At 40.2% G+C, this 115,343-nt stretch carries 95 protein-coding genes and 5 pseudogenes; 26 read left to right on the forward strand and 74 right to left on the reverse strand.

Translation table 11 applies throughout. From position 1 onward, the window contains the following. Positions 1-137: 137 nt before the first annotated feature. Positions 138-326, reverse strand: coding sequence for a hypothetical protein (locus AC59HZ_RS24830; protein WP_088087141.1), 189 nt, complete (start codon positions 324-326; stop codon positions 138-140). Between the two features lie 230 nt (positions 327-556). Between AC59HZ_RS24830 and AC59HZ_RS24835 the strand changes: the two genes are divergently transcribed. Next, positions 557-1,315: an IS110 family RNA-guided transposase gene (locus AC59HZ_RS24835; RefSeq protein ID WP_496548444.1), complete on the forward strand. Its 759-nt coding sequence runs from the start codon at positions 557-559 to the stop codon at positions 1,313-1,315. A gap of 6 nt (positions 1,316-1,321) precedes the next feature. Continuing rightward, entirely contained in the window at positions 1,322-1,684 is a 363-nt protein-coding gene (locus tag AC59HZ_RS24840; protein ID WP_496548445.1) for a transposase, read from the forward strand. A 308-nt stretch (positions 1,685-1,992) separates the two neighbouring features. Here AC59HZ_RS24840 and AC59HZ_RS24845 read toward each other — a convergent pair whose 3' ends face one another. Next, positions 1,993-2,922: a DUF1259 domain-containing protein gene (locus AC59HZ_RS24845; RefSeq protein ID WP_496548446.1), complete on the reverse strand. Its 930-nt coding sequence runs from the start codon at positions 2,920-2,922 to the stop codon at positions 1,993-1,995. Between the two features lie 416 nt (positions 2,923-3,338). On the opposite strand from AC59HZ_RS24845, the pseudogene AC59HZ_RS24850 reads away from it, so the two are divergent. After that, a pseudogene (locus tag AC59HZ_RS24850) lies at positions 3,339-3,539 on the forward strand (IS110 family transposase); the annotation flags it as partial. Here AC59HZ_RS24850 and AC59HZ_RS24855 read toward each other — a convergent pair. The 4 genes from AC59HZ_RS24855 to AC59HZ_RS24870 form a co-directional block, all read right to left on the reverse strand. Further along, the gene (locus AC59HZ_RS24855; RefSeq protein WP_496548447.1) at positions 3,484-4,002 is read right to left on the reverse strand and encodes an IS3 family transposase; all 519 of its coding nucleotides are present in this window, start codon (positions 4,000-4,002) and stop codon (positions 3,484-3,486) included. The pseudogene AC59HZ_RS24850 and the gene AC59HZ_RS24855 overlap by 56 nt on opposite strands. Next, on the reverse strand, positions 3,996-4,178 hold the full coding sequence (locus AC59HZ_RS24860) for a hypothetical protein (RefSeq protein WP_496548448.1): 183 nt from the start codon (positions 4,176-4,178) through the stop codon (positions 3,996-3,998). Before AC59HZ_RS24860 ends, AC59HZ_RS24855 begins: the two co-directional genes overlap by 7 nt. Before the next feature lie 20 nt (positions 4,179-4,198). Continuing rightward, positions 4,199-4,537 (reverse strand): transposase, encoded by a 339-nt coding sequence (locus AC59HZ_RS24865; protein WP_496548449.1) that lies wholly within the window; start codon positions 4,535-4,537, stop codon positions 4,199-4,201. A gap of 200 nt (positions 4,538-4,737) precedes the next feature. Then, the gene (locus AC59HZ_RS24870) at positions 4,738-5,217 is read right to left on the reverse strand and encodes a CBO0543 family protein (protein ID WP_496548450.1); all 480 of its coding nucleotides are present in this window, start codon (positions 5,215-5,217) and stop codon (positions 4,738-4,740) included. 583 nt (positions 5,218-5,800) lie between these two features. On the opposite strand from AC59HZ_RS24870, the gene AC59HZ_RS24875 reads away from it, so the two are divergent. Continuing rightward, the gene (locus AC59HZ_RS24875; protein ID WP_496548451.1) at positions 5,801-7,168 is read left to right on the forward strand and encodes an arsenic transporter; all 1,368 of its coding nucleotides are present in this window, start codon (positions 5,801-5,803) and stop codon (positions 7,166-7,168) included. A gap of 21 nt (positions 7,169-7,189) precedes the next feature. Further along, on the forward strand, positions 7,190-7,870 hold the full coding sequence (locus AC59HZ_RS24880; protein ID WP_496548598.1) for a YwrJ family protein: 681 nt from the start codon (positions 7,190-7,192) through the stop codon (positions 7,868-7,870). 558 nt (positions 7,871-8,428) lie between these two features. On the opposite strand, the gene AC59HZ_RS24885 is transcribed toward AC59HZ_RS24880, so the two are convergent. After that, on the reverse strand, positions 8,429-9,400 hold the full coding sequence (locus AC59HZ_RS24885; RefSeq protein WP_496548452.1) for an FTR1 family iron permease: 972 nt from the start codon (positions 9,398-9,400) through the stop codon (positions 8,429-8,431). Between the two features lie 399 nt (positions 9,401-9,799). Between AC59HZ_RS24885 and AC59HZ_RS24890 the strand changes: the two genes are divergently transcribed. The 5 genes from AC59HZ_RS24890 to AC59HZ_RS24910 all read left to right on the forward strand — a co-directional run bounded on the left by AC59HZ_RS24890 (position 9,800) and on the right by AC59HZ_RS24910 (position 15,264). Then, on the forward strand, positions 9,800-9,961 hold the full coding sequence (locus AC59HZ_RS24890) for a hypothetical protein (RefSeq protein WP_496548453.1): 162 nt from the start codon (positions 9,800-9,802) through the stop codon (positions 9,959-9,961). 16 nt (positions 9,962-9,977) lie between these two features. After that, positions 9,978-11,495: a COG4705 family protein gene (locus AC59HZ_RS24895; RefSeq protein ID WP_496548454.1), complete on the forward strand. Its 1,518-nt coding sequence runs from the start codon at positions 9,978-9,980 to the stop codon at positions 11,493-11,495. 1,020 nt (positions 11,496-12,515) lie between these two features. Next, positions 12,516-13,622, forward strand: a complete 1,107-nt coding sequence (locus AC59HZ_RS24900; RefSeq protein ID WP_496548455.1) for an AbrB family transcriptional regulator — start codon at positions 12,516-12,518, stop codon at positions 13,620-13,622. 403 nt (positions 13,623-14,025) lie between these two features. After that, positions 14,026-14,220, forward strand: coding sequence for a hypothetical protein (locus AC59HZ_RS24905; RefSeq protein ID WP_496548456.1), 195 nt, complete (start codon positions 14,026-14,028; stop codon positions 14,218-14,220). 177 nt (positions 14,221-14,397) lie between these two features. Further along, positions 14,398-15,264, forward strand: coding sequence for an EamA family transporter (locus tag AC59HZ_RS24910; protein ID WP_496548457.1), 867 nt, complete (start codon positions 14,398-14,400; stop codon positions 15,262-15,264). Positions 15,265-15,643: 379 nt separating this feature from the next. Here AC59HZ_RS24910 and AC59HZ_RS24915 read toward each other — a convergent pair whose 3' ends face one another. From AC59HZ_RS24915 to AC59HZ_RS24925, 3 genes are all read right to left on the reverse strand, one after another. Next, positions 15,644-15,835 (reverse strand): hypothetical protein, encoded by a 192-nt coding sequence (locus AC59HZ_RS24915; RefSeq protein ID WP_496548458.1) that lies wholly within the window; start codon positions 15,833-15,835, stop codon positions 15,644-15,646. A 294-nt stretch (positions 15,836-16,129) separates the two neighbouring features. Beyond that, positions 16,130-16,597: a hypothetical protein gene (locus AC59HZ_RS24920; RefSeq protein WP_496548459.1), complete on the reverse strand. Its 468-nt coding sequence runs from the start codon at positions 16,595-16,597 to the stop codon at positions 16,130-16,132. A 264-nt stretch (positions 16,598-16,861) separates the two neighbouring features. Continuing rightward, positions 16,862-17,044 carry a hypothetical protein gene (locus tag AC59HZ_RS24925; protein WP_496548460.1) on the reverse strand — a complete coding sequence of 61 codons (183 nt, stop codon included), beginning with the start codon at positions 17,042-17,044 and terminating at the stop codon, positions 16,862-16,864. A 264-nt stretch (positions 17,045-17,308) separates the two neighbouring features. On the opposite strand from AC59HZ_RS24925, the gene AC59HZ_RS24930 reads away from it, so the two are divergent. From AC59HZ_RS24930 to AC59HZ_RS24940, 3 genes and pseudogenes are all read left to right on the forward strand, one after another. Next, positions 17,309-17,953, forward strand: a complete 645-nt coding sequence (locus tag AC59HZ_RS24930; RefSeq protein WP_496548461.1) for a hydrolase — start codon at positions 17,309-17,311, stop codon at positions 17,951-17,953. Beyond that, positions 17,950-18,130: pseudogene (locus AC59HZ_RS24935) on the forward strand (antibiotic biosynthesis monooxygenase); the annotation flags it as partial. The gene AC59HZ_RS24930 and the pseudogene AC59HZ_RS24935, both read left to right, overlap by 4 nt. Before the next feature lie 348 nt (positions 18,131-18,478). After that, entirely contained in the window at positions 18,479-19,858 is a 1,380-nt protein-coding gene (locus AC59HZ_RS24940; RefSeq protein ID WP_496548462.1) for a catalase, read from the forward strand. Between the two features lie 261 nt (positions 19,859-20,119). On the opposite strand, the gene AC59HZ_RS24945 is transcribed toward AC59HZ_RS24940, so the two are convergent. Together AC59HZ_RS24945 and AC59HZ_RS24950 are read right to left on the reverse strand one after the other, a co-directional pair. Beyond that, positions 20,120-20,983 (reverse strand): alpha/beta fold hydrolase, encoded by an 864-nt coding sequence (locus AC59HZ_RS24945; RefSeq protein ID WP_496548463.1) that lies wholly within the window; start codon positions 20,981-20,983, stop codon positions 20,120-20,122. A gap of 683 nt (positions 20,984-21,666) precedes the next feature. After that, the gene (locus AC59HZ_RS24950) at positions 21,667-22,863 is read right to left on the reverse strand and encodes an FAD-dependent monooxygenase (protein WP_496548464.1); all 1,197 of its coding nucleotides are present in this window, start codon (positions 22,861-22,863) and stop codon (positions 21,667-21,669) included. Between the two features lie 725 nt (positions 22,864-23,588). Between AC59HZ_RS24950 and AC59HZ_RS24955 the strand changes: the two genes are divergently transcribed. Beyond that, on the forward strand, positions 23,589-25,055 hold the full coding sequence (locus tag AC59HZ_RS24955) for a DUF11 domain-containing protein (RefSeq protein ID WP_496548465.1): 1,467 nt from the start codon (positions 23,589-23,591) through the stop codon (positions 25,053-25,055). A 449-nt stretch (positions 25,056-25,504) separates the two neighbouring features. Here the strand turns inward: AC59HZ_RS24955 and AC59HZ_RS24960 are convergent, their stop codons facing one another. The 54 genes and pseudogenes from AC59HZ_RS24960 to pbp4b form a co-directional block, all read right to left on the reverse strand. After that, positions 25,505-25,678, reverse strand: coding sequence for a hypothetical protein (locus AC59HZ_RS24960; RefSeq protein ID WP_496548466.1), 174 nt, complete (start codon positions 25,676-25,678; stop codon positions 25,505-25,507). 529 nt (positions 25,679-26,207) lie between these two features. Then, a complete protein-coding gene (locus tag AC59HZ_RS24965; protein ID WP_496548467.1) occupies positions 26,208-27,755 on the reverse strand; it encodes an RNA-guided endonuclease InsQ/TnpB family protein in 1,548 nt (515 codons plus the stop codon). Positions 27,756-28,211: 456 nt separating this feature from the next. After that, positions 28,212-28,328, reverse strand: coding sequence for a hypothetical protein (locus AC59HZ_RS24970; RefSeq protein ID WP_496548599.1), 117 nt, complete (start codon positions 28,326-28,328; stop codon positions 28,212-28,214). Positions 28,329-28,369: 41 nt separating this feature from the next. Further along, complete coding sequence (locus tag AC59HZ_RS24975; protein WP_496548468.1) at positions 28,370-28,669, reverse strand: hypothetical protein; 300 nt, start codon at positions 28,667-28,669, stop codon at positions 28,370-28,372. Positions 28,670-28,810: 141 nt separating this feature from the next. After that, on the reverse strand, positions 28,811-29,227 hold the full coding sequence (locus tag AC59HZ_RS24980; RefSeq protein ID WP_496548469.1) for a Gmad2 immunoglobulin-like domain-containing protein: 417 nt from the start codon (positions 29,225-29,227) through the stop codon (positions 28,811-28,813). A 182-nt stretch (positions 29,228-29,409) separates the two neighbouring features. Continuing rightward, on the reverse strand, positions 29,410-29,592 hold the full coding sequence (locus AC59HZ_RS24985) for a hypothetical protein (RefSeq protein WP_496548470.1): 183 nt from the start codon (positions 29,590-29,592) through the stop codon (positions 29,410-29,412). 163 nt (positions 29,593-29,755) lie between these two features. Next, positions 29,756-29,950: a DUF2187 family protein gene (locus AC59HZ_RS24990; protein WP_430067234.1), complete on the reverse strand. Its 195-nt coding sequence runs from the start codon at positions 29,948-29,950 to the stop codon at positions 29,756-29,758. A 56-nt stretch (positions 29,951-30,006) separates the two neighbouring features. Beyond that, positions 30,007-30,432: a hypothetical protein gene (locus AC59HZ_RS24995; RefSeq protein ID WP_496548471.1), complete on the reverse strand. Its 426-nt coding sequence runs from the start codon at positions 30,430-30,432 to the stop codon at positions 30,007-30,009. A gap of 364 nt (positions 30,433-30,796) precedes the next feature. Continuing rightward, positions 30,797-31,324, reverse strand: coding sequence for a chromate transporter (locus AC59HZ_RS25000; RefSeq protein WP_496548472.1), 528 nt, complete (start codon positions 31,322-31,324; stop codon positions 30,797-30,799). After that, entirely contained in the window at positions 31,324-31,896 is a 573-nt protein-coding gene (locus AC59HZ_RS25005; RefSeq protein WP_496548473.1) for a chromate transporter, read from the reverse strand. Before AC59HZ_RS25005 ends, AC59HZ_RS25000 begins: the two co-directional genes overlap by 1 nt. Positions 31,897-31,918: 22 nt before the next feature. Then, positions 31,919-33,529 (reverse strand): gamma-glutamyltransferase, encoded by a 1,611-nt coding sequence (gene ggt / locus AC59HZ_RS25010; protein ID WP_496548474.1) that lies wholly within the window; start codon positions 33,527-33,529, stop codon positions 31,919-31,921. Positions 33,530-33,565: 36 nt separating this feature from the next. After that, complete coding sequence (locus AC59HZ_RS25015) at positions 33,566-34,582, reverse strand: ABC transporter ATP-binding protein (protein WP_496548600.1); 1,017 nt, start codon at positions 34,580-34,582, stop codon at positions 33,566-33,568. Beyond that, positions 34,579-35,553 (reverse strand): ABC transporter ATP-binding protein, encoded by a 975-nt coding sequence (locus tag AC59HZ_RS25020; RefSeq protein ID WP_430067245.1) that lies wholly within the window; start codon positions 35,551-35,553, stop codon positions 34,579-34,581. The genes AC59HZ_RS25015 and AC59HZ_RS25020 overlap by 4 nt, the downstream gene beginning before the upstream one ends. Positions 35,554-35,571: 18 nt before the next feature. Next, positions 35,572-36,402 carry an ABC transporter permease gene (locus AC59HZ_RS25025; RefSeq protein ID WP_335716378.1) on the reverse strand — a complete coding sequence of 277 codons (831 nt, stop codon included), beginning with the start codon at positions 36,400-36,402 and terminating at the stop codon, positions 35,572-35,574. After that, complete coding sequence (locus tag AC59HZ_RS25030) at positions 36,403-37,356, reverse strand: ABC transporter permease (protein ID WP_496548475.1); 954 nt, start codon at positions 37,354-37,356, stop codon at positions 36,403-36,405. Between the two features lie 35 nt (positions 37,357-37,391). After that, a complete protein-coding gene (locus tag AC59HZ_RS25035) occupies positions 37,392-38,954 on the reverse strand; it encodes an ABC transporter substrate-binding protein (RefSeq protein WP_496548476.1) in 1,563 nt (520 codons plus the stop codon). Positions 38,955-39,070: 116 nt separating this feature from the next. Next, positions 39,071-39,784 carry a FadR/GntR family transcriptional regulator gene (locus AC59HZ_RS25040; protein WP_496548477.1) on the reverse strand — a complete coding sequence of 238 codons (714 nt, stop codon included), beginning with the start codon at positions 39,782-39,784 and terminating at the stop codon, positions 39,071-39,073. 385 nt (positions 39,785-40,169) lie between these two features. Continuing rightward, on the reverse strand, positions 40,170-41,117 hold the full coding sequence (gene manA / locus AC59HZ_RS25045; protein WP_496548601.1) for a mannose-6-phosphate isomerase, class I: 948 nt from the start codon (positions 41,115-41,117) through the stop codon (positions 40,170-40,172). A gap of 101 nt (positions 41,118-41,218) precedes the next feature. Continuing rightward, on the reverse strand, positions 41,219-43,039 hold the full coding sequence (locus tag AC59HZ_RS25050; RefSeq protein ID WP_496548478.1) for an ABC transporter ATP-binding protein: 1,821 nt from the start codon (positions 43,037-43,039) through the stop codon (positions 41,219-41,221). Positions 43,040-43,046: 7 nt separating this feature from the next. Then, the gene (locus tag AC59HZ_RS25055; RefSeq protein ID WP_496548602.1) at positions 43,047-44,801 is read right to left on the reverse strand and encodes an ABC transporter ATP-binding protein; all 1,755 of its coding nucleotides are present in this window, start codon (positions 44,799-44,801) and stop codon (positions 43,047-43,049) included. A 267-nt stretch (positions 44,802-45,068) separates the two neighbouring features. Further along, a complete protein-coding gene (locus AC59HZ_RS25060; RefSeq protein WP_496548479.1) occupies positions 45,069-45,944 on the reverse strand; it encodes an ROK family protein in 876 nt (291 codons plus the stop codon). Between the two features lie 20 nt (positions 45,945-45,964). Continuing rightward, positions 45,965-46,873, reverse strand: a complete 909-nt coding sequence (locus AC59HZ_RS25065; RefSeq protein WP_496548480.1) for an ROK family protein — start codon at positions 46,871-46,873, stop codon at positions 45,965-45,967. 46 nt (positions 46,874-46,919) lie between these two features. Then, positions 46,920-48,335: a glycoside hydrolase family 1 protein gene (locus AC59HZ_RS25070; protein ID WP_496548481.1), complete on the reverse strand. Its 1,416-nt coding sequence runs from the start codon at positions 48,333-48,335 to the stop codon at positions 46,920-46,922. A 17-nt stretch (positions 48,336-48,352) separates the two neighbouring features. Further along, positions 48,353-49,861, reverse strand: coding sequence for a response regulator transcription factor (locus AC59HZ_RS25075; protein ID WP_496548482.1), 1,509 nt, complete (start codon positions 49,859-49,861; stop codon positions 48,353-48,355). After that, positions 49,854-51,602 (reverse strand): sensor histidine kinase, encoded by a 1,749-nt coding sequence (locus AC59HZ_RS25080; RefSeq protein ID WP_496548483.1) that lies wholly within the window; start codon positions 51,600-51,602, stop codon positions 49,854-49,856. The genes AC59HZ_RS25075 and AC59HZ_RS25080 overlap by 8 nt, the downstream gene beginning before the upstream one ends. Before the next feature lie 177 nt (positions 51,603-51,779). Continuing rightward, the gene (locus AC59HZ_RS25085) at positions 51,780-53,237 is read right to left on the reverse strand and encodes an ABC transporter substrate-binding protein (protein ID WP_496548484.1); all 1,458 of its coding nucleotides are present in this window, start codon (positions 53,235-53,237) and stop codon (positions 51,780-51,782) included. A 23-nt stretch (positions 53,238-53,260) separates the two neighbouring features. Beyond that, positions 53,261-54,139, reverse strand: coding sequence for a carbohydrate ABC transporter permease (locus AC59HZ_RS25090; RefSeq protein ID WP_496548603.1), 879 nt, complete (start codon positions 54,137-54,139; stop codon positions 53,261-53,263). A 159-nt stretch (positions 54,140-54,298) separates the two neighbouring features. Next, complete coding sequence (locus AC59HZ_RS25095) at positions 54,299-55,228, reverse strand: ABC transporter permease (RefSeq protein ID WP_496548485.1); 930 nt, start codon at positions 55,226-55,228, stop codon at positions 54,299-54,301. A gap of 208 nt (positions 55,229-55,436) precedes the next feature. Next, complete coding sequence (locus tag AC59HZ_RS25100) at positions 55,437-58,010, reverse strand: glycoside hydrolase family 84 protein (protein WP_496548486.1); 2,574 nt, start codon at positions 58,008-58,010, stop codon at positions 55,437-55,439. A 68-nt stretch (positions 58,011-58,078) separates the two neighbouring features. After that, positions 58,079-60,391, reverse strand: a complete 2,313-nt coding sequence (locus AC59HZ_RS25105) for a glycoside hydrolase family 84 protein (protein ID WP_496548487.1) — start codon at positions 60,389-60,391, stop codon at positions 58,079-58,081. Beyond that, positions 60,378-60,515, reverse strand: a complete 138-nt coding sequence (locus AC59HZ_RS25110; RefSeq protein ID WP_496548488.1) for a hypothetical protein — start codon at positions 60,513-60,515, stop codon at positions 60,378-60,380. Before AC59HZ_RS25110 ends, AC59HZ_RS25105 begins: the two co-directional genes overlap by 14 nt. A 173-nt stretch (positions 60,516-60,688) precedes the next feature. Further along, positions 60,689-61,186: a PRD domain-containing protein gene (locus AC59HZ_RS25115; protein ID WP_496548489.1), complete on the reverse strand. Its 498-nt coding sequence runs from the start codon at positions 61,184-61,186 to the stop codon at positions 60,689-60,691. Positions 61,187-61,272: 86 nt separating this feature from the next. Next, a complete protein-coding gene (locus AC59HZ_RS25120; RefSeq protein ID WP_496548490.1) occupies positions 61,273-64,383 on the reverse strand; it encodes an alpha-mannosidase in 3,111 nt (1,036 codons plus the stop codon). A 25-nt stretch (positions 64,384-64,408) separates the two neighbouring features. Next, on the reverse strand, positions 64,409-66,289 hold the full coding sequence (locus tag AC59HZ_RS25125) for a beta-N-acetylhexosaminidase (protein WP_496548491.1): 1,881 nt from the start codon (positions 66,287-66,289) through the stop codon (positions 64,409-64,411). A 245-nt stretch (positions 66,290-66,534) separates the two neighbouring features. After that, positions 66,535-67,146, reverse strand: coding sequence for a YesL family protein (locus tag AC59HZ_RS25130; RefSeq protein ID WP_496548492.1), 612 nt, complete (start codon positions 67,144-67,146; stop codon positions 66,535-66,537). Between the two features lie 28 nt (positions 67,147-67,174). Next, positions 67,175-68,494, reverse strand: coding sequence for a glycoside hydrolase family 125 protein (locus AC59HZ_RS25135; protein WP_496548493.1), 1,320 nt, complete (start codon positions 68,492-68,494; stop codon positions 67,175-67,177). An 11-nt stretch (positions 68,495-68,505) separates the two neighbouring features. Next, a complete protein-coding gene (locus AC59HZ_RS25140; protein WP_496548494.1) occupies positions 68,506-71,211 on the reverse strand; it encodes an alpha-mannosidase in 2,706 nt (901 codons plus the stop codon). A 200-nt stretch (positions 71,212-71,411) separates the two neighbouring features. Next, positions 71,412-74,417 (reverse strand): endo-beta-N-acetylglucosaminidase, encoded by a 3,006-nt coding sequence (locus AC59HZ_RS25145; protein ID WP_496548495.1) that lies wholly within the window; start codon positions 74,415-74,417, stop codon positions 71,412-71,414. 104 nt (positions 74,418-74,521) lie between these two features. Further along, positions 74,522-77,191, reverse strand: coding sequence for an endo-beta-N-acetylglucosaminidase (locus tag AC59HZ_RS25150; RefSeq protein ID WP_496548496.1), 2,670 nt, complete (start codon positions 77,189-77,191; stop codon positions 74,522-74,524). 932 nt (positions 77,192-78,123) lie between these two features. Next, a complete protein-coding gene (locus tag AC59HZ_RS25155; protein WP_496548497.1) occupies positions 78,124-79,308 on the reverse strand; it encodes a helix-turn-helix domain-containing protein in 1,185 nt (394 codons plus the stop codon). A 94-nt stretch (positions 79,309-79,402) separates the two neighbouring features. Beyond that, on the reverse strand, positions 79,403-80,959 hold the full coding sequence (gene hutH, locus AC59HZ_RS25160) for a histidine ammonia-lyase (protein WP_496548498.1): 1,557 nt from the start codon (positions 80,957-80,959) through the stop codon (positions 79,403-79,405). A 30-nt stretch (positions 80,960-80,989) separates the two neighbouring features. Beyond that, complete coding sequence (locus AC59HZ_RS25165; RefSeq protein WP_496548499.1) at positions 80,990-82,363, reverse strand: MFS transporter; 1,374 nt, start codon at positions 82,361-82,363, stop codon at positions 80,990-80,992. A gap of 251 nt (positions 82,364-82,614) precedes the next feature. Next, positions 82,615-83,775, reverse strand: a complete 1,161-nt coding sequence (gene solA, locus AC59HZ_RS25170) for an N-methyl-L-tryptophan oxidase (RefSeq protein ID WP_496548500.1) — start codon at positions 83,773-83,775, stop codon at positions 82,615-82,617. 233 nt (positions 83,776-84,008) lie between these two features. Next, positions 84,009-84,707: a sugar phosphate nucleotidyltransferase gene (locus AC59HZ_RS25175; RefSeq protein WP_496548501.1), complete on the reverse strand. Its 699-nt coding sequence runs from the start codon at positions 84,705-84,707 to the stop codon at positions 84,009-84,011. A 15-nt stretch (positions 84,708-84,722) separates the two neighbouring features. Beyond that, positions 84,723-85,712 carry a DMT family transporter gene (locus AC59HZ_RS25180; RefSeq protein ID WP_496548502.1) on the reverse strand — a complete coding sequence of 330 codons (990 nt, stop codon included), beginning with the start codon at positions 85,710-85,712 and terminating at the stop codon, positions 84,723-84,725. Beyond that, positions 85,702-87,597 (reverse strand): phosphotransferase, encoded by a 1,896-nt coding sequence (locus tag AC59HZ_RS25185; RefSeq protein ID WP_496548503.1) that lies wholly within the window; start codon positions 87,595-87,597, stop codon positions 85,702-85,704. The genes AC59HZ_RS25180 and AC59HZ_RS25185 overlap by 11 nt, the downstream gene beginning before the upstream one ends. A 403-nt stretch (positions 87,598-88,000) precedes the next feature. After that, entirely contained in the window at positions 88,001-88,753 is a 753-nt protein-coding gene (tatC, locus tag AC59HZ_RS25190) for a twin-arginine translocase subunit TatC (protein WP_496548504.1), read from the reverse strand. 150 nt (positions 88,754-88,903) lie between these two features. Further along, on the reverse strand, positions 88,904-89,110 hold the full coding sequence (locus AC59HZ_RS25195; protein ID WP_496548505.1) for a twin-arginine translocase TatA/TatE family subunit: 207 nt from the start codon (positions 89,108-89,110) through the stop codon (positions 88,904-88,906). Positions 89,111-89,126: 16 nt separating this feature from the next. Next, positions 89,127-90,839, reverse strand: a complete 1,713-nt coding sequence (locus AC59HZ_RS25200; protein WP_496548506.1) for a GMC family oxidoreductase — start codon at positions 90,837-90,839, stop codon at positions 89,127-89,129. Positions 90,840-90,856: 17 nt separating this feature from the next. Next, positions 90,857-91,612, reverse strand: a complete 756-nt coding sequence (locus AC59HZ_RS25205) for a gluconate 2-dehydrogenase subunit 3 family protein (protein WP_496548507.1) — start codon at positions 91,610-91,612, stop codon at positions 90,857-90,859. A 398-nt stretch (positions 91,613-92,010) separates the two neighbouring features. Continuing rightward, a pseudogene (locus tag AC59HZ_RS25210) lies at positions 92,011-92,127 on the reverse strand (pseudouridine-5'-phosphate glycosidase); the annotation flags it as partial. 529 nt (positions 92,128-92,656) lie between these two features. Beyond that, on the reverse strand, positions 92,657-93,541 hold the full coding sequence (locus tag AC59HZ_RS25215) for an N-acetylglucosamine kinase (RefSeq protein ID WP_496548508.1): 885 nt from the start codon (positions 93,539-93,541) through the stop codon (positions 92,657-92,659). Between the two features lie 20 nt (positions 93,542-93,561). Beyond that, positions 93,562-94,458, reverse strand: coding sequence for a MurR/RpiR family transcriptional regulator (locus tag AC59HZ_RS25220; RefSeq protein ID WP_496548509.1), 897 nt, complete (start codon positions 94,456-94,458; stop codon positions 93,562-93,564). Positions 94,459-94,595: 137 nt separating this feature from the next. Beyond that, positions 94,596-95,885: a penicillin binding protein PBP4B gene (pbp4b, locus tag AC59HZ_RS25225; RefSeq protein ID WP_496548510.1), complete on the reverse strand. Its 1,290-nt coding sequence runs from the start codon at positions 95,883-95,885 to the stop codon at positions 94,596-94,598. Between the two features lie 374 nt (positions 95,886-96,259). Between pbp4b and murQ the strand changes: the two genes are divergently transcribed. From murQ to AC59HZ_RS25250, 5 genes are all read left to right on the forward strand, one after another. Beyond that, complete coding sequence (murQ, locus tag AC59HZ_RS25230) at positions 96,260-97,153, forward strand: N-acetylmuramic acid 6-phosphate etherase (RefSeq protein ID WP_496548511.1); 894 nt, start codon at positions 96,260-96,262, stop codon at positions 97,151-97,153. Positions 97,154-97,246: 93 nt separating this feature from the next. Next, positions 97,247-98,530, forward strand: a complete 1,284-nt coding sequence (locus AC59HZ_RS25235; RefSeq protein WP_496548512.1) for an ABC transporter substrate-binding protein — start codon at positions 97,247-97,249, stop codon at positions 98,528-98,530. A gap of 9 nt (positions 98,531-98,539) precedes the next feature. Beyond that, entirely contained in the window at positions 98,540-99,505 is a 966-nt protein-coding gene (locus AC59HZ_RS25240) for a carbohydrate ABC transporter permease (protein WP_496548513.1), read from the forward strand. An 11-nt stretch (positions 99,506-99,516) separates the two neighbouring features. Next, positions 99,517-100,341 (forward strand): carbohydrate ABC transporter permease, encoded by an 825-nt coding sequence (locus AC59HZ_RS25245; protein WP_496548514.1) that lies wholly within the window; start codon positions 99,517-99,519, stop codon positions 100,339-100,341. A gap of 287 nt (positions 100,342-100,628) precedes the next feature. Continuing rightward, on the forward strand, positions 100,629-100,769 hold the full coding sequence (locus AC59HZ_RS25250; RefSeq protein WP_496548515.1) for a hypothetical protein: 141 nt from the start codon (positions 100,629-100,631) through the stop codon (positions 100,767-100,769). Positions 100,770-100,858: 89 nt separating this feature from the next. Here AC59HZ_RS25250 and AC59HZ_RS25255 read toward each other — a convergent pair whose 3' ends face one another. The 6 genes and pseudogenes from AC59HZ_RS25255 to AC59HZ_RS25280 all read right to left on the reverse strand — a co-directional run. Beyond that, positions 100,859-102,610 (reverse strand): acyl-CoA dehydrogenase family protein, encoded by a 1,752-nt coding sequence (locus tag AC59HZ_RS25255; RefSeq protein ID WP_496548516.1) that lies wholly within the window; start codon positions 102,608-102,610, stop codon positions 100,859-100,861. A 4-nt stretch (positions 102,611-102,614) separates the two neighbouring features. Continuing rightward, complete coding sequence (locus tag AC59HZ_RS25260; protein WP_496548517.1) at positions 102,615-104,102, reverse strand: class I adenylate-forming enzyme family protein; 1,488 nt, start codon at positions 104,100-104,102, stop codon at positions 102,615-102,617. An 11-nt stretch (positions 104,103-104,113) separates the two neighbouring features. After that, positions 104,114-104,497, reverse strand: a complete 384-nt coding sequence (locus AC59HZ_RS25265) for a MerR family transcriptional regulator (protein ID WP_496548518.1) — start codon at positions 104,495-104,497, stop codon at positions 104,114-104,116. Between the two features lie 475 nt (positions 104,498-104,972). Next, a complete protein-coding gene (locus AC59HZ_RS25270; protein ID WP_496548519.1) occupies positions 104,973-105,125 on the reverse strand; it encodes a hypothetical protein in 153 nt (50 codons plus the stop codon). A gap of 694 nt (positions 105,126-105,819) precedes the next feature. Further along, complete coding sequence (locus tag AC59HZ_RS25275; RefSeq protein ID WP_496548520.1) at positions 105,820-106,437, reverse strand: YARHG domain-containing protein; 618 nt, start codon at positions 106,435-106,437, stop codon at positions 105,820-105,822. A 212-nt stretch (positions 106,438-106,649) separates the two neighbouring features. Further along, a pseudogene (locus AC59HZ_RS25280) lies at positions 106,650-106,814 on the reverse strand (FAD-dependent oxidoreductase); the annotation flags it as partial. 530 nt (positions 106,815-107,344) lie between these two features. On the opposite strand from AC59HZ_RS25280, the gene AC59HZ_RS25285 reads away from it, so the two are divergent. From AC59HZ_RS25285 to AC59HZ_RS25305, 5 genes are all read left to right on the forward strand, one after another. Continuing rightward, positions 107,345-108,187: a hypothetical protein gene (locus AC59HZ_RS25285; protein WP_496548521.1), complete on the forward strand. Its 843-nt coding sequence runs from the start codon at positions 107,345-107,347 to the stop codon at positions 108,185-108,187. Positions 108,188-108,548: 361 nt separating this feature from the next. After that, positions 108,549-109,226 (forward strand): competence protein ComK, encoded by a 678-nt coding sequence (locus tag AC59HZ_RS25290; protein WP_496548522.1) that lies wholly within the window; start codon positions 108,549-108,551, stop codon positions 109,224-109,226. Further along, positions 109,204-109,452, forward strand: a complete 249-nt coding sequence (locus AC59HZ_RS25295; protein ID WP_496548523.1) for a helix-turn-helix domain-containing protein — start codon at positions 109,204-109,206, stop codon at positions 109,450-109,452. The genes AC59HZ_RS25290 and AC59HZ_RS25295 overlap by 23 nt, the downstream gene beginning before the upstream one ends. 53 nt (positions 109,453-109,505) lie before the next feature. Further along, positions 109,506-109,829, forward strand: a complete 324-nt coding sequence (locus tag AC59HZ_RS25300; RefSeq protein WP_496548524.1) for a hypothetical protein — start codon at positions 109,506-109,508, stop codon at positions 109,827-109,829. Between the two features lie 501 nt (positions 109,830-110,330). Beyond that, a complete protein-coding gene (locus AC59HZ_RS25305) occupies positions 110,331-110,594 on the forward strand; it encodes a helix-turn-helix domain-containing protein (protein ID WP_496548525.1) in 264 nt (87 codons plus the stop codon). A 533-nt stretch (positions 110,595-111,127) separates the two neighbouring features. Here the strand turns inward: AC59HZ_RS25305 and AC59HZ_RS25310 are convergent. Beyond that, positions 111,128-111,931 carry an excalibur calcium-binding domain-containing protein gene (locus tag AC59HZ_RS25310; protein ID WP_496548526.1) on the reverse strand — a complete coding sequence of 268 codons (804 nt, stop codon included), beginning with the start codon at positions 111,929-111,931 and terminating at the stop codon, positions 111,128-111,130. Between the two features lie 393 nt (positions 111,932-112,324). Between AC59HZ_RS25310 and AC59HZ_RS25315 the strand changes: the two genes are divergently transcribed. Both AC59HZ_RS25315 and AC59HZ_RS25320 read left to right on the forward strand, forming a co-directional pair. Continuing rightward, positions 112,325-113,677 carry a glycosyltransferase family 2 protein gene (locus AC59HZ_RS25315; RefSeq protein WP_496548527.1) on the forward strand — a complete coding sequence of 451 codons (1,353 nt, stop codon included), beginning with the start codon at positions 112,325-112,327 and terminating at the stop codon, positions 113,675-113,677. A gap of 77 nt (positions 113,678-113,754) precedes the next feature. Then, positions 113,755-113,877, forward strand: a pseudogene (locus AC59HZ_RS25320) (DUF4352 domain-containing protein); the annotation flags it as partial. A 198-nt stretch (positions 113,878-114,075) separates the two neighbouring features. Here the strand turns inward: AC59HZ_RS25320 and AC59HZ_RS25325 are convergent. Beyond that, positions 114,076-115,149 carry an endonuclease domain-containing protein gene (locus tag AC59HZ_RS25325; RefSeq protein WP_496548528.1) on the reverse strand — a complete coding sequence of 358 codons (1,074 nt, stop codon included), beginning with the start codon at positions 115,147-115,149 and terminating at the stop codon, positions 114,076-114,078. Positions 115,150-115,343 lie beyond the last annotated feature (194 nt).

The following is a 115,343-nucleotide window of genomic DNA, read 5'->3' on the forward strand; positions in this document are numbered from 1 at the left end:
TGGTCTCTATACTCGTATCTTACTGAGGGGCTCTATTTTTTTCAAACCTGATATTTAACGATCTACAGGAATGCTAACCTGCTTCGTTAGTTGAAGAAGAAAATAAAATCTTTATTTTATAAATAAAAAAGAGAGCCTTAGCTCTCCAACAATCGGTTAACTTTCTGAATCTCCCCTTCAAATAACCTCATGTCCAACTCGTAATCATCATGACCATCAAATGAATCCAACATATCTTTTTCTTGATGTAATGTTATCAAATACTGCTCCAATGAAAACCCACCACTTTGGATTGTATTTTCAAACACAACTTTAAATCTGCTCATTTATTTCACCTCGACAGATAGTATTTCCAATACAATAAATGAAATTCGTATTTTATTACCAAATATAAAAAGGACCATTTAGGTCCTTATGGCTTCTTCAACTAAAGCACCCGTTAGTCATAATGAACGAAACGGCTCCCATCGCTTAACGTAGGTTGCACTTGGTCATAATGTTACTAGCCTAAAATAAAACCAAGTGTAGGGCTACACACGAAAAGGAGCCGTATAATATGAAGGATGTACAAAAATTTGTTGGTTTAGACGTATCTAAAGATACAATTGCTGTTGCGATTGCTGATCCTGGTCGTGTTGAACCAAGATTTCATGGAACTATTCAAAATAAACCAGAAGACATTCGCAAACTAATGAAAAAATTAGGAGATCCTGAAAACCTATTAGTATGTTATGAAGCAGGTTCTAGTGGGTATGGAATTTACCGATTACTTCTTTCAATGGAAATTGAATGTTTGGTTGTGGCACCCTCCCTTATCCCAAAGCGATCTGGCGATCGTGTGAAAACAGATAAAAGAGATTCTATTAGATTAGCTCAGCTACTTCGTGCTGGAGAGCTTACTTCTGTATGGGTTCCAGACGAAAATCATGAAGCATTGAGAGACTTAATTCGAGCTCGTCATGATGCCCGTGAGGATTTACAAAGTTCTCGGCAGAGACTTATTCATTTCCTACTTCGTCATGAAATTCGTCCTCCGCAAGGAGTCCGAAATTGGTCTGTCAAACACCGCGAATGGTTAAAACAATTAACATTTGAAAGAGCTTCTCATCGTATTGTTTTTCAAGAATATCTCCATACAATCTATGAAGTGGAAGATCGTATGAAACGGATCGAAGCTCAGATCCATGAAGAAGCCATTCAAAGTGAACATGCTCCTGTCATTCAAGCACTTCAAACCTTAAGAGGAGTTGCTGAAGTAACTGCAGTTACATTAGTTGCGGAAATCGGAAGATTTTCTAGGTTTTCAAGTCCTTGACAATTAATGTCCTATGCCGGTCTTGTTCCGAAGGAATATTCAAGCGGGTCTAGTCGTTGGCAAGGTTCAATTACTAAAACCGGAAACTCTCAAATTCGTCGTTCCATAGTAGAAGTTTGTTGGTCTTATCGCCATCGACCATCTCTTAAAGGTGAATTGCTTAAACGTCAAGAAGGACAAGATCCAGAGGCAACACGTATTGCTTGGAAAGCTCAACACCGTCTTCATTTGAAATATCATCGCATCTCAGCTAAAGGAAAAGGTGGAAAAGTAGCCGTTGTTGCTGTCGCTAGAGAATTACTTGGCTTTATTTGGGCTATCGCATGTGCTATTGAGGATAAACAAATATGTGAATTGAAGGTTGCATAGGTAGTGTAAGTAAGACTATTTGATGGATTTTTTATCGAATAATATTTTGTTTTTGAAAATTGAAGATTTGGCTCGAAGGCAAACCCCCGGGAAGGAGAACCCTCATGTTCAACTATGCACTAGGTCTACAGACTGAACGTGCGCCGTTAGTCCGAGGCCGCTCCGTGACGGATGGAGTGAAATGTGGTAACCAACCCACGCATATCAGTTGAACAAGAACGGCTAATTAAAATATATCCTATTCGTAATATAAATAATTGGGGTTCGTTGTAAAATTCACTGTCTATACAATCTATTTTAATGAAAATCTACATACTATGAGTTTTGTCTAAGGCTTCACGCAAAGCATTTGCCAATTTGAAAGGATCGTCATTTGCCCAAAAATGCATAAAGAACAGACGTGGATTCTCTGTTAACATGTGATTATGTAAAGCAGTTACTTCGATCCCATGTTTACGTAATATTGTTGCAACTGGATTTACTTCTTCAGCAGTAAGCACAAAATCACCAGTTATGGCTGCTTTCCCATTTTCAGTAGGCTGCATATGTATTGCTGTTGCAACTCCCATAGCAGAAGGAATTTCTATTCCGTTATCCATTATTTTTTCTAACCGAGCAATACTTACATGATAAACACCATTCGAAACGGTACCTTTATGTTTAAAGATTTTATCTAATTTTTGATTATCAATTGGAAAGGAATAAGAGGCACCTTTTTGAACCAGATTTATTTTGGTTTGTTTCAAACCTAAACGAATCGCTTTCGCTAATTGAACTGCATTACTATGTCCCTCAATGTGCATATACATTATCCGAGGCGATTCATTTAATAAATGATTATGTATCGCAGTTATCATAATTCCTTGTTGAAGCAATTCAGTCATAACTGGTTCAATTTCTTTTTCCGTTAGAACCAAATCACCCATAACCATCGCTTGGTTTTCTACTTGTTTAAAAGCCACCCATCCCCCTAATGCTAATCCTGTGCGTATTGGCATACCCTTGACGCTTACTTTCACATCATTTCGTGGTAGGCTGATATAAAAAATCTCATCTTTCCTCAATTCACCTGTTTTTCCTATTTCTTTCTCTACAAGTTTCCATTGTGATGAAAGATCAGTCGTAGCTAAACGGTAGGGTGAAAAGTTCTTTGCATGGATTAAGGTACTCGCTGTAAAATTACCAATTAAAACAACAACTAATAAAGAGGTTATTATCATGTATTTTCGTATGTGCATGGTATAAGTCTCCTTGGGTGTATAATCGATTTTATCCTATTATAATTCCCATTTTTTGCTTTTATTGCACATTAAATTTTTAACAAAGATCTCCCATCACTTATTCTTACTTACATGGCATTCTATCACTATATTTATCCAATTCCTTGTTCAACTAACCTGCGTATTATGAGGTTAACCAGATATGAAAATATTTCTGGTTGACCTTATTTTATTTGGTCTTAATATTACAGTAGCCAGGGTAGAACGTAACTGCTCGTGGGGCATTGATCCCGTCAACTAAACCGTTCGCCCCCTACTTGTAGAAACATGTTTAGGCTGGTTGGGACATAGATCTCGTATAACAAGCGAAGCTGTGACACTGCATGGAGGAATTAGGGGTACTGGTAAATTACTAGCTTAGGAGGAGATTTAGTATGAATCCAGTCGTTGGTCTGGATGTGTCAAAAGGGGAAAGTCAGGTACAAGGGTTTTTGGATAAGGGCAAACCGTATCGTAAGAGCTTTAAAATAGCTCATACTATTGAGGGGCTAGGCTTACTTGAAGAGTTTTTAAATGAAATTAAGACTGAATCAGGAAAGAAACCACCAATAGTCTTAGAATCAACAGGGCATTATCCAGGCAGTTTCCTTTGCGAGAGTGGCTGCCCTTTATGCCATATTTGTTTAATCGTTTGTTGTATTTCTTAGACGTGTACTGGAATCCCTGATCCGAATGGAGGATGGTTCCGTGCACGTTTCTTTTTTTATTAAGGTCCTCCACTGTATCCAAAACCAATTTCATGTTATTTCTATCTGATAACTTCCACGAAACAATTTCGTTATTATAGAGATCCTGAATAACAGATAGGTAATAAAACCGATTTTGGAACGGTATGTAAGTGATATCAGTTACCAGGACTTCATTCTCTTTTCTCTCTTTGAATTCTCTGTTGACCAAGTTAGCGAACACTTTAGACCCTTTTTTGCCGAAGTATCTCCATTTCTTTCTAATCACCGACTGAATATCCATCAACTTCATTAATCGATAAACCTTCTTATGGTTTACTTCGACCCCCTCTTCCTTAAGGGCAATCACCATTCTAGGATAGCCAAATTCCTTATGTTTGAGGTGATGGAAAGCATCTGGTCCATTAAACCCTGATCCTGTTTCTTTTTCTTTTCACGGACTTCAATGGTTTTTACCCATTTGTAATAGCTGGATCGATGCACCTCCGCTATTTCGGTTAGCCAGATAATAGGGTACGACTCCTTCATCTCATGAATGATTTCAAATCTCAATGTTTTTTTGATTTCACCTCCCCGTGAAGATTTGGATACTGCTTTTTTAAGTAGTCAACCTGAGCCTTATAATAATCCCTTTCTTCTTCTACACTTTGAAACTTTATTTTTTGTCGCCCTTTAAAGGGATTATCTGATGTAAGGGTTCCTCTTTGGTCGGTAAGCTTCTTGCCATCCTCAAACTTCTTCACCCAATTCTTTAACTGGGTTGAACTACGAAGCCCCAAATCGGCAGATAGAGATTTGTAACTACCTTCACCATTAATATACATTTCAATTGCATTCAACTTAAATTCTTCTGTATAGTGTTGAAACGCCTGTCCCTTCACAGCCATAGAAAAATCCCCTCCAAGTAGTAGTGTATCACCCATGATAAAATCATGGGCTTTTTAACACTGTCTACCTAAAGGGGATAATATCAGAACAGCAGTCTTTTTCATTTGTTGTTTTACTTAACTATGAGGATACCCTTCTGTGACAAAAATAGCTGAATCGGAAAATGATGTCTTTAAAGTATCGCAGCGGCGATTACTTTTTAATTAGACTTACTAGCCTGTCTAGACTTTTCTCTTATCCAGTGAACGAATTTTAAATGCCAAAACATGAATCCATAAAGGAACGGGTAGGAAATAGTGGAGTACCACCAGTTCCAATGTGGATAATATAAATACCCCATCTTTACATATGTCCATTCATAGAAGCTGGAAAAGATTGACCATGCCAAAATATAGGTTAGCTTCTTTTTCCAACTGCCATTGAATGGATACCTGCTTATCATAATAACAGCAGCAGGAGCATAGATAAATAAAATCATAAAGGTTGTAGGTAGATCAATGTATTTCCTTACCCAGAATTCATATAAGCTATATCTATCTGTCCATCTGTCTGTTATTTCTGCGATTAATAGACATGTTGCAACCGTTGCATAATACTCCAACGGAGGAAGTGGTTTTGGAACCTTCCAAGCTATCCACATGAAAATTACGGCTGAGACAATTATGTACCAGTACCACATGGAAAAACACCTAATTTCTTATGTAAAGGTTACTTCCATAGGATTATCAGAAGTTTCTCTTTTTATTTGCGTAATAATAGATGAAATACTTCCGAATCCGAGGATGGTTCTGTGATGTTTTTTACATCCTTTTACTTGTCCCGTTAGAAAAAAAGAAAAGCTACCAAAATGGCAGCTAGCTCTTCAACTCTTGGACCCGTTACTTTCAGTACAATTCTTCACAATCTACTTGGTTAAACAACCTAGAAAAATTCCATGCTTCTTAAAAACACAAGCAGTAGGTTAAATATAAGAATAAATCGTATTGAGCGGAGCTGACTATGCTTCGCTTTTTATTTTTGCTACTTGATTCTGTCACGATACATGTAATTACAAGTAAAATTTTTTAGACTCTAGTTGATTTATTGAAAAACGGGTACAAACCCAAAGCCTGTCTTATATTGGATACATATAAATACAGTACAACAAAAAACACAGAGAGATAAATGGCAGGGAGGGACATTAGCGGAGTCAGCAAAACATGGAGGTAACGTCGTCTCAGGGAAACATCCTGAATCACTAGCTAGATGAAAGGAGTAAAAATATGGGTCATTTAACCGTTTGGATAACCATCATCACTTTTTTGGTTACCCTCGGATTTATTCTTTGGAGACCTAGAGGGATCAATGAAGCTATACCTGCTGCAATAGGTGCGGTAATTGTCGTACTAAGTGGAAGTGTTTCCTTAACAGACTTGGGTATAATTTCAAGCACCATAAGTGGTGCCGCCATTACGATTATGGCAACGATTGTCATGGCGATTGTTTTAGAAAGTTTTGGTTTCTTTAATTGGGTGGCAGAAAAACTGGCTGCCATGGCAAAGGGGTCAGGAATTCGTTTATTCTGGTACGTCAATCTGTTATGTTTTCTCATGACACTTTTCTTCAATAACGATGGAAGTATCTTAATCACTACTCCAATCCTAGTCATGTTATTAAACAACATGGGCTTAAAAAACCATCAAAAAATTCCGTATTTGCTGTCTGGAGCCTTAATTGCGACTGCTTCGAGTGCTCCAATTGGTGTAAGTAACATTGTAAATTTAATCGCTCTAAAAATCGTGCATATGAGTTTGTATTTGCATACGGCGATGATGTTTGTTCCAGCAACTCTTGGTTTACTTTTGCTTGTTGTTCTCCTGTTCCTACGATTTAGAAGAATCTTGCCGAAAACCGTTCCTTCTAATGTTTCAGGTCTGACAAGCTCTTCTTACCATCCACTTAAACCACGTATAGGAATTCAACATGCATCGGAAAAAGCTCGTTCAAGATTTATGCGAAACGTTCTACTATTCGTATTTGCTGTCCGTGTCAGCCTCTTCGTCGCTTCCTTTGTGAACATACCTGTTTCTCTGATGGCTGTCATTGGTTCTCTTATCCTTTTAGGTTGGAGATGGGCATATTTAAAAGTATCCCCTGCCGATATGCTGAAAAAAACGCCGTGGTATATTATCGTTTTCGCCTTTTGTATGTATACCATCATTTACGGTCTCAATAACATTGGTTTAACGGACTGGTTGATCAATTTCATGCAACCAATCGTTTCTGGAAGCCTGCTGCATGCAAGTGTCATGATGGGTGTACTTCTATCTGTTCTCTCCAATATTTTTAATAATCACCCAGCTCTCATGGTCGGAACACTCACGTTAACGCATATGAATCTAAGTTTACTCGAATTGAAAATTGCCTATTTAGCTAACGTAATTGGCAGCGACATGGGGTCGTTACTACTTCCAATGGGAACGCTTGCTACGCTGATGTGGATGCATATCGTAAGGAAAGGGAAAGTAATGATCAGTTGGTGGCAGTATATTAAAATCACATTGGTTGTTATCCCGCCAGCTACATTATTTACCTTAGTTATTCTATATTATTGGGTTTCTTGGCTTTTTGGTGGCGTTCTTCAACGATAAGACTATTTGAGAAAAAGGAGAATTAAAGTGCTTATAGATTTTGTTGATTTAATAGGAAAAAAAATTGAAGTTGAACTTTCAGGAGGAAATTTTCATAAGGGAATTCTGTTAGATAGTGGACTAGACATCATCGTCATGTACGATGGCAAAAACCATTCCTTCCTCTACATTCCATTTAATCATGTTCAAAGATTGAAAGAAACTAGTTTAGACGAAGAAGATTTCTCTTCTGACCCTCCTCCAGAAAAACCGATTGAAACGGATGTTATATCCTTTAGAAAAGCATTAACTGTTGCTAAAGGTTTGTTTGTCCAGGTTTATGTGACAGGAAATAAATCCATTCATGGCTATGTAACCAGCATTATGAACGACTATTTTGTTTTTCACTCCCCTATATACAAAACCATGTTTATTTCGATGAATCATGTAAAAATGTTAATTCCGTATCTCCCTAATACAACACCGTATTCTTTAGATCATCAGAAGTTTCAATTAAGTCCACCTCCCTCTTCACTAGCCAGATCTTTTGATGAACAGTTGAAAAGGTTGGAAAATCAACTAGTGATTATGGATGTCGGAAACAATCCTGAAAAAATCGGCTTACTCCAAAAGGTTCGAAATAACAAAGCGATTCTTTCTACAGCTGAAGGAGATACAGTATATCGGAATTTAGAGCACATAAAAACCATACAATTACCGTAACAAAACTATGTTAATGCTAAGCATATTAATACTCAGCTTGCTAATACTCAAATTTAACCCCAAAAATAAGGAGGTAGGTGAACTCACATGTTTTGTCAATACAAACAAAAAGAATAATCCACCAAGTTTGCCGACCAGGATGGATTACTCATTCACTTCTACAGTTGTTTTTTTGACCGTGTCTTTCGAGCCGCGGTCTTTTTTATGGTGTACCACCTAATGTTAAGATATGTTTTTGATTTATATTTTGTTCATGGTAAAAAAAATTTTGTCGTATTATCTTCACTAACATTAGTAAAATCAAGCTAAATTGGCACACCAAAAAAATTAACTTTCGAATATCACTCTTACTAACATATTTGTTCATTTGTTCTTCAACTGCTTCTTTAGTTTAAGTGGAAATCTTCACAATCTTTTCTATACCTAACAAAATCTAATCCCTTAAAGGTGTAAAAGCAATAAAAAGACGCCTTCTTATTAAAGAAATGCGCCCGATTGCGGAATATCACTTAAACAGCTAATTAGTTGTTTAAGTGAATCCTCAGCCACTTATCAAACTTAGATTGTTGGAATCACTTTTTGTTTAATTGCTTTTCTCTTTGTTAAATAACGTTGTAAAAAATAGGACCCTAATACATAAATCACAGCTAATGCTTGAAAAGATAAAGTCTCAACCGTTGGGAATATACAGAACCATACTTGAGCCCAATCTGGAATATAAAGATCTTTAATTGTTGTTGTACCAATCCATCCAGCTAATTGCATTTCTTGAACAGTTTCTCCAACCATTACAGCAAGAACCACTACTAAGAGAGCACCTGTAAATACCAGCATTTTTTTATGAGGTAATCGTCGTTGAGCAAGGAAAGTTAAAACACCTACAATCATAGTTAATGCCAAACCAATCAATGCTCCTTGCAAAATTATATCAGAGCCTACTTTTAATCTTAGATTCTGAAGAAAAAGAACTATTTCGAACCCTTCACGGTAAACTGATGTAAGACCTATAATGAATAACGACCAAAAAGTAGCGGTCTGGACATTTTCATCATTGTTTGAAGTAATTTGTTGTTTCTTTCTATTATGAAGACTTATCCAACCAGTCCAATAAATTTTATGAAAGAACCAATTCATGATAATAAGTAATACAAATACTGCTAAAATTCCTGTAAATGCTTGAATATTCAACTCTGAAGCGTTTACTGCTGCAATTATTGCAACCACAATAAACCATGTAGCAATCGTAGCTAAAAAGGATACTCCTGCTCCAATTGAGATGGGTTTCCATAGATTGTCCTGCTTTTTACGAACTAATCCTGAAATGATGGCGGATAAAACTAAAATAGCCTCAAGTCCTTCTCTAAATACTAGTATAGCAGTGTTTATAATAGCTGCCTCCGGTGATATGTTTTTCGCTGTTGGGTCTGGATTACCATGAAAATGGACACCTTGCCATATGATAACACCAATTACTACAAGTAGAGAAAATGTAATAAGTATAGTTTTTAAATTAAAGATTTTCCTGAACATTTTAATCTATACACTCCCTAAAACTGATAATGATAATCTTTTTCAATTAGAATAAATTGATTTTATCTAATACAAAAATATGAGTCAATGAAATACTCGAAATTTAATCTATTTTTAATTTTTTTACTAAAGCTAGTATTTATCAAAAATAAAAAATTACTTTCCAAAAAAAAGAGTGACATTTTCAGCCACTCAAAATTTAAAGAAGTATTCAACACTCCTGCACCGTATATTCAATAAGAAAATGCTGCTTATACTTAATATTCACTTAAGTTAATTTTAATTAGTTTTTAATACATAGCCCCCGCATTTCTAATATAGTAGAGACTAAACATCCTCTCAAATGATAATAAGAGATGGAAATTGCTTTGTAACAATGACTACTTTTTAGGTCGGTAAATGATAAGTAAAGAATCAGAAGTCACCATATTTTTTGGAATCGTCAAGATTATGGCAACCACTGTGGGAGAAACAGCGCAGATCTCCTTAATGCTAAACTTGGTTTTAGTTGGGTATCCTTATTTAAAGAGAGAAATTAAATTAAGTGGGAAACCACTTTAAAGAAAGGAAATTATATATGCAAGAAAACCAAAATAAAATGAAAATTTTACTTAACAAAGTGCCACAAGTGACAATTTTCTTTTGGATTATCAAAGTGTTGTGTACAACTGTTGGTGAAACATTTGCTGATTTCATCAATTTCAACATTGGACTTGGTTTAACTTTTACTACCATTATTATGGGAGTTGCGTTTTTTATTGCATTGTTTTTTCAATTTAAAGCAAACAAATATGTTCCAGTCATTTACTGGATAACGGTTGTTCTTATAAGCGTATTTGGAACATTGGTAACGGATAATTTGACAGATAATATGGGCGTACCACTTGAGGTTAGTACAGTTGTTTTCTCGGTGCTACTAGGACTGACTTTTCTATTTTGGTATCTTAGTGAAAAAACACTATCGATCCACTCGATTTTTACTAGAAAAAGAGAAGTTTTCTACTGGCTTACAATCCTTTTCACCTTTGCACTTGGAACAGCGGTAGGCGATTTATATTCAGAACAACTTGGTTTTGGTTATCTTAATACAGGAATAGGCGTTGTTATTATTATTGCTCTTGTGTTCTTAGCTTATAAATTTTTGAAACTTGACGGAGTATTGGCTTTCTGGATCGTGTATATTTTAACTCGTCCGCTTGGAGCGTCACTTGGAGATTACCTATCTCAACCAAAAGTAAATGGAGGATTAGGACTTGGGACAACCGTTACAAGTGTGATTTTTCTTATCGCAATTTTAGCGATCATCGTTTTCCTTGCCGTTTCCAAAATTGATACAAATGCTAAAATTGATATAGCGGAAACAAACCAAAGTATTGCAAATAAGAAAAATGTGCTAACACAAACGATTGTTGTACTCGTAATTTTCTTAGTTGTTGGTATAGGTGGGTACAACTGGCGTAGTAATTATATTGCATCCCAAGGTGCTGCAGGGCAAGCTACTTTAGCAGGTCAATTAAACGATTTTGTTAAAATTGAAAATGATATGCTAAACGCGATAAATAAAAACGACTTTGCATCAGCAAAAAACGGCGCTGATAAATTGGAACATCAGTGGGATACACAAGAACCTAAGCTTCGAAAAATTGATAGCACTACATGGACAAAAATTGATGGAACAATCGACTCTGTGCTAGCAGCTGTTCGTTCTTCAAAACCTGATGTTAATCAAAGCAAAACAGCACTTACTAATTCACTTAGTGTCTTAAAAGGGGCAAATAAATCAACATCAAAATCTGGTGCTTCACAAACTACATTATCTGGACAGTTAAACGATTTTGCAAAAATCGAAAATGATATACTAAACGCTGTAAACAAAAATGATTTTGCTTCAGCGAAAAAAGGGGCAGATGAATTAGAACATCAATGGGACACACAGGAACCTAAGCTTCGAAAAATAGATGGCACAACATGGACGAAAATTGATGGAACGATTGACGTTGTATTAGCAGCAGTTCGTTCATCAAACCCTGATGTCAGCCATTGCAAATCTGCACTTAACAATTCACTTAGTACCATAAACGCAGCAAATAAATAATAATCTTAGGAATCGCCAATCGCGGTTCCTTTTTAAATAGAACTCTTATTAAACTGCCCCCTTGCTGGTTGGATAAGTACCACTTCCATCAATATTAATATTCCTAATTTGGCGGGAGTCTGGTTCGGTATATTCCCTACCGTAGAGACAATATCTTTCCAAGTACTAGCAGTTATCTATGTATTGGGTTCTTATTTCGCTGCTCGTTATTTGACAATGAGAAAAGCAATGAAACAAAAAATGATTCCAAACAAGGTAAATCCTACTGTAAATAATCAGTGAAAAGAAAAGAGCAGTTCAAATGAACTGCTCTTTTTTGGGAGTTACACTGCAAATTGAAAATAACTGGATTGAATACTTGAGATGACTTAAACCAAACCAAATCCTACTTTTATGCTGACTCAATAAAACCGCAAGTGCTAAAGAAAATGAACATATTGTTACTTGGAATCGAAGAATTTGAAAAAAGTTACTCAAACAACAGTTATAAAGGTACCTAACGACTTAATTCTCATTTTGGTGGCTTTCAATGTTATGCCCGACAAATAAATACATAGGCAGGAGGAACATTCCAATGTACCTTTTTCACCTCAATATGAGTGAAGAAGGATTCGAAGAACTCTTTTTTAAATTGGCTATACTGGAAAGTAATGAACTCTCCTTTATTTTCCAATATATCCTTAGTTTTCATTAAAATATTTTTAGAAGCACTGATAGGTAAGCTCGTAAAAGGCAATCCTGAGACAATGTAATTCACCTTTGAAACTTGATATTCTTGGATATAGTAGGATTATGACCTTTCCAACAAAAATCTTAAATTGTGCAGAAATCAACTGACGTTTTGCGAATTTGTCCGCGGTTTCAGAACATTAGTATCCATTTTTGGAAAAATCGGACTGCAAAGAATTGAGGGAAACACCGCTAAAGGAGACAGGCTTTTTTTATTTTTTGATTAAGTCTATCGCTTTTTGGGCACATTATCTAATTGACGAATTCACTCAAAAAGGAAGTAGAAAATGGATGAGAAACACATATTACACCTTTCCCCAAAATACCCTTTATATTCTTTTTAGCATGATTGGCGGACTTATTCTTTCGATTTCAGGGATTCCGATTGCGTGGATGATGGGAAGCTTAATATTTGCTACACTTCTGTCCTCCTTACCTACTAAATGGATTCAAACTCAAATAAAGAAAAATGGCATCCACCCTTATTGGCGGCAAATTGGACAAGCAATATTAGGTATTGAGTTAGGACAAAGCTTTAACGTTTCCATTATGGATACCTTTGAAGCCTATTTTTTCATTATTATATTAATGGTGATTTCGTCCATTGCGGTTGCCTTTCTTTCGGGGATCTTATTATGGCGCTTTAGTAACATAAATATGATGACCAGCCTTTTTGGCACCACTCCTGGCGGTATCTCTGCGATGCCGACAATTGCAGAAGAGGTAGGCGCAAATGCATTTGTCGTAAGTATTATTCAAACACTGCGTATTTTACTGGTTGTCGGGGTTATCCCTTTTGTCGCTGGAACCCTTACAACTAGAACGGTAGCAATCGATTTAGAGGGCCATCAAGGATCCTTTTCCCTCCAGTCATTGTTTTTTACCGGAATTATCATGCTCGGGGCACTGGCTGGAGCGTATCTCAGCAAAATAATAAAGATGCCTGCCCCTTGGCTTGTGGGAAGTATGCTAGGCGCGGCAATTGTTCAATTGATATTCCCTGTCTTATTTAGACATGCCGGAGCAACTTTCTGGCCTCATGAACTGATAATCCTTGCTCAGGTTTTGATTGGAAGCAGTATTGGTTCACGGGTAAATAAGAATATGTTCAAAGGTTTAGGTAAAATCGTTATCGTAGGATTACTAAGCTCCATTTTTCTAGTGATCACCATGCTCCTATGCTCCTACCTAATCTCTATCACGACACGGATTCCACTAGTAACCTGTATTCTAGCCTTCGCTCCTGGAGGAGTGGCTGAGATGGCAACCGCAGCGCTTGCTCTTCGTGCGGATTCAACTTTTGTTGTAGCTGTTCAATCATTAAGGTTAATCACTATTCTACTCTTGTTACCTCCAATATTCCGGTTTTTAAATAACCGTGAACCGATTCAATTGTGAAAATAAGAAACTCACATGATTTATTGACTACTTACACCCCTAAATGAAAATATAATCAGGGGTTTTTCTTTTACCCTAATTTCCCTTTGTCGCGCTGGCCCTTTAATGGAATAATTTCTTTAACATTTAATTGTTCACTTTTGGATTAATTTCCCATAATAATCCCTCATTCTTTGAATCGTTTTCGTACCCCAAATTGTGCATCCGTAAAATAAACATATAAAATTCAGCTTTGGTAAGCCTTTTTTCAGCTTTTATTAAGCTTTCTTTAATAATTATATGAGACTATATATTGGAATTTTTAAAAAATTAAAAGGGGAATGAAAATTTAAATATCAAATGCAAAAAAATTGTAAACTCGTCCATTAACAAGATTCCTCAATTGACACTCCTATTTTGGATTATGAAGATCGCCGCAACAACGTTAGGAGAAACAGGTAGCGATTTGGTTACTGTTCCCGGAACAGATGATAATTATTTAATCCCATTTCTGTTTTTCATAGGTATTTTAGCTATCTTTTTAACCATTCAATTGTTTGTTAAGAAATATGTTCCTCCTGTTTATTGGACTGTTATATTATCAACACAATGCTTATAGAATGGTAACATTACTAGAAAATGGTTTAATGGAAATATTCGAAAATAAGGAAGCTTTTTAAAAAAATATGCAAATATGGTGCGAGTTAAATTATATAAAAATCTATAAAAATGATACTTTAATAGTGTAAGTAAGAATAAGGTTAAATAATAAACAAACAAATAAAAGAGTGATTAGATGAGTATTATATTAGCATTATTAGCTGCATTATTTGCATCCTTTACATCCATCCTAGCAAAGATTGGTATAGAAAATGTTAATTCGAATTTAGCCACTGCGGTTCGAACAGTTGTCGTTTTATTCATGGCATTTCTGATGGTTATTATTACTGGGCAAACCAGCAGTATTTTTACATTATCTTTGCATGCTTTACTCTTTCTTGTACTTTCAGGGTTGATGACTGGCTTATCTTGGTTATGCTATTTTAAAGCCATTCAAATTGGTGAAGTATCAAAAGTAGCTCCGATTGATAATTCCAGTATTGTGTTAACCCTCATATTTTCATTTCTTATTCTGGGTGAACCTTCACATATTTTAGTAGTTTCAGGGGGTACCATTGTAGCAATAGGTACTTTTGTATTAATCGGGAACAATAAAAAGGTTACACAGAAGAAAGTATCTGGAAGCCAATCTTATCTTTATCTTGCCGTCCTATCATCTATCTTTGCTGCTCTTACCAATATATTGGCGAAAATTGGGGTTGAAAACGTAGATTCAATTGTTGCTACATTTTTACGAACAGTTGTCATTATTATTTTTGCATGGGGAATCGTTTTCTTTCAAGGAACCTATAAAGAGCTAAGAGGGATTAGAAAAAAGTCCATTGCATTCCTGTTAATGTCAGGTTTAGCAACGGGTTTGTCTTGGTTATGTTACTTTGGAGCACTTGCACTTGGGAAAGTGAGTATAGTGTCTCCAATTGATAAATTTAGCGTGGTGCTGTCGATTATTCTAAGCTTTATTATTTTAAAAGAAAAACCAACGAAATACAAAATTGCAGGTGCAATTCTAATTGCAATTGGAACGGCGTTGCTGATTATCTAGATTATTCTTGTCTAGGATAACAGGTTCTATTTTTTCTTTTACGATTCTGCCAGTTACTCGAATAAGAAAAAAGCGTCTCCACTTATTGATACAGATAGGTAAGGGTTTGAAGCTATCGCACCCTTTCCCTGTTCACACCGTACGTTCGACTTTCACCGCATACGGCGTTCCAACAAATCCAATTCATTCAATTCTATGTCTTTGTTAAGTAAGTATTTTAGTTTTTATTTCAAATCAAATCGAATAATGTTTGCATAGTTTTCGGAGTCCATTGACTTTTTCCTTTTGCGTATTGTTTAGTTGTAAAACATCAAGCATAGATTTGATTTTGTTACATCTTTCAGATGTAAGAGCCTGTGAACAGCTTCATGCAACATTATCAAGTTTGAATATGTTTGCAATAGGCGTATTTTTCCAAATTAACAATTTTCTTCTCTAATAGAGTATCTTCTTCTGGAAGAGTGTTCAACTCAATCCCAACAAACATCATGTGGTCAAAATCATAAACCACATGATTGATACCTTTGTGGGAGAGTTTTTTGTTTTTTACCTCCTCCCATACTTGATTCATCAATTCAAACATCGTATCACTATAAGTTTTGTTTTGAACATGAAGTAGATTTAACTAGTAATATTCGGAACATTCACTATCACTTCCTACATTTTGATTAAAAAATTAATTTACTAATTATGTCCCCATAGCACAACAAATAATCAAATGTACTTTATATGAGTTTTTCTTATTTCACTAAACTGCTCCATTAGCACAATAAAAATAGCCGCCAAAAATGGCAGCTGAATCTTCAATTCTTGCATCCAGTTAGTTGAAGAAAAGTCCTTCTTTATAAAAGGAATCGAGTGAAATTTACTTAACTTTTTCCTTATCGTAGATATCTTCCTGCCATAACTGATAAAGATATAGAATGACGGCTAGTATTGTCATTGTCAAAAGGTTTTTGAGTGGAGTGAAACTACCAGATTCTCTTATCTCTAGCTTGTTTAACATTTTAGTAAGACCCATCCCGTAAAAGAGATCGATTATTAAATTAACAATAATATATATCCAAAATTTACGAAATGTAAAATAAAATATCCATATTGTACCGACCAAGAATATGCCATATACAGTAAATAATGGTGCTATTTTGTCCCAGCTAAAAAGAGTCTCTTTAAATTTCCACCAGTTATATGTCCAAGCCATTTGTGCCAATATTGTGTTGAGCACTGTGGCGAACAGAGCAACAGGCATATATCTTCGAATTGCTGAACGGTCTAAAAAGACCAAAGAAATCCAAGGAATAATAAATATAGACCAAATAACCACCTTAACCATATTATAAGTCCTCTCAGTATTAACTATATACATATAACTTGTCCTGTATTGCTAAATAAAATGTATCTTCTTCTTTAACTATCCTGCTTCGTTAGCTGAATAAGAAAAAGCCACCAAAACTGGCAGCCGGATCTTCAACTCTTGCACCAGTTAGTGTAAGTATAATGTTTCACAAGTTCCCTTCATGCACTACTATCCTGTCTAAAATCACTTTTTAAAATTATCGTAACCTTGTAAATCTGGCATGCTCTTCTTTTACTAAACTTATGAATTTCTCCTTCTCACATCCATACTTGTAATCATTTTTACATTTTTTTCACTGCTTAAGAACCGCTTCACCCTGCTGTTATTGTAGATTATATATTCGTATCTATAATCCTTCTCCAATAAGGAAAACCAATCTTCTTCCCTTAATCTGCATGTTCGAAGGGTAATGGTTGTTGACATAAAGTACTCTCCGCATCCATCGCCTTCGCATTTATAAAAAGGTTGTAGATTTGGATAATATCCCCTTAGACTACAAACCCAATTTTCCAACAAAGTACAACATTTTATTTCCACTTGCCGAAATATCTCTGAATTCATTTATGTTTTTAAACCAATGTTCTTCAAATTTATTCCAATGTAATAAAAAATTGCAACTTAGAATATAGTAATTTTGTTCTAAAAATTATTTTGTTTGAAACAAAATTAAAAAAGGGGTGTTTTATTATGACTAATTTAGAATTGTTAACACCAGAGAATAGTGCAGTAATTTTGATCGATTTTCAGCCTCAAATGACTTTTGGAGTTGCAAGCATTGACAGACAAACTTTGTTTAATAACGTTATATTGCTTGCTAAATCAGCAAAAGTTTTTAACGTACCTACTATTCTAACTACAGTTGAAACACGCAGCTTTTCTGGTTATTTTTGGCCACAAATTCTTGACATATTCCCAGAACATAACCTTATAGAACGTAGTTCAATGAACTCTTGGGAAGATTCAAAATTTGTTGAGGCAGTTAAAGCAACAGGTAGAAAGAAATTGATATTTGCAGCACTTTGGACTGAAGTTTGCCTTGCATTCCCTGTGCTTGAAGCAATTAAAGCTGGCTATGAAGTTTATGCAGTTGAAGATGCTTCAGGTGGTACTAGTTTGACAGCACATAACGCTGCTATGCGTCGTGTAGAACAAGCTGGAGCAATTCCAGTGTCAGCAATTCAAGTTTTACTTGAATACCAACGTGACTGGGCACGCAAAGACACTTATGATGCTGTTTTGGAAATTGTAAAAGAACACACTGGCGCTTATGGTCAAGGCGTGGAATACGCATATACTATGGTACATGGCGCGCCTGCAAGCAGAAAAATATGAAACAAGAAGGAGTAACTGACGGAGTAACTCATACAGGGAACACGATAGATGCTGGCGGTCCAGTAACCAACGATTGTTACATGGGAAATTCAAGAAGGTAGAGAAAAACAGTTTGAAGCGTGGAGACATGAAATCGAAACTGCCGCTACTAAATTTCCCGGACATTTGGGCGTAAATTCTAATAGTTAACCTCTTACGTTTATTTGAAAGGCTTAAAAAAGTTATGTTCCTTTTATCTCACAAAAATAAGCTTCTATTTAAAGAAGCTTCTCCTTCTTCATATTCATCTTTTCATAATTCTACCTGTTCAAAAAGGTCCACTGCATAGGAGTTTTCTTTAACTAGCGGTCTTTTCACACATCGATTCAAATTCACTTTATATTGCAATTCCCTGAAAAATGCTATTAACTTTCAAAAACTATATTTCTAATGAATATTGAAAATAAAAGAAGAAGATACATACTCGAGCCTTAAAAATCATATTTAGTAACGATTGATGAAAATTGAATTTTGGGGGCTTACATTATGAATGAAAAACATCATAAACAGTGGCAAACTTTATTAGAGGAAAGCCATTATGAGAATCGAGATCTCTCCAATAAGCCAGAAAAACTTTATTCCCAGACGATCGGACCTAGGGGACCAATACTTAAACAAGATGGTGTACTACACGAAACCTTACAAGAATTTATTCATGAAAAGATTTTAGAAAGACCTGTTCATGTAAAAGGATTTGGTGCATTTGGTTATTTTCAAACGATATATTCGATGTCCGAACATACAAAACTGAGTTTTTTACAAAATTCTAATCAGAAAGTTCCTGTTATGGTTCGCTTTTCGTTGGCTGTCGGTACGAAAGGAACACCTGATACATCTAGAAATGTAAGTGGTTTTGCTACAAAATTTTATACAGAAGAAGGCGTTTTTGACCTTTTATGTAATCACATTCCTGTCTTTTCTATTCGTGATGCGATACGATTTCCGGAATTTATTAAAGCAGTCTTACCTTCACCAAAAAATAATTTAATTGATCCTGATAGGTTTTGGGGCTTTGTAGCAAGAGCGCCTGAATCGATTCATTTTGTTGTACGTTTTTACTCTGATGCTGGTACGGTAAAAAGTCTTCGCCACATTCCAGGACATAGTGTAAATACATATGTTTGGAGAAATGCTCAAGGTATTAGAAAGTACGTTAAATACCATTGGTACCCATTTGAAGGTGTACAATACATTGGACGCGAAGAAGCAAATAGACTAGCCGCTGGAAATCCTGATTACGCTGGTAAAGATTTATACGATGCGATTGCGGGTGGTAAACCGGTGGAATATGGCTTATATGTCCAGCTCATGGACCCAAAAGATGAAGCAAATCTTTCTTATGATCCTTTAGACGATACAAAAGTATGGGATGAAAAAGAGTATCCCCTAATACCAGTAGGCAAAATGGTATTAAATAGAAATCCTGATAATTATATGGAACAAGTAGAAAAAGTCGCCTTCTCCCCTTCTAATTTACTAGACGGCGCAGAATTATCTGATGATAAAATACTGCAAGGCCGTGCCACTATTTATAGTGATTCTCAAAGAAGAAGAATTGGAGCTGAATTTCGTAAATTACCGGTTAACCAACAGCAAAATTGGACACCAGCTAATCAAATTACAAGTGGTGATGGAAGATATGTTGAAGGCAAACTAGAAAGAACTTCTATAACAAAGCGAGACGATTTTGGGCAGGCTGGTGAATTCTATTCGAGGTTAACTCAAATAGAAAAAGAACATCTTGTCGAAAATTTAGCTAGTGATATGAAAATCATATCTGACGATATTAGAAAGAAAGTTATGGAGTATTTCAATAAAGTATCATCTGACTTAGCAAAGAGAATTGAGATTGAAATGAAAAAGTGATAAGAAGATTAAAAAACGTCATTATTACGATTAAAATGACGTTTTTCTGTATAAAATTTATTAATTTCCACCATGTTCTTAATAACCGTATACTTTCACAAATACTACAATTGTTGAATTGAATTTTCCCCTCAACTTTCAGGTTTTTCAGGAAAAATAATGGTTAATATATCACTGCAAAAACCCAAATCCAAAGAAATTCTATTTCGGAAAAATTGCTTCTAGTATTGAACATAATAAAAAAAAAGAATAGCGTTTATATTATTGAACAAATAGCCTTGAATAAAAGAAACTTTTAATTATCTGTGATACCTGCCAAGCCTGCTCCTCAAGAAGGAAGTGCCCACCGCAAAGAAGATGGGTATCCACATTGTACAGTTCTTCGCTAAAGGCAACAGCGCCATTCAAAGTGAAAATAAAATCATTTTTCCCCCAGATAACTGTCGCTGGAGGCTGATTCGTGCGCAGATACTGCTGCCAAACGGGGTATTGTTCTACATTTTTTCGATAATCGTAGGCAAGTTCCAATTGAATTTGAGCATTTCCCAGTCGGTCCAAGAAGAGTTGATCCATCAAATAGCTGTCCGGGCTGATCAGATTTGGGGAGCAAGCACCGGTAAGATACTGCTTCTTTGTGAAGTCAAAGGTGAGCAAGGCTCCCAATGCTGCTTCAGTGTTTGGGTTTCTGTCTTTCCACAAAGCTTTAAATAGATCGAACGGCTTGCCAAGTCCCACTTCATGAGCAACGGAATTTTGAATAACAAATCCAAGCACCCTTGACGGCTGGCGAACAGCAATTCGGAAGCCAATTGGACCCCCATAATCCTGAACGTAGAAAACTGACTGCCTGATGCCAAGAAGATCCAGCAGCTTTTCCATTACAAGCGAAATGTTATGGAACGTGTATGTAAATTTATCGGGAGCAGGCATGCTGCTGTTTCCAAAGCCGGGATAATCGGGTGCAATGACATAAAACTGGTCGGACAAAAATGGAATTAGATTTCGGAACATATGGGAAGAACTCGGAAAACCATGGAGCAGCACAATCGCTGGATTTCTGCGGCTTCCTGCTTCCCGGTAAAAAATACGCAGGCTGTCTATTGTTGCAATGTTGTAGTTTACCATCTATCCATCCCCTCTCAGCTTTTAGTAATCTTCTATCTTTTTATATGCAGATAGGGAGGTGCTTAGCATTTTTTTCGGTTATTTACGTTTTGAGTTCCTCTAGCAACTTTTGAATTTTGCCACTGGGGAATTTGAATCAACTTTAGAAAAATTCACATGATTGTTTAAATTTCCTTACGAGTCGATATGCTACTGTCGCACAAGAAGAAAGCCGCCAAAAATGGCAGCTTGATCAAACAGGACATCACTTATGATTATCGGAAATTCCGAGTAACTTGGTGTTTTCCTGTTTTTTATTCAGTAACCTTTACTACAAAACTAATGAAATCGCTTTAAAGCCCAAATTCCCCTTCGCTGATGAGATATTGTCAGTGAGATCCTTAATGTCACAGTCATAGATATGATTGTATCCCTGTTCAATATTCGTGTTTTTGTTTTGAACATGAAGTTTGGAAAAACCGAAAAGGGTAAAAGTTTTTGTTTCATTTAAAATAACAGCTTCCAGAATTAACACATCCTAACTAGTAGATTTAACTAGTAATATTCGGAACATTCAATATATTTCCTTACATTTTTATTAAAAAATTTATTTACTAACAGCCTTTTGTTCGTGTCACTTGTTGATAGTAACACTCCAACCAATAAATTAATGCTAGGCTAAAACTCCTTTATAACTATCCAAATCAATAATTTTTCAGCTCTATCCCGTTAGCAGCTTTCGCTATCATTTTCGAAATCATCTTAAATTGTACGCCCATAATGGTGGGTATGCGAATCATTACATTGCGAAGAAAGATTTTGAAGTTTGATTTTTCAATCATACTCCCGGCAGCTATTAGTCCTATTTTTTGATTTTTCTCAACAAACTTTCTCATTTTTTGTTCGTAAGCAACAAATGCACGGGTGAAATCGCCATTTGCAGCTTTAAGTTCACCAGCTAATACGAAAGCCCCCACAAGCGCCAGGCTAGATCCTTGACCCGATAGAGGTGACGGGCCATACGCCGCATCGCCTATCAATGTAATCCGCCCCTTTGACCATGTCGGCATGTGAATCTGGCAAATCTCATCAAAATAAAAGTCTGTCGCATCTTTCATGGTTTTGAGTAGATACGAGGTTTCCCAACCTATATGGCCTAAGAAGGCATTTTCTACAAGTTTTTTTTGAGATTCTGTATCATAGCGGTCGTACTTCAATGCCTCTGATTGGAACAAGAACATACCCCTTGCTTCGGTATTGTCACGAGCGCTATACATACCTACAGTTTTGCCTGGTATCGTATATAACAGTTGGCGGTGGTCAAGGTGGAGGTAATTCTCGAGGGCAAAAATCGAGATATAACAGCCAAGCGTACGTTTAAACTGTGCTTCATCGCCAAAAGTTAAAGTGCGCACATTTGAATGGAGACCATCCGCACCGATGACCAGGTCAAATGTCTGTGGCTTGGCATGAATAAATTGAACTTCTGCACCAGCTTCAGTCTCATGTATAGCAGTAATCGAATCTCCCCAAATGTATTCAACCGTATCCTTGGTTAAATCGTGCAAAATGTTACTAAGATCGTCACGCATGATTTCGATGTCCAGACCCTGCTGGTTCCCCATACTTGCTTCGCTTATTTGACCTTCGATCTTGCCTTTGCTGTTCACGAAGTAAACACCAGTCATGTTCGTGTCAGCTGCACGAACTTGATCGAGTATACCCATCCCCTTAAGCACAGTAATAGCTGCACCACGGATATCAACCCCGTAACCACCCGTGCGCAATGCTGGAGCACGTTCTATTACAGTCACGTCGAATCCGTGGCGGTGAAGCCAGTAAGCGAGTGCCGGACCAGCAATGCTCGCACCAGAAATAAGGACGCGCATCGTTTGTTTCATAATTGCTTATTCACTCCTATCCTATTTAAAGTCTTAACATCCACAGTATATTCACGGCCAATTTTACTTATTTACAAAAATAAAAGAATAGGAATATAATAATTCAACAAAATGGACCGAATGTTGAATAAGAGCTAATGACGATTGTTCAACTAAACTACCACTAATAAAAAAGTTCCAACCAGTTTTATTTCTCATTTGGCATGTTCCAATACAGTTTTTAGTATGAATGGTTTTAATAAGTATAATATTTTACACATTTTCGTACCGTATATTTTCCTAAAAGGGAGTGAACCTCATGAAAGGTTGGCTGTCTGTTATTGGAGTGGAATTAATCGGAATTATTGTTAATGTAATATTGGGAATCTCTAATTCTTATTGTAGTAACCTCCACTTTACTTGAATAAGGAAAAAAAGCGTTCCTCTTATTTCAGAAACGCATCCGATACTTTAAGAGAATTCTTCACAATCCCAAAGTCTTTAAAATACTCCTTTTTAGTATATTAGGGGGTTTTTCCATGGTAACCCTCTAATAAAGGCTTGATCATCGCTACCAAGGTCAACAGCAAAATTACTATAATAAGGAATATTTCAAAAAAAAAAAAATGAATCTACTAATACCATAGGGATAAAATCTAGTCATTTCATCGCTCTTGGAATATCCTATATAGAATAAAAAGATATGTTTTATTCATTGACACAAAACTTGAAAAGGAGAATGTATTTTGTCTTTTCCAAACACTCCACAAGAAGGTATAAATCCTATCGAGGGTTTAGACTCGGAACAGGTGGCACTTTTACTTCTTGTGAGTATTGCGTTTGAAGAACTTGGACTAGCCCATATCATTAATGCTGAAGCAGAAAAGCTTCAAGGAGCTATTGGTACACTTGTAGATGAAAATGGTGTAGTAGTAAATCCACTCATTAAAGCTGGAAGTTTAGCTGAATTATTACAAGTTAACCGAGCAGTAAACAAAATGTTACGTACAGTTGTCAAGAAGGAAATGTTACTCCAGTTCAAATTTGAAAATATACTGGATTTTATCGCCACTCTTCCTCCAGCTGTGGCAGCGGACCTATCGGTGATGAAAACCGATTCACCGGATCCAGTAACGGTGGGACAGGACTTAACCTATACGCTAACGGTCGCCAATAATGGACCTGACACAGCAACGGGCATACTTTTGACCGACACACTACCTGGTTCTGTGAACTTCGTTTCTTCCAATCCCTCCCAGGGAACGTGCACGATTTCTGCAGACACAGTCACCTGCAACCTCGGCACCTTAGCGAGCGGAGGTACGGCCACCGTTAATATCGTTGTCACCCCTACCGCAGATTCAATCCCATCCATCTCCAACACGGCCGTGGTTACCGGAGATCAGTTCGATCCTAATCCAGCCAACAATTCGGACTCGGAAACCACCATGGTTAATCCTGCAACAGCAGACCTATCCGTGATGAAAACCGATTCACCGGATCCAGTAACGGTGGGACAGGACTTAACCTATACGCTAACGGTCGCCAATAGTGGACCTGACACGGCAACGGGTATACTATTGACCGACACACTGCCTGGTTCTGTGAACTTCGTTTCTTCCAATCCCTCCCAGGGAACGTGTATGTTTGCTGCAGGCACTGTCACCTGCAACCTCGGCACCTTAGCAAGCGGAGGGACGGCCACCGTTAATATCGTTGTCACTCCCACAGCAACTTCAGTCCCAACCATCACTAACGCGGCCGTGGTTACCGGCGATCAGTTCGATCCTAATCCAGCCAACAATTCGGACTCGGAAACCACCATGGTTAATCCTGCAACAGCGGACCTATCCGTGATGAAAACCGATTCACCGGATCCAGTAACGGTGGGACAGAACTTAACCTATACGCTAACGGTCGCCAATGGTGGACCTGACACGGCAACGGGCATACTATTGACCGACACACTGCCTGGTTCTGTGAACTTCGTTTCTTCCAATCCCTCCCAGGGAACGTGCATGTTTGCTGCGGGCACTGTCACCTGCAGCCTCGGCACCTTAGCGAGCGGAGGTACGGCGACCGTTAATATCGTTGTCACCCCTACCGCCGCTTCAGTCCCAACCATCAACAATGCGGCCGTGGTAACCGGCGATCAGTTCGATCCTAATCCAGCCAACAATTCGGACTCGGAAACCACCACGGTTAATAACTGAAATATATTTTAAGAAAGAAAAAGCAATTGTGCATGAGAACGGATTTCGGTATTGGTCGACGTATTAATTACTAAGACCGCATCATCTTAAGCATTTAAATCGTATGCAAAAAGAGGGTTCTTTAGGAGAACCCTCTTTTAATTGATTACAGAAACTAGCATAAAAGAGAAAGTCTTTCTCCAATTCTTACTACTATAGAGTAGAAGGGGGAGGACAAGTTTAAGGAGTTGCAAGGGTATATCACATTTAATTCGGAAAAAAGCTCTAGAAACAAAATCGTACTTTTCACCTTTCGATGTTATTAAAACACCCAAACCATCCGACAACTTTCCCAGCTTTGAAAAATAACAAGTACTGGAATAAAGCAAGACAAAAAGGCTTCGAGGGAATCGAAACCTTTTTGTTAGCAGAGTTCATTTTCATGATTGTTTTGATGGAAATTTAATTTTCTAACCTACTTGACTTTCATCTACGGCATGTTGCCAACTTGGGTAGTAATACAAAGCACTCCGCATTAAATCAGGATAAAGTTGTTTTACCTCTTTTTTACGTAGAGAATCACCTTGCTTCTGTAACTTCTGGATCTGAGTAATGACTTCCTTTGATGTTAATGGAACATCCATATTTCATTCCTCCCTTTCCAAGTTATCCTTACTATCTTTCCCTTTGGCTAACAATATAAACCCTAAAAACATAGTTGCCTATTCATCGCGCCTATGTTTTATCAAAGTCTAGCATATTGGTTTGGGAGTGTGAAGAAATCTGCTCCATTATCAAAAAAATAGGCTAAATGCCACAGGGGCGGTTCTCATGGTTCAAAAAAACCGTGAGTACAGTCCCCTTGGTCCCTTTTCATTTTTTTATTTTTTAAAGGACATTTCAACATTATTAATCATTTAGAACTTGGAATGTTGCTTATTACCATAATTTATGGAATATCAGCATTGATTTCAGATAGGAACAGTAACTAGACAAGATGAGATTTAAAGAGGTTATCAATTTCTAACGTGATTTGAAAGATTTCTATCCACTAATTATTAAAAAAAGAAGAAGGGACAGGCTCGGGAATTTATCCCATCTTTATGGGGAAATTATTAATCTAGTCAATGAGTATCCCCTTAACTAAAGTTAGGGGTTTCGAAAGAATAGGCTTTACAGCCGCATTGTCTTTTCGTGGGCTACCACTGGTCCCGCTAATACATCAGGCAGAGCCTTCAGCTTTGCTTTTTTCTTTGATTTTGTGATGATGATTTTCCTTGGGGATTGGAGGAATTGTTTTCTCTTCAGTCCTTCAAAAGCATTCTTTACATGTTTCCGTACAATATTAAAAGCACCATTAACATCCGCATGTATTAAAACCTTTGAACCTTTTATTTTATAAAAAGCTCTACTACACCGATATCCACTAAAAATCATTGTATGTTCTTCTCCGTAAATTGGAATCGGGTCATGATGTAAAAAACTAGACTTGGATGTATAGCTTTCTTCTCGAACAATGACTTGAATTCCTTTTCGTTCGGCTTTGTAGCGTATCATTTCAATGAAGGTTGTATACGGGATTTGGATGAAGGTTTGCTTAGTTGGTTTCTTCATTTCGATATCTGTCTTCCAACCGACATTTCGGCCAATAATGATGGTATCAAGAGTTCTTTCTAGAGCTATTTCTACCACTTTTGCGCTTGCCTTATGTAAAAAATCCGTGACCCGATCGTTCCTTTTTCGATTTAACGAAATCAAGCGTTTGGTGGTAAAGATCCCTTCTTTTGGTCCTTTTCCATTTCGAATGATACACATGTAATGGGCTCTTAATTTATTGTAATATTGATTGATTGATTTTAACCATGTGCCCTTGATAAGCAGAGGCTTCTGCCCCGTGTTATCGGCGATAGTTGCCAGGTTATCGATCCCCAAATCAATACCCATGACGCGTTTCGGTTCAAAAACCATTTCATTCTTTTGTTTTTCGGTTCTTTGGATTTCGTTTTCTCGAATTTCTTTGAATACGACTTCCACAACATAACTCCCATAGGAAGGTACAATTCGGACTTGTTGCAGTTTCCCTTCTGAATTCGCTATCTTTCCTAATTTTAATAGTAGAGGAGTTCCGGGTAACTTAAGCATATTTCCATCTTTTATCGTTGTAATTTGATTGGTTAGGCAGCACGTGGTACGTCCATTTTTTGGTTTATATTTTGGAATTTTGGGTTTACCGGAAAAGCTAGCAGGGTTGATTTTATATTTCTTAAAGGCTTGGAAGAAACTTTTCCAATCATCATACACTTTTTTCATGGTTTGTTGATTGGACTGAGAGGGCATAGAAGTATAATCTACTTGTTTCATCACTTTAAATAAGGCTTCGACAAAGTTGTATCCGATAAATGATTTCTCATATGTGGGCATCTCAAATAGTGTTAACTTTGGTTTGACTACATTGTCTTTCTCGTCCACATTCTTGGGTTTCATTATAGCCTTTTCAAAACTTTTCAGACGAATTTCATTCATTTGAGGTAAATACGTTTCGATATCCATTAACACTTGAAGTTGATTTTCATTTCTTGTCTCTTTTTGTAGGGCAGTGTATACCTGTCGAATATAGTAGTTGGTGATGTTGTAGAGGTTTTTTGCTCTAAAACATAGCGAATCAAAGTAATCAAACAATTCGTGATTTGGATGAATTTGTATTTTATAGGAGCTATACATTACATTCACCTCCTCTCAGAAAGAACAAATGTTCTATTCTTATTTTTATTATACCATGGAGTTTCATAGAATATATAGTGAAAGAACTTTCATTATCCTAGAAATAAAAAAAATACAGCTTATATCCCCATATCTAAAGCTAGGGGTTTTACGCTGCATTTTGATAAAATTTTTGTAGACAAAACGATACGGATCTATCAGATAAATCGACAATATTCCCCAGGGAATGATTAGATTCGTTCCAACCTACTTGATTCTACTATTTATCTTCTTTTCCTACACTACACAAACGTTTGATTAAAGAATACTTAAAGCATATCTCCTATGGGCTTCTTCCAAGTAATACGGTGAAAAGGTTGTCGATTTCTCTATTAAAAAGAAGCCCTTTTCCTACTATCACATTTCTTTGCTGAGGGTGTATCGCTGCCCGATATACGTTCCCTTCATTGTTCTACCCTATTCTTTATAGTTTGCATAATCCAAAATTCCATCTGCTACATTCGTAAGTAATTTCGTTAAGTAGACGGTGTCTGATAGATTTTTATCTTCAGTTGGGTTGGTCATAAAGCCCATTTCCAAAAGAGTACATGGAACCTTAGACCAGTTAAAGCCCGTCATATCTCCCCTATAAGAAATCCAGCAGCGGCTGTTCCCGTGGGGGGAGACACCACTTTAGATTTCTCGAGTTCTACCTCATCACTTTTTGGGGAAGGATTCTTTTCTTTATCCATTGATACAGCAGAAACTTTCTTTTCCTCCCCTTTTTGGCCTGTTTTTGTACCTTCCTTTTGCTGCCCTACTATTTCCTTTTTTCCATTTTCCTTAGCTCCAGCATGATAAAAATATAGGTATAAAGGGATTAGAGCAAACAGAATAAGTACTGCGACTCCAATTTTAGCTGTTTTAGATTTCACTTAATGTACCTCTCTTGACCATCAGTCATAAATAAACTCTTTGCCAAACAATTGACAAAGAGCCTTTCATGCAATCCAACAAATTTAATTATAAACCCATTCCCACAATAAATCCTATTATACTCCCCAATAAAAGACCTTCTATTTTGGAATGGGAATTTCTAACGTATCCACCTTTGAACCATCTTTCGCCGAAAATACATATAATTCCAATTTGATGTCATTCGTTGTTACTAACTTTTTTGCAAAGGTGATTTCAAATTCTCCCCAAGCAGGTGCACCATCTGTTTGGTATTTATTTTCGAGCAGCATTTTTCCTCCATCATAAAGAGCATAATGAAACACGCCTTCAAATACTTGAGCCTTCCCTGTTACAATGATTTTATCTCCTGATTCAGCTACGACCACATCTTTAAACGCTTTGTTTGCATAAACCTTATTCTCTGGTGCATGTGATGTCGGGTCATTTTGATTTGTTTTTTCATCCTGATGTTGATTACACGCTGCTAACCCAAATATGGCTATTAATATAGCAAACAGATACGCGATTTTTTTCACTATTTGCCCCCCTTTTATTAAATTTTATTCACTGTATCATGGGTGTATAATAATGTATCCCCATTTTACTCGCCACAAAAAAACACACGCTATTTTCCTATTTGAAATGCCGTGTGTTTCACAGTGTGATATTAATGATTACACCTCTTCAATAAACCCGTCAGTGAATACCAAGCTTCTTGTTATTTTTCCTCCATATCCAAGTGCAGATTACTATAATAGATAAATAATTCTTTCAAGATAAATTCAGCGGAATATCGTTTTGGATCTTGTAAGTGTAAATCAAATAGTTTCTTGGTAACGGTTCCTAATGATAATCGTTTCAATTCCTTTTCGCTCAGTGGATAGGATTGATCATTTGTCATTGGTCGTTTCCCCCTAATTATTAAATTCCCCCCCATGGCCCAAAAGTCATTAGTATTTTTTATTTGTTCATCTCACAAAGGAAAACGCTTACATATATAAATTTGAATAGAGTGGAGTAAAGAAAGTTTCATATTAATTGAGGATACGTGATTTCCTTTCGCTTCATGCAAAATCAATAACCTTATAATTTTTATGCGATATAACTGTTCTATTGCCTCCAAACTCCAATTCCGTCTTATTTTCGGTTATATTTACAATGACTGAATTTTCATGGACCTTCTCAACGACCCCTTGGATTCCATTCTTAAAAAGGATATGATCCCCTATTTCTGCGATTTTCTTTGCCTTGAATTTCATTTTTTTCCCTCCAATCTAAAAATTACATAAAGCCTTTTACTTTATCATTCATAAATTCAAAGCCTGTTGTTGGGTGATTTTTTTATGACCTTCGTAATGGAGAATCCCTTCAAATATTTGTAGATGAACCTAATCACCTCATGATATGTAATCGTCTTGACTACCTTTAAGAAATAGCTACTTTTTATCATTCGTAATGGCTTAATGAGAGCTTTATAGAAAAATACCACTAAATCCTTTTTGAGGTCCCTGCTTAAACCTTTTAGAATCCCTTGTGAACTTTTTTCTTTATTTGATTCATGTATATTTGTTTGTAGTTTTTTCATAAAAGAAGGGGAAATGTCCTTCATTCTTTTCTTCATTTTCAGTTGCTTCCCATTGTTCAATCCGTTTAAATATTGATTCAAAATATAAGGGCCTGCCTCCTCCATTACGATCAATAGGATGAAAGCAAGAGAAATAACAATTATCCAAATCGACATTTAAACACCTCCTTTTATGGATACTGAAAGCAATGTGAATGAAGTCAAAATCAAAAAACATAAATAAATATTTTAATTGCTCCCATTAAACTAGGTTCTATAATTATAGTAAGAAAATTACAATATTAGAATATGTAAAATGTAGTGTTTATTATGAAAAATGAAAAATTTAAGGAGAAAATACCTAGAAATGCCATAGGGACGGTTCTCATGGTTTTGGATGGGAAAGCCAATTTGTCAAACAACGGACAAAAACCAGAGGAACCGTCCCCCTGGTCTCGGAAAGTCAATTCTTCCACCAACGAATAAAAAAACCATTACCTTTTTGCAGTAAAAGGTGATTCGATGACTGAAAGGAAAATTTCTATAAAATGAAGGCACCGTATAAGAGTGAAGCAAATACGACTAATCCGGGGTGTACCTTCACTTTTTCCATTAATAAATAACTGCCTATTCCTAAAAGTAGAATGTGTCCGATCCCTATTTGAAAGTAAGAATCATAGAATGATTCAAATGCCATCACTCCAAGAAGTACTGCAATGGTCGGTTTGACGTAAAGCGTCATGCGTTTGACTTGTGGAGACTTTCTAAACTTATAGAGAAGCCCCATTAGCGTAAGCATCAGAATAAGAGATGGAGCGACTGTTGCCAAGACTGCCAGCACCGAACCAATGTAGCCTCCTACATGATATCCGATATAGCCCCCCATCTTGGTGGCAATCGGACCTGGCAGGGCATTTCCCATTGCTAATGCTTCATTAAATTCTTGCGTAGTAATCCAATGATAGTGGTCTACTACTTCTTTTTGAATAAGAGGGATGGTGGCTGGCCCTCCGCCATACCCTAAAATATTCGTAAGGAAAAAGGCCCAAAAAATATGCAAATAAATCATTATATGGACAATCCCTTCTGCTTGGCCCTTTTCTCAGATGTTTTGGCAGGTTTTACGACAGCAATGACTAAAAGAGCTATTATTACAATGCCGGGATGAATGCCGAAGAATTCGATCAGGACTAAGGCGACAAGGATGTGCAAGGTGGTAAAAAACCACTTGAGCCCTTTAACCGAACTCTGGACGAATTCCCACGTTAAGACTGTAAGCATCACTGCTACTACCGGTACAACTGCCTTTGTCATGCCTTGAACCCATTTCAAATCTTTGAACTGGATTAATGTATTAAGCAATACAACCATTAAAATGATCGTAGGCAGGATGGTGGCAAAAATGGCGTTGAGCATTCCTGGTACACCGCCAATGCGAAATCCGATATAGCCTGCCATCTTGGTGGCAATGGGACCCGGCAATGTATTGGCTATGGCTAACACATCTCCAAATTCCTCATTGTTCATCCACTTAAACCGTTCCACTACCTCTTTTTGAACGAGAGGAATCGTGGTAGGTCCCCCGCCATATCCAAGCATACTGCTGCGAAAAAATGCGATAAAAATATCTCGTTGTTTCATAGAATCAATCCTTTACCGTGAATTACCAACTGGCAATGGTCCCATCTGTCCTTGATTCCGTGCCGCCCATCAGTACGCCTGTTTCAGGATTTCGCCAAATAATTTGGCCGCGGCCAAACGCCCCTGAGTCAACCGCCATTTCAACGTCATGTCCTTTTCGTACTAATTCTTCTGCAATATGGGATGGGAAGGATTTTTCTACTTCTACAGTTTTTTGATTCTTCCATTGCCATCTTGGGGCATCTAAAGCTGCTTGCGGATTTAAGTGAAAATCGATCGTATTCATAATGACTTGAACATGACCTTGCGGCTGCATATATCCTCCCATTACACCGAATGGTCCAACAGGCTGGTCATCCTTCGTTAAAAATCCTGGAATAATCGTATGGTACGTTTTCTTGCCACCCTTAAGGCAGTTGTAATGAGTCGGGTCAAGGCTGAAATCATGTCCCCGGTTTTGTAAGGCAATTCCTGTTCCTGGGACGACAATACCCGAACCAAAGCCCATGTAATTACTCTGGATGAACGATACCATGTTGCCTTCGCCGTCTGCTGTGGCAAGGTACACCGTTCCTCCCCGCGGCGGCACACCTGGAGCCGGCGTACACGCTTCACTTCCGATCAGTGCTTTACGCTGCTGGCCATACGAAGGACTTAATAGCTCTTCTGTCGTTACCCCCATATGCTTAGGATCGGTAATGTAATTCTTGCCGCAAGTAAAAGCAAGCTTCATAGCTTCGATTTGTTTGTGGTAAGTGTCTGTTTCTTCTTTTACTGTGAAATCAAAGCCTTTTAGGATGTTCAGCGCCATTAGAGCAACAATCCCTTGCCCGTTTGGCGGGATTTCCCATACATCATAGCCGCGATAGTTTACCTTAATAGGATCAACCCACTCCGGTTTAAAGGCTGCTAAGTCAGCTTTTGTTAAATAGCCTCCATGTTCTTTAGAAGCTGCGGCGATTTTTTCTGCAATCGCCCCTTGGTAAAAGCTTTCTCCGCCTGTTCTTGCAATTTCCTCCAGTGTGTCGGCATGGTCAAGAGACGACCATATTTCTCCGATTTCTGGTGCTCTTCCCTTTGGTGCAAAGGTCTCAAACCAAGCTTCGAACTCTGCCCCTGCACATTCTTGCTTGTATTTTTCAAATGCCTTTTTCCAAAAGCGGCCAAGTGTAGGTGAAACAGGAAAGCCGTTTGCTGCATATTCAATCGCCGGCTTCATCACTTCTAATAGCGGCAGACGGCCAAAACGTTTTGATAATTCTGCCCAAGCACCCGGAGCACCCGGAACCGTTACAGGCACCCAGCCGTACTTTGGCATCCTTTCATGTCCGTCTTCCTTTAACTTCTCAATCGAGATATTCATTGGTGCTGGACCGCTTGAATTGAGACCGTGTAATTGTCCTTTTGTCCAAACAAGCGCAAAAGCGTCCCCCCCAATTCCGTTCGAGGTAGGCTCAACTACTGTCAAACAAGCAGCAGTGGCAATGGCTGCATCAATGGCATTTCCGCCTTTTTTCAATATATCTAACCCTGCTTGTGCTGCCAAAGGCTGAGACGTAGCCACCATGCCATTCTTGGCATATGCGACATTTCGCTGTGATGTATATGGATAATGCAATGCATCAAAATTCATGTTTTGTTCCTCTCCATTCTCTAGCGTTTGAATGATTTATCCGATCATTTCTTCTTTGGTTTCTTTTAACTTCCCCTCCGTTAAGAGATGGCAGGAAACCTGGTGTCCGCTATCAATGTTTTGGAGAATGGGAATTTTCGTTTTGCAGCTTTCATTTGCGACCGGACAGCGAGGATGGAAGGTACATCCAGACGGCGGGTTAGCCGGACTAGGCAAATCACCCTTAAGAACGACCCGCTCCCGCTTGGCTTTCGGATTAGCAATAGGAACAGCCGATAATAAAGCTCTCGTATATGGATGGCTTGGGTTGTTGAAGAGCTGCTTTTTATCGGCAATCTCCACCACGCGCCCCAGATACATCACGGCAATACGATCACATAAGTGCCGGACCACGGATAAATCATGAGAAATGAAGATGAGCGTAAGATTAAACTCCTTCTTCAAATCCTTTAATAGATTCAAGACCTGTGATTGGATGGAAACATCCAGTGCAGAAACCGGCTCATCGGCAATAATCACCTTCGGCTTAAGAATGAGGGCTCGAGCGATTCCAATCCGCTGGCGCTGGCCACCCGAAAAGTCATGCGGATGACGATCTAAATGCTCTTTCCGAAGCCCTACCACTTCAATAATTTCTTCCACTCTTTTCATCCGTTCCTCACGGGATGATCCAATCCCATGCACTTTCAGCGGCTCAAGCAGTATCTGCCTAATCGTTTTGCGCGGATTGAGAGAAGCATAGGGATCCTGAAAGACCATTTGAATATCCTTGCGCATCTGGCGCATTTCTTCCTTGGACAGTTTCGCCAGATCCTTGCCATTGAACAGCACTTCTCCGGCAGAAGGATCCATTAAACGCAGAATCGTACGTCCGGTTGTTGATTTTCCACAGCCTGATTCCCCCACAATTCCCAAGGTCTCACCAGGCATTACTTTAAAATCTACCCCATCGACAGCACGTACATGACCCGTTACTTTATTGAAAAAACCCGTTTTGATCGGAAAGTGTTTTTTTAACCCTTTGATTTCTAAAATTGGCATCTTTTCGTTCATGATGCATCCTCCTCCGTAACGAGCCAACAGCGGCATTTATGCTGGCTTTCGATTTCCACCAGCTGTGGCGCCTGTTGATGACAAATCTCCTTCGCCCAGCTGCAACGGGGAGCAAATCGGCATCCTTGCGGCATTTCATAGGGAAGCGGAACCGATCCCGGAATGGTATTCAGATATTCCTTTTCATCCTCAAAGGATGGAATAGAATCCATCAGCCCCATCGTATAGGGATGCTTTGGATTTTCAAACAAAGTGTCTACATCTGTCTCCTCAACGACTTGACCGGCGTACATGACGATTACGCGGTCGCACATTTCAGCAACAACCCCTAAATCATGGGTAATGAGCAGGATGGAGGTTCCAGTTTTTTCTTTTAAATCTCTCATTAAGTCTAAAATTTGCGCCTGAATGGTTACATCAAGGGCCGTGGTCGGTTCATCAGCAATAATCAATTTGGGATCACACGCCATCGCCATGGCGATCATCACCCGCTGGCGCATTCCACCTGACAGCTGATGGGGATGTTCTCCATAAATCTCTTCCGCTCTTGGCATCCCGACTGCCTTTAGCATCTGAATGGCTCGGACTTTGGCTTCTTGCTTGGAAATCTTCATATGGAGAATAATGGCTTCTTCAATCTGCTTCCCTACCGTGTGTAAGGGATTGAGAGAAGTCATCGGTTCCTGGAAGATCATTGCGATATCATTTCCCCGAACGTGCTGCATCTGCTTCTCCGGAAGGGATATCAGCTCACGCCCTTGGAAGGTTATGCTTCCTTCATTGCTGGCATTGGAAGGCAATAGCCGCATAACGGAAAGGCTGGTTACACTTTTACCGCATCCGGATTCCCCCACGACGCCCAGCGTTTCACCCGGCTTAATGGAGAAATCTACACCATCGACAACCGCGACGGTACCCTTGTCTGTTTTAAATTTTGTTTTTAGATTCTTAACCTCCAAGATGGCACTCATGTTCACCTCTCCTTTCCATTATTTACGAATTCTTGGGTCCAAGGTTTGCTGTAATCCATCACCTAGCAGATTAAACCCGAGAACAACCAAAAAGATGGCCATACCAGGGAAAATAGTAGCATAAGGAGACTCGGTCATGATTGTCTGGGCCTGGTTCAGCATACTTCCCCATGATGGAGTCGGAGGCTGCACTCCTAACCCTAAATAAGATAAGGAGGCTTCCGCTAGAATTCCTGATGCCATAGCCAGAGTGGATTGAATGATAATCGGATTAAGGGCATTAGGCAGAATATGACTGAAAATAATGCGAAGATCTTTGACACCCGTTGCTTTAGCTGCATGAATATATTCCATATTGCGAAGCTGCAGCACCTGTCCTCGTGTTATCCGGATAAAAGCCGGGGCAAAACCAATCCCAATGGCGATCATCGCATTTCCGAATCCATTTCCCAGCACGGCGGCAATTGCGAGTGCCAAGATAAGGAAAGGGAAAGCCTGCATCGCATCAACGGAACGCATGACCACCCATTCATCCCAAAATCCGCCAAAGTATCCGGCAAGAAGTCCAATCGGAACACCAATGAGGATAGCAATTCCTACAGATAATAACGCTGCTTTAATCGAAATTTGTGCTCCATAAACGACCCGTGAGAAGATATCCCTTCCTAAATCATCCGTTCCAAAGAGATGCTCCCCGCCTGGCGGCAACAGAATAGCATTATAGTCTTGGGCGTTCGGATCAAAAGGGGCCAATTGATGGGCAAAAATAGCCATTAGAATCAAACATAGAATAATAACTCCACCGAAAACCCCTAATCCTGTCCGCAAAAACTTTTTGAATGTCTTCATTTAGGAAGCCCCCTTGCCCGCTTTGATTCGAGGATCGATCACGGCATAAAGCAGATCAACAATTAGATTTACACCAACAACCAATACGGCAGATACTAAGATAGCTCCCTGCACGGTTACATAATCACGTTTAAAAACGGATTCTACGATGAGTCGGCCAAAGCCTGGAATGGAGAAAATCGATTCGGTAATCACCAATCCGCCAAGAAGTCCGGCAACCATCAAACCGGAAGTAGTTACAACCGGGATCATGGCATTACGGAGCACATGTCCTAAAATGGTCTTCACTTCATTTAGCCCTTTGGCTTTCGCTGTGCGGACAAAATCCATATTGACTACTTCGAGCAAGGAAGAGCGGAGCATTCTCATCAGAACCGCCGATTCTCGAAGACCTGTGGCCAAACATGGCAAGATCATCGCCAGTAAATTCTGTCCTGGATTATCGGTAAAAGGAACAAACCCAGAGGCCGGAAGCCAGCCTAACTTAACGGAAAAATAAATAATAGACATCATCGCCAGCCAAAAGCTTGGGATACTCATCCCGCCCAAGGCAACAAAAGTACTGGTATAGTCGAGTACCGTTCCTCTTCTAACAGCGGCAAGGATACCGGCAGGAAAAGCAATCAGTAAGGCGACCACAAAGGTGCCAATCGTTAATTCAACAGTAGCAGGTAATCGTTGGGAAATCAGTTCGGTAACGGGAACTCTGTCCGTGATCGATATTCCCAGATTTCCTGTCATAACATGCCCAAGCCAGGTAAAGTACTGAACAATTATAGGTTTATCCAATCCTAATTGTGCCCGAAGCGCTTGATAGGCTTCTGGTGTCGCCTCTTGACCAAGAATGACCCGGGCTGGGTCGCCCGGGATCATATGGATAAGAGAAAAGGTCAGAACCGACACTAGGAAGAGAATCGGAATGGTTAACAGCAAACGTCTTACGAGAAATTTCATGTCCTTCTCCCCCTCAATGTGATTTCAAAATGCTCTTATTTCTTGTCTAATTTTTGTGTATGGATGATGCCATCTGGAATATATTCAAAGCCAGTAATTTTCTTAGATACACCGAAACGGTTGAAATCATGGTAAATATACACGTAGTCGGCTTCATCATGAACAATGTCCATCGCTTGGTCATAGATTGCCTTCCGCTTATTCGAATCCAATTCGATTCGGGCTTGCTTAGCCAGCTTGTCCAATTCTGGGTTTGATACAGCCGCATAGTTGTTTGGCTGACCGGTTACGACGAAATCGAAGAAGCTTTGGTCTGGGTCGGGACGTCCTGACCATCCGAGTTGAAGGGCTTGGAACTTATGATTAGCCCCATTTTCCAACATCGTACCAAACTCGACCTTCTCTAGTTCTACATTGATTCCATAAGGTTTTAACATGTTCTGAATAACAGCCCCGAACTGCTCATTGACAGGAGATGTGCCAATTTGAAATTTAAAGCTGAATCCATTTGGCTTTCCGCCTTTGGCTAACAAGTCCTTAACCTCTTGTTTATCCGGCTTGCCAACTTTATCCGAATCTCCATATGCAAGGTTGCCTGGTGAGAACGGAGAGTTTGCAGGTGCCCCGTAACCGTCTAATACGACTTTGATGAAAGCTTCGCGGTCAACGGCCGCATTTACAGCTTGGCGAAGGTACTTATTGTTGAATGGCTCTTGTTGTGTGTTCAGATAGAACCCTTGGTAGGCCATACCGGATTCAGCAATTACTTTTGCAGTAGGATTATTGTCCAACCCTTTGATTTCCTTAGTCGGAACGTCATCTAAGATATCAAGTTGGCCGGATTTTAAGTTTTGAACCGCTGCTGTACCGTTCGTAAACACTTTGTAATTTAATTCATCCACTTTGACTTTACCATTCCAATAGTTCTCATTCTTTTTCAAGGTAACATGGTCGCCATTCACATGCTCCACGAAAACATAGGCACCAGTTCCAACAGGATGGTTCAAGAAATCATCGCCATATTTCTTCACCGCTTCAGGAGATACCATCATTCCTGATCGGTCGGTAAGGATCGAAATAAAAGGAGAGAATGGTTCAGACAGTTCAATCTTCACCGTTTGCGGATCTACTACATCTACTTTTTGCACAAAGCTTAGTTCATTCTTTCGACGGGAATTGTCTGCTTTATCACGCTCGATGTTGAATTTTACAACATCCGCATTAAAATCAGTTCCGTCGTGAAACTTAATCCCTTGCTTTAATTTAAAGGTATACACCTTTCCATCTGAAGAAACATCATAGGAATCAACTAAAACAGGTACAATTTTTCCATCCTTGTCTAGGTCAAAGAGTTTATCATAGATGCTGTTTTGAACTTGGCGATCTACTAGAGCATTGGATTGGCTGGGATCTAAGCTTGGCGGATCCGCTTTAAGACTGATGTTAATCACTTTTTTGCCAGCAGGTTTGGAAGCCGCAGGCTTTTGAGCAGATTTTTCAGTGGATGCAGATTGATTACCGCCACTGCATCCAGTTATAGCGATCATTGATCCGATAATTGCAGTTGCAAATGTAAAGCGTGCCTTTCTACTAAACATACTTTTTACCCCCATTTATGATTAATATTAATTATTAAAAGATTAGCAGAATCTGAAAAATATTTATTTTCTGAAAATTTATTCTAAAAAAATAATCGCCATTATATTTCTTTTTATTATTCCGTTTTCTCTGGCTTCTGTTCTTCATTCTCCCATTTTTCATAAAGCCTTTCATGACGAATGGCTACGTCATACAAATGTTCCCTCATCATTTGTCTCGCCAGTTCGACATTATGATCCTTGATCGCCTGATAAATTTTCTCGTGGAATTGGATCGTCGTTAGTTTATCCGAAATCAAAAGCATTTCTCTTTTGGCTGTGGTAAGAAATTCAGTAATAGATTCATAGACTTTCATCAACACCTGATTTCTTGTTGCCTTGACAATGGCCTGGTGAAATTTTTGATCCGCTTCCAGAATAGGTAAATTCATTTGGATCGCGCTCTTCATCATTTCCAGGGATTGCTCCATTTGAACAAAGTCCTCTTCTTTTGCCACTTCCGCTGCTTTCCCGCAAATTTCCACTTCAAGCATCAAACGAAACTCCATGAGTTCTCGGGAACTTTTCGGATCGAGCAGAGCGGACACAACATGCTTGTGAACCATGTCGCTAAAATCCGTTTTTTTGACAAATACACCAATTCCCATACGCTTCTGTAAAACCTGCATATCCACTAGACTATTTAGGGCTTCTCTTACGGATGATCTGCCAACCTTTAAGGTTTCCATCAGCTCCCGCTCCGAATGCAGTTTATCACCTACTTTAAATGTACCTTTCTTAATTTCTTCCAAAATATATTCAGTTACAATACTACTGACTTTTTTAGACATGCTCAGCACCCCATTCGTTTTACTTATCTCATCGTACCTGTCTCATGCGTCTTACATGTCTCACCTGTCTGATAGGTTGATTTTATATTAATTAATATTTCTATTGTTGTCAATATTAAAATAACACTAAACTTTCAGAATATTTTTCTTTACGATGATAGGACGCATATTATTAACCTACTAAAACATAATAGGTCTTTTATCCTTAGAACACAACTATTGCCCGCTTTTTTAGACGATAAAGGTATTATTTAAATCTGTTGCCCTCACACCCAAAAAGCCTAACTCTTTTTAAAGATTAGGCTTTTTGAGTTAATTGGTCATCGATCTCTTCCAACAATATTCTACAAAAACTTGTTTTCTAGTTTTTGCATTCAATTAAAAATTAAGTATGCGAAACAATAATCTCGCATTCTCCATCCAACTCAAACTCACCGAACCCAACAGGAATAATAAAATGGGTTCCCTTCCCTAATTCATATTTTTCACCATTATGGATGAGGGAACCCCGGCCCTTAATGACACTAAAAAGCAAGTATTGCTCATCGAATGAAAAGGAAACTTTCCCGTGGATATCCCATTTATAAACAGAGAAAAACTCCGATTCCACAAAAGTCGTAACCTTGGCATTTTCGACTTCCTCCACTCGGGGCGAGCTCATTGCATCTTGATGAGGTACAGTTGTCACCTCAATCGCCTTTTCCAAATGCAAATCGCGCAGGTTCCCTTCCGCATCCTTACGATCAAAATCATAAACCCGATAGGTTGTGTCAGAGCTCTGCTGCGTTTCCAATACGAGCGTTCCTTCACACAAAGCATGGATTGTACCACTTGGGACATAAAAAAAGTCACCCGGCTTGATTTTAACACGGCGCAGCAGGTCGTTCCATTTCCCCTCATTAATCTGCTGGATTAGTTCTTCCTTTGAATGAGCATTATGTCCAAAGATCATATCTGCATCTTCTTTGCATTCGATAATATACCAACATTCTGTCTTTCCAAGCTCACCGTTTTCATTAACCTTTGCATAGGCATCATCGGGATGAACCTGTACGGATAAATCCATATTGGCATCCAAGATCTTGGTAAGAAGCGGAAATACCTCTTCCTTTGGACTTCCAAATAACTCAGGATGCTCACTCCATAGATTTTCCAAGGACATGCCGGCATATGGACCGTTTTCGATGACCGAAGGGCCGTTTGGATGAGCGGAAATAGCCCAGCATTCTCCTGTTATTTCTGATGAAATTTCATATCCAAATTCCTTTTGTAACGCCGTTCCGCCCCAAATTCTTTCTTTAAAAACAGGTTTTAATAATAATGGCTGCAAAATAGACTCCTCCTAATGATGTAGATTAGATACCTTACAAGACACCAGAGGGGCGGTTCTCCCGGCTCCGAAAAAGCCACAAGAACCGCCCCCATGGCCCATGGTCACCCATGGTCAAGCATTTTGTATTGGGCTTTCACTAATTCAAAATAGACTCCTTGTTTAGCCATGAGAGTTTCATGGTTTCCCTGCTCCAGGATATTTCCGTGATCAAGCACAAAGATGTTGTCGGCTTCCCGGATTGTCGATAACCTGTGGGCAATCATAATTGCTGTTCTTCCTTTTAATAGCGTTCTTAATGCCTTTTGAATCTTGACCTCTGATTCCGTGTCAATACTTGCGGTGGCTTCATCCAAAATGAGAATTTTCGGCTCAGCGAGAAGGGCCCTCGCGAAGGAAAGGAGCTGGCGCTCACCCACCGACAAGATATTGCCCCGCTCTTCCACCTCCGTTTGATAGCCATTCGCAAGCTGGTCAATAAACGAATCGGCTCCTACTACCTTCGCGGCAGCCATCACTTCCTCGTCACTGGCTTCCGGATTTCCAAAACGAATATTTTCCATAATCGTTCCTGAAAAGATAAACGTGTCCTGCAGGACCACACCAATTTGCGAACGGAGGCCCGCAATCGACAATTCGTGAATAGGATGGCCATCGATTTTGACAACACCTGAGGTAGCATCATAGAAGCGGCTGACCAAGTTGGCAATGGTCGTCTTCCCGGACCCTGTATGGCCGACAAGCGCAACCGTCTCCCCCGCTTTTATCGAAAAGGAAATACCATTTAACGCCTTCCTTGATGCATCATAGGAAAATTCCACTTCCTCAAAATCAATCTGCCCTTTAATAGAAGAGAGAATCATAGGTTTGGAAGCCTCGGCCACAATCGGCCTTTCATCTAAAAACTCAAAAATCCGTTCCGAGGAAGCCATCCCAATCAGCAGCTGATTATACAGCTGGCCAAGACGTGAAATCGGCTCCCAGAACATCCCTAAATAAAAGGCAAAGGAGACAAATTCCCCGATTGTACTTTCACCACCCGAAACAAGAAAAGCCCCGTACCAGATGAGAATGGCCGTCCCCAAAGCATTGGTGATCTCGACAAACGGTCCAAACATGGCATTTTTATGAACAGCTTGTTTCCAAGTTTCAAAGTTTTCCTGGTTAACTCCCTTAAAAAATTGAATGTTTTCTTTTTCTTGAGTAAAGGCCTGCGTGACGCGGATGCCTTGAATGCTTTCATTTAAATGGGAATTGAGCTTCGACTGGACGAGCCGAACCGATTGCCACTGCAGCCGGATTTTTTTTCGCAGGCTGGTGGAGATAAAAAACATGATCGGCAAAATCACCATAATCGCAATCGTTAATTTTGCATTCAAAGAAAATAAGATAATAATGACCGACAGCAATAGGAGAAAATCGGTTAATAGATTAATAACACCACTTGTAAACAACTCCTGCAGGGAATTAATATCATTCATAATCCGCACAAGAATCGATCCGCCCGAACGCTGGTCGAAGAACCTGTGTGATAAGGACTGTACATGTGTAAATAAGTGCTGCCGCAGATCATAAATGACATTTTGCCCAAGCTTATTCATCCAGCGGATTCTTAGCAAATTGACAAAATAGGATAAAACATACAACCCTGAAATGATGAAAATCAGCTGAAGCAATAAGGTTGTATCCTTTTCAACAATCGCCTTGTCAAGGGTATAGACGCCAATTAAAATCGGAATGATTAAACGGATGGCTGTTGAAATGATCACAGTCAAAAACGAAAGGGGCAGTAAATTTTTTGTATAGGGCTTTAAGTATTTCAGCAAGCGCCACATCTGTTGCCAGTTAAACGATTTATCCATCACTTCATCCTGGGAGTAATGAAACCGCTCGAGGATGAGTTGTTTCTTTCGTTTTTCCTCCATATTTCACTTATCCTCCTGCCTTTTGCATAATCGCTGCCTGATCCTGATATTGAATGTTGTAGATACGCCGGTACGCTCCATCATGGGCGAGCAGCTGTTCATGTGTACCACGTTCGATGATTCTTCCCTGATCCAGCACCAAAATCTCATCGGCATGCTTAAGCGATGAAATACGATGGGCAATAATAAACGTCGTTCTTCCCTTCATGACTTCTCGGAGGGCCTTTTGAATATGAAATTCAGTTTCCATATCGACCGCACTTGTGGAATCATCTAAAATGAGAATCGCCGGATTCATGCAGATGGCGCGTGCAATCGCAATCCGTTGTTTTTGTCCCCCGGAGAGCCCCATCCCCCGTTCTCCTAGCTTCGTCTCATATCCATCAGGCAGCTCCATAATAAAATCATGGGCCTGTGCCCGTTTGGCCGCATCGATAATTTCCTCCATCGCCGCATCCGGCCTTCCATAAGCGATATTTGCCTTGATGGTGGATGAAAACAGAAAGGTCTCCTGTAAGACAACGCCAATTTGCGAACGCAGCATTTTCAGCCCATATTCCTGAATAGGACGATCATCAATCACAATCTTTCCTGCCGTCGGTTCATAAAAACGGGACAGAAGCTGAATCATGCTGGTTTTTCCAGAACCTGTTGCACCAATAAGCCCGATGGTTGTTCCTGGAGGCGCGGAAAAAGTAATCTCCTTTAGTGCGGCCGCCTCTTCCGATTGATAGTGGAATGTGACCTGATCGAAGTTCACCTTGCCTGCCATTCTGCCGGTATTCCTGATGTCATCGCCATCCATAATCGTTTCATCTGCTTCCAATACTTCAAGAAGCCTCTCGCCGGAAGCTTTTGCCTGGGAGAACATATTGATGGTGAATCCCAGGTTCATAATCGGCCAAATAATATACCAAACAAGACTGTAGAAGGCGACAAGCTCCCCGGGCTTTAAGGCTCCACTGATCACTTGGAATCCGCCATAAGCCAGCAAGGCGACAACAGAAATATTGCCGATCAGCTCCATCAGCGGAAAATATTTCGACCAAACCCCCGCCGTAGTCAGCTGTCTGGTCCTGTACTCCTGATTGGAGGAGTTAAAGCGCTTCGTTTCCTGCTTTTCTTTTGACAGGGCTTTAACCGTATGGATCCCGTTAATATTTTCCTGCACCATGGTATTTAAGCGCCCAAACGATTCGCGAATCCCGCGGAACGCCGGATGGACGGCTCTGTCGAACTTATAAACCACCACACTTAAAAAAGGCAGTGACATCATCGTGACCAGAGTCAGGGAAACGGAATAATAGAACATCACACAAAGACTGGTGCCCACGACAATGACAAAACGAAGGACCTCGCTAAAGCCGAAGGATACAAAAAAACGGAAACCTTCCACATCCGCGGTCAAACGGGACATTAGATCCCCTGTCTTTGCGTTATCGTAATAACTGAACGATAGCCGCTGCAGCTTTTCGTATAGGGCATTTCGGAGCAAATACACGGAATTAATGCCGAACATATCTGCCAAATAATGTTGGATGAAAGTAGAGAAGGCTTTTACTCCCATAATCGCGATAAATCCCAAGGCAATCCACGGCACCCAGTCATATTTGCGCCCAAGCACGACATCATCAATGGTCACCTGCAAAATGACCGGATAGATGACGGTAATCGCTGCAACAATCAGCATAAAGAGCAGCGACCAGATAAAATCCTTTTTAAAAGGAAGATAAAACGACTTTAACTTTTTAAAAACGAACATTTTTTCCTCCTTATGCAACCTATAAATTTACATACCTTACATTTATATAGATTTAAGTTAGAAATATTTCGAAAATCGTTAAATTAGGTTGTCTAATTTTTCGATAAGCTCCACCTCCTTTAGTACCATCCATGTAAGCCTTTCCACACCATTCTAGCAGTACGGTCCTTTCCGTCCTATTGGCAAAAACATAGATTCATTGGTTAAATTAAAGTCTTCTGCCCACAAAAAAAACGTACCACCCTTCCGAGTGGCACGTTTCTTCTATTAATGTCGTTTATGGCTTTCAGTCAATGCCTGATGGGCAAGCAAAAGCGCCCCTGTAATCCCGGCATCATTGCCTAAACCAGGGCTTACAATATATTCTGACGGCTCCGGCAGGGAAACATACTCACGCAGAGACTCCTTCAAATGCTGAAAGATAGAAGGGAATATCTGTTTCTGGTTCATCACGCCGCCGCCCAGGATAATCTTTTTCGGCGAAAGAATCAACATATATTGCATCAGGGCCTGGGCGATATAGTAGCCTTCTAATTCCCATACTTCATTTCTGTCGACTAACTCAATGCCCTTTTGTCCCCAGCGCTCTTCAATGGCCGGGCCGGCCGCCAATCCTTCCAGACAATCACCGTGGTACGGGCACCGCCCCTTATAGGGATCCTCCGGATGACGCCTAACCAAAATATGCCCCATTTCCGGATGAGAATGCCCTTCAAGCATCTGCCCCTGAACGAGTGCTCCTGCGCCAATTCCTGTTCCAACCGTTATATACAAGCAGCTATCCAGTCCTTTAGCTGCACCAAAAGTCGCCTCGCCTAACGCGGCGGCATTCACATCCGTATTAAATCCGATGGGAACCCCAAATTCATCCTCAAACCCCTGCACAAACGGATAATCCTTCCATCCTGGTTTTGGGGTAGACGTGATGTGCCCGTATGTCGGACTTTCCCGGATAACATCAATCGGACCAAACGACCCAATTCCAATCGCTTCGATCGGGTATTTTTTAAAAAATTCAATGACCTTCGGAATCGTTTCATCCGGGGTAGTTGTAGGGATTTGAATTCGGTCAACAATCGTTCCCTTTTCGTCTCCAACGGCACAAACAAATTTTGTCCCGCCAGCTTCAATTCCACCAAGCATTCGCAGCTCCTCCTAATCTATTATTCATTAAACCGGCCTGCGCCCTTCAGGAAATGAAACAATGCCCCGATTAGGTTTGCATCATTATCAAATTGACAGGCTTGCACTTCTATTTGTAACGTTGAAATGTCGTCCCTTAACCTCTTCAATTCACGATTGATCCCGTCAATCACTTCCTGCCGCTTGCTAATTCCGCCGCCAATGAGGATTTTTTGCGGGTCCAAGGCATATTTTAAATTATAAATTCCGATGGCGAGCCGTTTATAAAATTCTGCAATACTCTCTTTGGCAATCGTGTCACCTTCATCCGCCATACGAAATACTTCTTCACCGTTCAACGTTCCTTTTGCCAGTGACTTTCTCCTGGCAACCTCCTCCACTAAAGCATGGGTCGAAGCAGTCTTACTCCAGGTTTGATCAAGCGGATTTTTAGACTGTGCTCCCATAATCATGTAACCGAACTCCCCGCCGTGAAGCGTAGCCCCGCGTAAGATCGATTGGTTCATAACGATACTGCCGCCAATTCCGGTACCTATGACAATACAAATATAGTATTCCGTTCCTTTAGCTGCACCTAACCATCCTTCCGCCAAAGCGGCGCAATTGGCATCATTTTCGATCGAAACGACAAGACCCGTTCGTTCCTTTATAAGGTCAGTCATATAAACTCCATGTATATACGGAATCGCACTTGCACCGCCAATAAACCCCGTATTAACATCTACAGCACCGGGTGAACTTAAAGCAATGCCTTGCAGTTCAAATGAATTCGAATATTCTTTTGTAACTTGGCTAAGTTTCTGCAAGAAACTTTCTAATCCATCAAAAGGAGTTGGAAACTTCCCACTTTCTAATTTCTTTCCTTCTTGATCCATAACAGCATATTTTATGTAGGTGCCGCCAATATCGAATACCATGTACGCTTTCATCCGACTCACCCTTATTAATCATTTTCTTCCTCTGCCCATTTCATGGTTAAAACCCATTGTTTTCGGACAACTGTTTATACCATTTCCCTGATTTTTTAACCGTTCGTGTTAACTGGTTCTTTAAATTTACTTCCACTAATCCATATCTGTTCTTATAAGCGTTCGTCCATGACCAGTTATCCATGAAGGTCCATAGGTGATATCCCAAGCAATTCGCTCCCTCTTCAAGGGCTTTATGCACCCATTTCAAGTGTTCCTGGATAAATTCAATCCGATAATCATCCTCAATAAACCCTTCTGCATGACGGAACTTTTCTTCCCCTTCAACACCCATTCCATTTTCCGAAATAAAGAATGGCAGATTACTATAGTTGTCACGGAGGTCAATCATAATATCATAGATAACCTCCTCGCAGATTTCCCAGCCTCGGTGCGGATTGATTTTCCGTCCTGGCATGATATACGGATCAAAGAGATGTTCCGGCATAAACGGAGCATTCTCCGGCTCAGGCTGCTCTTTCGCTTTAACACGGCGCGGCTGGTAGTAATTCACGCCTAAAAGATCAATCGTATTGTTTTTGATCACTTCTAAATCACCGGCCTCCACAGGTGGAAGCAGGTCACTCTCTTTTAAAATATCAACCAAGCCACGAGGATATTCGCCTTTTGTGACCGGATCAAGGAAGCTGCGGTTAAAGAATAAATCAGCAATATGGGCAGCCTTTACATCTTCGGCATCCTGACTCCGTGGATAAGATGGGGTGAGATTCAGGATAATGCCAATTTTCCCGTCAATCTTTAATTTTTTAAAAGCTTCCACTGCCTTCGCATGGGCCACAATAGTATGGTGGGCAACCGTTGCACCCCGCTTGAAATCTGTCACATTAGGATAATGCCAATTATATAAATACCCGGCCTCAACCGGGACGATCGGTTCGTTAAAGGTAAACCAATATTTTACACGTCCGCCGAATAAGCGAAAGCAGGTCTCCGCATAATTCACATAGGCATCGATGACTTCCCGGTTTTCCCAGCCGCCTTTTTCCTGCATGCACATCGGCATATCAAAATGGTATAAATTCATAAATGGTTCGATGTCATGAGCAATCAATTCATCGATGACCTGGTTGTAAAAGGCAACGGCCTTCTCATTTACTTTACCGGTTCCATCCGGAATCAAACGTGACCATTGAATCGAGGTCCGAAAGGAGTTATGGCCCGTTTCTTTCATCAGCTGGATATCTTCTTTAAACCGATGATAGAAATCCGATGTGTGTTCCGGGCCAACCCCATTATGAAAACAAGCAGGCTCCGTGCTGTACCAATAATCCCAGATACTTTGCTTTCTTCCGTCCATCAGCGCTGCGCCTTCCGTTTGCGGGCCTGATGCGGCACTTCCCCACCAAAAGTTTTTTGGGAAACGATAGGTAAGGTTATGTTCATGCAAACTACTAATATCCATTGTTCATCTCCATCTTTTTATTTAATTTTTCTCCATTCACTTGGTGTGGTTCCCACACTTTTTTTGAACTGTTTATAGAAATAAGCCGTATCCGAATACCCGACCTTTTTGCCAATTTCACCTGCACGGTAATGGGTGGTTTTGAGGAGTTCCTTTGCCTTTTCCAATCGGTATCGGTTTAGGTATTCTGAAAAAACCGCCCCTACTTCTTTTTGAAATAATTGTCCCAAATAGATGGCATTTACATGAAACTGCTGGCCTAATGTCTTTAACGAAATCCCATCATCATAGTGGGCATGGATATAATCAAGGACATTTTGGACAATCGGACTGCGATTATTGGCTTGTTTGTGGATCGAAAAAATTAATTCCTGGCAATATTCCTTCAAAATGACTTTCATCTCGTCAATATCAGAGCTATACGCTATTCTTTCGATTGCAGCTGTATGATAGGAGAGATCGTTCGGCTGCAACGAATAATGGATATAAGAAAGTAAATCAAAGATATATTTTCTGGCAGCTGGCGGGGAGATAAAGCTGGAATTCCTGGTGAGATCCTGAAAAAAGGAATCAATCCGTTGTAAAACCTCTCCCTCCACTTTCAATAGCTGCTTGACAATCGTTTCTTTAAATTCTTGCTGTTTTTTTAATTCTTCATGCTTATCAATCGTCAAAGGTTCGGAAAGAAGAACATTTGGGCATGAATATAGCTGCAATAAGCTATACTCCCTTGCCCTCATATAACTTTCTTCTAATTCGGCTATTGTTTTTACCGGTTTTCCCATCGCTAAATAGAATAATCCGGCTCCGCTTTTTTCATCTTTTAGCTGCTCTACCAGGCCTTGGTTATCTCGATACAATTCCTCTTCCTGTTCGCCCCCTAAAATAATGACCAGGTCTTGATTTGGACTAAATAAACAGACGGCAGCAAAATGTTCCTCAATAAAGCTTCTGATTTCCTTTAAACTCTCAACCCTGTAATAGTTTTCAAAGCTTAAAATAGAAACAGCATAATACGGCTGAGCAAACTGGATATCGTATAATGACAATCTTTCCAGACAGTCGTTCTTCTCAATCTCGCCATTTAAAAACCGCCATAAGGTATTATCCAATAGGGTTGACGGTTCCTGTGCCTGATTGCCTCCCGACACTGCATTCATTTTCCGGCCTACATTTTGAATGGTCGTTAATAGCTCGTCCTCATCCACTGGTTTGACTAGATAGTTTTCGATCCCTAATAACAGACCTTGCTTAATGTACTCGAATTCTTGGTAACCAGTTAAAATAATACATTTCAACTTCGGCTGGATTTTTTTCGCTTCCTCAATTAAATCTAAACCGGACATTTCTCCCATTAATATATCTGTAACAAGGAGGTCGACTGGATGTTCTTTAAGATAAGCAAGAGCCTCTTCCCCGCTCTCGGCACGCGACACAATTTCAAACCCATAGTCCTCCCAATCCAGGAGGGCTTGAAGGCCTATCGTAATTAACGGCTCGTCATCGACAAGAAGCACCTTATACATGGCTGTTCCCTCTTACTGGAATAGAAAGGGTAACAATTGTTCCTTTATCTTTGATACTTTTCACAGAAATGCCGAATGTGTCTCCATATTTCAGTTTTAAACGTTGATGGATATTTCTTAATCCAATTGAATCCATTTCATCTCCCTCTTCACAATTAAGATGCTGGACAATCATCGCAAGATCCTCCTCCGTTATCCCCTTACCATTATCCTCCACAGTGATTTCCAACGTTTCCCCAAGCTGAGTGGCACGAATGTGTAACTCATTGTCAGAACGGTCCTTTCTAAAACCATGAACAAAATAATTTTCAATGATCGGCTGCAAAATGAGCTTTTGCAAAGGGGTTTGCTCCACGTCACTAGGAATATGAATATCAACCTGTAGTTTGTTTGGGAATTTAAATTGCATTAATTTTAAATACTGATTTACATATTCAATTTCTGTATATAAAGGCACCGTGTCTTTTGACTCTAACGAGTAACGGAATAGCTTTGATAAATGGAAAATCATTTTACTAGAAGTTTTTGAACCCTCTACGACAGCTACCATCCGTATTGCCTCTAACGTATTAAATAAAAAATGAGGATCGATTTGAGCCTGAAGCGCTTTCAATTCCGCTTCCTGCTGCTTTAAATTTAACAGGTAAAATTGTTCAATATAATTATTCAATTCATCTAACATCGAATTGATATTGACAGCAATCCTTGATAATTCATCTTCATGTTTGGATTCTGGTATCCTGGCATCCAGATTTCCATTCTCAACCTGCCGAATAATCGAAACAATTTTATTAATACGCCTTGAATAATTTCGAGTAAAGGAATAGGAAATTAAAATGGAAATAATGATGAAGAATATAATAACTCCCCACATGGTTCCCCTGACAATCGTTAGCTTTTGCCACCCTCTATCGGGAATAACACTGACATACGTATAATCCCCCTGGTTCGCAATGGTACTAATATAAAAATGGTCTTTCTGCCACTTTATTTTTTTCTCATTTGTTTCAGGCTCTATCTGTTTGATCATATCTAAGGGAACATCACCCTTATTTACGGAATAGATGATTTTGCCCTCAGCATCCTTTATAAAAAAGGAAGAAGGTACTCCATCGCGCTTTTTGACCATTTTGTCTAGACGATTAGTAGAGTAAAAAATGGTAATCTCACCTATTTTTTTCAAGGTCACTGGATTGTTTACGACAATCTTTTTGGTAAAGGTATCTGTTAGTTGCCTGACTCTTGGAATACCATCCCCGCCAAACCTAGGAATCCCTTCTGAAAGAAGGGGGCTGGCTACATCCATGGAATGACCGATGATGCTTTTATTCCATCGTAAATTTTGATAAATGAGCAGGTATTCTACAGAAGGGGTTTCCAACGAACGTAAACTAATCGCATTAATATCGCTATCCTGACCGAAATAGGCATTGAAATACGTATCAATATTATTCGGTACAAATGATTTGCCCTCCGAAAATTTATCGAGACGGTATTCCAAATATTTCGCATACCCGTTTTGAAGGGCAAAGGAAATATCGTCAATGACATCCCCTTTAACATAAAAATCCCTTTTGGATCGATTAATATCTGCATCTTTAGCGGAAAAATAATCCTCCACTCGTTCCATCGTTCTTGTATTGACGTTCACTTCTTTTTGAATAATAACTTCGGAGTAATAGTTCGTAATCGTAACGATTAAAACAATGATGGTTAAAATAATAGTGATAGATGATGCCAAGAATAGTTTATTAAATATTTTTTGAGTAAAACGTCCTTTTCTTCTTAATCCCATTTTGATGTCCTCAAACTATACTTATTGTTTTTTCTAGTCTACCACTGGATACGAATCCGCAACACCCTGCATGGTTTAAATAAAATCAAGCTGAGATTTTCCACCCAGCTTGACTTTTTGTTATTATTTTTGCTTGCTCTTCCATTCGTCAAATTGCTTCTGAATTTCTTTTAAGACTTTGTCAATTCCAGCTTCTTTTAACTTCTTATTATATTTTGGCAAGTACTCTTCAGGGTCAACAGAACCTGTTGCCAATGCCGGATAGAATTCTTTTGAAATATTCGTAATCGCTGCAAGCTCAGATCTTACTGAGTCGCTGTTAAAATGGAAACCAAGGGTTGGGGCTGTTTTGGCCGATTTGTTAAACTCTTCAAATTTATCCCATTTATCTTTAGGATCATTTTCATACAAATCCAAAACAAAGAAATTTCCAAGTGAATAAGATGGAACATTATAACGATCGATACGTGCTGGAAGGTCTTTAATCGTTCCATCGTCATTTTTTTCGTAATGAACGCCTTCGATACCTTTGTCAACAAGGTTACGGAGGTATGGGTCAGTGTTAAGCAGTGTCAGGAATTCCATTGCTTTCTCAGGATTCTTGGAAGTGGCTGAGATGGCCTGAATGGAACCGGATACAGAATCATTAATGGTAATCGGATCTTCAGCCGGAACGGAAACAACATCATACTTAGCCGCGCGAGACCATAATAAATCAGCATATGGCTGAGAATCACCCATGCGGACAAACCAATTTTCTACATCCATTGGCCAGCTGTCTTTACTTGTCGCTGCATCTTCTTTAAGAAATCCAGCCTTATAAAATTTATGCATAGTTTTATAGGTTTTCATCGTTAAATCAGATTCAAATTGATTAATCACATGGTCTCTATCGCCTTCCATAGCAAAGGCAAATGGCATTTCATTATTAAAGATATAATCGTATGGCAGATAGGCCTTGAATGTAGCCATTGGAGTGACACCAGGTTCATTCTCTTTAATCGTTTTTAGCATCGGCTCAAGGTCTTCCAAGGTTTTTACTTTTGAAAGATCAAAGTGGTATTTGTCTACAAGGCGTTTATTAAAGGTATAAACCGATTGTCTTGCTGCCTCTTTATTAGTCGGAACACCATAAATTTTTCCATTAACCTTAATTCCTTCTAAAAGAGCCGGATTAAGTTTCTCTTTAAGCTCTTTGCCTTCTTTTCCTAACATACCGTCAATGTCCTTAAATGCACCTTTTTGGGCATTTTGAACGTAAGACGTACCATTCGTAAAGATGATATCAAAGGGTTCCCCTGAATTGATCATCACCTGTGATTTTTGATCCCAATCACCCCAGTCAATTTGGGTCATTTTTACTGTGGCATTGATTTTTTTCTTTGTGTACTTGTTGACTTCTGCAAAGACTTTTTCAGTATCTTTTTGCGGAGTTCCAATGGTGTACCATTTAATTTCATAAGGCTGGCCATTTTTACCGTCTTTTGCGGATGTGGAACTGTCTTTGCTGGTGCAGGCAGATAGCAGGGTACCCGCTGCCAGAACGGATGCGAGAATAATGCCTAACTTCTTTTTCTTCATTCCTCTTCTCCTCTTTCTATTGATTATTCTTTAACGCCGCCAATCGTCAGTCCGCTAATAAAGTACTTTTGGAAAAACGGATAGGAGACTGCAATTGGCAAGGTGGCGATTACAACCATGGCCATTTTGGCCGATTCTTGCGGGATGGTATCAAATAAACTTGTCTGCATCATGGCGACATCCATATTTTTTCTCATAAATTCAAGATTTGCCTCTATTTTCATGAGTAAAGCTTGAAGCGGCACCAGATTAGGGTTATCAATATAAAGCAAGGCTGTAAACCAGTCATTCCAATAACCCAGTGTACTAAACAAAGCGATTGTGGCAATTCCCGGTAAGGAAAGCGGGAAGATGATTTGGAAGAAGATTCTCCATTCGCTTGCCCCATCGATTCTAGCCGATTCCAAAATCGATTCAGAAACAGACTTTAGGAAAAAGGTTCTCATGATGATAATGTAAAAAGCATTCATCGCAAGGGGCAGGATCAGTGCCCAAACGGAATTTTTCAAATGCAGGAACTGGGTGACAACGATGTAAGTCGGCACCAGTCCGCCGCTGAAAAGCATCGTAAAGAATGCCAAGAATGTGAAAAATTTTCGATACTTAAATTGCGGTCTTGAAATCGCGTAGGCATAAAAGGTAATCATGAACACACTAATCATGGTACCGATAATCGTAATAAAAATCGTGACACCATAGGAGCGGAAAAAGGAATCCTTCATACCCCAGAGATAATGATAAGCATCCAAGCTCCATTCCTTCGGGATTAATTGAAAACCGTTCCTGACGATACTTTCCTCACTTGTAAACGAAATGATTATGACATAGATAAACGGAAAAATACACGTAAATGCGAGAATCCCAAGCAGCACACTAATAATGGCATTGGCAGCCGGATGCATATGTTGAGGGTCCCGGTACTTCTTCCTGGTGATCTTAACCTTCCCCTCTTTTATTTCTTCTACTGGTTTTTGAATAAGAAGCGTTGATTGGGTTTGTTCTAATTTTGGCATATCATTAGCCGCCGGGCGACTTTTCCTCCTTTCGTCAAGAAATGGACCTTAAAACAAGGCACTTTCCTCATCCACTTTGCGGACAATGTAGTTGGTAATGATAACGAGGGTAAATCCAACAGCTGACTGATAAAGACCTGCTGCCGTACTCATGCCGATATCCCCCAGATTCATAAGACCACGGTAGACGAATGTGTCAATTACATTTGTGACTCCATATAGAGCTCCCGAATCTCTTGGCACTTGATAAAACAATCCGAAATCCGAGTTGAATATCCGGCCAATATTCATGATGGTCAGGATAATCATTAATGGCTTAAGCATTGGCAGGGTAACATGTTTAATCTGCTTCCATTTTGAGGCGCCATCAATCATCGCTGCCTCATAATACGTCCGGTCAATTCCGACGATGGAGGCTAAGTAAACGATACTGCCGTAACCAACGCCTTTCCACATGCTCATGAATACGAGAATAAATGGCCAATATTTCGATTCGCTATACCACGAAATAGGGTCGATATGGAACCAGCCAAGAATATGATTTAACAAACCGTGTTCCGTACTTAAGAAAGTGAAGACAAAGTAACTGCCGATAACCCATGAAATAAAATGCGGGAACAAGATAGAAGTTTGGTAAACCTTAGATAGCCTCTTATTGATTAACTCACTGAGCAAGACGGCTGTTGCAACCGCCGTTACCAGCCCTAATACGATAAAGACAAGATTGTAGAGGATGGTATTTCTGGTAATGATCCATGCATCATTTGTACTGAATAAATATTTGAAGTTGTCAAAGCCAACCCATTCACTATTCATGACGCTGGCAAAAAATCCATCGGGATCAATTCGGAACTTTTTAAAGGCCAATACCTGTCCAAACATCGGCAAATACGAAAATAGAAGCAGCCAAATTGTTCCTGGTAACACCATAAACAGCCAAACTCGATTTTTATAGAGATCGCTTAATATCCTTTTCATATTTCTCCTCCCCCCCCGAATGTTATGTAAGCACTTCCATACCTTTATTTTAAAGGGAAAAGCGAGCTAATTATAGTTGACTAATTTGGGATTAAGTGCAAAAATCTTAGAATCTTACAACCTATTAGGCGAAAAAAGTCAACAAAAGAGAATAACCGACTGGAGTGGCCCAGTCGGTTCAGTTTTGTCCTATAAAACTCGAAAAGTCTTAGTTTGTCTTTTCTGGGGATATAACCAAAACGACACCGTTTTCGATTTGAATGGATGTTCCGATCGTGGTATTGTCTCGCAGCCAGTCATTTGCGTGAATGCTTAGGACATATCCGTTTTTCGGAATGGCAGAATTATTCCCACCTCTTTTAACCACTTTCCCATCTTCTACAGTGATTTCATATCCCCATTGGTTTGTTCGGGTCGTCTCTCCATAGACAGGCGTATACTGAATCAGCTGGCCAGCTCCACGGGATTTATTTACCCCATCTAACATTCGATAATCGACCACGTCAAGGTCTCTCCACATGCTATCGATTAAGAACGGCTTAATAACCTCTCTTCCAATTTCTTGCGGTTGTTGATACGCCTGCATCATTAAGGTTTTTAAGGTAACTTTATACGAATTAGCTTCATCGGCCTGTCCGTTTTTGTCAGCCATTAAATAGTGAACAGCAACTTCCCCAGCTTCACCATAGACGGTAAGATTCTGGAGGTAAGGATCAATGGCAGTTAAAAAGGCTTCATTATCAATGGCTTTTCGAATAGTTTCTGGAATTTGCTGCAGCTCTTTAAATTCAGTAATTAACTGCTCGGCTTCTTGGCTGCCACCCTCGCCATCATACGCTTTCCAGAACTGATCAATGACCGGCTGCAGCGTAAGTTCTAATGGCGGTACCACTAAGGCACTTTTAACTAAGAATGGTTTGATGACACCTTGCCCCACCTTTTGAGGGATCTGCTCGGATTGATTGAACAAGGTAATCAGCTGTTCCCTATAGGCAGCAGCCTGGTCGGTCTGGCCATTTTTCTCTGCCATCACATATTGAACAGCCGTTTCTCCCGCCTTGCCATAGATAGTTAATTTTTCCAAATAAGGCTCAATTTCCTGAAGGAACTTTTTATTGTCCATTTCCTGCTGAAGTTTAGCCGGAGCCTGTTGTAACTTTTTAAATTCAGCAATTAATTGGTCTGCTGCCTGATTAGCATCCCCTGCCGCATACGCCTTCCAGAACGCATCGATCAATGGCTTTAAGGTAAGGGACTCTGTCGTATTAATCGGTGAAGAATACATATTTTCCCCGACGGTTTTTAACGTTTCTGCAGCTTCTCCACCAAAGGATTGAATACTGCGCTTCCATGAATCGATTGGGTCATAGGCCGCCGGGTTCCATGTATAATCCGCAATCGTGTACAAAGGTATTTTGGAAGCTTCGGCTTCGTTCATTGGATTTGCCGTTAACCCGGCAACTCCATGCTTGGATAAATCAGCATCGCGTCCTACTATGGGACCGAGGAACAAGCTATTCCGGTCATAGTCGTTTACTGGGTAATTGTCCCATAATAACATTTCGTGTTTAAATACTCCGTGAACCTCATCCGCTTCTTTGGCAGCGACCTGCTCTGACACAACCTTTTGACCTGTCCACATAACAACCGTATCCTTGTCGAGTAGTTCAGCAAATCGTTCACGGTAAGGAGATGGCCCGTTTCCGGAATAATCCGTTGGAACGGTAATCAACCGCTCGGCCCCCTCATGGGTATGGATAAATTCTTCTGTAAAACGGTTTAACAGATAAGCATGTGCAGCCGCAACCGGATTCGCATCTCCTGCAAATTTTTCCCGATCTTCCTGGCAGTTTAAGTTCAAAGCTATATCATCTAGGAAAATCGCATAGGAGCGGACACCCAAGTCCCACATCGTTTCCATCTTCTTTTTTAACAATGCGAAATCTTGATCACCAGAATAGCAGATGGATTGACCAGGAGACAGTGAGAAGGTGAATTTCACATGATTCTCTTTGGCCTTATCAATAAGCTCGGTAATTTCCGCTAATTCTGCCTCCGGGTAGGGATCACGCCAGTTCTCGCGATGATAAGGATCATCTTTCGGAGCGTAAATATACGTATTCAGTTTATTTTCTCCGTAAAATTCCAGCTGGGAGATTCTGTCCTCATGAGTCCATGGCGGGCCATAGAACCCTTCGATCGAGCCACGAATCGGCATTTCCGGCCAGTCATGAATTTCTGCCTCGGGAATCCAATCTCTTCCTTCCTTCTTTTGAATCAAGTGTTTGAAAGTTTTGGCTGCATAATACGTTCCCGCCTTGTCCTTCCCGGCAAGAACAATCTGTTTCTTTCCTTTTTGCTGGGATACCAGTACATATCCCTCATCCTTTAATGATTCAGGTCCTTCCACTTCCATTTGATCCAAGACAGCGGCTGAATCCTTATTTTCTGAAGGCCCGCCAATCCAGATGGTAACAGGGGTTGTCACTTTCTCCCCGGCATGAATACGGACAATCTGTTTTACGTCTGCAACTTCCAATGCTTCCACAACTTCGTTGATGGCCTGTTCATCCGTTTTCTTATCTACCACAATTCCGACATTTGGTGTCAGCGGAAACCCTTTATCCGCTAATTTTAGCTCCTGCGGTGTTGGATTCAGGGCAAGGGCTCCTCTGCTTGCCGCCGATGCCTGTCCGGTTCCATATTGAAGCGGCGGCAAAGTACACAGCCCGAGCGTAACACAGGCCGCTAACACCTGTTTTCCATGTTTGAAAAAAGACATTCTGTTTATCCTCCTCAAATCGCTTCCAGCAAGGACGGTTCTTGAACCGTCCCCTACGTTGCCATATCTTAGTTTTGTGATGCATAGACACTGAATTCGTACAGAGAGTAGCCCCAGCCACCTGAACGTTTGATGCCCTGCATTTTAACGTATCGAGCTTCGACGGAAGGGAACTGAATTTCATCGGTTCCTCCGTTGCTGTTTAACTCTGTGTAAACATCTGTCCACTGACTTCCGTCCTTTGACACTTGGATTTTATATTGTTTTCCATAGGCAGCTTCCCAGTTTAATTTCACTTTATCAATGGAATAAACTTGTCCGAGATCGACGCTGAGCCATTGATTATCAGTGTACAAGGATGCCCATCTAGTATTGTTGTTCCCGTCTACGGCAAGGTCTGGCGTCAGCCAACTGACCTCACTTGAAGAAGCGTCAGCTTTTTTCCCTTCCGCTATATTTTTCCCGTTAAGTGCCCGCTCTAGGAAGGTCGGAACCACACCGATACTCAGCTTCTGCGGGATTTCATTTATCGATGTCATCGATTGCTGAAGCACCAAGCGATTTGCAGCAGCCTTAGCCGTATCCCCACTCTGCTCTGCCAGCACCATGTTAACAGCCGCCTCACCAGCTTGTCCGTATAGCGCCAGCTTATTTAAATACCCGGCGACCTCCTTCAAGAAGTTCGGATTATCCACCTGCTCCCGCAGCTGCCTAGCAGCCTGCTCCAACTTGCCAAATTCCTGTACCAAGGCTTTGCCAGCCACGGAAACTGCCTGACTGTCCTTTGCTTCCTCTGCCAGCCAAAATTGCTCGATTAGCGGCTTTACTCTTTCCGAAACCGGCTCCCGGTTGTTATTGAGACTCGTAGCATACGAGGCTTCCACAAAGAGTTTTAGAGGTTCATAGGCTGCTCCGGCAAATTCCTTCAGACTTCGCTTCAGCGAATCATTCGGGTCATAGGCTTCAGGGTTCCACGTATAATCGGCAACGGTAAACAGTGGAATTTTTGAAGCTTCTGCCTCATTCATTGGATTAGCCGTTAAGCCAACCACACCATGTTCAGGCGTTAAATTCGAATCCCGTCCGGTCAGCGGCGCCAGGAACAAGCGATTTCGATCAAAGTCATTCACCGGGTAGTTATCCCAAATCAATAAATCGTGTTTAAATATGCCATGAATTTTATCGGCATCCTGTGACGTAATCGTAGGAGCAACGACACCAATTCCTGTCCATTGAACAATAATATCAGACTGAACCAGGTCAGCAAAACGTTCACGGTAAGGAGTGGTTCCCGCCTGATAATAGTCTGTCGGCACCGTGATTAAGCGCTCCGCACCGTTGTGTTTTTTAATAAATTCTTCGTTAAATCGATTTAATAGATACGCCTGTGCCGCTGCCGGCGGGTTCGGATCTCCGCCAAACATCGCCCTGTCTTCAGGGGAATGGAGGCTCGGGTCAATATCATCAAGGTATAAGGCAAACGATCTCACGCCGATATCCCACATGGCTTGGGCCTTTTGGATCAATGCCTTCAGGTCCGAATCACTGGAATAGGTGATTGTATTCCCCGGCGAAATTGCGAATGTAAAGGTGACATGGTTTTCTTGTGCGGTCCGTACAAGTTCGGCAAGCTCCGCTATCTTATCCGCAGGATACGGCTCTTTCCATTTTTCCCGGTGGTAAGGGTCATCCTTCGGAGCATAAATATAGCTGTTCATCTTATGCTCACCGTAAAATGCGATCTGACGCAAGCGATCCTCGTGTGACCATGGCGCACCATAAAAGCCTTCAATTGAGCCCCTGATCGGCATCGTAGGCCAGTCCTTAATTTCCACCTCAGGAATCCAATCAGTTCCTTTCCGTTCGACCATGATTTGTTCGAAGGTTTGGGTCCCGTAATACGTCCCTGCGTCATCATGTCCGGAAATAACGATATGCTTTTTATCCTTTGTGCCCTGCTTGGTGGCGACAATATACCCCTCCTTTTTTGTCATTTCCAAATCCGAGAGGCCAGTGTGCTGCTGAATGGTTTTCAGCTCGTCCGGGTCGGAGAATTCCCCTAGCCAAATGATGACGGGTGCCTGGAGCTTAGGGGTCTTGATATCACTCTCCAGAATGGTGGTAACACCTGCCTCCTTTAGGGCTTGCTTCAATTCAGCAATCGCCGCAGGATCGGTTCCTTTTTCAGTAACCAATCCTACTTTTGGATTCAGTGGGAAACCTTTGTCTGTTTGTTCTAACGATTTCGGTATGGGGGATACAGTCATTTCGTAGGTTTCACTTGCCTTTGCTTTCCCTGCTGCTGGAATATTCAGCGGAACCAATAACCCTGATACCAAACAGGCTGAAACAACCGCCTTGAATGCTTTACTTTTTGCCACCTTTGCCACCTCTTCTTCTATCATTTTGAATTCTTAGGGACGAATCTCGTATTTCAAGATGTTCCGGTTTATTAGTAACCGCTTCCATCGCTTCGACAAAAAAAAGCAGGACAACACCAAGCAAGGAGGAAGTCCTCCTTACAAAGCGTCGCCCTGCCTGATCGTGTCAGTAACATGCGAAATCGTTATTAGCCCTATATGGGGCATTATAGACAATAGTGTATAAGGTTCATAGGGTCAAAAATCCTATTTTTCAAAAATAAGGAAATATATATAAATTATTGAGTGGAATGAATATTACTCGTCTTCTTGAAGTCTCATTGTATGGATATGGAGAGCTATATAAGCGGCTTCATCAACGGTCACTTCAATATTACACTTTTCCTTAATTCGGTTTATTGCCCAAAGACCAATTTCATATTCTTTGCAATATAAGATTTTTATTTCATTTAATAATTCGTTTTTTAAATGAATGCCTTGCTTTATGCGATCGATTGTATATGACACATGATCAGTTAAGGAGATATGAATGTGCTCACTCAGTTTGGTGCCAAGGTATTGTTCTGCATAGGAGATAATCTCTTCTGAAATAATAAAGTGTTCTTCTGGAATACGACTCAAGAGTTGTTGCAGCTTTTCATTTTCCTTCAATACAAACAGCTTTTCAACCTTCTGAAAATGAATCAGATCATTTTTCTTCTTTCCATACGAAATTCCAGCCCCAAACGCGACCTTCTCTCCATCGCAATCGGTTACTAATACAGCATTATTATTCAGAATTTTCTTTAACCTCATAAGACACCTCCTTAAACAGTCATTGACAATTAGAGCCCGTTACATAGAAGAAACCGTTATAACATCCTGCTCTCGGATTTCCAAACCTATAAAACTCGAAAAGTCTTAATCTCATACGGTTTGATTTCAACCTCAATCGGCGATGCAGATTCAACTCCGATAGGTTCTTCCATTAAATTCGTCTCCACCCATGAGGTGATGCCTTTTAGAACATCGAGAGAAACCTTGCCCCTGCGTCCTTCATATTCATGAAGGCGGATAATGATCCCATTGCCATCATAAGCTGGTTTAATGGAATCAATCCAAACATGATCCGAATCCATTTCGAGGAAAGACTCTTCCTTTGCCCATTTCCCTTCGAAAGCCACAACAGGATCGTTCAAATCCCACGCTGTCTCTACCGTCTTCGCTTTGCGCCATTCCCCGATATGCGGGTAAAGCGAATAAACGAACGAATGGGTTCCTTGATCTGCTTGTGGATCAGGATGAATCGCTGATTTTAATAAGGTGATCCGCATGATATTTTCTTTAATGTCGTAGCCATATTTGGAATCGTTCAGTAAGCTTACCCCATAGTCCGGCTCTGACAGATCGGCCCACTGATGGCCGACTGTTTCAAATTTGGCCATATCCCAGCTTGTATTCCAATGAGTCGGGCGCTTCACATTTCCATATTGAATATCATACGTGGCCTCAGTGGTGCGGATATCCACTGGGAAAGCGGCCTTCAGCAGTTTTCTCTTTTCATGCCAGTCTACCGTTGTTTCAAAATCAATGCGGCGGTCATTTTGATAAAAAACAATCCGCTGGGAGATTTCAGAATGGTGATACGTCCACTTGGCAAGAATCGTAAACGTCAATTCTCCATTTTCCACGACTTCAAATCTGACTAAATCACGGATTTCTTCCATTTTTTCTTGATAAAAGAGATCGATATCCCAAGCATCATGGGCAAGCGGCTTATCTTCGAAAATTTGCAGGATATTCCCCTTTTGATTCCCCGCGAGAACCTCTCGTCCTGCTTCCTTATCAAAGAGGGACGTCATTTGGCCAAATTCATTCCATTCAACAAGGTAATACGGCGTTTCCAGTTTCCGGTCCTGATAGCTGAAATTCGCTTTCGTTTCCCGAACGGCTGCCGCCGGCTCAAAATATAACGTCTTGGCCCCAAAGGATGGAAGGTTGTCGACCTCAATCAGCCAGCCGTTATCCCGTTTTTGATGGGGTAAGATTTCTCCCTTGCTGTTTTTCCAAACACCTCCGGCAAAATCGGCAAATTGCTGGACCGCCACATTTTTCTTACCTTGGTGGTGGGTCGCATGAAAGAGTACGACAGAGCGGTCATCCTGTTCGACTCCGTGTTCAATGATGCGGGATTCCACGTTTCGGACTAGCTCGTGCGCTTCCTTGTATTCTTCTTTGGCATCCTCATACACTTCATGGATGGAGGAACCAGGAATAATATCATGGAATTGGTTGCGCAAAATAATTTTCCAGCCATTTTTCAGCTCGTCATCTCCCATCCATTGGCCGTTTTCAGAAAGCCATGAAGTGAGGAATTCAGCCCGCCGGTATAGCAGCTCCAATTTTCGATTCATCTGCTTCATAAACGCCTGGCTTGTATAGGTGCCCCGGTGGTACTCGAGGTAAAGCTCGCCATCCCATTTATGAATATAGCCATCCGATCCGGAAACATTTTCGTGAAGCTTGTTAAAAAATTCCCCGGCTGTCGACGTTTTTACCTTCGGCATCCCTGGCAGCGCATCAAATCTGCGGCGCATTTCAAGCATATGCCGATTGACACCGCCGCCGCCATCACCATATCCATAGGAAAGAAGCAAATCTTTCGATAACTCCTTATCACGGTAGCCCTTCCAAGCGCCATTCACCGTTTTCGCGGTAATATAGCCATTATACGTATAGAACCAAGAGTCCGGAGAATTCCATGGCTCCGGCGTCGTAATAAAATGCGTTAAAATCTCGGAACCATCGATACCTTTCCAGTAAAAGGTATCATGCGGCATCCGGTTATACTGATTCCAGCTGATTTTGGTCGTCATCATTGTTTTGATGCCCGATTTTGTTAAGATCTGCGGCAGCGCCCAGCTGTAGCCGAACACATCCGGAAGCCATAGGTACTCGCAATCGACGCCAAACTCTTCTTTAAAAAAGTTCTTCCCGTGCAGGATTTGGCGGACAAGCGATTCGCCGCTCGGAATATTGCAGTCCGACTCAAGCCACATCGCTCCGCCAGCTTCCCATTTGCCTTCTGCCACTCTTTCCTTAATTTGAGCGTAAATCTCAGGATAATCCGTTTTGATATAGTCATAGAGCTGAGGCTGTGTTTGCAAGAATAAATATTCAGGGAATTGCTTCATTAAATGCAAGACCGTTGAAAAAGAACGAGCAGACTTCTCCCGTGTATTTTTTAACCGCCAAAGCCAAGCCACATCAATATGGGTATGGCCGACAGTGTGAATGGTGATGTCTGATGTTTTGGTGAAGGACTGAATCGCCTCTGTAAGGCTTTCCTCCACCGCATAACAGGACTGATAAAATTCCGGGCTGCCTGGCTCGGTCCAATTAATCAAATGAAGGGCATCCGAAATCAACTTTTTCAAAATGGTATAGGCAGAGTCCGACTCACTTGTTTCTTTTATCACTTCATAAGCAGCTAATAGGGTGTAATATAGATTATCTACCCGGCGATCCAGCCAGCCGATCGCGGCCATTTCCAGTTTAAATTCATTTTCTATCGGAACTCCTCCACCCTCAAGTCCTGACCAGAGCCTGAAATCCAAGCGCATCGGCCCCTTGGCCGTTTGGTCATCGAAGAGTACTTCCTCATGGTTGGAATCGACACCCTGATAGGGTCTGCCATTGACATACAGCAGGGACTCAAAGCCTGAATTATTGCCCCCGCCCGTTTTTCCGAACGAGAATAGACCGACAATTGGCTGATCGGCATTCGGTAAATGAGTATCGATCTCGGCATGAAGCCAAATATAGCGATCGCGGCCTTTCCAGTAGTCGCCGATTTTCATCACCTTTTGTTCATCATACGCAGCCGGTGGATAGGCACCAATCGCACCATCATCCTCCTGGGCGAAAAATTGCTGAATTCCCTTAAGGTCCCGGTACCGGTAACCCTCTAATTCCCTGATACGTTCTTCAAATTTTCTTTCCGTTAAGAACATGTTTTCACCTCATTATGACTAGTTTTTACAATGAAAAGTTGCCTGCCGTGACGATCCGATGATAGACATTACCGCCAATCAGCCCCTCCACGATTTCCCATGGCCCATCATGGCGCAACCGCTTTTCTTCCAATTCCTCCATCCGAGGAATCCTTCCCTCGAGCCACTCCTGAATCCGGTATTTGACGGAATCAATCCGGGTAATGACGCCGCCATAACGAATATCGACCACTTCCCAGCCAAATGGTTTGTACGCTGCAAACCAGACGTCTCGGTGCTTTTGCCTTAAAAGATCCACATTCACTTGGATTCGATCCAAAATCATAAGAATAGATTTCATTTGTTCATGATCGTTGTTCTGATACGCCGCTAGAATCTTGATGCCAATTTCCGCTTTATCAGCCAGCACCCTCGCCAGCTGTTCATATAAATCAAACAAGGCTTCCCATGCTGGATTCTCCTGTTTGGCTTTTTCAAATACGGGCACTAGCTGCTGATAATGCTCCCCTAAAGAAAGGCCGCGGACATTCTCATCATATAAGCCTATTAAACTATCTTGGTAAAGCAGCACTTTCGATGTCATCGAGGTATTCATGTTATCTTCCATGACACCCGGTGTTTCATCCAATAATTTCAGATTCATAAAATCGGCAAAATGCCCATCACCGCAAAATTCAAAACGCTCGGCCACCTTTTCAATGGACACTTCCTTCTGGTAAGTGTGCTCGGCAAATAATTGCATGATCGGGTAAGCAGTCGCAAACGGCGTTTCTGCTCCGTTATCCCCCCACAATGTTACAAAAATTTCGCCGATTCCTTCCTGTTTACAGGCAGCCAGTGCCGCTTCTGTTGTTGCAATCGCCTTGCCATAATTCGGCGCAAGTCCATTCCATGTCCAAGCCCCGCCGGCAAAAATCGGCGTGGATCCGAGCAGCTTATGGTTTTGGAAATCTCGTTCATACACTTCTTGTTCTTTCCGGTAATAGTTCCAATAAACAAGCTCGACATCCGGAATCCCTTCAAGAATATCCTCACGGATGCTGCCGTTTTCATCCTTATAAGGGCTGTTTTCGGCAAACAGCGGGAAGTACATATCACTCCAAATCATCGGTTTAAGCCCCAGCTTATCGGTAATGGAGACCACCTTTTGGAGATGCCGGTTCATGAGATCAATATGGTTCTCATAGCCATGCTTCTCCAAATATTTTCCTAGACCAAGCTGGAACGTCTCGTCCATGCCGATATGAATCCGTTTGGTCCGAAATGGCTCAGAGGCCGCTTTTAGACAGCTCTCTAAAAACTCATATGTTTGTGGCTCATCCACAAGCAAGATATCATCTGTGTCTTTGAATCCTGCGGCATAATTCCATTTCAGGGCTTCCCGCAAGTGGCCCAGGGTTTGTATGCAAGGGATCATTTCAATCCCGAGCTTTTCGGCATATTCATCACATGTTTTGAGTTCCTCAAATGTATATCTTCCGCGCATATATCCAAAGTAAGGATATTCCTTTACCTCGTACGTATCCTCCGTATAAAGCATCAGGGTGTCTAGTCCCATAACGGCCATGTGCTGCAGAAGCTTCTCTACGTCCGCAACGGTGGGAACCGCATTTCGTGATGCATCCAGCATCACACCACTCATGATAAACTGTGGATTCTCGGTTATATCGAATTCGCTGTTTTTTTGAAAGTTCTCCAGCCACAATCCAATCGCCCGGAAAAAATGAACCGGCTTTTGGAAGGAAATTTCTCCCTGGCCGTTTTTATTCACTGCCCTTAACGGCCCTTGATGGTATTTCACTTGAATTGGATATCCATCAGTAGAAAGTTGAACATTTAACCGTTTTGATACAAGCTCGAGACCATCTGCGACAGCAGATGTATCCCCCTTTAAGTACAGTTCCACTTGTATTCCCCCTGTTTTTCTTCGAAATTCCAATCTGGTTCATATTTTTTGTTAACTTGGTGGCTTTTACATACAAAATCGCGAAATAAAATTGTATTTTTACACCAGAAAAACTAGTTTGATAGATTTATCAGCGGATTTTCACCTTTTATCAGCGAATTTTTGATTTTATCAGCGAATCCGGAGCATTTATCAGCGAATTTCACAATTTTATCAGCGAATCGGAAATAGCTACAATTTTACCTCTAACAGAGCCTTTCTAAACGAGCAAATCTATTGAGACAAACCTTCATCATCCAATAAGCAGGAGCAACCGCAGAAATAAACGGGATGAGACCGGGAACCTGATTGATCAGGTAGCCAATTACAAAAAATCCGGCACCAATCCAGATGGTGGAAGGCAGCCCCGTTAAGGTGATGAGAAAGGACTGTTTAATATATTCCTTACTGGAAAGCTCATAATGGACATAGACGGCAAAGAAATGGCCGACAGCCAATAATAGGATGATCACCAGAATATAAAGGATAATCGAAAGAAAGCTGGCAAAAACCCCTGACATAAAGCTTTCTGTAATCCTGATATCGATAAAAAGAAAAAGGCCGATGCTGTAAAACACAAGGCCTATTCCATTGCTTCTCTTCCATTCTTTGAAATACACTTGCTTAAACGTCTTCCAAACAGGCACATCGGTATCTTTTCTCAGCCATTTACGGACGATTGTAAACAGGGCAACCGTTGCCGGGAAAAAGCCAAATACCCCGAGTCCCAAGGCGGTAAAGGCAATCCAGCATAAATTTGCGGAGATTGCCCTCCATATCCATTCACAAACAACAATCATCCATGAACCATTTTTCATACGGCACCACCCTTTCCAATGAACTAAACTAGTTATTTTTCATCAAATGATGATAAAGCGGACTTCCTTTGACGGCTTTACCGGTTAAACTTAGCACGAATTCACTGAACATCGTGTTGGCCCACGCGAACCAGTCTCTAGTAAATTCCTCCGGACAGTCGGCGTTAAAGCCTTCGTGCATAAAATCCGTACCGCCATCGGTGTTTTTAAAATAAGCCAAAATTTGCTGTTTTTCTCCTTCACTAACCGCAGTCATCCCCTGGATGGCAAGAGCAATATGCCAAATATAGTGGTCCGGTGTATGCGGGCTGCCGATGCCATTGGCATATTTACCCTCGTAATAATAGGGATTATCCCTGCTCAAAAGGAAATTTCGTGTATTGAGATACGTCGCATCATCAAATGGCTGGTACCCTAAATACGGGGCTGCAAGCAAACTTGGAACATTGGCGTCATCCATTAGATTTACACGGCCTTCCCCATCGGTTTCATAGACATACATATCACCGTAAATCGGGTGGTCCAATTTCGCATATTGTTCAATCCCCTGCCTGATTTCCTCACGAAGCTTTAAGCACTCTTCTTTTAAGGAAGAATCCTTTAACACATCATCACACATTTCAGCCGCATACCCTAACACGACAACGGCAAACATATTCGCCGGAACAAGGTATCCGTAAGTGCAGGCATCATCACTTGGGCGAAAGGCACTCCAGGTCATTCCGGTCGGAATCACACGCCCTCCTTTTCCTTCGCGGATCAATGTATCGGACTGGCGCACATCGGCCCGTTCAAAGCGGTAAGGAGACTTGCTTTCATGATCCTGCTCCGTTCTCCAAACATGAATGATCGTCTCCAGCACTTCTTGGAGCGTTTCTTTTATATAAGCTGTACGACCAGTTGACTTCCAAAACAGATAAGCAAGCTGGATCGGATAGCATAACGAGTCAATTTCGTATTTCCGTTCCCAAATATGGGGGGTCATGTCGGTAAGATCGGCCTGATGGCCCCTGCCATTCTCCGTTTCATTAAACGCATTGGCATAAGGGTCTTGCAGGATAAAGGCGAATTGCTGGCGAATCACTCCTTCGAGTAATTCGGCCAGCTCTTCATCCTCCTCTGCAGCCAGCAAATAGGGGCGCACTTGTGCCGCTGAGTCTCTTAACCACATCGCCGGAATGTCGCCGGTTACAACAAATGTTTTTCCGTCTTCCAGCTTTTTCAGTGTCGTTGTATACGTATTAACAAAGCATTGCTCGAACATATGGTGTAATTTTTCGTCCCCAGGAAAGCTTTCCTTCACATGTTGGATCAATTTTTGCATCGATTCTGGAATTACTGCTGTCATCTTTCCCTCTCCTATCGCTTATTTTGAAAACCTAGTGTGATAATTTCATAGCCAGCGACTTCATACTGATCGCTAGAATCATTGGTTTGTTCTTCAAGTATCGTACTCTTGTAAGATGTAATATCCGGCTGGGCGGGGATGGCTGCCGTAAGACTTTTACTAGTTGGCGCCGGATTGAACCAGCGAATCATCACGTCATCACATTCTTCCGCCACTTTCATCGATGACCACGCAAGGCCCTCGGACTCCCAGTTCACCAACTGATGGTCAGCTGGCAATGTCCCTTCATGGGCACTTGTCTGAATAACCTGAAGGGGAACTTTATATTGATAAGCCTCCACAAATGCTTTTGACGCAATCACATCTTTTTCATGCATGAGCACTTGCCACTCGGCTGTTTGAATCCCGATGCACTGGGCCTCCGGTGTCGGGAAGTAGCCCCAGTCGCCAAGTTCGGCAACCGAACGAAGTACGGTGAGGGCAATCGTTCCATCCGCTGGCAGGATTTCATATTCCTGAAGACCGTCCGTGGCCACGGTTAAGCCCATCTCGTCACCCTTAATGCTGGCGAAGCGCTGCTGATGATGACAGAAGCTTGGATTTTCCCATTCCTTTTCCGGTGTATTCGGGCGTGTCACAATCTCAAAAATACTGTCTGCCTGGTGTGTTTCCGTCTGCAATCCTGTTTGGAAAAGGACACGAAGGCGGTGGTCTGTTGCTTGATTGTCAATGGTCAGCTTGAAAGCCGGACCCTTCATTCCTTTTTCGAGAGTCGCAACCGTGCGCAGCGTGATGGTCGTCGTTTCGTCCGATCTGCCTGCTTCCCTTTCCTTATGCCAAATCAAGCGGTTCCTTTCGATAGCCAATCGGTCGTCTGCTGAAACCGGAATGGTTAAGGTATGCGTAAATTCAAGCTCGGTTCGAAGCGGTGATTTTTCAATGAAACGGAATACGGCCGGCACATCCTTTGTCGTAATCGGCTCCTGTCCTTTTGCTTCCTTGAACATATATTCATTCCCGACATCCCCCGTGTCCTCGTAAATGCCGAGGCGATGGAAGGTCTTGCCGGTTGCTTTATTCGTTAAATCATAGGTGCCATCCTCATGAAACAGAAGGTGAACATATTCATTTTCCATCTCCATGCCGCCATCCGCCGCTTGTTCTGGACGCTGCCCGTCCGGCTGTTCCTGCGGAATAAGATAGAAGGTCTTGTAGCCGAATGCAGGGATAGTTTCTGCAAAGAAGGAAAGCTTAGCCCGCTTAGCAAAAAACGGCTGGCGGAATTTGTCATCCGGTAAATCATAGCCAAACTCAACCACCGGGCTTTCGAGGTGACATTCAATGGTATGGCCGGCTTGATCGACCAGCCTGTAGGCCGGCAGATCTTTATCCTGTAAATATATTGGAATTTCTTCAAAATGCATTTGGGAAAAATACACCTTTTCCAGATCGACTGTTTTCGTGACGACTTCGTCTTTGTTCCACCCCGTTGTATTCATGACAACAAGAGGAATTCCGCCCTCCGGTGCACCCAATGTATTAATTTTACCGGCAAGCTCCGATGCCTGCTCCGATACAAACACCTCTCCCATTTGCGAAACCGTTTCAAAGCGAGTCACCATTTCGCGGTGCACCTCATCCACGCTGCAGCCGCAAATGCTGTCATGCGGGTGATTTTTCATCAATGACTTCCACATAAAGCGGAGATATTCCCTCGGGTAAGCCCCGCCTGCTAAAAAGGCCATGCTCGCGAGCGGCTCGGCGATTTTTTCCAAAAGGGTTTGACAGTGGTTGTTCCATTGCTTCAAATAAATCCGGCTGGATGCGGTATTAACAAGCGTCGACCAGCCATCGGTCCGTTGATTGCGCAATTCGCCTTCAATGACCTGGAGCTTCTCAGGAAGTGCTTCTTTTAACGCCTCTGTATATTCATCAAAACTGGAATGCTTAAAGGTGTAATCAGGATACAAACTAGCTGCCGTTTCAATCGCCTGCGGAATCGTTTTTTGCAGCGGCTGGTGGTCACATCCATTCATAAACAATAACTGATTGGTGGACGCGTACTTTTCGGCATCGCGGAGCTTTACATCCCAGAATTTCTTCGCTTCCGCTTCGTCCACTGGGATTTCATTTCCGTTCGAGTACCAATTGGCAAAAAGAATGCCCAATACATTCGAACCGTCCGGTGATTTCCAGATCATCTCGGAATAAGGAGATTCATAATCAGGAGAATCTGAAACCGTGTTATTAAAGCCGGTCGGTTTGACACCTCTTCCGAAGGCCGCCGTATCAATCCCCGCTTGCTTTAAAAGCTGGGGCGCCTGCCCATAAATGCCGAAAGTGTCAGGAAAGTAGCCAATTTTTGATACATGCCCATAGGCTTTGGCATCATGTAAACCGATTTGCAGGTTCCGAACATTGGCTTCAGAGCTTGTTAAAAAAGCATCCTGGAGCACATACCACGGTCCGATATGCAGCTTTTTCTCATCGATTAATTGTTTGACAATCTCCCGGTTTTCCGGATGAACGGCAAAATAATCCTCCAAAAGAACGGTCTGGCCATCGAGATGGAACGCTTGAAAGGCATTTCCTTCTTTTTTGAACTGGTCGATCAAATCATTCATCAGCTTTATAAAATAGTAACGGTGCTGTTCAAAAGGCAAGTACCATTCCCTGTCCCAGTGGGAATGGGAGATAATATGTGCAGTTTTTTTCATTGAATTTTACCCGCTTTCCTTTATTTCAGTTTTACGAAAACGCTATCATTTTCTTTGATTTCATTTTAACAAGCCAGGATTTTCGAGCAATAGATTGCTAGTAAGTCCTATGGATTTTACAGTGTATCTAAAAATAGTTCATGAAAAATGGGGGCAGACCTTATTGCTTTCCTGCAATGTGGTCTGCCCCCTTTTCTTATTTAATTTCCATTATTAAAATCCTTTTTTAATTCCTCCATCCGATCCATTAATTGAACTAGACGGTCATAGTTTGTAACCTGGCTTCTTAAGGTTGGTTGAAGCTTGTTGTAGGCCACTTTGCAGTCGTTGACACGATGCTTATCAGATAACGTCAATTGATCCACATCAGGAAGTGCATGGATTTGACGAATGACTTCCGTTACCTTTTCATTCAAGTAAGCGGTACTATATCTTAGGCTTTCTCTTTCATCCTCCTGCTGGACGGAATAATAGATTCTTCCGGCCTCAGAACCGAAATCCAGCTGTTCAAAGGCAATCGTTCCATCTTGGTCAGCCTTCTTTTCTGCCAGAATATCCTTCGCATCTAAGGATTTATATAATCGAACCGTTTGACCTTTTTTCACTCTTTCAATCGTTACCTTATCTTCAGCTCCTGCGTTGTTTTCCGCCTTTACAAAATGCATCATCACATTTTCTGTTCTTGGCAAGGCAGCACTTTCAAACATCTGCCAATCATAAATACGGATCGCACCCCAAGGGGAAGTACCGCTATTATAAATCTGCAGTTTGAATTCCCTTGCCGTAACAGGCTGATCTAACACCACATCTGTCACAGCTTTCGTATTATTGGTGATCCGTTTGGCGCTGACCCATTGGCCGTTTTGATTTTTATAAAGCAGCTCAAAATCCACGGTGTTCATGTTATTGGCTTCCCCGCCAAATTCTGCATGCTCCACACGCCAGCGGCGGATGGTTTTCTCCTCACCGATATCAATCGTCATATAACCGGTTTTCATATTGGTTGCGCACCACTTACTATTTGCGAGAGATGTTCCGTCCAGTGCTTTAGAAGCTGGTTCTGCCGCATTTTCCGCGGAGACAGAGGTTACCTTGGCCTTTAACGCCACATTCGGCGAAGTAGGGTTTTTCTCGATCTCTGTTGCATCCGTCCCCATGCTCCAATCAAAAGAAATGGTGGCGGCTTGACCGCGTACATAATCCTGATTGACCGGCACCACTTTCAGTTTCGTGATGTTATCGGCCGAAGCATTTTCAATCGTTCTCGTAATATTTGGTGTATAGAAATAGTTATTCGGTGTAACGCCCAATAGTGTGTCCACACCATCAGCATTCTCCTGATAAACCTCATAATGCAAGACATTCTTCTGCTCGGACCAGCTTAGGCGGGCTTCCGCCTCAAAGGCTGTTTTTGGCATATTTTCCATAATTTTCACATCAGCAGGTTTCGTAAGCATGGCTGCTGCGGCATCATAGACGGACAGCTCACCTAAATGAATCGAGTAGTTTTCCATTTTTTCAGCGTTGTTGACTTTCAAACTTAGCGCATAGGCTGTTTTCCCGGCATCCTTTCCAAGGTCGACAACTGCTGTCTGCCAGCCATCACCCGACTTAGGCAGCGGATAATATTTCATGTTGCTTTGTGCATAGTCTTCACTATAGGCCACACCCAATGACATATCCGCCCCCGATTGGTTTTGATAAACAACACGGACCTTGGTTGTGTCCGTAATCGGAAGTTTGGAGCTGTACAGCATCGTGTCATTGACAGAGCCCGCTTCGAGCGCACCGCTGAATTTCAGCGAATTGCCTCCGTTATAGGCTTTATCAAAATCATAGGAAACCTTGATTTTGCTGCCTTCACCTCGGATCCACCAGCGCCAGGTCGGCATGATATCTTGGATGGAACGGTTATTCCACTCAAGGCCGCTGGCAGTTTTTCCGTTCACAAAGTATTGTTTTCCATGGCCGCTGTTAAAGTTTGTTGTAAAAGGCTTCGACTGAATAACAGATGCATCCGTGACAAAACGCGCCATCCCTTTCCAAGCAGCCGAATCATTGGCAAGGGTAGGATCGCCCTGCGGTCCTGTCCATAAATTCTTTTCCTTTTCATGGAAGTCAGCTGGGTCAGCCGCTAATCCCATTGTCGAGTTTGGAGCATAAAGAGCAATCGACACCTTTGGCTGTTTCTTTTCATCCAGCAGTGCATCGGTATTAATTTTGGTATTATAGGAATTCTGTTGAATTTCAAAACCGGCATAGGCATCAAAAGGGCTGCGGTTATGGCCTTTCATCGTCTCTACGGTCGTGTTAATCTTACTGGTTGTCCAGTTATAGTTTAAGAAGAACTCATCCACGGCATATTTCCCATCTTCTGCCGGTTTCACATACATGTCATTTTTGCTGTTGATGGAATCCTGATAGTTGATGGCTCCCGTATTGTCCTGGGCGTCATACCAACTGACATTCAGGTTGGAATTTCGTTTAATATAGCGCATCATTTCATTCATGCGTTCGGCTGTTGCCTTGCTGACACCAGACGTTTCCTGATTGAAAAAATAGCCGTCAAAGCCAAAGTATTTCGCTACCTCCATCATCTTGTCGGCGACTGGGAAACTTCCATCCTGTTTCTGTTGTGTGAACTTTTCGATTTCTTTGACTCCCTCAGCTGAGCTGCCCCATGGGAAACCAAGCGTGGCATAAACAGGCACCCCATTCCGGTGGGCGGCATCGACGATATCCGGTGTAGGAATGGCAAAAATCCCTTCATTGGTTCCTGACCAGTAAATATAGGAATCTAGTAATTGCCAGTTATCAAAAGCGTATACATTAAAATCATTGCTTCCGACAGAGCTAGCCTCATCATGATTCCAGTTCGTAATCGCAGCAGAGGTGATGCCAGCCTTAGGATTGGCCAGCGGATTCACCTGGGAACCTTTAAAGCGATTTTTGTTTAACGGAATGCTGGCACGGTTTATTTCAGCATCCGGGTCGTTTTCAGGCGACCAGTTCAGAAGTGTTTCAACCCTGAAGGCCGGTGCCAGCGGCTTTAGACTGAGCCTGTCCGCATAATTCTCATTGACGATGTCCGTCCCGTCCCCATTAACGGCGGCTTTTGCCCCGGGGACACCCAGTGAACCGAGTAACATGAAAGCCGCCGATACAGATAAAATGCGGCCGAACAACTTGCTTCTATTTCTCCTCATCTCGCTCCTCCTCTTAGTTAAGCCACTGGGACGGTTCTCATAGCTTTCGCCAATGTACACCGGAAAAAGCCAGCGGAACCGTCCTCATGGCCACATGGTCATGGTTATGGATTCAGAAATCCATGGACTTCAAATTCAAATATCCTCGCAGCCGTATCGCCGCCTTGGGTTGGTTTGTCAATCCACAAACGGACATAGCGCGCATTTGTTAACGCAATGCTGTGTTCTGAAACCGCCGCTGTATTATCGGTCACCTTAACAATTTCTGTCCAATTTACTCCATCCTTGCTTACTTCAATCCTAAATGCCTGGGTGTTAAAGGCTTGCGGTTCCCCGCCCGCTTGTGCATGGCGAATGACAAACTTGGAAAGGGCAAACTGGTCGCCTAGATCCACCTGCAGCCAATGAGGAGCATTCCCCAATGCACACCATTTACTGTTTACTTTGCCGTCGAACGCATACTTCGCTGCTTCAGACGGAGCACATTGTCCGCTGGCGATCGCGGTCTTATTTAATGCCACATTTTTAATGTCCTTAGCTGCTTCAGAAATGGTAATCATCGCTTCTCTTTTCAGGACACTTTCACCCTCGCTGTTTTTCGCAATCAGTGTAACCGAGTAGACGCCTTCTTTTTCATAGGTGACGACCGGATTTTCCTCATTACTCACTGCTGGAGTTCCACCTTCAAAATGCCATTCCACTTCTTCTGTTACTTCTGATGAACGATTAAGAAAATGAATTTCCTGCCCCGGAGCCGCTACCGTTTGATCGGCACCGAAATCGGCTTCCGGCTTTGGATATGGCGGCCAATCGAACGTAACCGCTGTTGGCTCGCTTCGTTTAAATTCTTTGTTCACCGCAACAATTTCCAACGTAGTGCTGCTTTCTTTGCCGCTTCTCTTCAGATTGGATAGGTAATACACCTTATTAGGAGTAGCACCAACAAACTCTTTTTCATTGTTCGGCAGCTTGCGGTAAATTTCATAGTGGCTCACATCGGAATCAGACGGCTCCCATGCAAGCGCAACGTCCGCATAGATTCCTTTATTAAACTCAATTTTATTTACCTTTCCATCTTTCGGAGCATGGAGGGAATTGTGTTTTTCCTGTTTGTTATAAACCTTGATTTCTCCGATATTGGTCGTAAAATCTTTCACTTCCTGGTCACTTTCAACCAAAAGTGATATGGCTGCGATGTTTTTACCGCTGTATTTTTTTAGTTTAATTGTATCGGTCGTCCACGGTTGATCGGTTAGTTTTTTTACATCAAAAAACACAAATTGGTCGGGTTTATCAGTAAAGCTGACTCCCAGTTTCATGTTTGGCTTTTTCAAATCTGTTTTGTATGTTAGCGAGATTTCCGTATCCTTTTGGATCGGCAGATTGGTTTTATAAAGCTTGATATGTGTTGGATTGTCAGCCTCAATTGTTCCTGATAGCTTTAACGAGCTGCCGCCGTAATAGGCCGTATCCCAATCGAAATCAACGTCAACAGTCTGCCCGCCCTCTTTCAGCCAGCGCCAGGTCGGGAGAATATCCTGAAGACTGCGGTTATTCCAGGACTGATTGCTTACCGTCTTTCCATCTGTAGCGAAAAACTTGCCGCTTCCTGTATTAAAGTGCGTCACAAAAGGAAGCTCCTCGATCGCGGTTTTATCCGTAAAATAATGGGCCATCCCTTTCCATGCCCCGTTATTGCTGGTTGCTGCAGGGTTTTTGGACTTTCCAACCCAGAATTCATTTTCCTTCTGATAAAACTCCTCCATCGTGCTAGCCGTTTTAAAGGCCCAATCCGGACGATAAATGCCTAAAGAAGTTAATGGTGCTTTACCCTCAGGGAAGATCCCCTCCCAAGGAACGTTGGTGCTTGTCCCATTTGCTTCCACATCAATCCCCGTAAACAAATCATACGGGCTTCTGCCAATTTCCTTAGCTTTATTAACAGAAGATTGCTGGTTGCTCCACCAGAAGTTTAAAAACATACTGTCAGAAACACGTGTCTGGCCGTCCTGCAGGAAGCTGCTGTTTTGATTGGTCAACGCATTTTGCCAGCTAACCCTCCCGTCCTTTGTCATCGAATCGTACCACATGATATGCATGCCTTCACTCTTATGCTGCTGAAGATAGACAAGGAAATCCTTCATTTTTTGAGCTGTCTTGGCATCTCCGCCTTCGGTTTCCTGGTTAATAAACCAGCCGTCAAATCCGTAATAGCGTGCCGCTTCAAGCAGCTTGTCCGCCGCAGGGAAGGAGCCGTCCTCACGTTGGGTCAGCATTTGGTTCAGCCACGCAACCTTTCCGCCATAGACGGTCGGTGGAAAGAAAACGTTTCCTAAAATCGGTACGCCATTTTTATGGGCAGCGTCAATGACGTCCGCACTTGGCGGCACGATAATCCCTTCACCCGAAGAACCTGCCCAATACACCATAATGTCGACGTATTGCCAATAACTGAAGGTATTCGCCAAAAATTCCTTCCCGCCTTGGGAAGGTACACCACTCGTTGTGGGGTTGAGTGCAGACAAAGCTACTACCTTTGCATCTGATTGGGCATGGTCATTAACTTTGTATAACACGTCCCGTTTGCCCAATGGAATTTGGCTGCGGTTAAACACAGCATCCGGATCGTTCTCTGGCGTCCAATTCAATAATTGCTCGGGATACCAATAAGATGATTCTGGCTGTTTGGCATAGCTTGTGTTGGGTGATAACCCCACAATAAAGATGCCCAAAAAGAAAACCAGCCACAAATAGCCCTTTTTCACGTTTTTCACTGTTTCTCCTCGCCCTCTATCTATTTTTTATATTGAAGCTTAAGTAAGCATGCTTCCCTTTTCCCTGAATGGGACTATAGAATGATAGCGCTGCCAAAATTACCTTCGATGATGTTTTTCCGTCAGTCATTCCCATTTGACTCATTTTTTCCCATCTTATTCTGAGCAGATTGCTCCGTCAACGAATGCACAAAATGTGATTTAGTTTTTCCATCATCTCTAAGGTTTTTCCAGTCTACGGGGACGGTTCTTCTGGCTTTTCTTTAAGGGGACAATCGGAAGTTTTGCGCGTGAAAAGGCCCGACTAGCTGATAGGAGCTAATCGGGCCTAAGTTCATGGGGAAGGTTCTCATGGTTTCTGATTGGGTTAGTTAATACCAGAAAAGCCGTCCCCTTGGTCCAATATTCTACAAAATCACCTTCAAACAAAATTAATTAATCGTTCGATTAATTATGCCCAAAAGCCTTCTGTTAAAAGGTTTTTCTTGAAAAGAGCATGAATTTTTTGTCAGTTAATTAATCGTTTGATTAGTTAGAGGCATAACCTTGATCTAACAACATTTTTATCTTTTTTCTATAAGAAAATTGACGAATAATCGCTACCGAGATGCTCCTTTTTCAATCCATCAACTCAACATACTACAAAACTTACAAATCTCAACAAAATCCACCAATATTAAAACCAATCAATCGTTTGATTAAAAGTGTACTAAAACCTAACAAATAGGGATTTTTTTGATATAGGGGCAAATTTTTTGTCATTTAATCAAACGATTATTTAAAAATGGCTTCAGCACGCTCTACTCGTGGGCTTCCCTTCTCATGATGCAATAAAAAATGTCGAAAACTATGAAGCCATAGGGACAGTTCTCATGGTTTCTAATGAGGTTAGTTAAAACCAGAAGAACCCTCCCCATGGGCCTGGTCTCCATTCAATTTCGTGCTAATCGATAATCGGTAGGGCTGAACAGCATGTACTTTTTGAACATACGGCTGAAATAATTGGCATCATGGAATCCTGTTCTGGCAGCGATCTCGCTGATGGGTAAATCCGTCATTTCTAAATACGACAAAGACTTGTCAATTCTCAAGCGATTCAAATAGTCAATCAAACTTAACCCTACTTCCTTTTTAAACAAATGACTAAAATGATACCGACTTAAGCAGCAATACTGTGCTATCTCATTCAGAGTCATATTCCTCTGATGGTTTTCTTTAATATAATCTATCGCTTGTTGAATTAAAGGAGTTACTTCCATTTGATTCGTGTTCAAGGATTGCTCTGTAAGCCAAACCGCATATTCACAAACCTGGTTAACAAATTTATCGTAACGAATGATATGATACAGGTTTTGAATAAAATTTGTATTGTTTGTAAGGATGGTTGTGGCATTGGCGCCTGATTCCATCACCCTTTTGGACATTAATAAAACAATGGACACTACTTCTGTTTTGAAAATATCCTCATTAAAATGACAAGCCTCCGCTATTTTTTCCATGAGGTGTTTCAAACAATTAATGCTCCCCTCTACATCCCCAATTTTAACAAGGGCCAGCAGCTCTGCCTTTTCTTCACTAAACGGATTGATGAATGACGCCTCTTGATTCCGTTCCATTTCGCAATGAAAGATTAATTGATTTCCTTGAAAAAAACGCCCCGACATGGATTTCCTTGCTTCAATAAAAGATTGGTAAAGGAGGTATGGATTTTCATAATATTTTCCAATTCCGATTGATACAGAAAAGTCACTTGAATAAATAGAAAGCTGAATTTCCTTTGCCATTTGAAGCATTTTTCTATTAAATTCATCTTCTGAGTCCTTTTCATCCAACTCCAAAAGTAGGGCAAGAACCCCTTCCTCAATCCAATTCCAGAGAAATGGAATACGGACTGTCTCTTCAATTTTTCCCACTAGCTGTTGCCCAATCTTTTTTCTCCACTCTAAAGAATTCCTGCTTGCTATATCGGGATAACGATCGATTGAAATAATCATCACTAAATGGGGTTGGATAAATATCCCGAACCTTTGTTGTACCTCTTCAAATGTCCCTTCATGAACAAGCGTTCCTGAAAGCAGAAGATGTGAAAAAGCAGCGCTGTTTGAATCTTGCTTCATTTTCATTCCCCCTCGTTCATACTATCCCCTAATTGAAAGAAAAAGAAGCCGCTTCTCTCTCTAAAGATAAAGCGGCTTCCTCCTTAAATGTTTACTATTCTATTTCTCCAATTAACTCTTCGACTAGTATAACGATTTCTCCTTCTTGGATGTGTTGGAAAATGTTTTCAATATCAGGATGGAAAAATCTGTCCTCTTGTACAGTAGGTACTTTCTCACGAATAAACTCATGGACCTTCCCTGTTACGGGTGATGGATTCAATGATTCATAGAAGTCTAACGCCTGCGTACCTAGCATCAATTCAATCGCTAAAATATATTGAAGTTTCTTAGAAATTTGATAGGCTTTCTTAGCAGCAAAATAAGCAAAACTCACCACATCCTCTTGATTCGCAGAAGTGGTGACATTATCAATGGTAGCTGGATGAGAAAGAACCCTGATTTCATTTAATAAACCGGCAGCTGTATATTGGGGAATCATATATCCATTATTTAAACCAGGATTGACCACTAAGAAGTTTGGCAATTCACTCACATGATAATTCACCAATCGGTCAATCCGGCGTTCCACCATCTTGGCTAAGTTCGCCATTGCGATACACATGGCATCTGCATCCATTCCTACATAGGAACTGTCAAAGTTACCTCCACTGAGTGCGATTCCATCATCACCTTCAGGCCAGATGATGGGATTATCACCAACGGACTGCATTTCATTCATCAGGTTTTCCAATGCATTTTTCAATACCTTCTTTACGGCACCATGGACCTGCGGAATACAGCGCAGACTTAGCGCATCCTGCAGCCGATAATCTTTGTACTGTTCGGCAATTTGACTTCCATGAAGAATTCTGACTAAATTCCGGGCTGTTTTACTTTGTTCCTCGTGTTTTTTTACGGAATGTAGACGAGGATCAAAAGCTTTAATGGTTCCTTTTAACGATTCGAACGACATGGCTCCCGAAATATCAGCCGTTTTGACAGCTTGAATCGCATTATATAAGGCGAGCGCGGCAAACGCTGTAACGGAAGTAGTACCGTTTAGAAGAGCCAGTCCTTCTTTACAACCTAAAGTAACTGGCTTTAATCCAGCCTTCTCTAAAGCCTCGCAACCTGAAAGGAGTTCGCCCTTATACCAGGCTCTACCTTCACCCATTAAAACTAAAGCAATGTGTGCTTCAGGAGAAAGATAGGCCACTGAACCATCACCGGGTACAACCGGCAAAATATCATGATTCAATAATCCGGCCATAAGCTCTAAAACTTCTAAACTGACTCCCGAAAATCCATGCCCTAAATGGTTTAGAATCGTGAACTGAATCGCTCTAACCACTTCTTTTTCCAGTGGCTCCCCTACTGAAACAGCATGGGATCGAACAATATTCCGTTGGAGGATTTCTGCATCGTCCTTCGAAATCACTTTTGTGACATTACTGCCAAATCCAGTTGTCACTCCATATATCGCGCGTTCTTCCTGTAAAAACTTTTCGATTAACCCGCGTGATGCTTTGACCCTGCTGCGGTACGCAGCTGTAAAGGAAACTTTTGCGGAATACCTTGCAACAGCGACCACCTCTTCAATCGAAAGCCCATGATCTCCAAGAATAACTTCTTTTATATCTCTTGAGTGTAAGGATTCATTCTTTGTCATCTAACACACCTCTTTATCTAAAAATAAAGCTTATGATAAATTTCTTTTTCCTGAAAGCGAAGAATCGATGGTTGTCCCCGTTTCAAGTTCTGGCTTATTGACACCGCTCATCGAAGAATACTTTGTTTCTGGAGCCCATGCGATCGAGACAATTGTTCCAATCAATAGAACCACACTCATCGCGATCATCGATGGGCCCATTCCCCATGAACTAACGCTAACGGGCAGCAGAAACGTTCCAATGGCAGAACCAATTCGGCTGACAGCAGTGGTGACACCTACACCTGATCCGCGAACTTCTGTTGGGAAAAGTTCGGCAGGATAAATTAACGTTAGATTGGAAGCGGCAGACATCACAAATGTGAAGGTTGCAAAAATAATGATCGCAATTGTATGTGAATCCTTAGGCAATACACTTAAAAGAAATAAAGAGACGGTAAGAATGATAAACGTATAAATGGTGAAACCTCTGCGCGAAAATTTTTCTGTACACCAAACCCCAACGATGGCTCCAGCTAAAAGGAAAAGGTTAAGCTGCATATCAACACTGAAGGTCTCTTCAAATCCCATTTTACTTAAGATTGTAGGAAGAAAGGTATAAATCGCGAAATATGGAACAACCTGACATACATAAAATAATGATCCAAATGTTGTACGTTTCCAAAGCTGTTTACTGAAAAGGTCGACCATACGGAAGGCCTTTTCAGAATGAGACTTAATTGTTTCATCCATTATGGCATTTGGTCCAATATATTTTCTTACAATGGCACGGGCCTCTTCCACACGCCCCATTTTAATTAACCAAAGCGGCGATTCTGGAGTACCGATACGTAATATTAATAAAATAAAAGCTGGAATAGCAGCACTCATCAGCATCCATCGCCAAGCTTCCGGACCTGCTTTTTGTAAATAAAAACCGACAATATTCGAAACAACATAACCCACTGTCCAAAGGACATTTAAAGAAGAAAGCAATAATCCTCGATACTTTCTAGGGGCAAACTCAGCGAGTAAAGTCGATCCAACCGCGTAGTCTCCTCCTAAGGCAATCCCGATCAATAAGCGTAAAATGAACAGCGTCCATGGATCATTTACAAAGAACTGTAAAGCAGAGGCAATCCCGATAACCAAAAAATTAGCTAAGTAGATTTTCTGTCTGCCAATCCGGTCGGATAACCCTCCCAGTAACAGGCTCCCGAAAAAGAGGCCAATTAAAGCGGAGCTTCCGATTAATCCTTCCCATATGGCGCCTAGTTTCATTTGTGGCCCTATTAAGGAAAGCGCCATTCCAATAATCCCTAAAGCATAACCATCCGAGAAATTGGAACCGAACGTAAGGGCGGTAATCCGAAGATGGAATTTATTAAGCGGGGCATCATCGATGTAATATTTTTGATTGCTCATAAAAGGCTCCTTTTCTGTATATATTTGATTTTTCAGATTTATTACAATAAAAAAATAACTCCCTTTCATTATTCATGTATGCGTTTTCACTTTAGCTTACTAAATTATAATATGTTAAAAGAAAGAATGCTCTAGAGGATAATTCGATTTATTAGCACAATATTGCTATATTAATGTGATGATCAGCCAAACAAAAAAAGAGGGAGACCACGTAGGTTTTCCCTCTTTTTCAGCTGCCCATTCATATTAATCTATTTATTTTTACATTTATTTGAAAAACGATGAAGTGAAAACATGGAAATATCATAGGATGTTTTACCTTCCTTAATGAGATCACAAATAATTTTTCCTATGACACTTGCAAATTTAAAGCCATGTCCGGAAAAACCAGCCGCTATCATGACATTTGAAAATGCCGGGTGCCGGTCAATAATAAAATGCTCATCAGGAGTAAGCGTATAAAGACATGTTTTGCCTTTAATCAAGCGCCCATTGGCTCTTGGCAGGTACTTTTGAATAAAATTCCGGGCCTCATGCTCATCTGATGAAGCCGAACCATATTCCCGGTTGAAACAATCCGGGTCTACCCTTTCACCACCATCATGTCTTCCAATCTTTACCCCGCTTCCATTTATACTTGGAAACCCATAATAATGTTCATTTCCTATATCAATAGAGAAAGCCGGAAAACCTTTGGAATCATAAAGATACTCATCACATTCAAACCATGAGACTGTCTTACGTGTCGGCTGAAGAGGAAGGTCTACTCCTGTTCCCTCCAGGATTTTCCCTGTCCAGGCTCCTGAACAGACAACCACATACTCAGCCGTATATTGTTCATTTTCTGTATGTACAATGGCACCTTCAGCAAACTTTTCTATTTTCTCCACCTTTGTATAAGGTATTATGGTCATCCCATTCGCTAAACCTAACCTGCGATAAGCACGAATACATTCTTCACTATATAGGACTCCAGAGTTCATTTCTAGACAGCCAACGAATCCTGGTGGTAAAGTGATGCCTGACCAACGGCCATTGATTTCTTCACTTGATAGGATTTCAAGTGGTAAAGAAAATTCCTTGGCACTTTTGATGACTTCTTCGATAAATGAGGAACCCTCTTCACCTACACATAACACTCCCGTACGAGAGAACAATTTCATTCCTGATTCTTGTTCCAATTCACTCCATAATTCCTGAGCTCCGAGTGCAAGAGGAACATAATTCCTTCCTTCTCCATAGGCATGACGAATAATTCTAGTATCCCCATGATGGCTGCCTAAGCTATGAGGGGGATCATACGAATCTAGTAATAATGTTCTTTTCCCAAGCTTTGATAAGTAATACCCTGCAGCCATGCCCATTGACCCGGCGCCAACAATGACAACATCATAGTGATCCTTCAATTTCATACACATCCTTCCAAATATGAAATTATAATATCAGAAATTTCTTTCTAGTTGGCGATTTTTTCATTCACAACAAAAAAAGTGTCCAGTTACTTAAAACTGGACACCTACTAGATATTATTTTACAACAGTTAAAGTGCTGAACTTCCTAGAATAGAATATCACCCAAGAGGACCTAATTTCTATTTGCTCAATGATCTCCACTTGCATTTATTATTTATAAATCAGTTTCTTTTTTACAAAAGAACTAACTTTTGTTTTATAAAATGGTTAACTTTTTCATAATCCTCAACCGAATCAATCTCAAACCAATCCTCTGAGTCAATTTTTGAAACATAGACCTTTACTTGATTCAAACTGTCTTTGACAATGTCATCCCAATATAAATTCGTAAATTCCCCGTTTTCAATGACTTCTTCTAACTTTTCTTTAATAAAAAGGCCATCTGATTTTGACCAGTAGGATATACCCGACATAATATAATCGGTGCCGCTGCCAATAATGATGTCATGTACCTTATTAGAAGAATCAAATTTAAGAATCCATTCACCTTCGAAATTTGATTTCATTCCTGTAAAATAGGTGGAACGGACCATATCAGTCTTAAAAAAGTTTGTGTTCATATAAACATCCGCTTCCGTCACAATGGCATCCTCTAAATACTCTCTTACTAAATACATCGTGTACACATTATTATAGACATCAAATTTATCATTATGGATGAGTGTAACATGGTATTTATCCTTTAAATAATCAAATTTTTCTTTTAAATATCCCGTTACAACCACGATATCCGTAATACCTTTTTCCATTAAAAATTTTATTTGTCTCTCCACCATCGGTTCTCCTCCAACTTCAACTAATGATTTTGGAGTATGTGTGGTTAATGGACGAAGTCTTGTTCCCATCCCTGCTGCTAAAATAATGGCTCTCATGGATCCTCTGCCTTTCTAAGCTACTTTTTCTTCCATATCATGCATAGACACTAATTCTTTCGGATTCCCAGCTACAAAGATCGATCCGATAATGACGATGAGTGAACCCGCAATTAATTGTAAGCTTACAGGAGTACTCATAAATAACAGCTGCAGGATAATGGCCCATACAACATACGTAATATTCAAGGAAGTACTTCTTGCCGCACCAATGATATTGATGGCTTGGTAGTAATAAATATAGGAAGCCGTTCCAACTAATGCCGTAATCGCAATGATTAACCCTACTTTAGAAGTCAGGGCAGAAAATGCTAAATCATAGCCTCCAATGAATGGAATGATGATCAGAGCGTAAAAGATTCCAGAAGTAGCTTGGCGAATATTGATCGCTTGGTCTGGATCCATGTCCCCATCCTTCATTCCCAAAGCACAGATAATCCCTTCAAAACTCCAAGCAAACACAGTACCAAACGCAAACAGTAATCCCAGCATAAAATTACTTCCAATGGAGAATTCTGATGGCATATAGCCAAGAACCAGCACGCCAATAATACCAAGCGCGATTCCCAGCCATACGCGGCCGTTCATTTTTTCCTTTAGAACAACGGCGGCAAGAAGGGCACTAACACCAGGGAAAACAGCCGTAATGGCAGCCGTATAGGCTGGACCAATGTATTTAACACTTAGCAGATAACACGTCATTCCTACTGGCCCGCCTAATAAGGCCCCCAAAACAATGACCAAGCCGTTTCTTGTTTTTAACGACTTTAACACTTCCCTGAATTGCCCCTTTACAATCATATAGAGAGTGGTCCAGACGGCCGAGAAAAAATCATGCATAAAGGTAGCAACAAATGGCGCTAAAAACACCGCTTTGGCTGAATCAATAAATGGAGTACTTGCCATAATGATCCCAACGAGGACCGTATCGATTCCCCACGTCGCTCCTGCTAAAACGCCAGCCCCGAGCCCTTTTTTTGCATCTCTTAAACTTTTAATTTTCATGAATGTAACCCTCGTTTTTACATTTTTCGTCTAATAAGTAATATTCCCCTACATTTTCCCTTGCCCGTGTAAAACGAGTGAGCGCATACGAACCAAAGTCTTCCCCGCCTGCTTCCTTCATTAATGCCCAGACCGTCCATAAAAAGTCTAGAAAAATCTTATTCATTAATAACCTTTGACGGTTTTCCAACGTGATCGTGCCGTTAAAATATTCTAATAAAAATAACTGTTCTTCTGCTTGGGATAATTCTGCTTCAATGATATAAGCAGCCACATCCCAAAATGGATCATTCATACCAGCAAATTCCCAATCAATGAGATACATCTTATTTTCGCCGCTTTTCACAAAGTTTTCAGCAAGTGGATCAATATGGCAAGGGGCTAACGGAACATGTAAAGATAAATACTCATCCTTCAATTGAAGAACCTGCCTTTTTACTTCCTCATAACCTTCCAAAAAGGTTCCATTTGAACTGATCAAAATCTCTTCATATTCTGTTAGCTTTTCGAACATATCAAACCGTTCTTCAAAATCCTCTCTAGATGAATGCAATTTTCTAAAAATCTCTGCCACCATGACAAGATTGTCTTCTCTTTTTCCTGTTTTAGGATTAAGGGTTTCAGCATCTGGTATATATTCAACAATCTTCAAACCAGTTTGCTCATTAAAGTAGGTAACTTGTGGATTAATGCCCAGCTTGCTCATCTTCTCAGCGACCCTTTTTTCCAAAGGTCGATTTAGATATTGTTCTGTTCCTTTCCCAGGCACCCGAACAGCATATTCTTTACCATCCACCATGACTTTATAGTTTCGATTGGTTAACCCGCCAAGGGATTGGACGGATTCCACCCATTCTTTATTGATGCTCAAAGCGTCTGCAATTAATTGTTTTAATTCATCTTCCTTGAATGCTTCTTCTTTCACTTGCAGTAAAGAATAAACTTTATCGATTACCTTAAAATAATCCTCTTGATTATCCATTTCCGCCCAGATGAGATCAGAAATTTTTAAATAGCCTAAGTGAACGGTTCGCGACACATCCAGAAGCATGTACTCATAATGGATAAACGGATTTCGATTCGTGTCATAAAGTTTAAGCATCTCTTGATAGATATCATAGGAAATTTTTGAAATCCCGATCAATTCCCCATCAATGCCGTTTAAACAATGGCTATCCTTGGAAATCTGATGAATATGGCCGTTTCTTATTTCAACAAACGCCTCATCCCCAGATCCACTTTCTTTTGTAATGAGCGTACAGTCTCGTTCATGATGATGTAATAACTCCACAATTGCTTGTTCTTCGATAAGAATGTCATCTTCAATAAGAAGGAAATCATCTGTAATATACTCAGCTGCACAAGCAAGTGAAGCCATACTCCCAGTCCAAAGATATCTAGGGTTTTCTGCCAAAATGATGTGATTCTTTCCTTTAAAACCTTCAAAACCCTTAATTTGTTCTTGTTGATATCCAGTTACAATAATGATTTTATTGATTCCATTATCCTCAAGAATCTTGATGGTTCTTTCAAATAAAGCGGTTCCATGAATATCAAGTAATCCAGCTGGTTTACCAAATGATTCTCTTATTCCAGCAGCTAATATAACAGCCTGAGTAATGTTTTTTTTCTTTTCATGCTGGTTGATGACTACTTTTTTTTCTTTCAAATGACCGATCTCCTCAATTAAGAAATTCTTTCCTTTTTGTGTTAATAGATATCTTGAACCTTTTCCGTTTTTTTCTATTTTTATGAATCCTTCGATGGATAATTGGTTAATTGTATAATTTGCTTTCCCAATGGAGATCCCACAATTATTCGCTAGTTCTCTTTGACTAATTTCAGGTTCCTTCAATAAGATCTCCAAAATATTAAACTTATACATTTATCGCTCACTCCAACCGTTCATTTTTTGAACAGTGTAATATTACCAGTATTACTTTAAATAGTAAATATAAATAATTTAACACTTTTTAGATCGCATAGAGTGGTTTTGATAGATCAAAATTACCCAAAAAAAAGAGAAGTGCTGATAACACTCCTCCCTTCGCCTTATGTATTTTAATCATTTAAGAACATGGTTGCATTAAGAAGAATTTAGTTCAAAAATTAACAAAACAAAAATATTAAAAATAGAAGAAATAAAAAAACGCAAAAAACCTGTGGATGGTCACATTAAAGGGTCCGTTTTGAGGTACTTTTAATGGTCCACTTCCTGCCCCAAGTGAACAAGAATCACTTGGGGATTGTTCTTCCTAGCAGATTTATAAAGAAAGATCAGCTAAATTCTAAGATAAGCTTCCCTTCTCATATTCCAGCGCGGCTAATTTCTTGCTTCTTTTTTTCAAGCTATAGGTTGAGCACCAAATACTTGCTTCAAAGAGTAATAGTAAGGGAATGGATACAGAAACATCCGATACAAAATCGGGTGGAGTTAATGAAACTCCTATTACTAGTAATATTAAATAGGCAACTTTCCTGCTTTTTCGCAGGTAATTTGGCTGAAGAATCCCGACACTCGTTAAAAACATCACGACAACAGGTAATTCAAATACTACGGATATTGGGAGAACGATATTAAACATTAAAGTAAAATAGTTTGCCAGACCATACGTTTCTACCGCCCCAATCGATTGATTAATAGAGGTCATAAATCGGATCGTCATCGGAAAGACAACAAAATAACTGAAAAGTGTTCCAAACAAAAACAAAAAGAAGGAGAGCGGTATATAGAATACAGCTGCCTTTGCTTCTTCCTCCTTCAACCCGGGTTTTACAAACAGCCAAATTTGTAGCAAAAGAACCGGCAGCGTGACCAGGAGTGAGATAAGGAATGCACATTTAAAATAAATAATGAGTCCATCGGTGAAGCTGAATACATTCCAATCAATACCTTTGGCTACCGGTTGGTGCTTAAACCATTTTAAGAGGCGAGGAGATAGAAAAAAGCCCGCAATTAAGCTTGCCGAAAAGAAGGATAACACAATAATAATTCGCTTCCGGAGTTCTGCCAGATGCTCAACTAAGGGCAATTCTTTCATAGGAATCCTCCTTGTTATTGAAAAACTCATCAGTACATCTTTAAAATTATTTTTACAATTTTAATGGGCAGCTTCTTCTGAATGATTGAACCAATGCGAAGCCGCCCCCTTATTTATTGAAAAACCAGTGCATTCCTATTCACATATAAACTACTCTTTGCCAATCTCCTTTTTTGTCTCAGCTTCTTCCTCTTCTCCAAATACATCTTCCCTAATCTCCTTGGCAGAGCTACGGAATTCGCGCAAAGTTTGGCCAACAGCCTTGCCTAATTGCGGAAGCTTGGAAGGCCCGAACAGCAATAACGCAACAACTAGAATGATAATTAATCCTGGTAAACCAATTGAATTGAATCCCATTTTGATATCCTCCTATTTAAACTAAGCTTCCAGCTGTTTTTAAGTATTTATCCATTCCCTCAGCTGCACGATAGGATAACGCCCCAACTGTTCCAGTCGGGTTATAGCCCGAATTATGTGCAAAAGCGCTGGCACCTGGTACGAAAACGTTTTCAAATTCCCACATCTGCAGATAATTATTGACTGCGCTTGTTGTCGGATCCGCCCCCATGATGACCCCGCCGGTATTATGAGTGGACTGGTATGGAACAATATTATAGGGTCCTAGCTTTGTATTCGTAAAAACCTGATCTGCTCCCATCTCTTTCAAAATCGTTTCAGCCTGCTTGCCCATGTATTCAACCAAATTCCGATCCTGATCTTCAAAATCAAACGTAATCCGGAGCAGCGGGTTTCCGAAAGCATCTTTATAAGTTGGATCCAAATCTAAATAATGGTGTTTGAAGGGCATGGATGATCCCTGTGCAGACACACCCAGCACACTATTAGCATATTTCACGGACTGGGCCTTAAATTCTTTTCCCCATGTTGGAGTACCTGGAATGGTAGAATTATTGGCAATGGGACGTTTGCCAGATTGGGAGGTTGACATACTCCCTCCGTGTATGAAGCCCAGATTCGAATGATCAAAATTATCGCCATTGAAATCATCCAAACTGGCCCCAAGTGCGCCGGCACCTGCAAACAGATTAAATTCCTTTTTAAAGAACCCTGATGCGGAACCGCCATTGGTTTGATAGGCATAGTTTTTCCCAATTACCCCGCGTCCGGTGTTCGGATCATATGGGGTGCCCATTTTGGAAATCAACAGCAATCTGACATTATTCATCACATAGCTGGTGACGCCGACTACCTCAGCAGGCTGGAAAAATTCCTCCCCTGTTTGCGTATCAATATAGGTGACACCCGTTGCCCTTTTGCCATCATGCTCGATTCGTGTTACGTTTGAATGCGTCCGTAATTCAAAATTTCCCGTCTTTTCTGCGACAGGAAGAACTGTTACAACAGGATCAGCCTTGGCGCCATATTCGCACCCGAACCGTTCGCAAAAACCGCAATATTGGCAAGCCGACCGGCTAATATTATCCGGATTAGTATAGTTTTCAGATAGATTCGCCGATGGAGACATATAGGGATGTAGATTTAATTTCTTGGCAGCATCAATAAATAGTTTAAGAGCCGGGCTTGTTTTCATCGGCCCTGTTGGATAGGGATTGGATCGTTTTCCGGCTAACGGATTTTCCTCTCCGGAAATGCCGCATGTTTTCTCAAACATATCATAATATTTTTCCATTTCATCATAGGTAATTCCCCAATCTTGCAGTGTCATATCTTTGGGGATCTTATTAGCCCCATACTTCTCCATCGTTTTGCTGCGGATTTCAAAATCATAGGGAAGAAAGCGATAGGTCTGTCCATTCCAATGCATTCCTGCTCCTCCGAGATTATTCCCTAGAAGAAAGGAACCATATTGCCGCATCGGCAAGGCACGCATTTTGGAATTATTTCTAAATGTATTCGTTTCTTTTGAAAGATCCTGCATCAACTCAAAGCGGGAGGCATAGCGGAGCTCATCATGGACCATGGAAAAGTCCGCAGTCTTTTGCGTTTTCCCTCTTTCCAGTCCCACAACTTTATAGCCTTTTTTCGTCAGCTCAGCTGCGAGAATGCCGCCGGTCCAGCCTACACCGATTAAAACCACATCCGCTTTTTTCATTTGTTTTGCCATACTATCCACTCCTTAAGTTATGAGCTATGTTGAGAGTTTAAGCTCCTCGGCGCTATCTTGACAAAGTCTTTATCAATGATGCTGGCATAGGTTCCTTGATGACCAGGGAAGTTTTTCATTTTCCAGCCTTCCATATTCCTGTTCCCGCCATATAGCGGGTCTGAATAAGCCCCTTCCAAGGTTGCCCCTCTTAATACCGAGAAAAAATAGGCGGCAGAAATCCCTTTTAATTGAACCTCTCCTTTTTCAAACGAAGTCAGAACGGCATCCTGTTCCCCCTCCGTTAACTCATAAAACGCTTTTTGAGATTTGGCCTGGGCTTGGTCCTGAAGTCCCTGAATTCCGATTTGGAAAATTTCCTGCCGATTCAGACGTCCTTGATACCCTTGCGTTGCTTCTCCAGGAAAAAATGGACCCTGGGTATACTCCTTTGCTCCGGATCCCCAGGCACCGGCCAATTGGTGATCTATGAAGTAGGCAACTAATAAATCCTTGGCACCCGGCCCATTTTCGTCTTTGGGAAAAATTCGCTCAGTTGCCGCATCAATCACTTGAAATTGTTCCGGGGTAAAAAACATTAATGCCTTGTTCGGTTCAGGTGCAGTCATTTCGTGATTATCCTGTTTCGCAGAATCAGGCTTAGGCTTAGTTGTTGTTTTCCCCATATATAAACTGCCTACTATGCCTCCTCCTACTACCAAACCACCGACAGTAAAGCCGGCATTCTTAATAAAGTTGCGACGGGACATATCCTTTTTCTGATCTTCACTCATAACAAAACCTCCATTTCTAGATAAGATGGTTAAGCATAAGGCTTCCAGTTTCTCTATTACGCAGAATAGAGGTAAAAGAAAGAACCAAGGCAGGGTAGCATTATTTTTCAAGCAGAGAAGGATAGGAATTTCGATTGATTCAGTAGTGATTGTCATATAAAGAGGAAAATTCTTTGTTCTATTAACTGCTTAATCACTGTTTATATAAAGCTATTCTTTAGACTCCCGAAATATGTATGTAACATTTATGATGGTAATCTAACTTTTTCTTAAAATAGGTTAAGAGAGACTGTAATAAAAGATTTAATAAAAAAGAAAACCGGGCTGGCTACTATGAGTCAACCCGGTTTTCTTTACAACATAAATTCACGAAAGTTATCGTCCGAAACCACTAAACATTATTTGAGTGATTGGAGGCTAACGGCAATCTTTGCTCCCAGGACGGCATTATTTTTCACAAGGGCAATGTTGGATTCCAATCTTTTTCCACCAGTTAATTCTACTACCTTTGCTAATTCTATAATTTGTTAAAGAAATTCCGCAGAAACCTTGATAAATAAAGAAAAAGACGTATGCCAATTCATACCTCAATTCTTTGTCATTTATTAAGGAAGCACACGAAAACGGAACCTTTTATGGTTACATAGAGAAGGTATTTCCCAGATTTTTCATCAGACTTAAAGTAGTAACTTAATTCTCCTGTAACAGTAAATTTACAATTAAACCTTATAATCAAAGGAAAATATAGTTATGAGGTGATACGATGCTTACACTTTGGCATAAATGTAGAAAAAACTATTTTCAAACGCTTGCAAACAATTGTATGTGCGAGAATTTAAGAAATAGGTTTTTAATGAAAGCATCTTATCATAGGCATAAATTAGTTAAAGAGCAATAGGCAAGGAATGCATACTTTGATCATATGATGCACATAATCAGTTCAAAAATGAGATAAAAAAAAGCGGCCGGATTCACATTCCGTCGCTTTTTTTGTTTCTTTCTTGTGTAAAGTGCTCTTACCTTTAATCCTAGCTGCTGTCTTCTCTAACTATACAATACGCCCTCACAAACATTACGATCTTCTCGTACAAGCTCATGTTTCGGCAAATCTTGTCTAATAATGGACTCAAAGGAATCACAGACGATATCATTTTTTAACAACAGACTACCAGATACAGCAATCTTCATTTGAGAATGTAAAGAATTCGGAATGGTTAATGCACGTTTTACAAGCTGAGCTAATTGTTCTCCAGCTTCTCGTAAAATGGATATAGCTGGTTCACACTTCTTTTGTGCAACATCATAAACGAGTTCTGATAGTTTAGCAATTTCTTGTCTAGAGGCTGCATAAACAAAGCTTTTAATATCAGACATGTTCTGGCCTTTTATCGAGTTCAGAATGGCCTGTGTTAATACATCATGGTTATTTTTTGTTTCCAATTGGAACATGGCAAATTGTAGGGCCTTTATACTGATCCAATATCCGCTTCCTTCATCACCCAATAAGTACCCCCAGCCGCCAGTACGCCATTCTTCACCATTATACCGGCCTAAAGCAATCGAACCAGTTCCCGCGATGACTAAAATGCCATCTTTCCCTTGAAGAAGGGCAGTATGGGCAAGTTGTGCATCATCAATCACAGTAAGCTTGCAATTTAAGGTTTGCACAAGATCAACTTCTATTCGTTGGCAAATCTCCTTTGAGTGGGCACCTGAGGCTCCTAAGAGAATCCGTTCAGGTTGAATCCCGCCCATCTGTTCTATACATAACTGGATTGACTTGCGAACCTGCTCGATGCTGCCTTGATATTGAACGGAGAAATTAGCAGGCCCAGTTTGAACTGAAAAAAGGGTCTTCCCCGTTGTGGGATCAAATGAAGTGGCCTTTGTTTTCGTTCCTCCCCCATCGATTCCGATCATATATGTCATGTTCCATTCCCCACCGTCATCTATGATTTTTCATAAAAAAATTTCTTTTTCCTATATTTATTGCTTTCCTTTAAAAAACCAATGGCTTCTCTTGTCTCATCTATATGTGTGAGTGTTTTCTCGTATTGTTGAGAGGCGACACACATAAAAAGAATATCCATCATATGCAATTGGGCGATACGTGAAGATGTCGCTCCGCTTCGGAATGCTGCTTCTTTTGTTTTTGAAGTGTAAAGCCGAATGTCTGCTTGTTCAGAAACCAAAGAAGGGCCGTATTTTGTTAAGCTTATAGTTTGTGCTCCTTTTCGGTTCGCCAGTTCTAGAATTTTTGCCACCTCAAATGTATTGCCGGAAAAAGAAATTCCAACCACTACGTCATCCTTATGGGCAATAGCCGCTAAAGAGGCTGCCATATGGAAATCTGTGAATGCTGTGGCAGATTTATCAATTCTCATAAATTTTTGCTGAGCATCTTGCGCAATAATGCTGGAGGCACCTACGCCAAAAAAATGAATGGTACGCGCATTTTGCAAAACTGTAACGGCTCTCGATAATTCATCCGGACTTATTAGCTCAGCTGTTTCATTTATCGCTTGAATGCTGTTGCTCGTCATTTTCTCAATAATCGAAAAGGAGGATTCATCCAGCTCGATATCCCGAAATCCTTGAACTGCAGCCTTTTGTAAATCACCGGCAATTCGTAACTTTAAATCTTGAAAGCCCTTTAAATCCAATGATTTACATAATCGAATGACAGCCGCTCCACTGGTGAGACTTCTTTTCCCAATTTCATGTGAGGTTAGCGAAAGGGCCTCTTGCGGATTCTCTAAAATGTAGGTGGCAATTTTTTTCTCTGAGGGAGGCAGAATCGGAAGCATTTCTGAAAGCCTTACTAGTCCGCCTGTCATAAAAGACATATGAATCAACTCTTTCTTTTCATCTTTTTTAAAGCAATATTCAAATAAAAATTGGTTCCATTTTTAATCAATAGTGAAAATGATAAAACCTGTATAGATAAGACTTCTATACAGGTTTCAGTTACCTCAAACGCGATTTAGTAAGATCGAGCTGCTGTTAAAGCTTCATAAATGCCAGTAACCACACTGCCGTATTTTCCGGTATTGAACACATCCCCGGCAAAAGTGTTTGGAGCTTTTATTGGGTCTATAACAGATGAATGCTTTTTATTGGTCAGTAAAGCAATACCTAAATTTTGTTCGAAATCAATAATAGTAACTGTACCTGTCCAGCCTGTGTGTCCAACTGCTGTCTCGCTTGCATGCGGACCAAACATCCACGTCATGCTGCTATTTCCGTTTCTTCGCCACCCGAGTCCATACGTTGGATTTGTTGCAGATGGCCGGACGAAAGTATGAATGGTGTGCTGATCAAATACTCTCACTTCCCCATAGCCGCCCCCATTTAACATCACTTGCAATAACACAGCCAAGTCGTCTGTATCAGAGAAAAGTCCTGCATGTCCAGAAATACCATCCATACAATAGAATGCTTTTTCATCATGGACTTCCCCTTGTAAGGTGTATGTCCGCATATTTGGAAAATTTATCACTCCGTCACGAGTATTGCCCATTAATTCAGTTGCAGCAAAATCCTTTTGTTTAAAACCTTTTTGAAGAGGATTAAACATTGTGTGCATAAGGCCTAGTGGTTTGTAAATGTTATTTTCAACATAATCGTCAAGCAATTGTCCGGTCACTTTTTCAACAATATAACCTAATAGCATATAATCCACATCACTATATATGTTCTTTGTGCCTGGTTCATATTGCAGAGGTGTTTTAGATAACATTTTCAGCGTCTTAACGCGATCTTGCGAATAAAGCTTACCAGCTGCAGCGGGATTATGATATTGAGGATCAGCTTGAAAACCCGCACTGTGATGCAGAATGTCGATAAGACGCAGCGTATCCTTTCCTCTGATCTTGTCTTCCGGCTCATCCATAAATTCAGGTAAATATTGCTTCACCTTGGCATCTAAATCGATTTTCCCTTCGCTGACAAGCTTTTGCAGCGCAAAATTGGTTGCATACATTTTGGTGTTTGAAGCCAAATCGAACATGGTATCGGCCTTCATATTCTCAGCATGACTCATTGGCGTCAGGCCGTCATATTTTTTTGCATACCCATAAGCCGTGTTTTTAACCATTTTTCTATCTTTGATAATCAGTAAAACAGCTCCTGGAAAACCATTGTCTATATCTTCTTGAATCCATTCATCAACCTGCTTCAGTTTCTCTGAAGAAAATCCAACTTCTTCAGGATGTTTCACCTTGCTCAACACTGGAAAGGTATCGTTATATTTAGCTGGCTTCATCACATTCATCTCTGAAGGCCCCCCAAAAAAAGATTCAATAAACAAGACGCTATGTTTACGAGTGTGAGCTAAAAACAAATCAAGAAAAATATCCGTCTTGATAAATAAAACGATATTTCATCATTTACCTATTTTTAAATAATAGAAAATTTTAAATATTATTATAGATTTGAGATTCGTAGTTTGTAAAGTGAAAAATTCGCAATAAAAGGCTCGTGCTAGATGGTCGACTTGACGCAGTTTGCGTACATCCAAAAGATACAAGGGCGCGTTACTGGTTCAGCAAGCAAAGTAATATTTTTTGAAAATTAATATTGATTTAAAAATTCAGATTGTTATAATAATTTCATGAAATAAAATTTCACAAAAGAGAGGTGACATCCATGTTGGAATCCCTAACGACCGAGAAATCCAATCACCAGACCATGCATCTCGATGCCATGAACACTCACGATATCTTGACTATCATGAATGACGAGGATACTAGTGTTCCTACGGCCATCCGCGGCCAAATTCCCCAGATTGAAAGAATAGTGAAACGTGTAATCTCGTCTTTTCAAGCAGGAGGAAGATTGATTTACGTCGGTGCGGGCACGAGCGGCCGGCTTGGTATTCTGGATGCGGCAGAATGTCCTCCTACCTTCAGTACCCCGCCTGAGATGGTCCAAGGATTAATCGCGGGCGGTACCAGTGCGATCCAAGTGGCTATCGAAGGTGCTGAGGATAACGAAGCACTGGGCAGGCAAAATTTGCAAGCGCTTACTATCACATCGAAAGATACGATCATCGGCATCGCCGCCAGCGGCCGTACACCGTATGTGGTTGGGGCAATGCGATACGCCAAAGAAATTGGCGCATCGACAGGCAGTATTTCCTGCAACAAAGATGCGGTCATCAGTCAATACGCTGATATCGCAATAGAAGTCGTAACGGGTCCAGAGGTGCTGACAGGCTCGACGCGCCTGAAAGCGGGAACTGCTCAAAAATTAGTATTGAACATGATATCGACCGCATCCATGATCGGGATAGGGAAGGTATACAAAAATCTCATGGTCGATATGAAGCCAACGAACCAAAAGCTCGTAGAACGTTCCAAACGCATCATCATGGATGCGGCAGAAGTCGATTACGAAACGGCTTCCCGTACATTCGAGGAAGCAGATCAACACGTCAAAACGGCCATTGTGATGATTTTGGCGAACTGTGATGCAGCGTCGGCCAGAGAAAAACTGGACGAACATGGCGGATGGATCCGAAAAAGCGTATATACAAAGTAAAGCAGCAAACACACCCGTTTGTTAGGATCATTCTTTTAATCAAATATCGTACGATTCATGACAAAAGTCATGGATGAAAAGGGAGGACATGAGATGAAAAAGAGTTGGAAAATGTTAGCGGCATCAGTATTTGCGGGCACATTGATACTTTCAGGCTGTTCCAGTAAAACAGAAGAGAAAACAGCAGGAAAGAGTACGGATTCAAAGCAAGAAGACGTGACACTCACCATGGGAAGCTGGCGTACGGAAGATACCGAGGCATACAAAACGGTTATTGCTGATTTTAACAAAAAGTATCCCAACATTCATATCGAATTCAAGCCTTCGAAAAACACAGAATACAACACCCTTCTGAATACGGCGTTACAAAGCGGAGAAGGTCCGGACTTGATTCACCTGCGTCCGTATGGAAGCGGCATCTCACTTGGTGATGAAGGGTTTTTAGAGCCGTTGAATGGTCTGAAAGGACTCGACACGTTTGATAAAGAGCTGCTGCAGGCGTCACAAAGCAAGGACGGTAAACAATACGGGGTGCCGCTCAATATCTCCACGACACAAATTTTCTACAACAAAGCCATTTTCAAAAAGTACAAGGTAGATGTGCCAAAAACGTGGGATGAATTTATAAAAGTGGCTGATACATTGAAATCCAAAAAAGTGACACCAATCGCTTACGGTACAAAAGAATCTTGGCTGCTATCTTTGCTTCACGGCATGGTAGGTCCTGGTCAATTTGGCGGAAAGGCGACCATTGATGACCTCGTAAGCGGCAAAAAACAATTGAATGATCCGTCCATCGTTAAAAGCTTTGAAGTATTAAAAGACTTAGACAAATACTTCCCTGAAAACTCGCAAGGTTTAGGAATGGATGATATTCGTACCTTGTTTGCAACAGAGCAAGCGGCAATGCTTCCAATGGGCAGCTGGGAAATTCAACAAATCCGCAGCTTAAACCCGGATCTTGATTTTGGTTTCTTCCCAATCCCATCCGCAACAGGCGGAAATCCGACTGTCACTCGCTGGGTGGACGGCAGTTATGCATTGAATGCGAAATCCAAGCATAAAGAAGAAGCGAAAAAGTTCCTAGAATTTATGACGACAAAAGAATTTGGTAACAAATTCGCAAATGAGTTCAAGATGATTTCCGCTGTACCTGGTGTATCCTCAGACGATGCGTTGGTAGATTCGTTAACAAAAGCAGCAAACAGCGACGCAGTGCCGTACTTCTGGTTGGTGAATTTTGCACTTGGAGAACCATCCACAAAAGGCACTTTAGAAACAGAATTACAAGGTATGTACCTTGATAAAACTACACCGGCGGATGTAGCAGCAAAAGTGAAGGCTAGTGCTGATACATGGTTTAAGCCGCAGAACTAGGTGAACTCGATGACGAGCCCCGGAAAACTAACAATTAAGACGAAAACCGTCTTTACTGCAAAGAAAAAGAGGGGGAACAGGTGGATCCTTCACCTGTTCCCTCTTCCTGCATTACTTGTATATAGTGTGTTTGTGGTATACCCGCTGTTTGCGGCGTTCAGTTACAGCTTCTTTTCTTGGAAAGGGTTTTCGAAAGGCGTATTTATCGGGCTTGAAAACTTCCGCAGATTATTTGTGACAGAGCCATTCAGCGGTTTGTTCTGGAATGCTTTAAAGCACAATCTTTTGTACTTCGGTATTGAAATGGTTGTCCAAAACGGCATCGCGTTTCTGCTTGCCTACGCGTTATATAAACGGATTCGAGGAACGGGATTCTTCAAAATTGCGTTTTTCTTACCACGCCTGTTATCGGTGATCGTAGTCGGTTTCTTATGGAAACTCATATTAAATCCAAATTTCGGGACGCTGAACAAATTTTTGGATTTGGTTGGGCTATCATCCTGGAAGCATGCCTGGCTTGGTGAACCAGAAACCGCTCTAATCACGATCATTTTAGTGAACTGCTGGTTCGGCATCGGGTTCGCGACGTTGATATTCTTGGCGGGCTTACAAAATATCCAGGCAGAACTGGTGGAGGCCGCAACATTAGACGGCGCGACAGGATGGACCTTATTACGAAAAATCATTATACCATTGGTTATGCCAAGCATCACCATCATGACCGTCCTGACATTCATTCAATCGTTTGAAGCGTTTGAGCTTGTGTATGCCATGCAAGGATCGATGGGTGAACCGTACTATTCGACAGATACACTGGCTGTTTATTTTTACCGTTTGGCTTTTGGCAGCGGTTCGGGTGCGGACAGCTCCGCGCTGGGTCTTGGGTCAGCATTGGCGGTGGTTCTGTTTGCGATGATTGCGCTTATTACTGCGATAATAATGAGGTTTATGCGTCGCTTTGAAGTTGAACAATAGGAGGGGTTACAGTGAAATCATCATGGTCATCTCGTGTAATATGGTACTTGGCCGCAGTCATCTTTGCCTTACTGGCCCTGTATCCATTGTTGTTAATGTTTTTAAGTTCGTTCAAGACAACCATTGAAATCTTCAAGAATCCGTTTGCCATGCCGTCAGCATGGAGTTTGGATACTTATAAGAAATTATTGGACCAAGTCCCATTCGGATCCTATTTTACGAACAGCATTATCGTGAGTGTGGCGAGTGTGCTGCTCGTGATTCTATTCGGTTCAATGGCATCTTTTTATATTGCACGTTTCTCCTTCAAGTGGAACGGAGGACTTTTGTTCTTCTTCCTGCTCGGGATGATGATTCCCATCAAGCTTGGGATTGTCCCATTGTACATGTTAATGAAAAACTTAGGATTGACGAACAACTTGCTGTCATTGATTTGTATGTACACGGCAACTGGGCTGCCCCTTGCCGTTCTGATATTAACGAGTTTCTTTAAAACGCTGCCGCATGAGCTCGAAGAAGCAGCGCGTATCGACGGTGCCGGCGATTTTAGGATACTCCGAAGTATCATTTTTCCATTAATGCGTCCTGTCTTGGGTACCGTGATGATCGTAAACTTTATCGGCGCCTGGAATGATTTTTTCTTCCCGCTCATCTTCATCACCGATGATGCCAAGAAAACCATTCCGATTGGCATGTTATCCTTATTCGGAGAACATTCTGCGGACTGGAGCACCTTGTTTGCCGGACTAACCCTGTCGTCTCTGCCAATGATCATCCTGTTCTTCTTCGCTTCGAGGCAGTTCATGGAGGGACTCACAGCAGGCGCAGTTAAGTAGAACACCACAGGGACGGTTCTCATGGTTTTTAAAACTTTCCACCACCCCATAGGGGGGTTTTAAATTTGCTGAGCTTCAAATAAAAAAACTCGTTAGGGGTTCAAACATTTTAAAAATAATGCAAAAAACGCACCAAATTGCAAAAAACGCCTTCAAAAATGATTTTTTGAAGGCGTTATTTAACGTTTCGTTCGAAATTTGGCTTCAAAAATGAAAAATGCAAATTCGATTTACTCAACCAAACCCGATACCGTAGAGTGCAGAAAAACGTTGAAAGGGTGTCATAAATGGCAGGTATTAAATCTGGCAATACGGAAGGATTTCAGCAGTTCTCGCAGTTCAGTTCCCTTCAGGAATTCACAATGGCCGTTTTTCCTTGTAAACTAAACAAATCTTTCATTTCCATCATTATTACCTTTTCCTATTAAGCCATCATGATAAAAAAGGTGTTTCAAAGGTGTAATCACATTTGAAACACCCTTAGGGATATTATTTTTGTAAAAATGGTGTTAAATTACTAGCATGAAAGATTCTTTTTTTCAAAACATACAAGTGAATGAAAAAGCTCATCCGAAATACTGAAGTTTGATAGAATTCCTTTATCTGCAGTACGGTCAAATTTCAAACGGATCCATTGCTCCACAGCTAATACTCTTCGGCCATCTCCATCGGTTTCAATATCGTAACAAGCCTCTTCCAGTAAATGTACTCCGGAATAAACATCGTACATGAAATTGGCCATTTTTTTCGCTAAAGCATTTTGCGTATACTCATCCTGATTTAATACATGATTGATTAATTCTTCAGCACGATCGACTTCTTCTTTAAAGAACCTCTTTAATTCTGCCAACTCCGAACGGTTAATCTCTTTTAAGGTCTCTCGAAGATCAGTAATGAACCCGTTACCGCTTGCTTTTTGCAATGTTTTTAAAATTTCCAGGGCTTGAATATTTGCTGTTCCTTCCCATACCGGATTAACAATGGCATCACGAAATAATCGAGGTGTGACATATTCTTCAATATAGCCATTGCCGCCATGAAGTTCTAAGGCATCTTTTGCCGCTGAAACCCCTAATTCACTTCCACGGTATTTTAATAAAGAGAGTAATATTCGCAATACAGCATAATCTTTTTCATTTTTTTCATCATATGTGTGCATTTTGTCAAATAATTTTATTGTTTGTGCAAGTGTTGCCCAGCCTGCTTCGATTTCCGTTATCATATTTACTAATGTTTCTCTGACCATAGGATAACGATTAATCCTTTGACCAAAAGCCTCACGATGAGCAGTGTAAATGGCTGCTTCCAGGAATGCTCTCCTTGCTATAGCAACTCCGCTAAGCCCAGTTCCTAAACGGGAAACATTTAATGCTTCTGCCATATATTTAAATCCTTTGTCTTCCTCCCCTATCAAATATCCAACGGCATCATTGAAAATCAACTCCCCGCTCGCTACAGCACGAACGCCTAGTTTATCCTTAAGGCGCCTAATGGTTACATTATTTCTTTTTCCACTTTTTAATGTCCGAGGAACAAGAAATAAGCCCAGTCCTTTTGTTGATGGTTTATCGTTTACTCTTGCCAATACAATGGCTACTTCTGCATCACAATTGCTGGCAAACCATTTCTCGCCGGATAACAAGTAATGATCACCATTTTTGACCGCTTTCGTTGTTGCAGCTCCGACGTCCGATCCTCCTTGTATCTCTGTTAAAAACGTTGCCCCTTCCTGATGTGTATCAGGATTCCATGAAGCAAGCCGTGATAAATATTCGGCGCGCTGTGTTTCTGACCCAAACTTTTCAAGTACAAACGCCGTTGACTGTGACAGACCGACAGGGCAGGTAAAGCCTGATTCTGTTTCGCACATCATATACAATAAAATGGAGTTTACTAGAAAAGGGATTTTTTCTGGACCATTTTCATCGTAACGGTATGCAACTACACCCGTTCCATAACCATCTTTAACGGTCTGTCTATATCCCTCGTTATACCAAACTTCGTTAATTTCTTCCCCTTTCTTGTTATATCGAATTAATTTTGGAGCACCCTCCCGATCTGTGTGAACAGCTCTTTTATCCATTGGTCCAGCAGTAAGTGCTCCTGTCTTCTTAAAGGCATCTTCTACGTAGTTAAATACTACTTTAGATAAATAACGGTTTAAATAACGGACTAAAATGGGATCATCACTAAACCAATTGGCATCATTTCCATTTTCCCACTGGCTATAATCCAGTCTTGTTTGTTCTTCGATACTGTTTTTACCCATATCTTCACATCTCCTTAACCTTTTGTTTTATAATTTTACCGTTCGCACTATGTGGCAGCGCTTCCACAAAGCTGTATATACGCGGGTGTTTATAATCAGCTAAATACTCGGCCATATACTTTTTCAAGTCATTTTCAGTTACAGTTTGATTCTCTTTAAGGACAAAAACGGCTTTGACTGTTTCCCCCCATTCTTCGTCCGGAACCCCAACAACACATACCTGATCAATGGCTGGATGTTTGGCAAGAATTTCTTCAATCTCTCTAGGGTATACATTCACTCCGCCTGGGATAATCACATCTTTTTTTCGATCAACAATATACATGTACCCATCGTCATCCTTATAAGCGATATCGCCTGTATAAAGCCAGCCATCCTTAATGGTCTCTGATGTAGCCTCTGGATTATTGTAATAACCGATCATTAAGGAATCACCCTTCATTACTATCTCTCCATACTCTCCCGGGGCCGTTTCAGAGCCGTCTTCCCTCACAATCTTCATTTCCAAGTTTAAAACAACGTCTTTCCCTACACTTCCATTTTTAGATAGGTGCTCATGTGGTCGAAGCATACATCCGCTCGGACCTGCTTCAGTCAATCCATAAACTTGGTAAAAATTTTCGTTATTAAATCTTTTTGAAACATATTGAAAGGATGCAAGCGGTATCGAGCTTCCTCCGTATGCGAATACTCTCATACTGGAAAGATCATAATCTAGTACATTTTTTTCTTTTGAAGCTAACAAATAGGCCACAGGTGCAGCAAATGTAAATGTTGTTTTTTCATTATGTATCCACTGTAAAAAGCTTTGAGGAGTAAAATCATCAATGACGAAGGAAGCACCGCAATACAGTGGAGCAATAAAGTAACAGTTCAGAGGAGCCGAATGTGACAATGGCATAGTCATTAGTACTTTTTCATTCTTTGAAAAGCCATATTCAATGGAAAGAGCAGAAGCAAGTGCTACTAATCTCTCATGTGAAAATAAAACCCCTTTTGGAACCCCTGTTGTTCCGGAAGTAAATAAAATTTCACAAATGTCACGTATATCAATGGACAAGTTTAAATCTGACTGCTTCTTTGAAATCGAATTTTCAACCATACTTTGAATAGTAAGTACGAATAAAGATGACCAGCTATCTTGTGAGCCGGCAACCGTTGATCTGAATTCGCTTTCATAAAGAATTCCATCCGCGTTGATACTTTTCAGAATCGAATTAATTTCACCCGATGTTAACTTGTTGTTAATTGGCATCGGAATTGCCCCTAACTTAAGTAAAGAAAAGTAAGCAAAAAAGAAATGCTCATTATTTCTTGAAACAATGGCAATTTTATCTCCTTTGCTAACACCTGACTCTTGTAAATATCTAGCTATTTGGTTCGTTTTTTGATTCATTTGAAGATAACTGATTCGATTGGTTGCAGTGATAATTGCTTCTTTTTCCGGATACTTTCTAGCATTTCTTTCTAATAGGCCATGGATCGTTATCATTGCTTACCCTCCTACTTTTCTTCGACATACCTTTGACGATTGATTAGAATTTCAGCTTTTAAGGTTCCTAATTCAATAATTTTCTCTTCAATTTCCTTAATTTTTTGATCCGTATACTCTAATATTCGTTGTTTTTCTTTTTCCCCTGTTGGATTACTTTCATATAGGTCAATCATTTCTTTAATTTCTTCAAGTTTAAATCCCTGTCTTTTCCCACGTAATATAAGTTTTAATCTTCTGCGTTCTTTGTCGGTAAAATATCGCTGCTGATTGAGATCTTTTCTTTCCTCAGACCTTAGCAATCCAACTTCTTCATAATATCGAATGGTTCGGGAACTAATATCGAACATAGAAGCAATTTCGTTTATGGAGTACCTCTCCCTTTTTTCCATCATTTTCCCCTTTCAAGTGAAAGTTTACGTAAACGGTAACTATAAAAAATAGTAACATCTGTATTTTTACTTGTCAAAATATTTATTCAATTCACACAATTAATAGTTATCAAAAGTGGGTGGTTCGTTTATTAAATATAGAAGAATGAATACAGTGAAACCTAAAGGAACTCACTGCTCCCATAAACGCAAAGAAGGTATAATTCCTTAGAATCTAAGAAATTATACCTTATAGGAATTGTGGTTCTTATTCCATTAAATGGCCCGTTTGTTGAAGACTGATTCTTATTGAAAATCAATCCTTTATGTCTACATTGGACAAATGAGCCTCATTAATTGAACCATGGAATGGTGACAGGTACATAAGGGATTTTCTCCTTCTCCACAGGAATATTTTTATGTATAATGGATATATAATAAAAAAGAGAAGTGCGTCAACACTTCTCCCCGCTACTTCTACCGTCAGGGTGGTGGTTGTCTATGTGTTATTTTTATGAGAACCACCCTTTTGCTTGCGACGGCGTTGGGCGGTTTTCTTATTTTCTAGAACGTTTTTCCGAAAGTAATATGCGCTCTCTTCACGCGTAACCCCCTTCAGAACTTCTCGTAGAATTTCAAGAAATGTTTCCATGATTATCACCTCCTTTCCTAAAAGGAAAGAAGCGAAACAACCAACCACCCCAACAATATTCAGCTGCAATTTAATTCTATCATTTTATACCTATCTAAAAGCCTTTCAATCTTCGACAAAATCCGGGGCGTGATAGGCACTAGAATTCAGGAAAATATATTTATGGGGTGATACGATGCTTACACTTTGGCATAAATGTAGAAAAACTATTTTTGAACGCTTGCAAACAATTGTTTGTGCGAGAATTTAAGAAATAGGTTTTTTATGAAAGCATCTTATCATAGGCATAAATTAGTTAAAGAGCAATAGGTAAGTAATGCATACTTTGATCATATGAAGCACATATTCAGTTCAAAAATGAGCATAAAAAAAAGCGGCCGGATTCACTTTCCGTCGCTTTTTTGTTTCACCTACTATTAAGGCAGTGCATTTGTTAAAAAAAGGCACAATCCTTAAAGAATCGCGCCCTGATTAACCAATACATAATCGCCTCTTCGAGTGATGACACAAATATCAAAAAAATCAGACAAAACCCATTGGAACCGTCCCCATGGTCCTCACTTCTTGGGCAATCAAAAATTTTGCAATCAGAACTTGCCAAGCAAGTAGAAAGGATTGATTCCTTAATATTTATGATTTTGTTTTATTTAACAAAAAACGCCCACGAAGGGCGTTTCTCCTAATGCAGTGCCCTCTATAGACTGTCCTCTCTCGCTTTTAAAAAGGCTACATTTTCTTTTTCTATTTCATTTAAAGAGCCATCGTAGGAAGGGTCTTGATGATACCATGATTTACTTGAAAAAAATTCTTGCAAATCCTGTGATTTAAAGACATAACCATGACGTGCGTAAATTTCATTTCTGGCTAAACGCAGCTGCTGTTTTGTAAGATTAGCAATATCTTCTTCTCCCATCACCTGTTTATCACTTAAAGACAAAATATAATCGGGAGAGGAAAGATTTGCACCTTTTTCTTCTGTTGACTGCTGTTTTTGACTAGATTGATCTTTATCTTCTACAGCCTTATCATTTGATTGATCAATCGTTTTTGAGGCTGCTAGATTAGATTTAGTTACAGGTTTATTGAAACCTGTAACTATTATGGAAGTAGCACCTATGATCAGCAGCAAACCTGTTATCAATCCTACTCCAACTAATAGTCTCTTTTTTTTCAAACGATTTTTCTTTATTTCCATGCGGGTTCTTAGAGTTGAGGGGATGTTATCATTATCTGTTGCAACCCTTGTACCGCAGTTTATACAGAATTTATTAGATTCATATAATTTTCTACCACAATTTGTGCACAAATCCATTTAAACAATCCCCTTTATTCTAAAGTTGCAATCATACATTATTATAGAACAAAAAAAGGCGATAATTATTTCAAACAGATTATTCTGATGTAACATCAGCATTTCAACTTCCATGATTCTCTAAAAAATTGATGGAGTGAAAATGGTTTCTTATCGTAGCCTTAGGCCCAAATTTAACCAAAGTGGCGATTCTGGAGTACCGATACGTAATATTAATAACCTTCTGTAACGAGATCACAAATAATTTTTCTTATGACACTTGCAAATTTAAAGCCATGTCCGGAAAAACCAGCCGCTATCATGACATTTGAAAATGCCGGGTGCCGGTCAATAATAAAATGCTCATCAGGAGTAAGGGTATAAAGACATGTTTTGCCTCCCAAGCTTTGATAAGTAATACCCTGCAGCCATGCCCATTGACCCGGCGCCAACAATGACAACATCATAGTGGTTCTTCAATCTCATACACATCCTTCCAAATATGAAATTATAATATCAGAAATTTCTTTCTAGTTGGCGAGTTTTTCTTCACATTTGCTAGGAAATTCACCATAGGGACGTTTCTCATGGTTCAGAAAAACCGTGAAAACCGTCCCCATTGTCTTTAAAAAATCCAGGCCATAAAGTCAACTCAGCTCAGTTTTAATTATTAAATATCTAAGTTTATATTGGCGTTTAGCACTAAATTCCCATCTAAATAAATAAAAACCTCGTTAGGATTTCAAACCGTAAAAAATAATAGAAAAAACGCATCAAATTGCAAAAAAAGCCTTCAAAAATGATTTTTTGAGGGCTTTTTTTGACGTTTCGTACGAAAATAGGGCTCAAAAATGAAAAATGCAAATTCGATTTACTTAGCCAAACCCGTTATCGTAGAGTGCAGAAAAACGATGAAAGGGTGTCATAAATGGCTGGCATTAAATCTGGCAATACAGAAGGATTTCAGAAGTTCTCGCAGTTCAGTTCCCTTCAGGAGTTCAATCATCATATCGAGATGTGGTTATTGGAACATAAGCATTCGTTTACAAAAGGAGAAATGATTGGATTAAAAAGACTAGTGCGCTTTGCAGCCAAAATCCCTGGAGTATGTAATGCCAAGATCGGCACCATCTTAAAATCCATTCACGAGCAATACAAGGAGAATGGCATCTCAAGGTCTACCTTTAAACGGATGATTCTGAAAGCAAAGGAATTAGGAATCATCAAGGTCTTTGAGACAGAAAGGAAAAACGGCTCGCAGTCCAGCAACCTGTATCAGTTTAATCGTTTTCCGTCCATTGAACCACCCAAAGTGAAAAAAATGAACCACCATAATGAAACTAGTAATCTTTTAAAAACTGAAAAAGAACAAAAGATAAATAAACGTAACGAAACGTCTGAACAACAATTGGATCACAATTTTGTCAGCAACCGAATCCCACAGTCTTTTGTCCAGCTGGTAAAATGCTTTTTCTCTGAAGCCAAAACGATAGAAGAATATTGGCATATGGTGCAAATTGCTGCTTTCCGCTTTGAGTTCCAGAATGACACAGATGACATCCTAGACATCTCTCTCCAAGCCTTTAGACAACTGATTCGAAAAATGAAGTTGACCAATTGTGTTAAAAATCCCATCGCCTACTTTTATGGGATCCTGGACAACAAATTCATGAGACTCTATTCGGAAAAGATAGATACAATGGAGCCTAAAACGCCTCTACCGCTTTCCTTTATAGACGGCATTGACCCAAATTGGAATTGGCTGGAATGACATCACAGGGTCCATTTCTCATATCTGGTTAAAACCGAATGAACCGTTCCCATGGCTGACTTGCAAAAAATGTCGCATTTTCGTCAAACTTTCCGTGAAATTTGGCGAATCCTGTTTACTATAGACTGCAGTAAAAAAGTCCTATTTGCAGTTTAATAGATTTGTGAGGAAAGCGCTCCCATATCAGCAAAATGAATTCCATCATGTATAAGGTGTAAAGCAGCTTACCTGCCATAATGAAATTTCCATGATAAAAATACGGATCAATGGTCCTCGCAAAGGAGGGATGAAATTCTAAAACAATCGAAACTGCTCTATCGTTTTATTCTTCATTGTCCATTACAGAGATAGTAGAAGGTAAATGCTTTTTAATCTATTGCGGTTAAAGGAGTGGAGAACGATTAATATTAAACGTTACTTTATTGAGAAAAAAGTGATATTAATGATGGGTGAATACGACCAATATGGAAAGCCGTGTTCAAGGATCATGGCAGGAAAAACGACTTTTCTGGTAGACAAAACTCCTCTACATCTATTGGATGATACATTACAATACATAGGCTATGATTTACGGGGAGCAATAATAGGGGCAAAATCCATTCTCAATAAAACCATGAAGTGTCCCATCATAGTGAATCCCTATCAAGGCATTTGCCTTTTTCCGAGTATATCACCACATAAAATAGACTGCATCTGGTTTAATCCCGAACATATAATCAACACCAAAGCCATCGGAAACAAGACGGAGGTGGAATTGAGCAACGGCCATTTCATAATTATTGATGCAAAATTACCTACCTTTAATGAAAAATTACGGTCAGCAAAAGATTTAAAACGACTTTCGATTGAAAGAGGGACTCATCCAAGTCCGATTCTCTATTATCTTGAACCGCCAAAAAGACACCAGCTCTTCAAAGAAAAGTCAGGAAAATACAACTTTGGTATTTTAGAAGACGAAAAAAATAATAAGGATAACTGGTTATTCGATAACTACTTATCAAAGGAGGAGTACCCTGTTGGAATATCATTGGAACATTGAATTTGGGATGACATTAAGAAGGCTGCGAAAGGAACGTAATCTATCGCAGGAAGAACTCGCCGAACGCAGCGGTTTGGATCGTTCCTATATTAGTCTTCTTGAAAGAAATATCAAACTGCCCGGCTTTATTTCCATTTTGGCCCTTGCTTCCGGGCTTGGGATGAGAGCTTCAGAATTTATGATAGAAATTGAAAAACATCCGGTAATGCTGCCAATAAATGCATAATTGATTTTCACTAAATAGATTGCTAATTATGGAGTGGCTGGGGGTCGTACGTTATGAGGGACTTTATATTATACGTCACAGATAAGCTAGGCTTTACCGATGAATATTATGTAAAGGGCCAATCGATGGATGATATGGTTAATCGAATTGGAAAATATGCTAACGGTCATCTTGCCACGTCTAAGGAACTTATCATTACACATAACGCAGAATACAGTTTTATAAGGGAAATCAGTCTGGACCTCTTTCCTAATTTATCTAAAAAGGATTTTGGCATGATAAATGAAGCGAAATGTTACAATTACACAGATCTATTATTAAAAATAAATCACAACACAGAGCCACTACTTTTTAGTAATGGCTCTTTAGCATATTAGGCGAACCTTATTGGGGCTGATTATCTTAATGATTAGCGGCAAACTTCTACAAATTATAACAACATCAAACTAATCAAACATTTGATTAAATTTGCCGCAAACCCTGCTACAAAAGGATTTTATTAATTCAGCAAATGAATTTTTTGTCAGTTAACTAAACGTTTAATTAAATGTTCTCCGACCGAAGCCCAGATTAACTCTTTCGTTTTAATCTGGGCGAATCCTGTCGAGCTTTAAAAACGTCTACCTATCTCCGAATTAATCCTCTAAGCTATTTTTCTTATCTAATTTTTCAAGGAAATGTAATTGAGTGGTTTCCGGCCCAATCGAAAAAACAGATACCTAAAGCTTGTCGATAATTCTTGGTGAACAAGTGAGAGTCTCAGCTAATAATCTTACTTCAACTTAAAAATATTTCTTATTTTATCCGTTTTGTTGGCTGTAGCATGTAGAGCTTCAACGCCTCTAGATATGTAATTGTCTTAAAAAGGAGATTTTCCTTTGAAAAAAGAAAAGATTAATTACTTTATAGGGGATGTTATAAGACCATTGCGGAAAGCAAAAGGGCTTTCTCAAGAACAACTGGCTGAAAATAGCAAACTAAATAGATCATATATAACTGAACTTGAAAACCAAAATAAAAATCCATCCTTTTATATCATTTGTAAACTGGCTATTGGTTTAGAGATGCCGGTAGAAGAACTAGCAAAGAGAATAGCCGAAAATACGGACATTCAAAGTATTTTTGAAAACGAGCCATATTGATCCGATTATGTCAAAACTATGAACCGTCTCGATAGCCTTTGAGTAAATATATTCTTTAAAGTGGCTTCACTAGCAATCTCCACAAAACTCTTAAATAAGAAGCAATTTAATGGAAAAGGCAACATAAAACTTCTTCAAGAGTTAATCAACAAGTCAATTTACCCTATTTGAATAATACTAAAAACCCGACTCTATTAATATAGAAGTGGGTTTTTAGTAGCTGATAAACTCTAATATTTTAAACGGAACCCGTTAGTAAATAGTCCACCTTTTAAATAAGCCTCTCCTATTTTTCGGATGTCTGTTCTTATGTAAATTACAGATAGAAAGTTACCTCGGGGCTTTTTAAAAAACTTTATAAAAAATCTTTGATTTTACCCAAAAATTTCGAGTAACTCCACAATACTATCTTACTTATAATTTCAACATTTTCACTTTATTATCCTTATAAAAGAAAACTACCTCGGTTGAAAAAAAAGCGTACCTGCCTTATATAGATACGCACACAATAATTTAAAAGAGTAATTCACTTTTTATGGATTCGAATCACAAGCCATTCCGTCTCCATCTCTATCTAAATCATCAGGATCATAATCTGGTCCGCCATTTTCTTCAAAGTATTCTTGTGCTTCTTCTTGAGTTGCAAAATCGGTACAATTCATATCTATGTTTGTATCGGTGTATGTTGTGTCGGAAGAACTATCTTCATCAGAGTATTCTTCATCATTCCATTCACACGCCATTCCGTCTTCATCTCTATCTAAATCATCGGGGTCGTAATCAGGTCCGCCATTTTCTTCAAAGTATTCTTGAGCTTCTTCTTGAGTAGCAAAGTCAGTACAATTCATATCAATATTTGAATCTGCATCAGAAGAAGTAGTATCTTCAACATCAAAGGTTTCATCTTCAGAATTACTTTCATCATCTACATAGCTATCTTCTTCTTCGTAATTTCCAACTAGTAAGCCTTTATATTCATCTACAGCTACATCTAGTGAACTGTCTTCAATTCCAAGACTTTCAATGTTATTTAAAAGATTATAAAATGATTCTTCTATACTAAAATCTCCGGTATCCGTGCTTTCGTAAACATCACCATAAATTTCATCTAGATACTCTTGAATACCCTTGGCAGATGCTTCTATTATCTCCGATGGTTCATCTGATTCGTAAACTGCATTATCAAAAATTTGTTGAGCTTCCTCATAATCGCCATTCTTTAAAGCTTCAACTATTTTATTAGCAGTATCTTCAGGACCTTCACTACCACTACCACAACCACTTAATACAATCATTAAAAAGCTTATTATGAGTCTAATATAAATTTTCTGATTCAAATCTCTCTAATCCCCCGATATAAAAGATATAAATTTCTAATAATCTATGATTCGATTTTACCATTTCAATTTGATATTTTGATAGTAGTCATTTGGAAATTATCGTATCTTTTTAGTTAGCTTTAATCCCCATCTTGTAATTCTAGTTTAATAACAAAACCAACCCCATCTTATAAATATCGGTTTCTATCTAAATGAAATGTAGATTCAATTGAATCTTATTAAACTTGAAATTAAACTTATGTGCAAAGGACCCCTAAAAAAGAATATAGCTTAATAAAGTCCTCCTTGAGAAAAAACTTCATCCCCCAATAATTCCCTTCTTGTTCCAATCTTAAGACATGATATAATAGGTCATTCCTACTATTTTTCTCATCGAGAGGTCTATCATCTATGAAGCCAATATTAAATCCTATCAACCCCCAAATAAATAATGAATCCAAAAAGATATATATACCAATTAAAACAAAGTTTTATATAAGCCACATTGGAGCTTTCCTATGGATGGTATTCTCTATTTACCTAGCCCTTCCTTGGTTAAAGGATTTAGCTGAAATTGTATCATTTCCATTGGCGTTACTAATCATTGGCGGTATTTCCTACATCCCTGGTTATATGAACGCCTTTTTAGTGATTAGCTTATTGTTAGATAGGCAGCCCTCTTTTAAAAATCAATTTCCTAAAGATGAGATTACAATCCTGATAGCGGCCCATAACGAAGAGGATAAAATCTTTCAAACATTGAAATACATCGATAAACAAGACTATTCGGGAAAATTAAAAGTAATGGTTATCAATAATTGTTCTACTGATCACACCGTTCAAGAAACGTTGAAGGCAAAAAAGGAATTGTCCATTGACATTGAGCTACTACATGAAGAGAAACCTGGAAAATTCCATGCTCTAAATCATGCGTTAGAAATAGTTGAAACGCCTTATGTTATTACCATCGATGCGGATACTCTGCTTCATCCCTCTTCTATTCGCTATCTAGTTGCACGAATGAAATCCAGCCCGGAAGATGTCTGTGCAGTGGCTGGTTCCGTTCTGACGAAAAACAGCAGAGAAAACTTATGGACAAGGATTCAGGAATGGGACTATTTCTTAGGGATCGCTTCTATAAAAAGGCTTCAAGGTCTGTACCAGGGAACATTGGTGGCCCAAGGTGCTTACAGTCTATATAAAACAAAATGTGTTAAGGAAGTGGGAGGCTGGCCTGATGCCATAGGGGAAGATATTGTATTAACATGGCGTTTACTCGAGAAGAAATGGAAAGTTTACTTTGAACCAATGGCTGTATCCTTCACGGAAGTTCCTAGTTCGTTTAAACACTTTGTCAAACAACGTGCAAGATGGGCACGAGGCATGATTGAGGGTTTGAATGCCATAAAACCGTGGAACCAGCCCGTTGGTTACGTTAAATATCTTACAGGCGTAAATTTAATGATGCCTTATTTAGATATTACCTACACACTATGTTGGATTCCAGGACTGATATTGGCATTTTTCGGTTATAACTGGATTGTTGGTCCTATGACTTTACTTGTATTACCGTTAACCCTTCTCAGTTATAGCATTCTTTATTTCTATCAAAAAAATATTGTATTCAAACCCTTAAACCTTAAAATTCGAAAAAATATTTTTGGCTTTATTTTATTCATTTTAGGTTATCAAATGATTATGTCTCCTGTATCCGTATACGGGTATATACAAGAGGTTTTTAGGTTTAAAAGAAAGTGGAAGTAAAAAATAGCTGAACAACAAAGCCCTTTTTAAACGAGAGGGGCTTTGTTGTTTATAGTCCTATCATCTGTTTTTCTTGGCAAGGCGTGTATAAAATAGTGGAGGTTTCCCTGACTAATAATCAAAAAGATGCTATTACAGTTGACGCTAACAGTTTTAAATTAGTGGATGAAAAAGGAAGAGAATTCTCCTATTCCAACAGATGGGCGAAATGCATTTGATAAAGCCATGAAACTTTTTCATAATATGATGGACTTCCTCTATCAAAAAGTTTCGGGGCGTGACAGGCATAGGAATAATAGCTTAATGTCGAAGTTTGAAAGTGTCTATTTATCGGGGGCTTGACCACATAAGCCGAAACCAAAAACAAATAAAGCGGAATCATACTAAATGATTCTGCTTTATTTGTTTGCCATTTTATTTCGAAAATGTTGAATGGTTAAGGTTAATTCATACATCGTAAAAAAAATATCTTTAAAATAAATTCCTTCGGTACGAATCCACTCAACTGCTATTTCAAAAGACTCTAATCCCTCAGACATAAATTTTTCCTTTGTTTGTACAAACTGTTTTATGGAAAGTATTAAATTATTATATACATCTCTATCTACGTAAGAAAAAGGTTTTCTAACTAATGACTTTTTATAATTATTTAATTTATAGAGATTCCTATAAATACCTCTTAATTCCCTTTCCAATCTGTTGGCATCTTTAAGTAATATCTCATAATCGTTGGTATCATAGTCTTTTTTGGTATACGAAACTAAATCGCTGCCTAAAACAAAATTTTTATTACTAATGGTACCATTTAATAATATATATGATTTACCTTCGAAACCATTCGTTGGAGTACTGTTAAGAATAATTAACTTTAAAAGTGATGTATCCATTGCCATTTCGCTTGATATATCTATATCCTTAATAGTACTTCCAACCAAAATAGAACAAGAAATATTATACGCTCCAAAAAGAATATCGCTGTTTTTCTTATATTTCTCAAATTTATGTGCGTTAAAATTTCCAAAACTATTATGTATATCCGCAAAACCTGCTTTAAACATTGCTTTTCGTAAGGCATTTACAATGAAGTTCTTTTTTCTGTTATTTATTTTCACTTGTTTATGTGCATCAATACAAACCGTTTGAATACTCTTTGATATATCATTTAAGACTTCTTCAGCATCCACTTTAGTGACAATAGAAGGTACTTTTTCAATGTCAAATGAATACTTCCTTTGTTTGTTATACTTTGCTTTATCATAAGTTGCAATCATATCCGTTATTTGCTTAATTACACCCGTTATATTATATTTTATTTGTTCTGTTTTAAACCGAAGAGTATCATCAAAACCAAATTGCTTAACCCAAATATCTCTTCTTTGATCTCTTTCTCTAGCAGAATAGGAACTATGATATGTATTTCCATCACATTCAATAGCGATTTTACAATACTCCCCATACACAAGGAAATCCAATGTATATTTTGCATTCCATTTATCTTTATTTGAATCGTAAACTATATATTGGGATTTAAATTTATATTTGCTTGTTTCAATGCAGCTTCCATCTTTTCTTCAAGAGGACTATTTTCATTTCTAATCTTTCTAGTATCCATTTGCTCTCCTGCCCTTTTAATAACTCTAATTACATATATTGTAAAACTATCACA

Source organism: Neobacillus sp. DZ-9 (genome assembly GCF_059587065.1).

What these genes read in the sequence shown, in the direction of transcription:
- AC59HZ_RS24830 (WP_088087141.1), bottom strand. Translation starts at nt 326, where the DNA reads ATGAGCAGATTTAAAGTTGTGTTTGAAAATACAATCCAAAGTGGTGGG.
- AC59HZ_RS24835 (WP_496548444.1), top strand. Translation starts at nt 557, where the DNA reads ATGAAGGATGTACAAAAATTTGTTGGTTTAGACGTATCTAAAGATACA.
- AC59HZ_RS24840 (WP_496548445.1), top strand. Translation starts at nt 1,322, where the DNA reads ATGTCCTATGCCGGTCTTGTTCCGAAGGAATATTCAAGCGGGTCTAGT.
- AC59HZ_RS24845 (WP_496548446.1), bottom strand. Translation starts at nt 2,922, where the DNA reads ATGCACATACGAAAATACATGATAATAACCTCTTTATTAGTTGTTGTT.
- AC59HZ_RS24855 (WP_496548447.1), bottom strand. Translation starts at nt 4,002, where the DNA reads ATGGTGATTGCCCTTAAGGAAGAGGGGGTCGAAGTAAACCATAAGAAG.
- AC59HZ_RS24860 (WP_496548448.1), bottom strand. Translation starts at nt 4,178, where the DNA reads ATGAAGGAGTCGTACCCTATTATCTGGCTAACCGAAATAGCGGAGGTG.
- AC59HZ_RS24865 (WP_496548449.1), bottom strand. Translation starts at nt 4,537, where the DNA reads ATGGCTGTGAAGGGACAGGCGTTTCAACACTATACAGAAGAATTTAAG.
- AC59HZ_RS24870 (WP_496548450.1), bottom strand. Translation starts at nt 5,217, where the DNA reads ATGTGGTACTGGTACATAATTGTCTCAGCCGTAATTTTCATGTGGATA.
- AC59HZ_RS24875 (WP_496548451.1), top strand. Translation starts at nt 5,801, where the DNA reads ATGGGTCATTTAACCGTTTGGATAACCATCATCACTTTTTTGGTTACC.
- AC59HZ_RS24885 (WP_496548452.1), bottom strand. Translation starts at nt 9,400, where the DNA reads ATGTTCAGGAAAATCTTTAATTTAAAAACTATACTTATTACATTTTCT.
- AC59HZ_RS24890 (WP_496548453.1), top strand. Translation starts at nt 9,800, where the DNA reads ATGATAAGTAAAGAATCAGAAGTCACCATATTTTTTGGAATCGTCAAG.
- AC59HZ_RS24895 (WP_496548454.1), top strand. Translation starts at nt 9,978, where the DNA reads ATGCAAGAAAACCAAAATAAAATGAAAATTTTACTTAACAAAGTGCCA.
- AC59HZ_RS24900 (WP_496548455.1), top strand. Translation starts at nt 12,516, where the DNA reads ATGAGAAACACATATTACACCTTTCCCCAAAATACCCTTTATATTCTT.
- AC59HZ_RS24905 (WP_496548456.1), top strand. Translation starts at nt 14,026, where the DNA reads ATGAAGATCGCCGCAACAACGTTAGGAGAAACAGGTAGCGATTTGGTT.
- AC59HZ_RS24910 (WP_496548457.1), top strand. Translation starts at nt 14,398, where the DNA reads ATGAGTATTATATTAGCATTATTAGCTGCATTATTTGCATCCTTTACA.
- AC59HZ_RS24915 (WP_496548458.1), bottom strand. Translation starts at nt 15,835, where the DNA reads ATGAATCAAGTATGGGAGGAGGTAAAAAACAAAAAACTCTCCCACAAA.
- AC59HZ_RS24920 (WP_496548459.1), bottom strand. Translation starts at nt 16,597, where the DNA reads ATGGTTAAGGTGGTTATTTGGTCTATATTTATTATTCCTTGGATTTCT.
- AC59HZ_RS24925 (WP_496548460.1), bottom strand. Translation starts at nt 17,044, where the DNA reads ATGTCAACAACCATTACCCTTCGAACATGCAGATTAAGGGAAGAAGAT.
- AC59HZ_RS24930 (WP_496548461.1), top strand. Translation starts at nt 17,309, where the DNA reads ATGACTAATTTAGAATTGTTAACACCAGAGAATAGTGCAGTAATTTTG.
- AC59HZ_RS24940 (WP_496548462.1), top strand. Translation starts at nt 18,479, where the DNA reads ATGAATGAAAAACATCATAAACAGTGGCAAACTTTATTAGAGGAAAGC.
- AC59HZ_RS24945 (WP_496548463.1), bottom strand. Translation starts at nt 20,983, where the DNA reads ATGGTAAACTACAACATTGCAACAATAGACAGCCTGCGTATTTTTTAC.
- AC59HZ_RS24950 (WP_496548464.1), bottom strand. Translation starts at nt 22,863, where the DNA reads ATGAAACAAACGATGCGCGTCCTTATTTCTGGTGCGAGCATTGCTGGT.
- AC59HZ_RS24960 (WP_496548466.1), bottom strand. Translation starts at nt 25,678, where the DNA reads ATGGATGTTCCATTAACATCAAAGGAAGTCATTACTCAGATCCAGAAG.
- AC59HZ_RS24965 (WP_496548467.1), bottom strand. Translation starts at nt 27,755, where the DNA reads ATGTATAGCTCCTATAAAATACAAATTCATCCAAATCACGAATTGTTT.
- AC59HZ_RS24970 (WP_496548599.1), bottom strand. Translation starts at nt 28,328, where the DNA reads ATGGGCTTTATGACCAACCCAACTGAAGATAAAAATCTATCAGACACC.
- AC59HZ_RS24985 (WP_496548470.1), bottom strand. Translation starts at nt 29,592, where the DNA reads ATGACAAATGATCAATCCTATCCACTGAGCGAAAAGGAATTGAAACGA.
- AC59HZ_RS24990 (WP_430067234.1), bottom strand. Translation starts at nt 29,950, where the DNA reads ATGAAATTCAAGGCAAAGAAAATCGCAGAAATAGGGGATCATATCCTT.
- AC59HZ_RS24995 (WP_496548471.1), bottom strand. Translation starts at nt 30,432, where the DNA reads ATGTCGATTTGGATAATTGTTATTTCTCTTGCTTTCATCCTATTGATC.
- AC59HZ_RS25000 (WP_496548472.1), bottom strand. Translation starts at nt 31,324, where the DNA reads ATGATTTATTTGCATATTTTTTGGGCCTTTTTCCTTACGAATATTTTA.
- AC59HZ_RS25005 (WP_496548473.1), bottom strand. Translation starts at nt 31,896, where the DNA reads ATGAAACAACGAGATATTTTTATCGCATTTTTTCGCAGCAGTATGCTT.
- ggt (WP_496548474.1), bottom strand. Translation starts at nt 33,529, where the DNA reads ATGAATTTTGATGCATTGCATTATCCATATACATCACAGCGAAATGTC.
- AC59HZ_RS25015 (WP_496548600.1), bottom strand. Translation starts at nt 34,582, where the DNA reads ATGAACGAAAAGATGCCAATTTTAGAAATCAAAGGGTTAAAAAAACAC.
- AC59HZ_RS25020 (WP_430067245.1), bottom strand. Translation starts at nt 35,553, where the DNA reads ATGAGTGCCATCTTGGAGGTTAAGAATCTAAAAACAAAATTTAAAACA.
- AC59HZ_RS25025 (WP_335716378.1), bottom strand. Translation starts at nt 36,402, where the DNA reads ATGAAGACATTCAAAAAGTTTTTGCGGACAGGATTAGGGGTTTTCGGT.
- AC59HZ_RS25030 (WP_496548475.1), bottom strand. Translation starts at nt 37,356, where the DNA reads ATGAAATTTCTCGTAAGACGTTTGCTGTTAACCATTCCGATTCTCTTC.
- AC59HZ_RS25035 (WP_496548476.1), bottom strand. Translation starts at nt 38,954, where the DNA reads ATGTTTAGTAGAAAGGCACGCTTTACATTTGCAACTGCAATTATCGGA.
- AC59HZ_RS25040 (WP_496548477.1), bottom strand. Translation starts at nt 39,784, where the DNA reads ATGTCTAAAAAAGTCAGTAGTATTGTAACTGAATATATTTTGGAAGAA.
- AC59HZ_RS25050 (WP_496548478.1), bottom strand. Translation starts at nt 43,039, where the DNA reads ATGGAGGAAAAACGAAAGAAACAACTCATCCTCGAGCGGTTTCATTAC.
- AC59HZ_RS25055 (WP_496548602.1), bottom strand. Translation starts at nt 44,801, where the DNA reads ATGTTCGTTTTTAAAAAGTTAAAGTCGTTTTATCTTCCTTTTAAAAAG.
- AC59HZ_RS25060 (WP_496548479.1), bottom strand. Translation starts at nt 45,944, where the DNA reads ATGCTTGGTGGAATTGAAGCTGGCGGGACAAAATTTGTTTGTGCCGTT.
- AC59HZ_RS25065 (WP_496548480.1), bottom strand. Translation starts at nt 46,873, where the DNA reads ATGAAAGCGTACATGGTATTCGATATTGGCGGCACCTACATAAAATAT.
- AC59HZ_RS25070 (WP_496548481.1), bottom strand. Translation starts at nt 48,335, where the DNA reads ATGGATATTAGTAGTTTGCATGAACATAACCTTACCTATCGTTTCCCA.
- AC59HZ_RS25075 (WP_496548482.1), bottom strand. Translation starts at nt 49,861, where the DNA reads ATGTATAAGGTGCTTCTTGTCGATGACGAGCCGTTAATTACGATAGGC.
- AC59HZ_RS25085 (WP_496548484.1), bottom strand. Translation starts at nt 53,237, where the DNA reads ATGAAGAAAAAGAAGTTAGGCATTATTCTCGCATCCGTTCTGGCAGCG.
- AC59HZ_RS25090 (WP_496548603.1), bottom strand. Translation starts at nt 54,139, where the DNA reads ATGCATCCGGCTGCCAATGCCATTATTAGTGTGCTGCTTGGGATTCTC.
- AC59HZ_RS25095 (WP_496548485.1), bottom strand. Translation starts at nt 55,228, where the DNA reads ATGAAAAGGATATTAAGCGATCTCTATAAAAATCGAGTTTGGCTGTTT.
- AC59HZ_RS25100 (WP_496548486.1), bottom strand. Translation starts at nt 58,010, where the DNA reads ATGTCTTTTTTCAAACATGGAAAACAGGTGTTAGCGGCCTGTGTTACG.
- AC59HZ_RS25115 (WP_496548489.1), bottom strand. Translation starts at nt 61,186, where the DNA reads ATGAGGTTAAAGAAAATTCTGAATAATAATGCTGTATTAGTAACCGAT.
- AC59HZ_RS25120 (WP_496548490.1), bottom strand. Translation starts at nt 64,383, where the DNA reads ATGTTCTTAACGGAAAGAAAATTTGAAGAACGTATCAGGGAATTAGAG.
- AC59HZ_RS25130 (WP_496548492.1), bottom strand. Translation starts at nt 67,146, where the DNA reads ATGAAAAATGGTTCATGGATGATTGTTGTTTGTGAATGGATATGGAGG.
- AC59HZ_RS25135 (WP_496548493.1), bottom strand. Translation starts at nt 68,494, where the DNA reads ATGACAGCAGTAATTCCAGAATCGATGCAAAAATTGATCCAACATGTG.
- AC59HZ_RS25140 (WP_496548494.1), bottom strand. Translation starts at nt 71,211, where the DNA reads ATGAAAAAAACTGCACATATTATCTCCCATTCCCACTGGGACAGGGAA.
- AC59HZ_RS25145 (WP_496548495.1), bottom strand. Translation starts at nt 74,417, where the DNA reads ATGAGGAGAAATAGAAGCAAGTTGTTCGGCCGCATTTTATCTGTATCG.
- AC59HZ_RS25155 (WP_496548497.1), bottom strand. Translation starts at nt 79,308, where the DNA reads ATGAAGCAAGATTCAAACAGCGCTGCTTTTTCACATCTTCTGCTTTCA.
- hutH (WP_496548498.1), bottom strand. Translation starts at nt 80,959, where the DNA reads ATGACAAAGAATGAATCCTTACACTCAAGAGATATAAAAGAAGTTATT.
- AC59HZ_RS25165 (WP_496548499.1), bottom strand. Translation starts at nt 82,363, where the DNA reads ATGAGCAATCAAAAATATTACATCGATGATGCCCCGCTTAATAAATTC.
- solA (WP_496548500.1), bottom strand. Translation starts at nt 83,775, where the DNA reads ATGAAATTGAAGGATCACTATGATGTTGTCATTGTTGGCGCCGGGTCA.
- AC59HZ_RS25175 (WP_496548501.1), bottom strand. Translation starts at nt 84,707, where the DNA reads ATGAGAGCCATTATTTTAGCAGCAGGGATGGGAACAAGACTTCGTCCA.
- AC59HZ_RS25180 (WP_496548502.1), bottom strand. Translation starts at nt 85,712, where the DNA reads ATGAAAATTAAAAGTTTAAGAGATGCAAAAAAAGGGCTCGGGGCTGGC.
- AC59HZ_RS25185 (WP_496548503.1), bottom strand. Translation starts at nt 87,597, where the DNA reads ATGTATAAGTTTAATATTTTGGAGATCTTATTGAAGGAACCTGAAATT.
- tatC (WP_496548504.1), bottom strand. Translation starts at nt 88,753, where the DNA reads ATGAAAGAATTGCCCTTAGTTGAGCATCTGGCAGAACTCCGGAAGCGA.
- AC59HZ_RS25195 (WP_496548505.1), bottom strand. Translation starts at nt 89,110, where the DNA reads ATGGGATTCAATTCAATTGGTTTACCAGGATTAATTATCATTCTAGTT.
- AC59HZ_RS25200 (WP_496548506.1), bottom strand. Translation starts at nt 90,839, where the DNA reads ATGGCAAAACAAATGAAAAAAGCGGATGTGGTTTTAATCGGTGTAGGC.
- AC59HZ_RS25205 (WP_496548507.1), bottom strand. Translation starts at nt 91,612, where the DNA reads ATGAGTGAAGATCAGAAAAAGGATATGTCCCGTCGCAACTTTATTAAG.
- AC59HZ_RS25215 (WP_496548508.1), bottom strand. Translation starts at nt 93,541, where the DNA reads ATGACATATATGATCGGAATCGATGGGGGAGGAACGAAAACAAAGGCC.
- AC59HZ_RS25220 (WP_496548509.1), bottom strand. Translation starts at nt 94,458, where the DNA reads ATGTCTTTTATGACAGGCGGACTAGTAAGGCTTTCAGAAATGCTTCCG.
- pbp4b (WP_496548510.1), bottom strand. Translation starts at nt 95,885, where the DNA reads ATGAATGTGATGAAGCCAGCTAAATATAACGATACCTTTCCAGTGTTG.
- murQ (WP_496548511.1), top strand. Translation starts at nt 96,260, where the DNA reads ATGTTGGAATCCCTAACGACCGAGAAATCCAATCACCAGACCATGCAT.
- AC59HZ_RS25235 (WP_496548512.1), top strand. Translation starts at nt 97,247, where the DNA reads ATGAAAAAGAGTTGGAAAATGTTAGCGGCATCAGTATTTGCGGGCACA.
- AC59HZ_RS25240 (WP_496548513.1), top strand. Translation starts at nt 98,540, where the DNA reads ATGACGAGCCCCGGAAAACTAACAATTAAGACGAAAACCGTCTTTACT.
- AC59HZ_RS25250 (WP_496548515.1), top strand. Translation starts at nt 100,629, where the DNA reads ATGGCAGGTATTAAATCTGGCAATACGGAAGGATTTCAGCAGTTCTCG.
- AC59HZ_RS25255 (WP_496548516.1), bottom strand. Translation starts at nt 102,610, where the DNA reads ATGGGTAAAAACAGTATCGAAGAACAAACAAGACTGGATTATAGCCAG.
- AC59HZ_RS25260 (WP_496548517.1), bottom strand. Translation starts at nt 104,102, where the DNA reads ATGATAACGATCCATGGCCTATTAGAAAGAAATGCTAGAAAGTATCCG.
- AC59HZ_RS25265 (WP_496548518.1), bottom strand. Translation starts at nt 104,497, where the DNA reads ATGATGGAAAAAAGGGAGAGGTACTCCATAAACGAAATTGCTTCTATG.
- AC59HZ_RS25270 (WP_496548519.1), bottom strand. Translation starts at nt 105,125, where the DNA reads ATGGAAACATTTCTTGAAATTCTACGAGAAGTTCTGAAGGGGGTTACG.
- AC59HZ_RS25275 (WP_496548520.1), bottom strand. Translation starts at nt 106,437, where the DNA reads ATGGATTTGTGCACAAATTGTGGTAGAAAATTATATGAATCTAATAAA.
- AC59HZ_RS25285 (WP_496548521.1), top strand. Translation starts at nt 107,345, where the DNA reads ATGGCTGGCATTAAATCTGGCAATACAGAAGGATTTCAGAAGTTCTCG.
- AC59HZ_RS25290 (WP_496548522.1), top strand. Translation starts at nt 108,549, where the DNA reads ATGCTTTTTAATCTATTGCGGTTAAAGGAGTGGAGAACGATTAATATT.
- AC59HZ_RS25300 (WP_496548524.1), top strand. Translation starts at nt 109,506, where the DNA reads ATGAGGGACTTTATATTATACGTCACAGATAAGCTAGGCTTTACCGAT.
- AC59HZ_RS25315 (WP_496548527.1), top strand. Translation starts at nt 112,325, where the DNA reads ATGAAGCCAATATTAAATCCTATCAACCCCCAAATAAATAATGAATCC.